Raw genomic sequence first — 115343 nt, forward strand, 5'->3', positions numbered from 1 at the left:
CGCCTGTCCACAAATCCCCAGCTCCTAAACCACTCAAAATCTAATGGTTGCTACGCGTGCACGGAACAAGGGCGGGGCCCCGCCCTACAGGGCCTGCACCTCGACGACGCCGGGGATCGCCTTGATGGCGCCGGCGATCTGGGGGGAGACCTTGTAGCGGCCCTTCAGCTTCACCTCGATCTCGGCCTCCGACAGGAGGAGCACGATCGACACGTCGCCGCCGCTGCTTTCGCGCGCCGGCGCCGGTGCGGTGCTGCCCGGGCGTCCCGCGACGCCCCCTGCCCCGGCCGACGGACCGCCGCGGCCGGCGCCCTGGCCACCGGCCGGCTCCAGGCGCTTGGCCACCGCCTCGATCGGGGCCTCGTCGCGCAGGAAGATTCTCAGGCCCTTCTGTTGCTTCGCGGCGGCTTCGTCCAACAGCTCGACGGTCTGGATGCGGGCCCGCACCTCCTCGCCTTCGACATTGGCGGCGATGAACAGCAGCACGGCGCGGCCGGGCTCGAGCAGGTCACGGTACTGCGCCAAGGCCTCGGCGAACAGGATCGCCTCGTAGTGGCCGGAGGGGTCGGAGAGGCCGATGATGCCCATCTTGTTGCCGGTCTTGGTGCGCCGCTCGGTGCGCGACACCACGGTGGCGCCCAGCCGCCCGGCCGTGGCGCCGGCCTTCACGCTGCGCGAGAACTCGGCCCAGGTCTGCAGGCGCAGCCGCTTCAACAAGTGCGCGTAGTCGTCGAGCGGATGGCCGGTGAGGAAGAAGCCGATCGCGTCGTACTCGCGCTGCAGCTTCTCGGCCGGCAGCCAGTGCTCGTAGGCCGGGATGCGCAAGGGCTCGGGCGCGGCGGCGCCGCCGAAGAAGTCGGTCTGGCCGCTCGCCGCCGCCTCGTGGGTGCGCTGCGCGGTGGCGAGCACCGCCTCGACCGCCGCGTGCGCCCGGGCGCGGTCCGGCTCGATGCAGTCGAAGGCGCCGGCGGCGGCGAGGCTTTCCAGCACGCGCTTGTTGACCTGGCGCGGATCGACGCGGCGGGCGAAGTCGGCGAGGTCGCGGAACGGCTTGCCGTCGCGGCCGGCGACGATCGCCTCGACGGCCTGGCGGCCGATGCCCTTGATGGCGGCGAGCGCGTAGAAGATCGTGTCGCCGGCGACGTCGAAGTCGACGCCGGAGCGGTTGACGGAGGGCGGCGCGACCGTGATGCCGAGCCGCTCGGCCTCCGAGCGGAAGTCGGAGAGCTTGTCGGTGTTGCCCATGTCGAGCGTCATCGACGCGGCCAGGAACTCGACCGGATAGTTCGCCTTCAGATAGGCGGTCTGGTAGGAGACGAGCGCGTAGGCTGCCGCGTGGCTCTTGTTGAAGCCGTAGTCGGCGAACTTGGCGAGCAGATCGAAGATCATGTCGGCCTGCGCCTTGTCGACGCCGCGCTCCATCGCGCCGTCGACGAAGCGGATGCGCTGCTTGTCCATCTCGGCGCGGATCTTCTTGCCCATGGCGCGCCGCAGGAGATCGGCCTCGCCGAGCGAGTAGCCGGACAGCGCCTGCGCGATCTGCATCACCTGCTCCTGGTAGATGATGACCCCGAAGGTCTCGCGCAGATACGGCTCCAGCTTGGGATGGATGTATTCGGGCTGCTCGTGCCCGTGTTTTCGGGCACAGTACGTGGGAATGTTGGCCATCGGGCCCGGGCGATAGAGCGCCACGAGCGCGATCAGATCCTCCAGCCGGTCGGGCCGCATGTCGACGAGCGCGCGCCGCATGCCCTGGCTTTCCACCTGGAACACGCCGACCGTCTCGCCCCGGGTCAGCATCTCGTAGGTCTTCTTGTCGTCGAGCGGGATGTGGGCGAGGTCGATGGTGACGCCGCGCCGCGCCAGGAGCTTGACGGCGGTGTCGAGCGTCGTGAGCGTCTTGAGGCCGAGGAAGTCGAACTTCACCAGGCCCGCCTGCTCCACCCATTTCATGTTGAACTGGGTGACCGGCATGTCGGACTTGGGGTCGCGATAGAGCGGCACCAGATGGGAGAGATCGCGGTCGCCGATCACGATGCCGGCGGCATGCGTCGAGGCGTGGCGGTTGAGGCCTTCGAGCTTCTGGGCGATCGCGAAGGCGCGCGCCACCACGGGCTCGGTGTCGCGGGCCGCCTGCAGCTTGGGCTCGCCCTCGATCGCCTCCTTCAGGGTGACGGGCTTGGCCGGATTCTGCGGGACGAGCTTGCACAGCTTGTCGACCTGGCCGTAGGGCATCTCCAGCACGCGCCCGACGTCGCGCAGCACGCCGCGCGCCTGCAGCGTGCCGAACGTGATGATCTGAGCGACGTGATCCCGTCCGTAGCGCTTCTGGACGTAGTCGATCACCTCGCCGCGGCGGTCCTGGCAGAAGTCGATGTCGAAGTCCGGCATCGACACGCGGTCGGGGTTGAGGAAGCGTTCGAACAGCAGGCCGAAGCGGATCGGGTCGAGATCCGTGATGGTGAGCGCCCAGGCGACCACCGAGCCGGCGCCCGAGCCGCGGCCCGGGCCGACCGGGATGCCCTGGCCCTTCGCCCACTGGATGAAGTCCGACACGATCAGGAAGTAGCCGGGAAAGCCCATGCGGGCGATGACGCCGAGCTCGAAGGCGAGGCGCTCGCGATACTCCTCCTCGGTGTGGCCGGGGGCGACGCCGTGCGCCTTCAGCCGCGCCTCCAGCCCCTCGGCGGCGCGCGCCCGCACGGTCGCCTCCTCGTCGAGAGGCTCGCCGGTCTCGGTGCCGTAATGCGGCAGGATCGGTTTTCGCGTGCGCGGCCGGTAGGCGCAGCGCTGGGCGATCTCGACCGTGGCAGCGAGCGCCTCGGGCAGATCCGAGAACAGCGCCGCCATCTCGGCCCGGGTCTTGAAGCGGTGCTCCGGCGTGAGGTGGCGACGGTCCTCCTCGGCGAGGAGCCGGCCCTCGGCGATGGCGAGCAGCGCGTCGTGCGCCTCGTAGTCCTCGGCCGTCGCGAAGAACGGCTGGTTGGTTGCGACCAGCGGCAGGCCCCGCGCATAGGCGAGGTCGACCAGCGCCGGCTCGACCAGGCGCTCGGCCGGGGTGCCGTGCCGCTGCAGCTCGACATAGAGGCGGTCGCCGAACAGGCGCTCCAACGTGGCGAGCCGGCTCGCGGCGAGCGCGCCCTGCCCGGCCGCGATCGCCCGGTCGAGCGGGCCGTCCGGGCCGCCGGTGAGCAGGATGAGCCCGTCGCTGTGCCCCTCGAGCCAGCCGACCTCGATGTGCGGCGCCTCGGTCGACGGCGTCTCCAGGAAGGCCCGGGAGTTGAGCCGCATCAGGTTGCCGTAGCCCGCCTCGCGGGCCGCGAGGAGAACGATGCGCGGCAACGTGCGGGCGTGCGGGCCGGCACGGCCGATGGCGCCGCCGGGCTGCTCCTGGTCGCAGAAATCGACGGCGAGCGAGATGCCGACGATCGGCTGGATGCCGTAGCCCGAGAGCTTCTCGGAGAACTCCAACGCGCCGAACAGATTGTCCGTGTCGGTCAGGGCGAGCGCCGGCTGGCGGTCGGCCTTGGCGAGGCCGGCGAGCTTGCCGATCGGCAGCGCGCCTTCGAGCAGCGAATAGGCCGAGTGGACGTGCAGGTGGACGAAGCCGGGATCCTTGGCGAGCGCCGGCGGCGGGGATGGTGCGATCTCGCCGACGGCGGCACCGGCGACACGCGCACCGGCGACACGCGCGCCGGCGATGCTCGCGCCGGCGATGCTCGCGACGACCGCGGCCGCACCGGCGTCCGGCGGCGGCGCCTCGGCCTTCGGCGTCCCGGCACCCGGGACGGACGGGGTCGAACTCGGTACGGTCACGGCGGCACTCGCAAGGGTCGGACGGCCGCCCCGCGGCCGCGCGCACGGCCCGACTCGCCGGCCGGGCCCTCCGCCCCCACATTCGCGAACCGCGCGTGCTCCTGTCTACCGACCGACCCTCGTCACCCACAGCCGTGTCACCCACAGCCGTGTCACCCACGGCCGGATCACCCACGGCCGGATCACCCACGGCCGCGACGCGGCGACGCCGCGCGCCGCCCGACGATCCCTCCCCCACGACGCCTTCAGATCACCGCGAACAGCTTGGCCCACACGACGAGCGTTCCGGCCAGCAGGGTCATCGAGGTCAGGGCTCGCATCAGATCGCTGGCGGCGGCGCGCATGATCGTCTCCCTCGACATCGGAAAAGAACATGACGAGAACACTAGTTCTTCCTCCGTTCTCATGTCAAGCCGGAACGACATCCCGTCGCGCGACCCGGCGAGCATAGCCCGCTCTTTTCTCCCAAAGGTTTAACGAACCTCGACTTTTCGCGATCCAATTAATCGAAACGAAAACTGCGGCTGGCATGGTGTCGCCGATCGCCGGCGGTACCGCGACGAGCGCGAAGGAGGCGCAGATGGAAGAGCGCCGCAGAGTCAGTCGTCTTCGGGTTCTCAAGACGGGCCGAATCGCCACCAGCGACAAGGCGCCGAAGATCGAGTGCGCCGTGCGCAACCTGTCCGACGCCGGCGCCTGCCTGCAGGTCCATTCCGGCACCTTCGGCATCCCGCGCGAGTTCGAGCTCTACATGGAAGGCGGCCAGCCGCAGCCCTGTCGGGTGGTCTGGCGCACCGAGAACCGGCTGGGTGTCAGGTTCGGTTGACGCGTGCGATCCGAAAAAATCGAAGCGTTCCAGAAGATTGACCGGGATCAATCGAGCGTTCGCGGTGCGTTCCCCCGCGGATGTCGCGGCGAAACGAGCGATCAGCGAATAGCGAGTAACCGTAGCCAGGAGAGCCGGTAGCCAGCGGGTTTGCGAGGCGGCCGCGGTCGTCGATCGCTGTAAGCCACGCGCGACTTGCCGACCCCCTACTCCAGCTCGATGATGCGCCCGTCCTTCAGGGTGACGCGGCGGTCCATGCGAGCGGCGATGTCGAGATTGTGGGTGGCTATCACGGCGGCCAGCCGCGATGCGCGCACCAGCTGGGTGAGCGCCCGGAACACGTGCTCCGAGGTCTTCGGATCGAGATTTCCGGTCGGTTCGTCGGCGAGCAGGAGGCGCGGCGCATTGGCGACCGCACGCGCGATGGCGACGCGCTGCTGCTCGCCGCCCGACAATTCCGACGGCCGATGCGGCAGCCGGTCCTTCAGGCCGAGATAGGACAACAGCTCCTCGGCGCGCGCCTCCGCCTGCTTGCGCGGCAGGCCGCGGATCATCTGCGGCAGCATGACGTTCTCGAGCGCCGTGAACTCGCCGAGCAGATGATGCGCCTGGTAGACGAAGCCGACGTCGTTGCGGCGGATGCGGGTGCGCTCGCTGTCCGACAGACCGGAGGTCGGCACGTCGTCGATGAACACCTCGCCGGCGTCCTGGTGCTCCAGAAGGCCGGCGATGTGCAGAAGCGTCGACTTGCCCGAGCCGGACGGCGCGATCAGCGCCACCATCTGGCCGGACCACACGGCGAGCTCGGCGCCTTTGAGCACGTCGAGGACGACGTCGCCCTGCCGGTACTGCCGCTCGACCTGGTGCAGGAAAACGACGGGACTTTCGGTCGCGGCCATGGGTGCTTTCGCCTACTCGTACCGGAGCGTCTCGACCGGATCGAGACGGGCCGCGCGCCAGGAGGGATAGAGGGTCGCCAGCAGCGACAGGCCGAGCGCCATCACGACGACCGCGATGGTCTCGGAGACGTCCATCTCGGCCGGCAGCCGGGAGAGGAAATAGAGCTCGCGCGGGAACAGGTCGGTCTGCGTCACCCAGGACAGGAACTGGCGGATCGAGTCGATGTTCACGCACACCAGCGTGCCGACCACGAAGCCGGTCAGTGTGCCGACCACGCCGATCGAGGCGCCGGTGATCAGGAACACCCGCATGATCGCCCCCTGCGTCGCCCCCATGGTGCGCATGATGGCGATGTCCTGGCTCTTGTCCTTCACCAGCATGATCAGGCCCGACACGATGTTGAGCGCGGCGACCAGCACGATCAGCGTGAGGATCAGGAACATGACGTTGCGCTCGACCTGCAGGGCGTTGAAGAAGGTCGAGTTCCGCTGCCGCCAGTCGATCATGTAGATGGGCCGTTGGGCGGCCTCGGCGACGAGCTTGCGGTAACGATCGATCGAGTCCGGATCGTTGGTGTAGACCTCGATCGCGGTGACGTCGTTCGAGCGATTGAAGTAGGCCTGCGCCTCCGGCAGCGGCATGAACACGAAGGCGGCGTCGTATTCCGACATGCCGATCTCGAAGACCGCCACCACCTTGTACGGCTTGATGCGCGGGGTGGTGCCCATCGGCGTGACGGCGCCGCGCGGCGCGACCAGCGTCAGATTGTCGCCGACCTGCAGCGAGAGCTGATCGGCGAGCCGCCGGCCGATGGCGATCCCCTGCCCCTGGTCGAAGCCCTCGAGCGTGCCCTTCTTGATGTTCTTCGACACCGAGGCGAGCTTGTCGAGGTCGCCGGCCCGCATGCCGCGCACCAGCACGCCGTTCGCCGCGAAGGGCGACGAGGCGAGCGCCTGGCCCTCGACGATCGGCGCCGCGAGCCGGATGCCCGGCACGGCGGCGATGCGCTGCGCCACCGGATCGAAGTCGGTCAGCGGCGACTCGAGCGGCTGGATCAGCAGATGGCCGTTGAGGCCGAGGATCTTGTCCAAGAGCTCGGTGCGGAAGCCGTTCATCACGGCCATCACGATGATCAGGGTCGCGACGCCCAGCATGATGCCGAGGAACGAGAACCCGGCGATCACCGAGATGAATCCCTCCTTGCGCCGCGCCCGCAGATAGCGCAGCGACAGCATCCATTCGAAGGGTGCGAAGGGTCTCGTCCCGGCAGCGTCGGTCATGGCGGCTCTTTCCACGCGGGATTACACCCGATTCTGCCGGATTCGCGAGCCCCGCGTGTGGGTCGCGCCGCGTTACCCGCAGGTTTGATCGGCCCTTCCGATTTCATTGAATTCGGGCGGAATCGGGCCGGGGTCTCACCGTGTCGTCATTCCGGGGCGCGGCGCAGCGGCGAACCCGGAATCCACCCCCGAGCACGGCGTTCGCGGCTGGATTCCGGGTTCGCGGGTCTTCGACCCGCGCCCCGGAATGACAGAGCCTCACCCCACCGGCGCGAGCCGCTCCAGCACGTCGGCCGGCGACAGAAGCTCGCGGTCGCCGCCGGAGCGGCGCTTCAGCTCGACCTTGCCCTCCTTGAGGCCCTTGGGGCCGACCAGGATCTGCCACGGCACCCCGATCAGATCGAGGGTGGCGAACTTGGACCCCGGGCGCTCGTCGAGATCGTGATAGAGCACCTCGACGCCGCGCACCGTGAGCGCCTGGTACAACTCGCCGGCCGCCGCGTCGGTCGCGGCATCGCCCTGCTTGAGGTTGGCGATGCCGACCCGGAACGGCGCGACCGGCTCCGGCCAGACGATCCCGGCCTCGTCGTGCGAGGCCTCGATCAACGCCGCCACCAGCCGGGTCGGGCCGATGCCGTAGGAGCCCATGTGGACCGGCTTCTCGCTGCCGTCCGGATGCGCCACCACGGCCTTCATGGGCGCCGAGTACTTGGTGCCGAAGTAGAAGATGTGGCCGACCTCGATGCCGCGCGCCGACACCCGGTCGGCCTCCGGGATCGCCGCGAAGGCGGCCTCGTCGTGCTTCTCCGAGGTCGCGGCGTAGTGCGACGTCCAGCGGTCGACGATCGCCTGGATGCCGGCGACATCGTCGAAGTCGACGCCCGCCTCCGGCACCGGCAGGTCGAGATAGTCGCGATGGCAGAACACCTCGCTCTCGCCGGTCTGCGCCAGGATGATGAACTCGTGGGAGAGGTTGCCGCCGATCGGGCCGGTGTCGGCGACCATCGGGATCGCCCGCAGGCCGAGCCGCGCGAAGGTCCGCAAGTATGCGACGAACATCTTGTTGTAGGCGTGCTTGGCGCCCTCGTAGTCGAGGTCGAACGAGTAAGCGTCCTTCATCAGGAACTCACGCCCGCGCATCAGCCCGAATCGCGGCCGCACCTCGTCGCGGAACTTCCACTGCAGGTGATAAAGGTTCAGCGGCAAGTCCTTGTACGACCGCACATAAGCGCGGAACACCTCGGTCACCATCTCCTCGTTGGTGGGACCGTAGAGCATCTCGCGCTCGTGCCGGTCCTTGATGCGCAGCATCTCCTTGCCGTAATCGTCGTAGCGTCCGCTCTCGCGCCACAGCTCGGCCGATTGGATGGTGGGCATCAGCATCTCGATCGCGCCCGAGCGATCCTGCTCCTCGCGGACGATTCGGCAGACCTTGTTCAGGACGCGCAGCCCGAGCGGCAGGAAGGCATAGATGCCGGCCGATTCCTGCCGGATCATGCCGGCGCGCAGCAGCAGCCGGTGCGACACGATCTCCGCTTCTTTTGGCGTCTCGCGCAGAATCGGGAGGAAAAATCGGGACAGGCGCATGTCGAAACTCCTCGAGGAATGGTGCAGAGAAACCGGATTAGCGTCGAAAATACAAGGGTGATCGAAGACCGGCCGGGATGCCGGCGGCGTTGCTCTCCGGGCGCCCGGTTTCGTTAACCAAGACAACTTCTGGACATGTTGCAGCGCGAGACAACTGGGATGACAAGGCGGAATCCTTTGGCTATGAAACGAACGTCGTTCCTGACGTTCCGGGATTGAAACAATGTTGCGTCAGGAACGCGGTCCAGGTCTGTGGGAGGAAGAGCCAAACGGCGCGCTCGATCGCAGCCGCCCCTAGAACAACAGAGCGGGGAAATGGCAGAAAACTCGGCGTAGAAGGCAGGACCGCGGTCCTGCTTTTTTTTTGCCCGGAGGGCTGCGCGCCCTCGCGCCCCCCTCCCCGCGCCCGCGTCACGGGCGCACGAGCGGCAGGCGTATGGGTCCGAGCGCGGCGTCCACGCGCCGCGCCGGGCCGGGCAGCCTCACCGCGGGAACAGCCCCCACAGCGTCGCGAATCGCTCCATGTCGACGGCGCCGCCCGTCACGGCGACCCAGAAGGCGCCGACCAGAACCGTGGTGACGAGCGTCGTCCAGCCGGCCTTGGCGAGGAGCCGCGGCGCCGTCGGCGCGCCCGGATCGGTGCCCGGCGAAATATCGCCGGTCTCGTGCTGCGAGCGCACGCCGAACGGCAGGATCGCGAACAGCACGATCCACCAGGTGACGAAGTAGATGGCCGCGAAGGTCGTCCAGGGCATGGGGGTGAGTGCCCGTCAGGTCGCCAGGAATTCGTGTCCGTCATGCCCGGCCTCGTGCCGGGCATCCACGTTCTTGCCTGACGCGAGTACCCGGCGTGGATGGCCAGGACAAGCCCGGCCATGACGATGCCGGACAGCCGGCCTCGGCACCCCCCTCACCCGGATCTCGCGTCGACGCGCGAGATCCGACCTCTCCCCGCCGGTGAGAGGTGTGAGGAACGCCCCTGCCCTTTACGCCTGCTCGAGCTCGACGAGCGTGCCGTTGAAGTCCTTCGGGTGGAGGAACAGCACCGGCTTGCCGTGGGCGCCGATCTTGGGGTTGCCGTCGCCGAGCACGCGGGCGCCGCCGGCCTTCAGCCGATCGCGCGCCGCGAGGATGTCGTCGACCTCGTAGCAGATGTGGTGGATGCCGCCGTCCGGGCTCTTCTCCAGGAACTTGGCGATCGGCGAGTTCTCGCCGAGCGGATGCAGGAGCTCGACCTTGGTGTTGGGCAGCTCGATGAACACCACGGTGACGCCGTGGGCCGGCTGCGGCAGCGGCTCGGAGACCTTCGCTCCCATGGTCTCGCGATAGAGCTTGCAGGCCTTCTCCAGATCGCCGACGGCGATCGCGACATGGTTGAGACGTCCGATCATGACGGTCCCCTCTGGCTGGCGTCGCGGACCACCCGCGCCGCCCGTTGTATCCCTTTATGCCCGATCGCGACCGCTCAGACTGTCAGTACGTGTACGAGGCAGAGCGGCTTCTTGCCCCAGGCCGCCGCGATGCCGCCCCGCACCGCACGCCGTACCGCCTCGGCGACCGTGTCGGGATCGCGCCTGCGGGCACGAGGAAGGTGCTCGACCGTCTCCGCCGCGGTCTGCACGGCCTGCGCCGCGAGGCTCTTGCCGCGGGCGTCGGCCTCCGGGATGCCGATCAGCTCGACCTCGGGATCGGCGCAGAGCGTGCCGGTCTCGTCGAGCGCGAGCGCCACCGAGACGACCCCGACGAAGCCGAGCCGCCGACGGTCCGCCACCGTGCGGGCCTCGGCCTCGACGATGAGCCAGCCGTCCTTGTAGAGGCGCCCCTGCGGCACCTCGTCGACGATGCCGGCCGGCCCCGGCGCGAGGCGCACGAGATCGCCGTTGCGGCAGCCGACGACCTCCGGCACGCCGAGCGAGCGGGCGAGCTTGGCGTGCGCGGCGAGGTGCAGGGGCTCGCCGTGCACCGGGATCATGATGCGCGGCTTCACCCAGCCGATCAGATCCCGTAGCTCGTCGCGCCGCGGGTGGCCCGAGACATGGACGAGATGATCGCGCTCGGTGATCACCTCGACGCCCTGCGCGACCAAGCCGTTGATGATCTTGTTCACGGCCTTCTCGTTGCCCGGAATGGTGCGCGACGAGAAGATCACCTGATCGCCCTTGGCGAGCCCGATCTCCGGGTGCGAGTCGGAGGCGATGCGGGCGAGCGCGGCGCGCGGCTCGCCCTGGCTGCCCGTGCACAGCGCGACCACCTTGTCGCGCGGAAAGTAGCCGTAGGTCGAGGCGGAGCGGAACTCCGGCACCCCGTCGAGATGGCCGGTCTCGCGCGCCACCTGGACGACGCGCTCCATGGCGCGGCCGACCAGCACGACCTCGCGACCGCAGTCGCGGGCGGCGAGCGCGATCGAGCGGATGCGCGCGACATGCGACGCGAAGGTGGTGATGGCGACGCGCTGGGGCGCCGCCGCGATCAGCTTCGCGAGCGTCGCGCCGACCTCGCTCTCCGACGGCGAGCGGCCGTCGCGCACCGCGTTGGTCGAATCGCCGATCAATGCGAGGCAGCCCTCCTGACCTAGCCGGCGCAGCCGCGCCTCGTCGGTCGCCGGGCCGACCACGGGTGTGGGATCGAGCTTCCAGTCGCCGGTGTGCAGCACCTTGCCGAGCGGCGTGCCGATGATCAGGGCGTTCGACTCGGGGATCGAGTGCGACATCGAGCACAGCTCGACCGTGAACGGCCCGAGCTGGATCGTGCCGCCGAGCGGCACGACGCGAACCGGGATCTCCGGCGCGCCGGGCTCCGCCTGGCGCTTCGCCTCGAACAGCGCCGCCGTGAAGGGCGTCGCGTAGATCGGCACCTTCAGGCGCGGCCACAGGTCGATGATGGCGCCGAAATGGTCCTCGTGCCCGTGGGTGAGAATCAGGCCGTGGAGGTTCTTTCGCTCCTCCAGCAGGAAGCGGATGTCGGGCATCACCAAGTCGACGCCGGGCAGATCCTCGCCGCCCCCGAAGGACACGCCGAGATCGACGGCGATCCAGGACTTCTTCCGGCCGCTGCCGTAGCCGTAGACGGAGAGATTCATGCCGATCTCGCCGACCCCGCCGAGCGGGGCGTAGACGAGCTCGTCGGCCTTGGTGATCATGCGTCGTGCCGGTTCGAGGGGAGCGCGTCCGGCCGGTGAAGCGGAAACACGTCGCCGGCGGCGATCGTCTGGACGCCCTCGTCACCGGTGATTAGCAGATTCCCGTGGGTGTCGATGGTCTCGAATCGCCCCTCGGTCTCGGTCGTCCCGAAGCGGACGAGGAGCGGCGTCCCAGGCGCCGGACCGCGGGCGAGCCAGGCGTCCCGGATCGAGGCGAAGCCGCGACTCGCGTCCCATTCGGCGAGGCGTCCCCGCATGGCCTGCGCGAGCGCGACGAACACGGCCTGCGGGCTCGCGGGCTCGCCCTCGGCGGCGAGATCGGTCGTCGGATAGAGCGTGTCGTCCGGATGATGGGCGCAGTTGACGCCGATCCCGACCACCACCACGAGCCCGTGCCGGGTCTCGCCCTCGACCAGGATGCCGGAGAGCTTCTTGCCCCCGCACAGGAGATCGTTCGGCCACTTCAGCGCGAGGCGGGATGCGAGCGACGGCGCGACCGCGCACACCGCGTCATGCACGGCGAGGGCGGCGACGAAGGAGATCTGCGACGCCTCGGGGATCGGGGCCGGATCGGCGAGCAGCAGGCTCGCGAACAGATTGCCGGGCGCCGACGTCCAGGCGCGGCCGCGCCGCCCCCGCCCCGCGCTCTGCCGCGCGGCCGTGATCCACAAGGGCCCGGCCTCGCCGTCCCGGGCGCGACGAAGCGCTTCGGCGTTGGTGGAGTCGATCTCGTCCAAGGCGAGGTGGGGGATGTCGATGGCGACTGGGATCATGGGAAACGAGGGGTGATCGCCCGGGGCCACCCCTCTCCCCACCCCTCCACCGACAGAAGTCGGGCCTGCCCGACTTCTATAACTTGACGAGCAACGCGGGCGAGCCCGCGTTGCGTGGGGGAGGGAGCAGGCTGCGGACTGCCTTGGCTCATGACGAGAGCAAATCTCGGCTGGATCGCGGAAGAAGAAGCGGCTCTTGCGTTCCCTCCCCCCTTGTGGGGGAGGGACAGGGAGGGGGGTGAGCCCCGACCCGTGACCTGTCGAACCCGCCTCGTCACCTGCCCGAGCAGCCCGCGATCAAAACAGCGACTTCGCCGCGGCCGAAGCGGCCTCGACCAGCGGGGCCGGCCAGACGAAGAACAGCAGAACGAACAGCCCCGTCAGCGTGAGCACCACGCCGAGCTCGCCGCGCATCGGCGCCAGCGCCGGCGCCGGCTCGTCGAAATACATCACCTTGACGATGGCGAGATAGTAGTAGGCGCCCACCACGCTGGTCACCACGCCGATGACGGCGAGCGCATAGAGGCCGGCGTTCACGGCGGCGAGGAACACGTAGAACTTGGCGAAGAAGCCGGCGAGCGGCGGGATGCCGGCGAGCGAGAACATCATCATGCCGAGCAGGAACGCGACTCCCGGCTTGGTGCGCGCGAGGCCGGCGAGATCGGCGATGTTCTCGACCGGCCCCTCCTCCCGCTTCATCGCGATGATGCAGGCGAAGGTGCCGAGCGTCATGGCGACATAGATCGCCATGTAGATCAGCACGCCTTGCACGCCCTCGGCCGTGCCGGCGGCGAGCCCGATCAGCGCGAAGCCCATGTGGCCGATCGACGAGTAGGCCATCAGCCGCTTGATGTTGGTCTGGCCGATCGCGGCGAAGGAGCCGAGCGCCATCGAGGCGATCGAGACGAACACGACGATCTGCTGCCACTGCGGCACCACGGTCGGGAACGCCGTGGTGGCGAGCCGCACGAACACGGCCATGGCGGCGACCTTCGGGGCGGCGGCGAAGAACGCGGTGATCGGCGTCGGCGCGCCCTCGTACACGTCGGGCGTCCACATGTGGAACGGCACCGCCGAGATCTTGAAGCACAGGCCGGCGAGCAGGAAGACGAGCCCGAAGGTGAGCCCGACCCCGCCCGCGGCCGCGCCCTGCGCGATGCCGGCGAAGGTGACGCTGCCGGTCGAGCCGTAGACCAGCGAGGCGCCGTAGAGCAGCATGCCGGACGACAGCGCGCCGAGGACGAAGTACTTCAGGCCCGCCTCGGTCGACTTCAGCTTGTCGCGGTCGATCGCGGCGACGACGTAGAGCGACAGGCTCATCAGCTCGAGCCCGAGATAGAGCGCGATCAGGTCGCCGGCCGAGATCAGCATCAGCATGCCGGTGGTGGCGAGCACGATCAGCACCGGATACTCGAAGCGGGCGCGGTCCGGCGTCGACAGGAACTCGCCCGACATCACGATCGCGACGGCCGAGCCGATCAACGCCAGCAGCTTGAAGAACTTCGCATACGGATCCAGCACGAAGCTGCCGCCGAACGTGGTCTGTGTCTCGGCCGGCATCAGCGCGACGACGACGCCCGCCGCGATCAGCAGCATCACGGCGAAGCCCGACACGGCGCCGGTCGACTGGTTGCCCCGGAAGGCGCCCATCAGGATCAGCACCATGGCGCCGGCCGCGAGCACGATCTCGGGCAAGGCCGGGGTGAGGGCGGGAAGCTCGGCGAGGTTGTTCATCGGGATGCCGTTCTTGTCCGGTCAGCGGCCGAGGGCGGCGGCGGTCTTGGTGGCGATCGCGGAAGCGTCATCGGTGGCCGACCTGGCCACGATCTCGGGCGCTGCGCCGGCGGCCGTCTTGATCGAGTCCCGATAGTCCTGCACGAGCGCCTGGATCGAGGCCGCCGACATGTCGATGACGGGCTTCGGGTAGACGCCGAACCAGATCGTCAGGACGACCAGCGGCGCGAAGATCGCGATCTCGCGCGGCTCGACGTCACGGATGTGGGCGAGCGAGGGCTTGGTCAACGCCCCGAACACCACCTTGCGGTAGAGCCACAGCGCGTAGCAGGCCGACAGGATGATGCCGAAGCTGGCGAAGAACGCGACCCAGGTGTTGACCTTGAAGGCGCCCATGAGGGTGAGGAACTCGCCGATGAAGCCCGACGTGCCCGGCAGGCCGACATTGGCCAGCGTGAAGATCATGAAGATGGTCGCGTAGACGGGCATCCGGTTGACGAGGCCGCCGTAGGCGGCGATTTCGCGGGTATGCATGCGGTCGTAGATGACGCCGACGCAGAGGAACAGCGCGCCCGACACGATGCCGTGCGAGATCATCTGGAAGACGCTGCCGGCGATGCCCTGCTGGTTGCCGGCGAAGATGCCCATCGTGACGAAGCCCATATGGGCGACCGACGAGTACGCGATCAGCTTCTTGACGTCCTCCTGCATGAGGGCGACCAGCGACGTGTAGACGATCGCCACGACCGAGAGGACGAAGACCATCGGGGCGAAGAACTCCGAGGCCTCCGGGAACATCGGCAGGGAGAAGCGCAGGAAGCCGTAGCCGCCCATTTTCAGCAGCACGGCGGCCAGCACCACGGAGCCGGCCGTCGGCGCCTCGACATGGGCGTCCGGCAGCCAGGTGTGCACGGGCCACATCGGCATCTTCACCGCGAACGAGGCGAAGAAGGCGAGCCACGCCCAGGTCTGCAGGTTGGCCGGGAAGTCGTGCGCCAGCAGCGTCGGGATGTCGGTCGTGCCGGCGTCGCCGTACATCGCCATGATGGCGAGCAGCATCAGCACCGAGCCGAGCAGCGTGTAGAGGAAGAACTTGAAGCTCGCATAGACGCGGCGCGGGCCGCCCCACACGCCGATGATCAGGAACATCGGGATCAGGCCGCCTTCGAAGAACAGGTAGAAGACGACGACGTCGAGCGCCGCGAAGGTGCCCGTCATCATGGTCTCGAGCACCAGGAACGCGACCATGTACTCCTTCACGCGCTTCTGGATCGGCTTCCAGCTCGCGACGATGCACAAGGGCATCAGCGCCGTCGTGAGGATCACGAAGGGCAGCGAGATGCCGTCGACGCCGACATGGTAGGCGATGGTGCCGGCGAGCCAGGGCGCCTTCTCGACGAACTGGAACTCGGACGATCCGGCGTCGAAGCGCCAGACCATGACGAGCGACACCGCGAAGGTGATCACCGTGGTCCACAGCGCGATCCAGCGCGCGTTGGTCTTCACCGAGTCGTCCTCGGCGCGCAGCATCATGATCAGCAGCGCGCCGAGGAGCGGCAGGAAGATGGTGACGGAAAGGACGGGCCAGCTGGCCATCACCGGGCTCCCCAGATCATGAACCACGTCACGAAGGCCGACACGCCGATCAGCATCGCGAAGGCGTAGTGGTAGAGATAGCCGGTCTGCAGCCGGATCACGTTGCGGGTGACGTCGACGACGCGGGCCGAGATGCCGTCCGGCCCGAGCCCGTCGATGATCGTCCCGTCACCCTGCTTCCACAGGGTGCGTCCGAGCCACATCGCGGGCCGCACGAAGATCGCGTCGTAGAGCTCGTCGAAGTACCACTTGTTCAGGAGGAACAGGTAGATCGGCTTGAGGCCCCGGGCGAGCGCGCGCGGGATCGACGGCGCCTTGATGTAGAACAGCCAGGCGACCGCGAAGCCCGCGACCATCATCACGGTCGGCACGTACACGACCCAGGCCGGGACGTGATGCATCGCGTCCAGGATGCCGGTCACCATCAGCGAGTTGCGGAAGAACTCCTTCACGCCGTCGCCGGCGAAGGCCTGCTTGAACGGCAAGCCGGCCAGGATCGAGCCGGCGGCGAGCACGCCGAGCGGGATCAGCATCGCCAGCGGACTCTCGTGCGCCTTCTCCCAGTGGTGCCGGTCGTGCGGCGCGCCGTGGAACGTCTTGAACACCAGGCGCCACGAGTAGAACGAGGTGAGCGCCGCCGCCGCCACGGTGCAGACGAAGGCGTACATCGCCATCGGGTTGTGGTGGCCGTGCTCGCTCGCGAAGGCCGCCTCGATGATGGCGTCCTTGGAAAAGTAGCCGGCGGTGAGCGGGAAGCCGGTGAGCGCCAACGTGCCGATCAGCATCATCCCGTAGGTGAACGGGATCTTCTGCCGCAGCCCGCCCATCCGGCGGATGTCCTGCTCGTGATGCATCGCGACGATCACGGACCCCGAGCCGAGGAACAGGAGCGCCTTGAAGAAGGCGTGCGTGAACAGGTGGTACATGCCGACCGAGTAGGCGCCGACGCCCATGGCGACGAACATGTAGCCGAGCTGCGAGCAGGTCGAGTAGGCGACGATGCGCTTGATGTCGTTCTGCACGAGGCCGATCGTGGCCGCGAACAGCGCCGTGGTCGCGCCGATGAAGGTGACCACGGCGAGCGCGGTCGGCGCCAGCTCGAACAGCGGCGAAAGGCGCGCCACCATGAACACGCCGGCCGTCACCATGGTGGCGGCGTGGATCAGCGCCGACACCGGGGTCGGGCCCTCCATGGCGTCGGGCAGCCAGGTGTGCAGCAGGAACTGCGCCGACTTGCCCATCGCCCCCATGAACAGCAGCAGGCAGATCACGGTCAGCGCGTCGAGATCCCAGCTGAGGAAATGCATCGTCTTGCCGACCAGCGAGGGCGCCTGGGCGAAGACGGTGTCGAAGTCGACCGCGGCCGTCGACACGAACACGGCGAAGATGCCGAGCATAAAGCCGAAGTCGCCGACGCGGTTGACCACGAAGGCCTTGATGGCGGCGGCGTTGGCCGACGGCTTCTTGTACCAGAAGCCGATCAGCAGGTAGCTCGCGAGGCCGACACCCTCCCAGCCGAAGAACAGCTGCACCAGGTTGTCGGCCGTCACCAGCATCAGCATCGCGAAGGTGAACAGCGACAGGTAGCCGAAGAAGCGCGGCCGGTCCGGATCGTCGGCCATGTAGCCGATCGAGTAGAGATGGACGAGCGCCGACACGGTGGTGACGACCACCAGCATCACGGCGGTCAGGCTGTCGACGCGCAGCGCCCACTCGACCTTCAGGTCGCCGGTGAGGATCCACGGGGCGATCGCCTCGCGCACCTCGGCGCCGCCGAAGCCGACGCGGGCGAAGGCGATCCACGACAGCGCCATCGAGACGAACAGGAGAACGGTGGTCACCACCTCGGCGGCGCGCGATCCCGGCGCCGCCGGCTCGGCGTGGTGATGGTCGTCGTGGCCGCCGTGCGAATGCCCGGCGTCGTGAGCGTGCGCGCCATGCGTCGCGTGAGCGTGCGCGTCGGCCCCGTGCGCGTCGGCGCCGTGCGCGTGGTCCTCGTCCGGCGACGGGTAACCGCCCGGATGCAGCGTGCGGGCGCCGACGATCGCGATCGCGGCGGCGATCAGGAAGCCCAGCAGGGGCAGGAAGACGATGGCCTGGTACATCGCGCCGCTCAGCCCTTCATGAGGTTGATGTCCTCGACCGCGATCGAGCCTCGATTGCGGAAGAAGACGACCAGGATCGCGAGCCCGATGGCCGCCTCGGCGGCCGCCACGGTGAGGATGATCAGGGCGTAGACCTGCCCGACCAGATCACCCATGTGGGTCGAGAAGGCCACCATGTTGATGTTGACGGCGAGCAGGATCAGCTCGACCGACATCAGGATGATGATGACGTTCCGCCGGTTGAGGAAGATGCCGAAGATCCCGATCGTGAACAGGATCGCGGCGACCGCGAGATAGTGGCCGAGGCCGATGGTCATCCTTGCGTCCCCCTCACAGCCCCTGCCCCGGCCGGACGTTCCGGAGCTCGATGATCGCCTCTTTCCGGCGCATCAGCTGGTCCGGGATCGACTGCCGCTTGACGCCGGGCTTGTGGCGCAGCGTCAGCACGATCGCCCCGATCATCGCGACCAGCAGCACGAGGCCCGCCGCCTGGAAGAAGTAGACGTAACGCGTGTAGAGGACGAGGCCGAGCGCCTCGGCGTTGCTCACCCCGGTCGGGATCGGCAGCGCGACGGTCTTCGGCACGCCCGGCCCGATCGCCCACGCACCGGCGATCAGCAGGAGCTCGACCAGCAGCACGATGCCGATCAGGGCGCCGATCGGCAGGTAATTGTCGAAGCCGCGCCGGAGCTCGGCGAAGTCGACGTCGAGCATCATCACGACGAACAGAAACAGCACCGCGACGGCGCCGACATAGACGACGATCAGGATCAGGGCCAGAAACTCGGCGCCCATCATCACGAACAGGCCGGCCGCGTTGACGAAGGCCAGGATCAGGAACATCACGGAGTGCACCGGGTTGCGCGACGCCACCACCATCACGGCGGAGGCGACGCAGACGCCGGCGAACAGATAGAAGAACAGCGCGGGGATCATGACTTCGTCCTCGGCGGGGCGAACGGAACGAGGCGCGGCGCCAGCTTTCCTTCTCCCCGCGCGCGGGGAGACGGTGTCTCGCCGCGCAGCGGCGAGACGGATGAGGGGGCGCTTCCGAAAAGCGGAGACGCGGAGATCGACGAAGACGCCCCCTCAGCCGGATGTCGCACGGCTCGCGCGACATCCGGCATCTCCCCGCACGCGGGGAGAGGTGTCCGGGGCGCGACGACAGCAGAGAGGGAGAAGGCGATCATCCCGTTCACCGGTACGGCGCGTCGAGCGCGATGTTCTGGGCGATCTCCCGCTCCCAACGGTCGCCGTTCGAGAGCAGGCGCGCCTTGTCGTAGTAGAGCTCCTCGCGGGTCTCGGTGGCGAACTCGAAGTTCGGTCCCTCGACGATCGCGTCCACCGGGCACGCCTCCTGGCAGTAGCCGCAATAAATGCACTTCACCATGTCGATGTCGTAGCGGGTGGTGCGCCGCGTGCCGTCGTTGCGGCGCGGCCCCGCCTCGATGGTGATGGCCTGGGCCGGGCAGATCGCCTCGCACAGCTTGCAGGCGATGCAACGCTCCTCGCCGTTCGGATAGCGGCGCAGCGCGTGCTCGCCGCGGTAGCGCGGCGACAGCGGGTTCTTCTCGAACGGATAGTTGATGGTCGGCTTCGGCTTGAAGAAGTAACGCATCGACAGGCCGATGGCCTGCACGAACTCCCACAGGAAGAGCTGCTTGGCGGCGAGGTCGAGTCTCATCGGGGATCCCTCACTTCGGCGCGAGCCCGGTGTACTGCAGCACCCCGGCCACGACGACGACCATCACCAGCGAGATGGGCAGGAACACCTTCCAGCCCAGCCGCATGAGCTGATCGTAGCGGTAGCGCGGCACGAACGCCTTCACCAGGGCGAACATGAAGAAGACCAACAGCACCTTGAGGGTGAACCAGATCACCCCCGGCACCCAGGTGAACGGCGCGAACGGGATCGGCGACAGCCAGCCGCCCAGGAACAGGATCGTGCACATGGCGCACATGGTGGTGATCGCCACGTACTCGCCCAGCATGAACAGGACGTAGGGGGTCGAGCCGTACTCCACCATGAAGCCGGCGACGAGCTCCGACTCGGCCTCGACCAGATCGAAGGGCGGCCGGTTCGTCTCGGCGAGCGCCGAGACGAAGAAGATGATGAACATCGGGAACAGCGGCAGCCAGTACCAGCCGAGCAGCCCGTACGGCGTGTCCTGGGCCCGGACGATGGCGCCGAGATTGAGCGAGCCGACGCAGAGCAGCACCGTGATGATCACGAAGCCGATCGAGACCTCGTAGGACACCATCTGGGCGGCCGAGCGCAGCGACGACAGAAAGGCGTATTTCGAGTTCGACGCCCAGCCGGCCATGATGATGCCGTACACACCGAGCGACGACACGGCGAAGATGTAGAGGATGCCGACATTGATGTCGGCGACGGCCCAGCCGTCGGCGACCGGAATCACGGCCCAAGCCGACAGCGCCAGCACGCAGGTGACGATCGGCGCCAGCAGGAACAGCCCCTTGTTGGCCCCGTCCGGGATGATCGGCTCCTTGATGGCGAACTTCAGCATGTCCGCGAAGGACTGCAGCAGTCCCCACGGGCCGACCACGTTGGGGCCGCGCCGGATCTGAACGGCCGCCCAGATCTTCCGGTCGGCGTACAGGATGTAGGCGATCGCCGTCATCAGGATCAGCAGCACTGCGAGGCTGTGGATCACGATGAGCAGGAGCGGCCAGAGAGTGTTGGTCCAAAGCTCGGCCATCGGGGGCTACTCCGCGGCGCGCAGCGCGGCACCACCTTGCGCGAGTGCGGAGCACTCGGCCATGAGGGCGGACGCGCGGGCGATCGGGTTGGTCAGGTAGAAGTCCGTGATCGTCTCGGCGAAGGGTGCCGGATCGATCTCGCCGGCCGCGCCGGAACGCGAGGCGAGCCGCTGCACGTCGTCGCCGCTCGCCGGCGTGATGCGGTCGAGCCGCTGCAGATGCGGGTGCGTCTTGAACAGCGCGGCGCGCAGCTGCGCCAGCGAGTCCCACGGCAGCTTGCGGCCCAGAACGTCGGAGAGCGCGCGCAGAATCGCCCAGTCCTCGCGGGCGTCGCCCGGCGGGAAGGCGGCGCGCAGGCTCATCTGCGGGCGCCCCTCGGTGTTGACGAACAGGCCGGACTTCTCCGTGTAGGCGGCGCCCGGCAGGATCACGTCGGCGCGATGCGCGCCGCGGTCGCCGTGGGTGCCGATGTAGACCACGAAGGTCTCGGGCGCGATGTCGATCTCGTCGGCGCCGAGCAGGAACAAGACGTCGAGCGTGCCGAAGGCCGCCATCTTGGTCGCGTCGAGGCCACCCTGCCCCGGCACGAAGCCGATGTCGAGGCCGCCGACGCGCGAGGCTGCCGTGTGCAGCACGCCGAAGCCGTTCCAGGTGTCGGTCACGGCACCGGATGCGACGGCGGCCTTGGCGGCCAGCGCCGCGATCGCGGCGCCGTCGGGCCGCGCCGTCGCGCCCGCGCCGAGCATCAGCAGCGGCCGCTCGGCGGCCGAGAGGATCGGCGCGAAGTCGCCCTTGCCGGCGGCGAGGTCGGCGAGCGTCTCCGGACCGGCGCCGAGATAATGATACGGATAGGTGAGATCGACGCGCGGACCGATCACGCCGACCGCGAACGGCCCCATGCGCCAGCGCTTGCGGATGCGGGCGTTGAGGATCGCGGCCTCGCGGCGCGGATCGGCGCCCACGATCACCAGCGCGTCGGCCTGCTCGATCCCGGCGATGGTCGGGTTGAACAGATAGGTGCCGCGGCCGAGCGCCGGGTCGAGCGCCGCGCCGTCCTGGCGGCAATCGATGCTCGTCGAGCCGAGGCCGGAGAGCAGCTCCTTGAGCGCGAACATCTCCTCGACGCTCGCGAGATCACCCGCGATGGCGCCGATGCGCCCCGGGCCCGTGGTGTCGATCTTGGCGGCGATCGCCTTGAACGCCTCGCCCCAGGACGCCGGCCGCAGCTTGCCGTTCTCGCGCACATAGGGGCGGTCGAGACGCTGCACCCGCAAGCCGTCGACGACGTGGCGGGTCTTGTCGGAGATCCACTCCTCGTTCACGTCCTCGTTCAGACGCGGCAGGATGCGCAGCACCTCGCGGCCGCGGCTGTCGATCCGGATCGCCGAGCCGACCGCGTCCATCACGTCGACCGACTGGGTCTTGGTGAGCTCCCACGGCCGCGCCGTGAAGGCGTAGGGCTTCGAGGTGAGCGCGCCGACCGGGCAGAGATCGACGACGTTGCCCTGCAGCTCGGAGGTCAGCGCATGCTCGAGATAGCTGGTGATCTCCATGTCCTCGCCGCGGCCGATGGCGCCGAGCTCCGGCACGCCGGCGACCTCGGTGACGAAGCGCACGCAGCGGGTGCACTGGATGCAGCGGTTCATCGAGGTCTTGACGAGGGCGCCCAGATACTTGTCCTCGACGGCGCGCTTGTTCTCCTGGAAGCGCGAGGAGTCGACGCCATAGGCCATCGCTTGGTCCTGCAGATCGCACTCGCCGCCCTGGTCGCAGATCGGGCAGTCGAGCGGATGGTTGATCAGCAGGAACTCCATGACGCCTTCGCGCGCCTTCTTCACCATCGGCGACTTGGTGAGCATCACGGGCGGCTCGCCGTTCGGGCCGGGGCGCAGGTCGCGCACGTTCATGGCGCAGGAGGCGACCGGCTTGGGCGGGCCGCCCTTCACCTCGACCAGGCACATGCGGCAATTGCCGGCGATCGACAGGCGCTCGTGGAAGCAGAAGCGCGGAATCTCGGCGCCCGCCGCCTCGCACGCCTGCAGAAGCGTGTACTCGGCCGGGACGTCCACCTCGGTGCCGTCGACGACGATCTTGGTCATCGCGCTTCCCTTGTCCTCTCCTCCGTCAAGCCGGCTTCGTGCCGGGCATCCACGTCGCGTCGGCGTGGATGGCCGGGACACGCCCGGCCATGACGTCATGTCTTCGTTCTAGGCGTCCGACAGCTCGAGCCGCCGCTCGACGCGCTCCAGTCGCTGCTCGAACCGATCCATCCGACGATGCACGCCGGCAAGACCTTCCTCGACCGCCGTGACGCGAACCTTCAGGTCGTGAAGGTCGTGCGCCATACGCTCGGTCCGCTCGTCGATCCGACGCAGCAGAACGAGCATCAGGTTGTCGGGGCCGTCGGCCATCGCCCTACTCCGCCGCCTCGGCGACCGTATTGGGATCACGAACGCCTTCGTCGTCGGGGCGCCCCGCATAGTCGTCGATGCGCTTTTCGATCTCGTGGCGGAAATGCGTGATCAGGCCCTGGATCGGCCACGCCGCGGCGTCGCCGAGCGCGCAGATGGTGTGACCCTCGACCTGCTTCGACACCTCGAGCAGCATGTCGATCTCGCGCTTCTGCGCCCGCCCCTCGGCCATGCGCGACACCACGCGCCACATCCACCCCGTGCCCTCGCGGCAAGGCGTGCACTGGCCGCAGCTCTCGTGGCGATAGAAGTAGGAGATGCGCGCGATCGCCCGGACGATGTCGGTCGACTTGTCCATCACGATCACGGCCGCGGTGCCGAGGCCCGACTTCAGCTTCATCAGCGAGTCGAAGTCCATGGGCAGGTCGTTGCAGAGATCCGCCGGCAGGCAGCGCACCGACGAGCCGCCCGGGATGACGGCCAAGAGATTGTCCCAGCCGCCGCGCACGCCGCCGGCATGCCGCTCGATCAGCTCGCGCAGCGGGATGCCCATCTCCTCCTCGACGTTGCACGGCTTCTCGACGTGCCCGGAGATGCAGAACAGCTTCGTTCCCGTGTTGTTGGGCCGGCCGATCGAAGAGAACCACGACGCCCCGCGACGAAGAATCGTCGGGCCGACGGCGATGCTCTCGACATTGTTGACCGTGGTCGGGCAACCGTAGAGGCCGACATTGGCCGGAAACGGCGGCTTCAGCCGCGGCATGCCCTTCTTGCCCTCGAGGCTCTCCAGCAGCGCCGTCTCCTCGCCGCAGATATAGGCGCCGGCGCCGTGATGGACGTGGAGGTCGAAGTCGAAGCCGTGGATGTTGTTCTTGCCGATCAGCCGGGCCTCGTAGGCCTGGTCGATCGCCGCCTGCAGGCGCTCGCGCTCGCGCACGAACTCGCCGCGGACATAGATCCAGCCGGTCGAGGCGCCCATCGCGAAGCCGGCGACCAGGCAGCCCTCGATCAGCAGATGCGGATCGTGGCGGAGGATCTCGCGATCCTTGCAGGTGCCGGGCTCGGACTCGTCGGCGTTGACGACCAGATAGCTCGGCCGGCCGTCCGCCGAGGTCTTCGGCATGAACGACCATTTGAGGCCCGTCGGGAAGCCGGCGCCGCCGCGTCCGCGCAGGCCCGAGGCCTTGATCTCGGCGATGATGCCGTCGCGGCCTTTTTCCAAGAGCGCCTTGGTGCCGTCCCAGGCGCCGCGCTTGCGCGCGCCTTCGAGACCCCAGTCGTGGAGGCCGTACAGATTGGTGAAGATGCGATCGCGATCGTGCAGCATCATTCGCGCCTGGTGCTTCTGCCGCCGCGGGGACCGACCCCGACCGGCGGCTTGGGAACGGCCTCTTCACGCACATTGGCGGCCTCGCCCGGCCGCTTGGCGTCGCTGTCGGCGAGCGCCGGCTCCTTCGCGGTGGCCGGCGCGCCCGTCCCGGCCTCGCCGGTCAGCGTGGTCGGCCCGCCGACCGGCGCCGAGAACTGCCGGTCGATCTGCGGCCCGGTCTTCACCTCGCGGCCCGCCGCGAGATCGTCGAGCAGTTTGGCGAAGTTCTCCGGCGTCAGATCCTCGTAGTAGTCGTAGTTGATCTGGGCCATCGGGGCGTTGACGCAGGCGCCCAGGCATTCGACCTCGACCCAGGAGAACTGTCCGTCGGCCGTGACGTGATGCTCGTGGCCGATCTTCTCCTTGCAGACCTTCTTGAGCGCCTCGGCGCCGCGCAGCACGCAGGGCGTGGTGCCGCAGAGCTGGACGTGATGCTTGCCGACGGGCTCGAGGTTGAACATCGTGTAGAAGGTCGCGACCTCGAGCACCCGGATCACCGGCATGCCGAGCAGGCCCGCGACGTGCTCGATCGCCTTCTGCGGCACCCAGCCGCCGGCCTGCTCCTGCGCCCGCCACAAGAGCGGGATCACGGCGGAGGCCTGCCGGCCTTCCGGATACTTGGCGATCTGGCCCTTGACCCATTCGAGATTCGCCTCAGTGAAGGCGAATTCCGCGGGCTGCTGCTCGGCGGGCGCGAGACGACGGACGGCCATCTAGTGGATCTCCTTCCCGACCGGGGCCGGCCCGAGCAGCGCGTCGACCGCCACCGTCATCCCGGGCGGATCGAGCACGATGTCACCGTCCCGCAGGATGCGGGAATCGATCGTGCCTTGGTCGTTGCGGCGATGATGAACGACAATCCGCTTTTCCGAGAAGGCGATCAGATAGTGCCGGATGCTCGGAACGGTGAAGTAGTCGACGAACTTGCTCTGAACGTCGTCGCGCTCGCTCGATGGCGACACCACCTCGACGACGATCAGCGGCGAGTCGACGAGCATCGCGTCCAGGTCGACATCGACGCCGCATTGGACCGTGGCGTCCGGCTCGCGCACGGTTCGCTCGTCGATCGCGATCCCGGCCCCGTCGGTGAACACCGTGCAGGCCACCCCCGAACGCTGAACGGCCTCCCGCAGCGCGATGGCGATTGCGAGCTTCACGAGATTATGACGATTGCGTTCCGGCGACATGGCGACGACCTTCCCGTCGACCAGCTCGTAGCGCGCGGTCTCCGGCTGCCGCTCGCTCCAGGCGAGGAACTCCGACACCGTCATCGGAACCGAGGGAAGCGGCGCGTTCACCGATCGACCTCCCCGAACACCAGGTCGAGCGAGCCGATGATGGCGGTCATGTCGGCCAGCATGTGCCCCTTGCTGATGTGATCGATCGAGCTCAGATGGGCAAAGCCGGTCGCCCGGATCTTGCACTTGTAGGGCTTGTTGGTGCCGTCGGCGACCAGATAGACGCCGAGCTCGCCCTTCGGCGTCTCGGCCGCCGCGTAGACCTCGCCGGGCGGGACGTGGAAGCCCTCGGTGTAGAGCTTGAAATGGTGGATGAGCGACTCCATCGAGCGCTTCATCTCGCCCCGGCGCGGCGGCGTCACCTTGTTGTCGGTGGCGAGCACCGGCCCCTTCCCGTCCGGCTGCTTCAGCTTGGCGAGGCACTGCTTCATGATGCGGATCGACTGCCGCATCTCCTCCATGCGCACCAGATAGCGGTCGTAGCAGTCGCCGTGCTTGCCTACGGGTATGTCGAACTCCATCTCGTCGTAGCACTCGTAGGGCTGGGCGCGGCGCAGATCCCAGGCCCCGCCGGCGGCGCGCACGAGCGGGCCCGAATAGCCCCAGCCCCAGCACTCGTCGAGCGTCATGATCCCGATGTCGACCATGCGCTGCTTGAAGATGCGGTTCTCGGTGAGCAGCGCGTCGAGGTCGGCGATCATCCCCAGGCACGGGTCGCAGAACGCCTCGATGTCGTCGAGCAGCGCCTGCGGCACGTCCTGGTGCACGCCGCCCGGGCGGAAGTAGTTGGCGTGCATGCGGGCTCCCGAGGCGCGCTCGTAGAAGCCCATGATCTGCTCGCGGAACTCGAAGCCCCACAGCGGCGGCGTCAGCGCGCCGATGTCGAGCGCGCCGGTCGTGATGTTGAGGATGTGGTTCTTGATGCGGGTCAGCTCGAGGAACAGGACACGCAGCAGCTGGCCGCGACGCGGCACCTCGAGGCCGAGCAGCTTCTCGATCGCCATGCAGAAGACGTGCTCCTGCGACATCGGCGAGGAGTAGTCGAGGCGATCGAAATACGGGATCGCCTGCATGTAGGTCTTGTACTCGATCAGCTTCTCGGTGCCGCGATGGAGGAGACCGACATGCGGATCGGCCCGCTCCACCACCTCGCCGTCGAGGTCGAGCAGCAGCCGCAGCACGCCGTGCGCCGAGGGATGCTGCGGCCCGAAATTGATCGTGAAGCTGCGGACGGACGTTTCGGCCATGGCTCAGGTCGCCTGTGAGACGCGAGGAGCGAGGAGCGAGTAGCGAGTGGCGCGTGGCGCGTGGCGGCGAGGGCTCATGGCTGCGCTCACTTCGCCTTCTCGTCGCCCGGCAGTACGTAGTCGGTCCCTTCCCACGGCGACAGGAAGTCGAAGTTGCGGAACTCCTGGCCGAGCTGCACCTTCTCGTAGACGACGCGCTTCTGCTCGTCGTCCCAGCGCACCTCGAGGAACCCGGTCAGCGGGAAGTCCTTGCGCAGCGGGTGGCCCTCGAAACCGTAGTCGGTGAGGATGCGGCGCAGGTCCGGATGCCCGGTGAACACCACGCCGTAGAGATCGAAGACCTCGCGCTCGAACCAGTCGGCGCCGGGATAGACCGAGATGATCGACGGCACCGGCGTCGCCTCGTCGGTCTGGGTCTTGATCCGGATGCGCCAATTTTTGGTGGGCGACAGCAGGTGATAGACCACGTCGAAGCGCTTCGGCCGCTGCGGCCAGTCCACCGCCGTCACGTCGACGAAGCCGACGAAGGCGAAATCGGGATCGTCGCGCAGCCGCTTGGTGACCGTGACGATCTCGCTCGCGACGGCCGTGATCGTCAGCTCGCCGACGGCCACGCTGTACCCCGTCACGGCGCCCGGCAGCGCGCGCAGGACGCCCTGTCCGAGCTCGTCGAGCCTGTCCACGACGACCTTGTCGTCCATGCGATCCTCGCGCCTATCGTTCGATGGTGCCGGTACGGCGGATCTTCTTCTGGAGCAGCAGCACGCCGTAGAGCAGCGCCTCCGCGCTCGGCGGGCAGCCCGGGACGTAGACGTCGACCGGGACGATGCGGTCGCAACCGCGCACCACCGAGTAGGAGTAATAGTAGTATCCGCCGCCGTTGGCGCAGGAGCCCATGGAGATGACGTAGCGTGGCTCCGGCATCTGGTCGTAGACCTTGCGCATCGCCGGCGCCATCTTGTTGGTCAGCGTGCCGGCGACGATCATCACGTCGGACTGCCGCGGCGAGGCGCGCGGCGCGAAGCCGAATCGCTCGAGGTCGTAGCGCGGCATCGCCGCGTGGATCATCTCGATGGCGCAGCAGGCGAGCCCGAACTGCATCCACATCAGCGAGCCGGTGCGCGCCCAGTTGATGATCTCGTCGGTCGCCGTGACGATGAAGCCCTTGTCGGCGAGCTCGTCGTCGAGCCGCACGAAGAAGGGGTCGTCGGCCCCCACCGGCTTGCCGGTGCGCGGGTCGAGAACACCGGTCGCGGCCGGCGCCACCAGGGTCCGGTCGGATCGGGTCCGGTCGGTCAGTCCCATTCCAGGGCTCCCTTCTTCCATTCGTAGACGAAGCCGATGGTCAGGACACCGAGAAAGACCATCATCGACCAGAAACCGAACGAGCCGATCTCGCCGAACGCCGCCGCCCAGGGAAAAAGGAATGCAACCTCGAGGTCGAAAATGATGAACAGGATGGAGATGAGATAGAATCGGACGTCGAATTTCATACGGGCGTCGTCGAATGCGTTGAACCCACATTCATAGGCCGAGAGCTTCTCCGCGTCGGGATTCTTGTAGGCGATGAGGAACGGCGCGACCATCAGGCCGAGCACGATGACGACGGCGATGGCGACGAAGACCACGATCGGCAGATAGTCGAGCAGCAAGGCGTTCATTCGAGACCCCTGATCGCGATCGACATTCCGACGGGAGGGCGGCCCCTGCCGGCGGTCGTTCCCGTGCTTCTCGGTCCCGGACGGTTCCGGTCCGGGCACCCCCGCTGCGCCCGTGCCGCGGCATCCCAGGGCGATCGATTGGAGCGTTTCCAGGGCGGCGACGCGAGACGCTTACCGCAGTGCCCCACGGGCCGCAAGCGGCGCGGGTGCTGGAAGAAGGGGCAGCGGCTCTGCGTCGCCGGGGCATCCGTGCGTGGCGGACGATGCGGCCGGGGCGGCGCCGTGCAGGATCACTAAATAGGCACATCCCAAGGCATTTCCACCCGATCACGACACCTCCGGTGGTTGCGTTCAGGGCGCCGGAGACACACCGCGCCGGGTGCCGTTCACGGTATCATGCTGGGGATGGCTCCGTGCCGCAAGACGAGATGAAGCGAATCGACGTTCCGCGCCGTCCGCCGAAGACCTGCGGCCGACCGGATGACCGGAGACGTCCGGTCGCGAGCCCCCGCGCGGGCTAGGCGGCGCCTCGGCGCGCCCGCCCGCCTCACTCGGCCGCGCTCGCGACCGGCCCCTTGGCGGTGAGGTCGAGCACCACCTTGCACAGGCCCGGATCCTCCTGATCGTGTTCGATGCGGAAGCCGAGATCCGTGCACATGCGCAGCATCGTCGTGTTGTCGCGCAGCACCTGACCCTCGACCTCCGAGAGGCCCTCGGCCCGGGCATAGTCGATCATCCGCTGCATCAGCACCCAGCCGAGCCCCCTGCCCTTGAGGTCGGAGCGCACCAGCACGGCGTACTCGCCCTTCTCGTAGTTCGCGTCCGAGTGGATGCGCACGCCGCCCAGCATCTCGCCCGTGCGCTCCTCGATGGCGACGAAGGCCATGGCGCGGGCGTAGTCGATCTGCGTCATGCGGGCGATGAAGGTGTGGCTGAACTCCTTCACGGGCGCGAAGAAGCGCAGCCGCAGGTCGTGCTCGCTCACATGCTTGAAGAAGTCGAGATAGAGATGCTCGTCCTCCGGGCGGACCGGGCGCAGCAGCACGGGGTGGTCGTCCCAGCCCGGCACGCGCGTCTCGAGCTCCTTCGGATAGGGCCGCACGGCGAAGCGGCTGCGCGCCCCGGCCGCCACGGCCGCGATGGTGATCCGGCCGTCGACCGCGATCACGCCGCTCTCGTCGGCGAGCACCGGGTTGAGGTCGATCTCGCGGATCTCCGGCATGTCGGCGAGGAGCTGCGAGATCTTCACCAGCATCAGCTCGATCGCCTGGCGGTCGGCCGGCGGCACGTTGCGGTAGGCGCCGAGCAGCGGGCCGGCGCCGGTGCGGTCGACGAGGTCGCGGGCGAGCTTCATGTCGAGCGGCGGCAGCGCCAGCGCCTTGTCGTTGAGCACCTCGACCGCCATGCCACCGCGGCCGAACACCACGACGGGGCCGAAGATCGGATCCTCGGCGGCGCCGACGATCAGCTCGCGCGCCTTCGGCTTGACCACCATGGGATGGACCGTGACGCCGATCAGCCGTGCCGTCGGCATCGCCGCGCGGGCGCGTGCCAAGATATCCTCGGTCTCGCGGCGAACCGCCTCCTCGCTCAGGATGTTGAGGCGAACGCCGTCGATCTCCGACTTGTGGACGATGTCGGGCGACAGAACCTTGAGCACCACGGCCTGGCCCTTGGCCAGATAGGGCCGCGCCGCGCGCGCCGCCTCGAATCCGTTGCGGGCGAGGTGGCTCGGCGCGACCGGGATGCCGTAGGCGCCGAGCAGCGTCTCGATCTCGATCGGGTCGAGCCAGGTCTTGCCGGCGGCGAGCGCCTTGGTCACCACGTCGCGGGCCGTCTCGGTGTCGGAGACGAACTGGGTCGGCACGCTCGGCGGCGTCTCCATCAGCGAGTCGTTGGCCTCGCGGTAGTGGACCAGATGCATGAACCCGCGGATGGCCTCGGTCTCGCTGTCGTAGTGCGGGATGCCGGCCTGGTCGAAGATGCGGGTCGCCTCGCCGCGATCGCCCACCCAGACGCACAGCACCGGCTTGCGCATCATGCTGCGGGCGCGCTCGCGCTGAATCACCTCCACCACGGCGGCGGCCGACTCGGCCGGCGAGGCGAGCCCGGTCGGGCAGTTCATCACCAGCACGGCGTCGTTGTCGCGATCCGAGATCAATTGCTCGAGCACGGCGCGGTAGCGCTTGGCGTCGGCGTCGCCGATGAGATCGACCGGGTTGGAGCGCGACCAGCTCGTCGGCAGCACGGCGTCGAGCTCCGCGATCCGTTTCTCCGAGAGGGTCGCGAGCGTCCCGCCGAAGTCGATCAGCCGGTCGACGGCCAGAACCCCGATGCCGCCGCCATTGGTCATGATGGCGAGCCGCTTGCCCTCGAACGGGCTCAGATGGCCGAGCGTCTCGGCGGCGGCGAACAACTCGTCGAGGTCGAGCACGCGCAGGAGCCCGGCGCGTCGGAACGCCGCGTCGTAGACGGCATCGGCCCCGGCCAGCGCCCCGGTGTGCGTGGCGGCGGCGCGGGCCGCCTCGGTGTGGCGTCCCGACTTCACCACGATCACCGGCTTGACGCGCGCCGCACCGCGCGCCGCCGACATGAACTTGCGGACGTCGGTGATCGACTCGACATACATCAGGATGGCGCGGGTCTTGCGATCGAGCGCGAAGTAGTCGAGCAGGTCGCCGAAATCGACGTCGACGGCGTCGCCCATCGAGGCGACCGCCGAGAAGCCGATCGACCGGCTGCTCGCCCATTCCACCAGGCTCGAGGCGATGGCGCCCGACTGCGAGATCAGCGCCAGGTCGCCGACCTTCGGCATGCGGGTGGCGAAGCTGGCGTTGAGATTGAGGCTCGGCACCAGAACGCCGAGGCAGTTCGGCCCGAGCACCCGGAGGCCGTGCGGTCGCGCCGCCTGGGCGGTCGCCTCGGCGAGCGATCCGGGGCCGTGGCCGAGCCCGGAGGTGATGATCACGGCGGCCGGAATGCCGAGCGCGCCGGCCTTGGCGACCAGCCCCGGCACCTCGGCCGGCGGCGCCGTGACGATCAGCACGTCGGGCTTTCCGTCGAGCTGATCGAGGCTCGCCACCGCCGGCACACCGTCGATCTCGGCGTGGCGCGGATTGACGAGCTGCAGCCTGCCCTTGAAGCCGGCATCCCGAATGTTTCGAAGAACGATACGCCCGAGGGAGAGATCGCGCGGACTCGCTCCGGCGAGCGCCAGCGATTTCGGGGCGAAGAGCGACTGCAGTCGATAGGTGCTCATGGATTCGCCTCGTCTGGCGCCGAGAACCTGCAGCGGACAGATCCCCGGCAGAAGGGTCGGCTTCATGCAGCGATTTTCGCGATCCGCGAAAACACAGCATTGCTGCAACGCAAAACTACGAAGGCGGAGTGCAAACGAAAAGACGACGAACGGCGCAGGCGGCGTTGGGAAAATGGTCGGGCGGGAGACCAGGCGACCCCCGACTAATACAAAAAACGTCGACCATCTCGGGAGTTAAGCGCCAGCCCCACGGCTCTGTAGCCCGACTCGCGCGGACGCCGCATGCGCAGTTTACCGAAGGCGCGACCCAGCGCCGCGGTGGAGGCCCGTCATTCCGGGGCGCCGCGAAGCCGCGAGCCCGAAATCCATCACGCCCGTCCCGGTGGCTCACGATGGACAGGGATCATGGGGTCCGGGCGCGGCGCTGCGCGCCGCCCCGGAACGACCGACCTCGGGCCCAGGCGGCCCGACCGGATAGCTCGACGATCGCCTACCGCTTGATCGGCTCGAACGGCACCTTGAGCTCGCCCGACTTGTACTTGGCCGGGTGCAGGATCACCTGCTTGCCTTGCTTCTTGAACTGCTCGAGGTCGTTGCCCTCGATGCCGCGGTACTGGATCAGGAGGATGCGCGGCTCCGCCCATTCGCCGCGGTCGCCGAAGCCGATGTCGCCGACGATGGTGGTGAACTTCGTCTTGCGGATGTGATCGGCGAGCGCCTTGTCGTCGAGCGAGCCCACCGCCTGCACGGCGGCACCGAGGATCTGCATCTCCGAATAGGCGAAGGGCGGAATGTAGAGGCCGAGCGGGTCGACGCCGGCCGGCGCGGCGCGCTCGCGATACTTCACCAGGAACTGCTCGATGCCCGGGAACGTCATGGTCGGCTCGGGGACGTAGAGGTCGTAGGCGACGACGTTTTCCAGCATCGGCCCGAGCTGCTGCTTCAGCGCCGCGAACTGCAGCCCGATCATGCCGCCGCCGACCATCTTGGCGCCGAGCCCGACCTCGTGGACGGTGCGGATCATGCCGGCCGAGTCGGGCGGATAGGACGCGATGAACAGGAGATCCGGACTGGCCGCCTTGATGGCCCGCACGATCGGCGTGAAGTCGACCGTGGAGGGAGGATAGGTGCGGTCGTAGACGATGCGGAAGCCGGCCTTCTTGGCGTTTTCACGCGCACCTTCGAGCGCCAGGATCGAGAACTCGGCGTCGGCCCCGACCAGCGCGACCGTGCGCGGCTTCGGGTCGAGCTTGCCGGCCAGCTCGAAATAACCCTTGGAGAACTCGAACTTCGCCTCCGGCCCGTTGGGCTGGATCTGGAAGTAGCGGTCGTAGCGGAACTGATCGTTGGCGGCGAGCGCGAACAGCGACATGAACAGCTTGCCGCGCTGGATCACCACCGGCATGGCGGCCGCGGTCGGCACCGTGGCGTAGCCGGAGATCACCAGGTCGACCTTGTCGACGTCGAGCAGCTTCGTATAGATGCCCGGCACGGTCGCCGGATTGGACTGGTCGTCGTAATAGACGAGCTCGATCTTGCGGCCGAGCAGGCCGCCCTTCTGGTTCATCTCCTCGGCCCAGATCTGATAGGCGAGCAGCGCCGCGCGACCGCCGCCGGCCAGCCCGCCGGTCAGCGCCATGCTGAACCCGATCTTGATCGGAGCGCCCTGCCCGGCCGCCGGCACCGAAAGGGCTGCGAGCGTGCCGGCGAGCGCCGTGCCGCCGCGGACGAGCGTCTCGCGTCGCGTGAAGTCGGTCACTGTGTTTCTCTCCCTTGGCCGCTCCCGTCCCGACCCGTTCTGATCCGCGAGACGAGGCTCGGGATCGACGGTGCCGGCGGAGCGATCCTGTTCGTTGGTCGCCTGTCGACGATAGGTCGGCGAGAGCGCCGGGGCAACGGCGGCGGTGGCGCCTGGATCAGGGGGACTCGGCGCGACGCGCGTAGGCGTCGAGCCGGTCCGGCCCGAGCATCTCGGTCGCCTGCAGGGCGAGCGCCGGCCCCGCGGTCAGTGCCGTAAGCGAAAGCCCCTCCAGCGGATCGACGCCGTCCGGGCCGATCACCGCCGGCCCGTGCAGCAGCACGGCGGCGTCGATCAGATCGGCGCGCAGGAGCGCGGCCGCGACGGTGGGACCGCCCTCGACCAGCAGCCGGGTGACGCCGAGGCCGCCGAGCGCCCGCAGCGCCGCGGCCGGATCGACGCCCGGCCCCGTCTCGGCCGGCGCGACATGGATCAGATGCGCGCCGGCCTCGCGCATCCGCGCCGCCGGGTCGGCCGGCACGTCGGGCCGCGTCACGATCCACAGCGGCGTTTCTCGCGCCGTGTTCACCAGCCGGGACGTCGGCGGCAGCCGCAGCGTGGCATCCATCACCACCCGCACCGGCGAGCGATGGGCGAGGCCCGGCAGCCGACAGGTGAGCAGCGGGTCGTCGGACAGCGCGGTGCCGATCCCGACCAGGATCGCGTCGTTCATGGCGCGCATCAGGTGGACGCGCATAGTGGCGGCCGGCCCGGTGATCGCCACCGGCCGCCGTCCGGCCAGCGCCACCTTGCCGTCGGCCGAGAGCGCCATCTTCAGCGTGACGTGCGGCCGCCCCTCCACCACGCGCCGGACGTGGCCGGCATGGGCCGCGACGGCCTCCGCGGCGCCGACCCCGACGTCCACGGCGATACCGGCGTCGCGCAGGATGGCGTGGCCGCGCCCGGCCACCCGCGTGTCGGGATCCGCGATCGCCGAGACGACGCGCGCGATGCCGGCCGCCCGGATCGCATCGACGCAGGGCGGCGTCTTGCCGTGATGCGAGCACGGCTCCAGCGTCACATAGAGGGTCGCGCCGCGGGCGAGGTCGCCGGCGCGCTCCAGCGCCTCGGTCTCGGCATGCGGACGGCCGCCCGGCTGCGTCCAGCCGCGGCCGACGATGCGCGGCGTGCCGCCGTCGAACCGCACCACCACGGCGCCGACCGCCGGGTTCGGCCAGGTGTTGCCGAGCCCCCGCCGGCCGAGCGCCAGCGCCAGCGCCATGAAGCGAGCGTCGAGGGCGGGATCGGCGGGTGTGTTTTTCGGCACGGCCACGGCGGTTCTGCAAGGTTCGGACGACGGGTCGCGACCATGCCGGGCCGCCCGTCGCGTCGCAAGCGTGTCGCGCGAATTCCGCATTTCCGCTCCGTAATCGGCGGCATGGACGCCCGCCCGGGCCGGGTCTCTAATCCCCTCGCCCCCGCCTCTCGGCCGCGCGTTCCTTCGCGCGCGGCGATCCGGAGTTCATCGATGAAAACCTTCGTGCTGGTGCACGGGGCGTGGCACGGCGGCTGGTGCTGGCGCCGCGTCTCCGACCTGCTCGTCGAACAAGGACACCGCGTGTTCACCCCGACCCTCACCGGGCTCGGCGAGCGCAGTCATCTGCTCGGCCCGACGGTCGGGCTCGACACCCATGTCACCGACGTCGTCAACGTGTTCAAATGGGAGCGGCTCGAGGACGTGATTCTGGTCGGCCACTCCTATGCGGGATTCATCCTCTCGGGCGTCGCCGAGCAGGTCGCCGACAAGATCGGCGCGCTGGTGTTCCTCGACGCCTTCATGCCGGAGAACGGCTCGGCCATGATCGACGGCACGTCGCAGGGTGTCCGCGACGCCATCGCGGCCGCGCCGCAGACCGGCGAGATCGCGCTGAAGCCCTACCCGGCCGCGGCACTCGGCGTCGCCGAGCCCGACCGGCCGTGGGTCGACGGCCTGTGCACGCCGCATCCGATGAAGACCTACACGGACCGCATGGTCCTCACCGGCGCGCGCGACAAGGTCGCCAAGAAGGTGTTCATCCGCGCCAAGGGCTTCCCCAGCGCCGCCTTCGACGCCGTGACGGCGAAGCTCGCCGCCGACCCGTCGTGGAAGATGGAGGAGCTCGCCTGCGGTCACGACGCCATGGTGGCCGACCCACAGGGCGTCGCCCGCATCCTGCTGGCGGTGTGAACGGCGTCATCCCGGGGCGCGGACCGCAAGGTCCGCGAGCTCGGAATCCATACGCCCGGTATCAGTGACTCACGACAGACAGGGCGTATGGATCCCGGGCTCGCGCCTCACAGCGCGCCCCGGGACGACCGAGTTCGCGAGTCCCCCTCACGCCCGCGAGATGCGGGCCGGCAGGCCCTGGCGCACCGAGGTGCCGGAGACCGGGTCGAGCCACACCGACAGATCCTTGCGGGTCGGATCCGACAGGCCGAGGTCGTTGAGGTTGATGCCGGCGCCGAGCGCCCGTCCGTCGGCCTGGCGGATCCCGCCGATCTGGTGTGACCGCGCCCCGAACTCGGTGTGGCCGAAGCCGTGCTCCACGGCGACGACGCCGCGCATCACCCCCTTGCGGACCAGTGCGGTGCCGACCACGGTGCCGCCCGGCGTGGCGATTTTCACCTTGTCGCCGTTGGCGATGCCGAGTCGGGCCGCGTCGTCGGCATGCAGGGCGACCGGGTTCTCCGGATGGATGCCGCGCAGCCGGTCGAGCCCGATCGTGTAGGCGCTCATCAGCACGGATTTCTGGCTGATCAGCAGCATCGGCCACTCCGTCTCGGAATAGACGCTCCGCATCGGCGTTCCGTCGCAGAACGACGGCGGTGTCCATTGCGGCACGCCGGAGTGGCGCTTGCCGGTCATCGAGCTTTTGGCCGTGCCGACCTGCTCGTTGTAGAGCGTCAGGGCCGGCGCGAATTTCTGGGCCATGCGGTCGCCCTCGTAGGCCTGCCCGTAGGGCTGGTAACGGCCGCCGCGGGAAAAAACGTGCGCGGCCTTGCGCCACTCCTCGGACTTCAGCGTCGCCTGCAGGGCCGGCACGTGGCGGGCGAAGCCGGTCAGCGCGACGTCCTCGTCGGTCGCGTCGGCGACCGGCTTCTGGCCCGCGAAGGCGACATTGGCGGCGGCGCGGAAGAACCAGTCGGTCGGCTTGTCGAGCGACAGCAGCGTGCCGCCGGCGTCCGCCATGGCATTCGGCCCGAAGCCCGGCAGGCCGAGCGCCTTTGCGAGCGCGATGAAGAACGCCTCCATGGAGATCGGCTCGCCGTCGGCCGTCCTCGCGTTCTTGGAGTCCACCACGGGCCAGCGCGCCGTCGAGGTGCGGCTCGGCACCGCGTGCCAGGGCGCGGCGAAGCCCCAGGTCTCGAACAGCAGCGTGTCCGGCAGGATGTAGTCGGCGAACGCCCCGGTCTCGTTGATGAACGGGTCGATCGAGACGATCAGCGGCAGCCTTTTCGGATCCTTCAGGGCCGTCGCCACGGCGCCCTTGAGGCCCGGAATGCCGTAGATCGGGTTGGCGTTCCAGACGAACAGTGCCTTGAGCGGATACGGATAGCCGTTGAGCGCGCTGGTCAGCCACTCCGAGCCGAGCTGCGGCGCGGCCGGATACCACGGCGCCTGCGACGGATACGGCTTGCCGGCGTCCTTCTTGCGCTTGAACTCGCTCGAACGCTCGTAGGGCACATTGCGCGACAGCGGCGTTCCCTTCGGCGTCACCTGGCCCGGGAAGCCGTCGAGGTCGTAGCGCGGCCCCTTGCCTTCCGCCGGGAAGGCGCCGCCCGGCACCATCGTGCCGCCCTTCACGTTGATGTTGCCGATCAGCGTGTTGAGGGTGACGAGCGCGAAGGCGTTGTAGAAGCCGTTGCCCGCCATGGTGCCGCCATGGGTGTTCACGGCGGCCTTCTTGCCGTGGCTGGTGAACTCCTCGGCGAGCCCCGCCAGCGTCTCGGCCGGGATGCCGCAGACCACCGCATATTCTTCCAACGTGAAGCGCCGCGCGCTTTCGGCGTAGAGATCGAACGACGACCGCAGACGGATCGGCTTGTCGCCGACCATGTAGGCGTCGTTCACGAACAGCGCGGCCGGACCGGCGAGCGCCGTGTGCGGCACGAGCTGCCCGGTCGCCGGATCGACGACGACGAACGGATCCTTGTCGGCGTATTTCTCCCCGTCGATCGTGAGCCCGATGTCGGACCCGCGCAGCATGAAGCCGTCGCGCGGGTGACCGGGCTCGGCGACGACGAGATGCGTGGCGTTGCTCCAGCCGGCCTCGCCGGCGGCGGCCGCCGCCTTCGGGTTCGGTTGCGTCAGGAAGGTTCGGTCGTAACGCTCGTTGTCGATGATCCAGCGGGCCAGCGCCATGGCGAAGGCGCCGTCGGTCGCCGGCTTGATCGGGATCCAGCGGCCGCGATGCTTGGCCGCGAGGCTGTCGGAGTGGCCGATCGCCGGATCGACGACGACGTAGCGCAGCGTGCCGTCGGTGCGGCCCTTGGCGACCATGGCGGCCTGCCGCTTGAACGGGTTGCCGGCATTGGCCGGCGCCGTGCCGCAGAAGATGATGAACTCGCAATTGGCGAAGTCGGGCTTCGCATGCGGCAGCGTCTTGACGTTGCCCATCGCGGCGGCGGAGCCGGACCGGTAGGAGCCGCCGCAATAGCCGCCGTGGCCGATGAAGTTGAGCGAGCCGAACGCCTTCTGCACGAAGCGCCGGGCGAAGTTCTCACGGCCCTCGTTGGTCGACGACAGGAGCCCGACCTGATTGACCTTCGGCCCGAACTCCGGCGCCTTCGGATCGATCGGATCGAAGCTGCGCAGCGCACGCAGGCCGTCGACAGGGCCCTCGCCGAACAGATCGCCGCCCTCGACGACCTCGCGCACCATCTGCTCGAACGAGATCGGCTGCCAGCGACCCTCGCCGCGCGGGCCGACGCGCTTCAGCGGCTGGGTGATGCGATACGGGCTCGTCATCCAGCCGAGCATCGCCGAGCCGCGCCCGCAGGTGGTCGAGCGGCCGTCGAGCCCCTTCTCGCCGGCGCGCGACACCGCGACGAAACTATCCCGGATCGACATGTCGGGCGGCAGCGGCGGATCGGCGGAGAGCGGGTGGAACGGATTGCCGGCGACGCGCAGCACCGCGCCGCTCGTCTTGTCGACCCGCACCCGGACGCCACAGTAGGTCGTGCAGCCCATGCACATCACATAGGAGACCTGCTGGTCCGGATTCGGCGTCAGCTGGCCGGTCGCGGGATCGACCGTGAACTCGGGCGTCAGCGAGGCGCCGTGGATGTCGGCCGCCTTGGCCTTGGGCGCGAGCGAGTCGACGACGCCTTCGACCACCTTGCGGCCGGTCTCGGCATAGCCGGCCGCGAAGGCCCCGAGCCCGCCGACGGCGACGCCGGTCTTCAGAAGGGTTCTGCGGTCCATGGTGGATCTCCTACTCGGCGGGGGCGAGCGCCGACCGCACCCGCGTCGATGCGGCGTCGGGCAGCAGCGTGGTGATCAGGACGAAGACGAACAGCCACAGGCCGAGCGAGCCGGCGATGCCGAGCAGGCCGTCGTGACCGAGCGGGAGCTGGTAGGCGTAGAGGCCGGCACCGGTCTTCGGCACGGTCTGGCCGCCGATGAACACGGTCCAGCGGAACATCCAGGCGGCGTGCAGGCCGAAGAGGCCGACCAGCCAGGCCCAGCCGGGCGGCCGCAGCCACAGGAGCAGGAGCGGCAGCAGGGTCGCGGCGGCGGCCCACACGGCCGTCATCTGCCAGGCGCGATGGCCGGCGACGCTGTCGAGCGCGCGGGCATGCGTGTCGCTGAGCCCGAAGGCGCCGAGGGCGTACCAGACGAGACCGAGCGCGACGGTGGCGAGGAGGCCCGCCGTCATCCAGCGCGCCGCGATCGCGTCGCCGGCGAGCGTCGCGTCGCCGCGCAGCCGGGCGATCAGCAGGGTCAGGCCGGCCGCGCCCGTGACCGCCGTGGCGGCGAACTGCAGCGGCAGCACCGGCGTGTTCCACAGCGGCCGCGCCCGCACCACCATGGTCTCCATGCCGGTGTAGAGCAGGATCAGCAGCCCGAACACGACGGTCCAGCCGGCGAACACTTTGGTGAGCCGCGGGCTCGGCGTGCCGCCCATGGCGATCAGGCGGCGCAGCCGCGACACGAGGTCGTCGCCCTGCCCGGCCGCGGCGAGGCCGCCACGCAGCGCCGCCCAGGCGAAGGCGAGCAGGCCGGCGACGTAGCACGGGATGAAGAACGCCCCCCACGCCATCCAAGAGCCGAGATTGGGGCTCGCATAGAAGCGCCAGAAGCGGCCGGGCTGATGCAGATCGGCGAGCAGCGCGACCGGCGCGACGAGCCCGCAGGCGAGCGCCCCGATCAGCGCGTTCTTGGCGAAGCCGCGCTGGCTGCGCGCCCCGAGCGCCAGGCCCGGCACCGAGACGAGAAAGCCCGCCACCGACAGGCCGACCAGGAAGAAATACTGCACGGCCCAGGGCAGCCAGGTGACGTCGCGCGAGACGTTGACGACTTCGAGGATGGTCATGCGTGCGTCTCCCGGTGCGACGGGTGCCACAAGGTGGGCTCGCCCTCGACCTTTCCCGTCAGCCGGTCGTCGAGGCCGAGATAGAAGACGTGCGGACGGGTGCCGAGCTCGGGCTTGAGCACCTTGGCGTCGCCCTTCGCCACCAGCTTCGCGACGGCGCTCTGCGGGTCGTCGAGATCACCAAAAATGCGGGCGCCGCCGACGCAGGATTCGACGCAGGCCGGCAACAGCCCCGCCTCCACCCGGTGGGCGCAGAACGTGCACTTGTCGGCCTTCTGGGTCGTCGCGTTGATGAAGCGCGCGTCGTAGGGGCAGGCCTGGACGCAGTAGGCGCAGCCGACGCAGGCGTTGGCGTCGACCACCACGATGCCGTCGGGCCTCTGGAAGGTGGCGCCGACCGGGCAGACCGGCAGGCAGGGCGCGTCGGCGCAGTGGTTGCACAGCCGCGGCAGCATCACCATGGCGGCGCGGTTGTTCTCCTGCACCTCGTAGGTCGAGACGATGGTGCGGAAACTGTCCTCCGGCACGGCGTTCTCGTGGATGCAGGACACCGTGCAGGACTGGCAGCCGATGCACTTCGCGACATCGACCACCATGGCGAAGCGCGGCTTGTGTCCGGACGATGCGGCAGCGCCTGCGCCGACCGCGCCGGCCCCGGCAGCCGCGGTCGGCGCGGCGCTCGCGGCCGTGGCGACGCTTGCCGCACCGACCGTCACGGCGCCGAGGGTTCTGAAGAAATCACGTCTCGTATCGGCCATGCCGGGCTCCTCCTCGTCGGAGCGCCACGACGCGCAAACGCGCGCCCGGCCGCTCCGCGGCATGCCGGAACGCTACGCCGATCCCCATGTGGTGGTAATTTGGAGATTTCCCCCAAGGACTTAGGGGTTAACCCCTAGGTCGGCGCGGCCCCGCCCGCCAGCGTCAGCATCCGGGCGAGGTCGGCGCCCGTCGTCGCGGCCATCTTCTCCATCGCGTTGTGGCGGTGGATCTCGACGGTCTTCAGGCTGATGCCGAGCGCATGGGCGATCGCCTTGTTCTGCTTGCCGGCGGCGACCAGATCGGCGACCTCGCGCTCGCGCGCCGTCAGCTTGTCGAGCCGGGCCCGGATGGCGCCGACCTCGCGGGCAGCCTGGAGCTTGGTCTCGGCGAGCCGCAGCGCCTGGTGGATGCGCTCGATCAGCACCTGGTTGTTGAGCGGCTTCTCGATGAAGTCGAGCGCGCCGGTGCGCATCGCCCGCACCGCCATCGGCACGTCGCCGTGGCCCGTGATGATCACGACCGGCATCACGGCGCCGCGGCGCAGCAGCTCCTCGTGCAGTTCGAGCCCGCTCATGCCCGGCATCCGCACGTCGGCGACCAGGCAGGCGACGCGATCCGGATCGTGGCCGGCCAGGAAGGCCGCGGCAGAGGCGAAGGCCTCCACCACGAGGCCGAGCGGCTCCAGCAGGAACACCAGCGAGTCGCGCATCGCGTCGTCGTCGTCGACCACGTAGACGACCGGCGGCTTCGTCCCGTCCGCGCTCATGCGCCCTCCCCCGACGGCGTCGTCTCCTCGCAGGCCGCGCCGTCCGCGGCCGGCAGCCACAGCCGCATCGCGGTGCCGCCGCCGTCGCGGTCGTCCGCCTGCAGGCGACCGCGATGCTCCTCGACGATCGAATGGCACAGCGCGAGGCCGAGGCCGAGCCCGGCCGGCTTGGTGGTGAAGAACGGCTCGAACAGACGCGCCTTGACCTCGTCCGACATGCCCTCGCCGCGATCCATGACGGCGACGCAGGCGCCGCCGTCGCAGGCGAGCGTCTCGACCCGCACGGTCCACGGCCCGGCGCCGCGGCCGACCGAGGCGTCGGCGGCGTTCTGCAGGAGGTTGAGGATCACCTGCTGGAGCTGGATGCGGTCGCCGCACACGGGTGGCAGATCTTTCGCAGGTGCAGTCTCCAGAACGACGCCGCTGCGTCGCGCCGGCCCTTGGAAGAACTCCTGTGCCTCCACCACCACCTCGTTCAGGTCGAGGGCCATGTGCACGGGCTCGCGCTTGCGCACGAAGGCGCGCATGCGCTGGATCACCTGGGCGGCGCGCTCGGCCTGCTGGCGGATCAGCCTTGTCGCCTGCACCAGCGCGCCGGTGTCGACCGGCGTGCCGGCCGACGCTCCAGCCGACACCTGACGCAGACGCAGCTCGCAGCCGTCGGCATAGTTGGCGATCGCCGCGAGCGGCTGGTTCAGCTCGTGCGCCATGCCGCCCGCCATCTCGCCCAGGATCGACAGCCGCGCCGCGTGGTCGAGCTCCTTGCGGTGCAGCGCCTCCCGCTCCTCGATGCGGCGACGATGCTCGATCTCGCGGACCAGATCGGCGTTGACGGTGGCGAGCTCGGCGGTGCGCCGGCGCACCAGCCGCTCGACCCGCAGCGCGTGCACGGCCCAGGCGCCGAGCGCGATGCCGAAGATCGCGATCACCTGCCAGTAACGCGCCAAGAGCTCGCGCGCCGTGACGTGGCGCAGCGCCTCGTAGGGGCCGATCTTGAGATCCCGGAATGCCTCGTGGACCGGCTGATAGTCGAGCGGCACGGTCCAGGCCGGCACACCGGGGGGCGGCTGGAACGTGAGAAGCGCGGTGGCGACCCGCTTGGCCTCGGCGGCCGAGGTGGCCCGCAGCTTGGCGATCGGCCAATCCGGATAGACGCGGCTCGACATCACGCAGCTCGTCCCGGGGTTTTCCCGCGGCGCCAGTACCCGCAGCACGCCGGGCGCGAACGCGCCGAGCGCCTCCTGATGCTCCAGCAGGCAGCCGCGCAGGATGCCGGCGTCGACCCGGTTGGACAGCACCGCGTCGATCACCCGGGTCATGGGGAAGCCGACCGTGTCGAGCCCGCCGAGATCGCGGAACGGATCGATGCCGGCGGCGGCGAATTCCCGCCACGCCGCCTGGAACCCGCCGAACGCCGTCGGCCCGACGATGGCGACGCGCTTGCCGGCGAGGTCGGCGAGCGTCCTCAGATCGGTGCGGTCGCGCCGCACGACGATCGCCGAGGCGACCGGCAGGCCGGAGTCGAGGGTGGCGATGCGGCTGATCCCGTGCGCCACCTCCAGCTCGACGTAATGGCCCGGATTGGTGATCACATAATCGACGGCCCCCTCCGCCACGGCCCGGTCGAGCCCGGCGTGGTCGAAGGGCACGATGACGACCGTGCTGCCCGGCAGGCCCGCCTCGACGGCGCGCGCCGTCGGCCCCCACTCCTCCAGGCTGTGCTCGGCGCCGAGGAAGGCCAGCACGCCGATCCGGATCGTCTCGGCGCGCGCCGATGCCCCCGCGAGCGCCGCCAGGACGGCGCCGAGCAGAAGGGTGATCACGCGGCGGAGGGACGCCCTGCGGCCGCCGGACGGACGCAGGGCACGGCGGACCAGGGACATGGCCGCCGATGTGACCGGTTTTATCCGCGATTTCAATCCGAACGACGCCGGAGGCAGGAAGGCGCTACTGCAGCCGCACCAGCACGCTGTCGGTGGCGCCCCGCGTGTCCGTGACGGTGAGGCGGACGAAGCCGGGGCCGTCCGGGGTCACCATGGCGGTCTTGCGGTCGCGCAGCGTCGCCCGCGGCAGGCCATCGACCATCACGGTGACGGGTCCGGAGCCGCCGGCGATCTTGACCGGCAGCGCGGCCGCCTCGCCGGCCTCGGCGGCGAGCTCGACCCGCGCCCCGTTCGGCGGGAACACGATCTTCAAGGGCGGCTCGGCGCCGGCGCTCGGCAGCGCGCCCGGACGGAACCGCTGCAACGGCAACGGCAGCTTGCCGGTGGCGGCGAACAGCGCGCCGCGCGGCGCCGGCGGCAGCGCCGTGATCGGCCGGCCGAGCCGGGCGAAGGCGTCGAACAGAATCGGCGCCGCCGTGCCGCGGCCGATCATCCCGGGCACCGGCGCGCCGTCCGGCCGGCCGACCCAGACCCCGATGGTGCGGCGGCCGTCGAAGCCGACCGCCCAGGCGTCGCGATAGCCGTAGGACGTGCCGGTCTTGAAGGCGATGCGGCCGCCGGCGGCGTTCTCGGGCGGCGGCGCGCCGATCAGGACGTTGCCGACATACCAGGCGGCGACCGGGTCGAGCAGGCGCAGCATCAGCTCCGGCGGCGGCGCCGGCACGAGGCCGGCGTCGTCGAGCCGCTCGGCGAGCGGGATCGTGGTGCCGAGCCGGGCGAGCCCGCCATAGAGCCGGACGAGGTCGGCGAGCGTGACGCCGGTGCCGCCGAGCCCCATGGCGAGGCCGGGCGCCTCGCCGGGCGGCAGCACGAGGCGGCCGCCGGCCTGGGCGATGCGGGCGGCGAATCGGTTCGGTCCGACCTTCTCCAGCACCTGGACGGCCGGGACGTTGAGGGAGAGCTGCAGGGCTTTGCGGGCCGTCACGGTCCCCTGATAGGTGAGGTCGAAGTTCTCGGGCGCGTAGCTGCCCCAGCGGACCGGCCGATCGTCCAGCAGCGTCTCGGGGTGAACAAATCCGTCCTCGAAGCCGAGGCCGAAGATGAACGGCTTCAGGGTCGAGCCGGGCGAGCGCACCGCGAGCGTCATGTCGACCTGGCCGGCGCGCCGCGCGTCGGCCCAGTCGGCCGAGCCGACCCGGGCCAGCACCTCGCCGGTCGCATGCTCGACGGCCAGGATCGCGATCGAGAGGTCGGGGCCGAGTGCGGTTGCGCGGTCCTTCGCGAGTGCTTCGAGCGTGACTTGAAGCGGCGCCTCCAAGGTCGTTCGGTGCAAGCGTTTTTCCGGCGCGGCGCTGACGAGGCGATCGGCCGTGTGCGGGGCCAGCATCGGCATCGGCTTGCGCGCCGTCGGCACCGGCTCGGCCTTGGCGCGCTCGATCTCGCCCGGCTCGACGACGCCGGCCGCCGCCATGCGGTCGAGCACCCGGTCGCGCGCCTTTCGCGCGACGTGCGGGAAACGGTCGGGGCGCCTCGCCTCCGGCGACTGCGGCAGCGCCACCAAGAGTGCCGCCTCGCCGAGCGTCAGCCGCCGCGGCTCCTTGCCGAGCCAGGCGAGCGAGGCCGCCCGGATGCCCTCCAGGTTCCCGCCGTAGGGGGCGAGCGAGAGATAGAGGCCGAGGATCTGGTCCTTGCTCAGCGCCCGCTCGAGCTGGACGGCGCGGACGACCTGCCGAAGCTTCGCCGACACCGAGCGCTCGGCCCGCGGCTCCAGCAGCCGGGCCACTTGCATGGTGAGCGTCGAGCCACCGGAGACGATCCGGCCGTTGGCGCCGAGCTGGAGCGCGGCACGGCCGAGCGCGACGAGGTCGACGCCGGCATGCTCGGCGAAGCGCCGATCCTCGTAGGCGAACAGCAGCGCGAAGAAGCGCGGGTCGACATTCTCGCGTGCCGCCGGCAGCCGCCACCGCCCCTCCGACGTCGCATAGGGGCGCAAAATCCGCCCCTCCCGATCGACCACGACGGTCGACCAGGCGAGATCCTGTCCCAGCGGCGGAGGACCGAGCGACGCCACCCATAGCGCCGCGGACGCGAGGCCGACGGCGAGCAGGAGGGCGGCGGCGACAACATGTTTGGCACGGCGCCAGCCCCACCCTCGGTCATTCCGGGGCGCGGACCGCGCGGTCCGCGAGCCCGGAATCCATACGCCCTGTGTCAATGGCTTACGACGGACAGGGGCTATGGGTTCCGGGCTCGGCCCTTTGGGCCGCCCCGGAACGACGAAGGAGGTGCCGCCCTCGGTCATCGATCACCTACTGCCGCGACACACTCACCTCGACCGTGCCGGTGCCGGTGCGGCCGAAGCGGTCGGGGCGGTACATGTCCTCGACATAGGCCTGCGGCAGCACGTAGCGGCCCGGCGACACGGCCCGCACCACATAGGCCACCGTGAACAGGGCCGGCGACTTGGCGTTGCGGGTGAAGGCGGCCGAGAAGCGGTCGTCGCGGAACTCGGCCTTGTCGGGCTCGGCGGCGTCCTGGATCCAGTCGAGCGCCCCGGTCTCGCCCGAGGAGACGAGCCGCGGGTTGTCGATCTCGAAGCCGGCCGGCAGCGGGTCGACGACGAGCACGCGGCCGTATTGCGGCTGCGGCTCGGTGATCTTCAGCACCACGGCGAAGCGCTGGTTCTGCCGGGCCTTCGTCGCGTCCACCTTCTCACCGCTCAGCGTGTAATAGGTCCGCTCGATGCGGAACCCCTTGTCGGCGGCGGGCTCCGGCACCAGCGGCGCGCCGGAGACCGACACCACGGCCTGCACGGGTCCGTCGCCCGTGTTGGTGACGCGCAGCGGCGTCGCGAGATCCGCCGGCCGGAAGGCACGATAGAGCGGGCTCTTGCGTGCGCTGCCCGCGACCTCGATCGACAGCGGCACCGACTTCGACAGCGCGCGCGCCGCCAGCACCATCCAAGCGTTCTCTTGCGTGGAGGTGTAGAACGACCGTGCCCGCGCCTCCTCGACGCCCTTCAGGGCCGCCGGCAGCAAGCTCGCCGCGGCATTGCTCTCCGCCGCCAGGGCCGTGACGGCGGCCGCGTCGCGCAGCGAGGAGCCGAAGTCGGGCCGGCCGAACTCCAGGACTTTCGGCGGCTCGATCGCCTGCACGGCGGCCGCGAACACCCGCTCGGCCCGGACACGATCGCCCAGCATGGCGAGCGCCGCGCCGATCTGCGCCTTGGCGGTCGGGGTCGCGAACTCGCCGAGCTTGGTGTCGGCGATGTAGCGCAGGTCACCGACCGGCGCCTCGCCGTTGCGGGCGAGGACATAGAGCGCATAGGGCAGATCGCGCGCCCCCTCCTTGCCGGGCTCCGGCGCGTTGACGACGTAGTTTTTCAAACGCTCCAGCGCCAGCTTGAACGCGGTGTCGGGGACGACGAAGCCCCTCTCCCGCGCCCGGGTGAGAAAGTCGGTCACGTAGGCGTCGAGCCAGACGTCGTTGCCGCCGACGCCCCACAGGCCGAACGAGCCGGACGAGTCCTGCCGGGCCAGCAGCCGGTCGATCGAGTCGCGGATGCGCTGGTCGGCGTCCTGGTCGAGGGCCAGATGCGCCTCGACCGACAGCTCGTTGACGTAGAGGAGCGGCAGCGCCCGGCTGGTGATCTGCTCCGAGCAGCCGAACGGATAGCGGTCGAGCGCCTTGAGGAGCGTCGCCGCGTCGAGCGCCGTCGACGGGCCGACCGAGAGGGCGAGCCCTCCGGTGCCCGGGACGAGGTCGCCGAACAGGTCGGCGCCGAGCGACAGGCTCTCCCCCTTGGCGATGGTGCGCACCGTGCGGCGCGTGGCGATCTGGGTCGCCGGCTTCACGGCGAGCGGATAGGTCCGCTCCAGCGCGAAGTCGTCGGGCCCGGTCACGGCGATCTTCACGATCGCGGTGCCGGCCGCCGTCGCCGTGATGGGCAGCGACAGCGAGGCGCGCTGCTTGGCCGCCATGCGCACGCTCTGCGGCGCGGTGCCCGGCCCGGCCTGCCCACCGATCTGGGCCGGCCCCTCGACCGAGGCGGCGACCCGATAGTCGCCGGCCCGCCCCTCGACATTGTCGAGCTCGAGCTGGACCGTGCTCCGGTCACCCGTGAGCAGGAAGCGCGGCAGCGTCGCGGTGAGCACCACGGGGTCGCGCACCGTCACGTCGGTCGACGCGCGGCCGACTTTTCCGGCCGACCACGCGACCGCCATCACCCGCACCGTGCCGGCGAAGGCCGGGATGTCGAACGTCACCTCGGCCTTGCCGTCCGGCCCGACCGGCACGACGCCGGAGAACAGCGCGACAGGCGGCTGGGTGGGCGGCGAGCCCGACAGCTCGGCCGCGCCGCCGTCGCCGCCGGAGCGGATCGCCCCGACCGTCCCCTGCATGCCGTCGATCAGATGGCCGTAGAGGTCGCGCAGATCGGCGGAGAGCCGGCGCTGGCCGAGATAGTGCTCGTCGGGCGCCGGCGGCTTGTACCCGGTGAGATTGAGGATGCCGACATCGACGGCCGCGACCGTGATGCGCGCCTCCTGGACGGCCTGGCCGGCGCCGCCGGAGAGCCCGGCGATGGTGACGGGCACGCGCAGCGTCGTGTTCGGCCGCATGAGCTGCGGCGTCGCCAGCGTCACTTGCAAGGTCTTCGAGGCACGGTCGACCGCGAGCCATTGCACCCCGATGGCGCGGCCCGGCATGCGCTTGGCCTGCGCGTCGAGCGGCCGCAGATGGGTCGCGACCACATAGGCCCCGGTGCCCCAGTCGGGGCCTACGGCCAAGCGAATCTGGGTGGTGCCCTGCGGCACCTCCTGGGTGACGCTGGTGATCAGCCGGTCGCCGATCACCGAGAGCCGCACCCGGCCGGCGGCGCGGGCCGTCACCGACACGCCGAGCGTGTCGCCGGCCTTCACCTCGGGCTTGTCCAGGGCGATCTCCAGAAGATCCGGCGTGTCGGCCGAGGCTTCCGCGAAGAAACCGGCGTCGAACGAGATCGACGTGGTCGGCCCGTCCGGATCGCTCGACGAGACATCGAGCCGGTAGCGGCCCCACTCCACCGGCGCGGCGATACGGCCGGGCTGGCCGGGCGCGACGTCGAGCGTGCCGTCGGCGACCCGCTTGGTCGACTTCACCGCTTCGTAGCTCCAGGCGCCGTCGGCCCGGTACCACTGATAGCGCGTGTCGACCTTCAGAAGCTCGTATTTCAGGCCGCGGCGCGCCAGCGCCTGGCCATCCGGCGCGACCACCACCACGTCGAAGGTCGCGGTCTCGCCCTCGCCGAGCGAGCGGCCGGAGAACAAGGGCTTCACGCCGATCATCGGCCCTTCGGGAACGACCGGCAGCGTGATCTTGCGCTCGACCGCGCGGCCGCCCGTCTCCGCCATGCGGATCACGACCTGCGCCTCCAGGGGCCGGCTGGTCTCGGGCAGCTTCTCCAGCGTCACCGGGACGGTGGCGTGGCCCTTGTCGTCGGTCGCCGGGAGGTCGTCGAGCGTGATGCGGCTCGTATCGGCGTCCTGCTCGGCCTCGTCGTCGACCGTGCCGAACTGATAGCCCGGGAAGCCGGCGCGCTCCTTGGCCTCCTTGAGCGTCACCTCGCCGGACAACTCGAGATTGGAGGCCGGCGCGCCGTAGAGGAAGCGGCCGTCGACCGCGATCTCCACGGGCGTGCCCTTGGCGATGCCGGTCGCCTTGGTCGAGAGGTCGAACTCGATGCGGTCGGGCACGTAGTCCTCGACCATGAAGGTCGTCTCGCCGACCGGCGGACGCTTCGGATCCGTGTAGGCCTTGAGCCGCCACGTGCCGGTCGGCGCCGTGGAGACGATCGGCAGGTCGTAGGCGCGACCGCCGAGGCCCTGGTCGGCGACCACGGCGCGGCGATGCTCGACCCCGTCGGGGCGCTCGAAGACGAGGGTCAGCGGCACGCCCGCGGCGGCCACACCGAGGCCGTCGCGCAAGAGCGCCGTCACGTGCACGGTCTCGCCGGTGCGATAGACGCCGCGCTCGGTGACCACGAAGGCGTCGAGGCCGGTCGGGGCCGCCCGGCCCTTCACGCCGCGATCCGAGAGATCGAAGGCCGGGGCCTTGAGGCTGAGGAAGCCGTAGTCGCGGCCGTTGTCGTTGACGCCGACGATCATCACGGGCGCGGCGCCACCTTCGCCGCGGGTCAGGCCCGCCTCGAAGACCGCGTGGCCGTCGGCGTCGGTCTTGCGGACCGCCAGCACCTCGTTGTTGCGGGCGACGAGCCGCACCTCGGTCTGCGGCTTGGGCTGGGCGGTCGCGAGCGAGTTGACGAAGACATGGATGCCGTCGCCGCCCGACATGGCGGACAGGCCGAGATCGGAGACCACGAACCACTGCGTCGCGAGCGCCGAATAATCGCTGTCGCTCGGGCCCTTGGTCTCGGCCGACATCACGTAGACGCCGGGCTTCAGATCGCCGACCGCCTGGGTCACCGGGAACGCCGTCGTCACCTCGGCATTGAGGGGCGACTGCACGGCGAGCTCGCCCGACCACACTTTCGCGCCCTTGGTCTCGGCGATGCGCTCCAACTCGTAACGGTCGAGATTGCGCTCCAGATCCTCGCCCGCGACCGGGTCGACCAGGTTGCGGTCGCCGATCCGGTAGACGACGATGCTCACCGCCGAGGCGTTGACGGTGACGACCGGGATGCCCTGCTGGCCGGCGCGCGGCAGCACATAGGCCTTGCCGGAGAACCGCACGAACGGCTTGCGGTCGCGAACGTACAGATTGAATTCGGACGCCTTCTGAAGCGTCTCCTTGACGGTCGACGGCAGGCCGGGCCGGATCGTCACGGCGTAGCGCTCGCCGTGCTTGAGGCCCTCGACACAGAGCTGGCGGTCGTCCGCCGCGATGGCCGGCTTGTCGAGGCCGGCGACCGACACGAAGGGCGACAGATCCGTGCGCGGACCGGGCAACTCCTCGGAGAACTGGAAGCAGGCGCGCGGCGAGGCCGTATCGGCATCGACCGAGTAGTCGATCAGGCGGAAGCCGTGGTCGGTGCGCAACGTCTCGTAGCGGGCGCGGACGTCGGCGACCTCCTTCAGCTCCAGCGACAGGCGCAGCGCGTCGAGCGCCGGGCGCCAGACGCGCCGGTCCGCATAGGCGCGGCCGACCAGCACCAATGCGTCGGCCTCCTCGGCCGGCGTCGTCGCGCGCTGATAGGCGATGTAGGCGGCGGTGGCGCCGCGCTCCCACAAGGTATTCTGCTCGCGGCTGTCGGCCCCCTTCACCTGCAGGACGGCGCGCGACAGGCGCAGCCAGTTCGAGGCGACGTCGGGCGCCGCGGTGACGAGCTGGCCCAGCACGGTCAAGGCCGTGCGGGTGTCGTTGCGGGCGAGCGCCGCCTCGGCGTCGCGGCGGAGCTGGTCCGGCGACTTGGTGACGCTGCCGGCGTCCTTCTTGATCTGTGCCTCGAGGCGCAGCGCGCCGTCGGCGAGCTCGTCGCGCTGGAACGCTTTTTCAGCGGCCACGGCCGGAATGGACAGGACGAACGGCAGGAAGAGCAGCGCCACGGCGGCGGCGCGGAGACGGGCGAGCATCGAACGACCTCCCTGGCCCACGCGCGCCTTGATGCGCACCCGCGGGCATCCCCCGGACCGCAAGGCCGGGTCCGACACGCCACCGGTCCGCGAGAATCATGACCGGCGGATGGCGGTAAACGTGGCGGTATCGTAGACGTGATCGGCGGCGCGCACGCCCCGCCACCGGCTTGGTATCTTGGGCACGGCGGAAGGTTCGAGAGGCGGGTCACGTCTTCCTTCTCCCCGCGGGCGGGGAGAAGGTGGCTCGCCGCGCGGCGGCGAGTCGGATGAGGGGGCGCATCCGTATCCACGAAACGCCCCCTCACCCGGATTTCCCGCGCGGGCGCGTGAAATCCGACCTCTCCCCGCGCGGCGGGGAGAGGCTTTAGGAAGCCCACGCGATACCGCGGCGCAGCCGCCCTCACGCCAGCGTGTAGCTGGTCTTCACCGTGGTGTAGAACTCGACGGCGTAGTGGCCCTGCTCGCGCGGGCCGTAGCTCGAGCCCTTCCGGCCGCCGAACGGGACGTGATAGTCGACGCCGGCGGTCGGCAGGTTCACGTTGACCATGCCGGCGTCGGAGTTGCGCTTGAAGTGCGTCGCGTGCTTGAGGCTGGTCGTGCAGATGCCGGACGACAGGCCGAACACGCTGTCGTTCGCAACGGCCAGCGCCTCGTCGTAGTCCTTCACGCGCAGCACCGCGGCGACGGGGCCGAAGATCTCCTCGCGGACGATCTGCATGTCGGGCGTGCACTCGGTGAACAGCGCCGGCTGCAGATAGAAGCCCTGCTTGTCGCGGTTGAGCCGCTCGCCGCCCCAGACGAGCTTGGCGCCCTCCTTCTGACCGATCGCGATGTAGCGCAGATCCTGGTCGAGCTGGCTCTGGTCGACCACCGGGCCGATGTTCGTGCCGGGCTTCAGCGCGTCGTCGACCACGAGCTGCTTCATGCGCTCGACCAGACCCTCGACGAAGCGGTCGTGGATGCCCTCGGTGACGACGAGGCGGGTGCCGGCCGTGCAGCGCTGGCCGGTCTGGTAGAAGGCGCCGTTCGCCGCGCATTCGACCGCGACGGCGAGGTCGGCGTCGTCGAGGATCACGAGCGGGCTCTTGCCCCCCATCTCGAGCTGCACCTTCTTCATCACCGGCGCCGTGACGGCGGCCTGGGCGATCTTGCGGCCGGTGCCGACCGAGCCCGTGAACGAGATCGCGGCAACGTCGTCGTGGCTCAGGAGAACCTCGCCGATCTCCGAGCCGCGGCCCATGACGAGGTTGAACACGCCGTTCGGGATGCCGGCGCGGGCGATGATGTCGGCGAGCGCCCAGGCGGAGCCCGGCACCAGATCGGCCGGCTTGATGACGACGCAGTTGCCGTAGGCGAGCGCGGGCGCGATCTTCCAGGCCGGAATGGCGATCGGGAAGTTCCACGGCGTGATCATGGCGACGATGCCGACCGGCTCGCGCGTCACGTCGACCTCGATGCCGGGCCGCGTGGACGCGAATTTTTCACCCGCGAGCCTGACGGCCTCTCCGGCGAAGTACCCAAAAATCTGGCCGGCGCGCGTCACCTCGCCGATGCCGTCGGCGAGCGTCTTGCCCTCCTCGCGGGCGAGCAGGCGGCCGAGCTCCTCCTTGCGGGCGAGGATCTCGGTGGAGACGCGCATCAGGATCTCGTAGCGCTCGTGCGGATTGGAGCGCGCCCAGGCCGGGAACGCCGCCTTGGCGGCCGCGATGGCGGCTTCCGCCTCGGCCCGGCCGGCGCGGGCGTACTCGCCCACCACGTCGGAGACGTCCGACGGGTTGATGTTGGGCGCGGCGTTGCCGGCAGGCGTCCACGCGCCGCCGATGAAGTTCTGATGCACGGTCATGGGGTCTTCGTTTCTTGCGGTTGGGGGCGCCGGATCATAGTGGCCCGGGCCGGCATGGCAATGCGGCCCGGGCGACGTGGTCCTGGCGGGTGCGAGCGACGCCTCGCGTCAGCACGTCTTCTCGGCGACTCCGGCTTCCGAGAACGTCGCCATGCCGGCGTGGCAGGAGAGCGCGGCGCGGGCGAGCAGCATCGCGACGGCCGCCCCGGTCCCCTCCCCGAGCCGCATGCCGATGTCGAGCAGCGGCACCAGGCCGAGCGCCGGCAGAAGCGCCTTGTGGCCGGGCTCGCCCGAGCAGTGGGCGGCGCGGCAATGGGCGAGCGCGTCGGACGCCATCCGGGCGAGCGGCAGCACGGCGGCACTGGCGATGTAGCCGTCGAGCAGCATCGGGATGCGGTGGCGGCGCGCCGCGAGCGTCGCCCCCATCATGGCGGCGAGCTCGCGGCCGCCGAGCGCGGCGGCGATCGCCAGCGGGTCGGCGACCTTGGCGCCGTGACGGGCGAGCCCCGCCTCGACGGCGTCGCGCTTGCGCGAGAGACCGTGGTCGTCGACGCCGCTGCCGCGGCCGACCCAGCGGGCCGCGCCGCCGCCGAGCAGCGCGGCGCACAAGGCGGCCGCCGCCGTGGTGTTGCCGATGCCCATCTCGCCGACCGCGAACAGGTCGAGGTCGGGCGCGACCGCCGCGTAGCCGGCCGACACGGCGGCCAGGAACTCGCCCTCGTCCATGGCGGGCGCCTTGGTGAAGTCGGCGGTCGGCCGGTCGAGGTCGAGCGGCACGACGGTCAGGGTGGCGCCGGCCGTCTCGGCGAGACGATTGATCGCAGCGCCGCCGGCGGCGTAGTTCGCCACCATCTGGGCCGTGACCTCGATCGGGAAGGCCGAGACGCCGCGCGCCGCGATGCCGTGATTGCCGGCGAAGACGGCGATCGACACCTGGTCGAGCCTGGGGATCGCCCGGCCCTGCCAACGGGCGAGCCAGACGGCGAGATCCTCGAGCCGGCCCAGGCTGCCGGGCGGCTTGGTGAGCACGGCCTGGCGCGCCAGCGCGGCCGCGGCGGCGGCCTCGTCGCCGGCCGGCAGGTCGCGACAGGCGGCGCGGAGGTCGTCTAGAGTGGAGAAGATCAACGGTGAGTCCTTTTCGATGACCAGCACTTTGGAAAACGGCAACAGCCTGCGCGACTGGCAGAACGACCTGCGCGTCGCGGTCTCGCTGCTCACCCGCATCCCGATGGCCCATCCGGACGGGCCGGCGCCCTCTTACCTCGCCCGGGCCATGCGAGTCTTCCCGCTCGTCGGCGCCGGAATCGGGGGCGTCGTCGGGATCGCCTATCTGGGGCTGCTCCTCGTCGGCGTGCCGCATCTGCCGGCCGCCGCCCTGGCGCTCGGGGTGAGCGCGCTCGTCACCGGCGCCCTGCACGAGGACGGCCTCGCCGACACGGGCGACGGCTTCGGCGGTGGCCACGACAAGGCGCGAAAGCTCGAGATCATGCGCGACAGCCGGCTCGGCACCTACGGGGCCGTGGTGCTGCTGGTGAGCTTCGCGACGCGGGTGTTCGCGCTCGCCGCCCTGCCGCTGGTCGCCGTGCTGCCCGTGCTGGTGACGGCGAACGCGCTCGGCCGCGCCGCCATCCCGGCGCTCGCCTTCAAGCTGCCGCCGGCCCGCACCGACGGGCTCGGCGCCCGGGCCGGCGCACCGACCAAGACCGTGGTGGCGACCGCCGCCGTCATCGCTCTGGTGATCACGCTGGTGATGCTGCCGATCAAGGAGGCGCTGCTCTCGGTCCTGGCCGCCGCGGCGGCGGCCGCCGCCGTCGCCCATCTGGCCCAGCGACAGATCGGCGGCCAGACCGGCGACGTGCTGGGCGCCGCCGAGCAGGCCGCCGAGGTCGCCGTGCTGGTGCTGTGCGCGGCCCGCTTCGGCACCGGGACGTGACCCTGGACATGACCCGGACCGAACAGCATCTCTGGCTGATCCGGCATGCCCCGGTGGCGGGCCCGCGCGACGTCATCCACCCGCCCGAGGCGCCGGCCGACCTCGCCGACACGGCCCGCTTCGCAGCGCTGCGCAAGGCCCTGCCCGCCGATGCGCCGGCCTACGCCTCGCCGGCGCAGCGCACCGTCGACACGGCCCACGCGCTCGGCCTCGACCCGATGCTGCAGAGCGATTTTCGCGAGCAGGGCTTCGGCGAGTGGACCGGGCGCACCCATGCCGATCTCGAGGCGGAGTTCGGCGACGGCTACGCGACCTTCTGGCATTCGCCGGCGCGCCGACGCCCCCCCGGCGGCGAGAGCTTCGTCGACCAGATCGAGCGGGTGCGCCGCGGCCTCGCCCAGCTTCCGGCCGGCGACACCGTGCTGGTCGTCCATTCCGGCACCATCCGGGCGATTCTCGCGATCGCGCTGGAGACGACGCCGGAGGCCGCGCTGCGCTTCGTCGTCGCGCCGTTGTCGCTGACCCGCATCGACCGCATCGCCGGCAGCTGGCGCATCCGCTTCGTCAACCGGCGCTGACCGCCGCCGCCCGAGATGCGCCTCGGCCGACCGCGACGCTCGCCGCTCACGGTTGCGCTCAAGGCGCCTCGCCGACCACACCGGTATCTCTCCGGCCTGGAAGATTACATCATGTAAGGTTTTGGAGAACCCTCACCAGAACGTCGTATTTCCTTTCCAGATACATTTTTATAAACTTTTTTCATTGGGCCGAAGGACGCGACGAGTTCTCGATCGGCCGTGACGTGATGCCGGTCTCGATGTCGTCGGTCTCGATGTCGTGACGGCTGTAGCGCTGTGCGCGACGCAATGTCGTTCGCAGTGATCGATTCCGCTTCGGCCTTCCCGCCGAGACCCTGTCTCTCCGCGGGGGTGCCTCTTCATCGGCACAGCCGGTTTTTCTGGCGTGCGCCTGAACCGCAAAGAGCCAACTCCGCCGCATCGCGCCCCGCGACCGCGGCCAGGGAGAGCATGATGCGCGTCACGTTCTCGACCGCCGTCTTCGCCTGCGTCGTCGCCGCCCAGGCTTTCGCCATGGACAAGCCCGCGACGCACGCGCCGTCCGGACCGGACTGGGACAGCTGCTACGATCTGGGCTGGAACCGCGGCGTCCATGTCGAGCTCGGCGAGCTGCCGGGCTGGATGGAGGCGTGCCTTTCCGGACAGATTCCGTTCGACGCGACCGAGGCGACGGCGGCAAGCCGAACGAAACGGACGCACCGCCACGCGCGCTCGCACCGGCCGCACCATTCCTGAGCGCCACCACTCCTGAGCGCCCTGCCCGGCGGGTTCCCGTGAGGCCGCCTCCTTGCGCCCCGAGCCGGTGGCGACCCCGGCAGGATTCGAACCTGCGACCAACAGCTTAGAAGGCTGCTGCTCTATCCACTGAGCTACGGGGCCGACAGAGCGCGAGACGACCGGGCCGGCGGGACGACTGCACTGACGCGACGCGCGTGCCGACCTGGTCGCTCAGGACCGGTCGCGCGGCCGCAGTGTCCTATAGCCGATCCCGGCCGGGGCGCGCCAGCCCGGCGCCCGCGCGAGGTCGCCGAGGCCGGAGCCACCGACCGCCGATCGCCCGACCAGGGCTCACCAGCCTGCGCGGGACGAGCGATGGACGACAAGGGACGTCCCGGGATGATCGATCGAAGTCGGTGAAAACGTTTTCACCGACTTCGTAGGGGGAGCTCCGGGGCGCGCTCCACGGGGAATGCTCCGGGGCGGGCTCGGAGTCGCTCGCCGCGACGCGACCGCTTCAGGCGCCTCGTCGGCCCGAGACATCGGCCCGGCGACTTGCCGGTCGACCCCGGCGCCTTCCGCCCCGCCGCCGCCCCCGCCTCCTCACCCGAAGCGGTCGGGCTGCTGGTTGGCGGCCAGCACGGAGTGCCAGAACAGGCCGTCCGTATCGAGCTGCTTGGCGCCCGAGGCGATCAGCGCGGTCGGCACGTGGATGAAGGTGCCGTGCAGCTGCCCGACCACCATGCCGGTCTTGCCGGCCATCGCGGCGTGCACGGCCTGGCGGGCGAACATGTCGCACAGCACCGCGTCCTCGCAGTTCGCCGGCCGACTGCGGATCTGGTAGCCGGGGTCGAAGTAGCGCAGCGTCAGCGGCAGCTTCGCAGCCGCGAAGGCCTCGCCGATCGCCTTGGCGAGGAACGGACCGATGTCCTTCAGCTTGACGTTGCCGGAGGCGTCGGTGGCTTTCGGCTCGGCTGGGAACAGATCCTGCCCGGCCCCCTCGGCGACCACCACGACGGCGTGGCCGCGGTCACGCACCCGCTCGATCACGGCGGCCAGGAAGCCGTGCTCGCCGTCGAGCCGGAACGGCACCTCGGGCACCAGCGTGAAGTTGACGTCCTGGCTGGCGATGGTGGCGCCGGCGGCGATGAAGCCCGCGTGCCGGCCCATCACCTTGACCACGGCGACGCCGTTCTCGACGCTGCGCGCCTCGTTGTGGGCGGCGTCGATGACGTGGCGCGCCTCCTCGAGCGCCGTGAGATAGCCGAAGGTGCGGTCGACATAGAGCACGTCGTTGTCGATCGTCTTCGGCACGCCGACGACGGCGAGCGCGTGGCCGCGCGCCTTGCAGGCCTCGTAGATCGCGAAGGCGCCGCGCTGCGTCCCGTCGCCGCCGATGCAGAACAGCATGTCGATCTTGCGCCGGATCAGGTTGTCGACCGCGGCGGCGACGTCGACCGGGCCGCGCGACGTGCCCAGGATGGTGCCGCCCTGCTGGTGGATGTCGTCGACACTCGAATGGTGCAGAACCACCGGCTCGTGGTGGTTGCGCGGGTCGAGGCCGCCGTAGCCCATGCGGAAGCCGATCACCTCGCGGACCTCGTAGCCGCCGTGCAGCTCGCGCACCAGCGAGCGGATGACGTTGTTGAGGCCCGGGCACAGCCCGCCGCACGTGACGATGCCGGCGCGCACCCGCGGCGGATCGAAGAACAGCATCTCGCGCGGGCCGGCGAGCTCGAACAGCGGCCCCGGATCGTCGTCGCGGCCGGGCCCGCGGATGATGTTGGCCGGCACGCGCTCGTCCTCGGAGACGAAGCCCGAGCGTGGCGAGCGGAACCGGCAGGGGCCGAGCGTCGTGACGGTCACGGCGCCCCCTCCGTCGGAGCCCCGAGCGGCCCGACGTGCCAGACCCGCTCGCAATAGTCGCGGATCGAGCGGTCGGACGAGAACTTGCCCATGCGGGCGACGTTGAGGATCGACATGCGGCTCCACGCCTCCGGGTCACGCCAGAGCGCCGCGACCCGCTCCTGGCAGGCCACGTAGCTCTGGTAGTCGGCCAGCACCATGAACGGATCGTGCCACAGAAGCCCGTCGACGAGCGAGCGGAACAGCGTCGTGTCGCCGCCGGCGAGCGCCCCCGACGCGATCAGGTCGACGACGGCGCGCAGCTCGTCGTTCTGCTCGTAGATCGCGCGCGGCGCGTAGCCGCCGGCCTTGGCGCTGCGCACCTCGTCGGCGGTGAGGCCGAACAGGAAGAAGTTCTCGGCCCCGACCTCGTCGCGGATCTCGATGTTGGCGCCGTCGAGCGTGCCGATGGTGAGCGCGCCGTTGAGCGCGAACTTCATGTTGCCGGTGCCGCTCGCCTCCTGCCCGGCGGTCGAGATCTGCTCGGAGAGGTCGGCGGCCGGATAGATGGCCTGGCCGTTCTTGACGCTGAAATTGGGGAAGAACACCACCTTCAGCCGGCCGCGCACGTCCGGATCGTCGTTGACGAGGTCGCCGGTCGCGCCGACCAGCTTGATGATGAGCTTGGCGACCTGATAACCGGGCGCCGCCTTGCCGCCGAACACGAAGGTGCGCGGCACGACGTCGAGGTCGGGGTTCAGCTTCAGGCGCCGGTACAACGTGAGGATGTGCAGCACGTTGAGGTGCTGGCGCTTGTACTCGTGGATGCGCTTCACCTGGATGTCGAACAGCGAATCCGGATCGACCGAGATGCCGGTGCGCTCCTTGATGACGGCGGCGAGCTGGCGCTTGTTGGCGTGCTTCACGTCGCGCCAGCGCGCCCTGAATTCCGGATCGTCGGCATGGGTCTCCAGTCGGCGCAGCGCGTCGAGATGGATCGGCCAATCGTCGCCGATCGTCTCGCTGATCAGCTTCGACTGGCCCGGATTGGCGACGACGACGAAGCGGCGCGGCGTCACGCCGTTGGTGATGTTGCAGAACCGCTCCGGGAACATCGCCACCCAGTCGGACAGCACCTGGCTCTTGAGGAGTTCGGTGTGGAGGGCGGCGACGCCGTTGATGGCGTGGCTGCCGACGCAGGCGAGATTCGCCATGCGCAGCGACCGCCGGCCCTGCTCCTCGATCAGAGACATGCGGCGCACCCGGTCCTCGTCGCCCGGATAGACGCGGCGGATGCCGTCGCACAGGCGGCGGTTGATCTCGAAGACGATCTCGAGATGGCGCGGCAACAGCGCCCCGAACAGGTCGATCGGCCAGGTCTCCAGCGCCTCCGGCAGCAGCGTGTGATTGGTGTAACCGAAGGTCTTCTGGGTCACCTCCCAGGCCTCGTCCCATTCGAGGCCGTGGTCGTCGAGCAGGAGCCGCATCAGCTCCGGCACCGCGACGGTCGGATGCGTGTCGTTGAGCTGCGCGGCCCAACGCTTGTGGAAGGTCGCGGGCGTCCCGCCGAAGCGCAGATGGGCGCGCAGCATGTCCTCGATCGCGCAGGCGACGAAGAAATACTGCTGCTTGAGGCGCAGCGCCTTGCCCTGCGGCGAGGCGTCGTTGGGATAGAGAACCTTGGAGATCGTCTCCGAGGTCACCTGGTCCTCGACGGCGCGGGCGTAGTCGCCGATGTTGAACGCCTCGAAGTCGAAGGTCTGCACCGCCTCGGCCCGCCACAGGCGCAACAGGTTGCAGGTCTTCACCCGGTAGCCGAGGATCGGCGTGTCGTGCGGCACCCCCTTCACGATCTCGGCCGGGATCCAGCGCACCCGGTAGCGGCCGTCCTCGTCCGTGTAGGTCTCGGTGTAGCCGCCGTACCGCACCGCGACGGCGCGCTCCGGCCGGGCGACCTCCCACGGATAGCCGAGATGCAGCCACTTGTCGGTGAGCTCCACCTGCCAGCCGTCACGGATCTGCTGGTTGAAGATGCCGAACTCGTAGCGGATGCCGTAGCCGATCGCCGGGATCTCGAGCGTCGCGAGCGAATCCAGATAGCAGGCGGCGAGCCGGCCGAGGCCGCCGTTGCCGAGGCCGGGCTCGACCTCGTGCTCGATCAGATCCTCGAGCCGGATGTCCATCCGCCACAGCGCCTCGCGCATGGCGTCCTGGATGCCGAGATTGACCAGGTTGGCGGCGAGTTGCGGCCCCATCAGGAACTCGGCCGAGAGATAGGCGACCGTGCGCCCGTCGGGGCGATGGAGGAGCGCGTCGAGCGATTGGATGCCGCGCTGGAACAGCCGGTCGCGCACCGCATAAGCGGTGGCGAGATAGAAGTCGTTGCGCGACGCGGTCGCCGGATGGCGGCCCTGGAAGTAGTAGAGATAGTCGCAGACGGCCTGCATCAGGCTCGCCGGATCGAGGCCGGTGCGCACGTCGCGGCCCGGTTCGGATGCGGCTTCGGTGACGGCTACGGACGGAAACATCGAACCAGAGCTCCAATGGTCGGATTCACGGACCCGGCGGCCGCGCATCCGTCGCGATCGAGCCGGCGCCCCGACTCTCCTTTCCCTATACCATGGACTTCGTGTCGCCCGGTCGGCTTCCACCCTGCCGCGAACCGAGGGCTACTACGAGCTTGCCGGCGAGCCCGGAAGCTGATCCGGGCCGGCGGACGCCGGCCGCGGCGCGGCGGGCGGCGCCTGGAGCGGCGAACAGGCGGTCCGGCCGCTCCGGCTCACGCGCCGGGCCAGCGGACCACGACCGCGTAGAAGCGCTGGTCCCAGCCCTCCGGCCAGGCGTGTCCCGCGACGACGAAATCACCCGCGTAGGTCGCCAGGGTCAGCAGGCCCGCGGGGGTCGACGGCATCGTGTCGAGCAGCGCCCAGGCCGCCGCCTCGGCGCGCGCGCGCAGCAGGTCGGTGTGCGCCCGGATCTCGGGATCGCCCGGTGCCGCTCGGTCCTCGGCCGCGGCCCGGAGCCAGGCGGCGTGCGCGGCGCGGTGAAACTCGATGGCGGCCAGGATCGGATCGTCGTGAACGGACATGCGGGAACGCCGGGACAGCGGGGACCGACGGCCGTGCGCAGCTCACGGGCGGCTCGGCAAATAGGGTATTTCTCCGAACCCGAAAGGTTCGGCCGAGAAAGCCGGAAAGACCGAATGCCCGGTTGCGCCGAAGCGTCTGTCGCCCCGAGACGCGGGCTCGGCACGGGCCGGCAGATACGAGCGGCTGCACGAAGGTGACCCGCCCGCCCGACACCCTCCACGTCGGCTCCGTCCCCGGCGAAGCGTGCCGGCGAAGCGTGCCGGCGGCACCGTATCATCCGGCCTCGCACGCTTTGTATACGTACAGTTCTTTAGTCCGGACAGGCACCCTTTCGTAATCCGAAAGTTCGATGCCGCCATCCGAAAGCAAGTGTTTCGAAATACCTTCGTCAGGGCTCGCGCCGCATGAAGTCGAAGTCGCAACCCTCGTCGGCCTGCAGAACCGAGGCCCAGTAGAGCCGCGCGTAGCCGCGCGCCGCCCATGCCGGCTCCGCCGGTGCCCCGAGCGCGGCGCGGCGCCGCGCGAGCTCGGCATCCTCGACCAGCATGTCGATGCGGCGCGCCGCGACGTCGAGCCGGATCATGTCGCCGGTCCGCACCAGGGCGAGCGGCCCGCCGTCGGCCGATTCCGGGGTGATGTGGAGCACGATGGTGCCGAACGCCGTGCCGCTCATGCGGGCGTCGGAGATGCGCACCATGTCCTTCACGCCCTGCCGCCCGAGCTTCCTCGGGATCGGCAGATAGCCGGCCTCCGGCATGCCGGGCGCCCCTTTCGGGCCGGTGTTGCGCAGCACCAGCACGTCGTCGGCCCGCACGTCGAGGTCGGGATCGTCGATGCGGGCCGCCATGTCGGCGGTCGACTCGAACACCACGGCCCGGCCGGTGTGCTGGAGCAGTGCCGGCGTCGCCGCCGAATGCTTGATGACGGCGCCGCGCGGCGCGAGGTTGCCGTGCAGCACCGCGACCGCACCGACCGGCTTGATCGGATCGGTCGGCGAGCGGATCACGGTCTGGCCCGGCACCTCCTCGGCTGCGGCGACGACGTCGCGCAGCGTGCCGCCGGCCACCGTCGGCGCATCGAGGTCGATCAGCGTGCCGAGTTGCTGGAGGAGCTTCGGCATGCCGCCGGCGTGGTGGAAGTGCTCCATGTAGTGGTCGCCGGACGGCTTGAGATCGACCAGCACCGGCACCGCGCGGCCGATCGCGTCGAACGAATCGAGGTCGATCTTGTGCGGCGTGCGGTTGGCGATCGCCGTGAGATGCACGATTCCATTGGTCGAGCCGCCGATCGCCTGCAGCACCACCTGGGCGTTGCGGAACGCCGCGGGCGTCAGAATCTCGCTCGGGCGCGGCCCCCCCGTGCGGGCCATCTCGGCGGCGCGCCGCCCGCTCGCTTCGGCGATGCGGACCCGCTCGGCATGCGGGGCCGGCACGGTGGCGCTCATCGGTAGCGACAGGCCGAGCGCCTCGGTCATGCAGGCGATGGTCGAGGCCGTGCCCATCACCATGCAGGTGCCGACCGACGGCGCGAGCCGCCCCTCGACCTCGCCGATCTCCTCTTCGTCGATGTCGCCGGCGCGATGCGCGCTCCACAGCCGCCGGCAGTCCGTGCAGGCGCCCAAGACCTCGCCCTTGTGATGACCGACCACCATGGGCCCGACCGGCACGACGACGGTCGGCAGATCGACGCTCGCCGCCGCCATGATCTGGGCGGGAAGAGTCTTGTCGCAGCCGCCGATCACGATGACGGCGTCCATGGGCTGTGCCCGGATCATCTCCTCGGTGTCCATCGCCATCAGGTTGCGCAGGAACATCGAGGTCGGGTGGGCGAAGCTCTCGTGGATCGAGATGGTCGGGAACACCATCGGCATGGCGCCGGCCAGCATGACGCCGCGCTTGGCCGCCTCGACGAGCGCCGGCATGTTGCCGTGGCAGGGATTGTAGTCGCTGCCCGTGTTGGTGATGCCGACGATCGGTCGGTCGAGCGCGTCGTCCGAGTAGCCCATCGCCTTGATGAAGGCCTTGCGCAGGAACAGCGAGAAGCCGGCGTCGCCGTAGCTGGTGAGACCCTTGCGCAGGCCCTTGCTCATGGTGGTTGCTCCGTTGCGGCCGGCGGAGGGCCGGCCTTGTGTCGTTCGCGGGGCGACCGCCGGTCGGCGGTCGTCCGTGGTCTCGTGATGTCCGATGGCGCCGGATCAGAACGGCTGCAGCCCGGCCTTGGCGACGATCTCGCGATAGCGCTTTCTCTCCTCGGTCGCAAACGCCGAGAAGGCGTCCGGCGTGATGGGCGAGGCGACCGCGCCGATCTCCTTCAGCCTCGCCGCCATCGCGGGCGTGCCGAAGAAGGTCTCGATGTCGGCGGCGATCTGCTCGACCACGGCGCGCGGCGTGCCGGCCGGCGCGAACAGGCCGTGCCAGGACGGCGCGTCGAAGCCCGGCAGCGTCTCGGCGATGGTGGGCAGATCCGGCGCGGTCGGGCTGCGCTCCGTGCTGGTGACGGCGAGCGCCCGCACCGTGCCGGACTGCGCCAGCGGCCAGGCGAAGGTGATGTTGTCGAAGGCGAGGTCGACATGGCCGCCCGACAGCGCGGCGGCGACGTCGTTCGAGCTCTTGTAGGGCACGTGGACGAGCTTGATGCCGGCCATCATCTGAAACAGCTCGGCCGGCAGATGCGTGGCGCTGCCGACCCCGGACGAGCCGTAGACCAGCGGCTCGGGCCGCGACTTGGCGTAGGCGATCAGCTCCGGCACGGTCTTCGGCGGCAGCTTGGGCGTGACGGTCAGGAGGTTCGGCACCTTGGCGAACAGGCTGATCGCGGCGAAATCCTTCTCGGCGTCGTAGCGCGGATCCTTGTAGACGAAGGGCGCGATCGCCTGGGTGCTCGCCGTGCCGACCAGGAGCGTGTAGCCGTCCGGCTTGGCGCGCGCCACCCAGGCGGCGCCGAGCGTGCCGCCGGCGCCCGCCTTGTTCTCGATCACGAAGGGCGTCTTGTACTTGTCCTGCATGGCCTGGACGAACAGCCGCCCGAACATGTCGGTGGTGCCGCCGGCCGCGAACGGCACCACGACCGTGACGGTGCGGGCCGGCCACGCCTCCTGCGCCGCCGCCGGCCGCGTCGTCGTCGCCGCCGTGCCGGCGGCGAGCAGCAGACCTGCCGCCAGGGCGATCATCATTCGCATGGTGTCTCTCCCGTGAAGCTTCGTTGTTTGGTTGTCGTTATTCGATCGTTGTTCGATCGTCGGTCGTCGCAGCGCGCCACGCCGGCGTCTCATCGGTCGCGTCGGTCCTCCGTGACCATCGCGAGTGCCGCCGGCGTGCCCGCGGCGACCCGCGCCAGATAGTCGGACTTGCTCGCCTGTAGATGAGCGACGCAGAGCTGGGCGAGCGCCCAGGAGTCACGACCGCTCAAAAGCTCGATCATCATGTCGTGCTGGCGCACCGAGACGTCGCGCCCGGTCCCGTCGGCGAGGTTCTTGGCTCGCATCGGCAGGGTCAGGTTCATGTAGTCCTGCAGGGTGCGCACCAGATACGGGTTGCCGCAGGCCGAAAACAATACGAGATGGAAGCCGTCGTTGGCCTCGTGGACGCCGCGCAGGTCGCCGGCGTCGATCGCGGCGCGGTAGCGGGCCTGGATCGCGACGAGGCGGTCGATCAGCCCGGCCGGCGCCGGCAGCGGGATCATCAGCGCCGCCTGGCGGGTGAGCAGCTCGCGCACCTCGTAGATCTTCACCACCTCGTCGGCCGCATAGGAGCGCACCGTCGCGCCGACGTTCTTCTCGCGGCGGACGAGGCCGGCCTGCTCGAGCTGGGCCAGCGCCTGCCGGACGCAGTGGCGGCTCGCGCCGTGGCGGGCCATCAGCCGGTCCTCGACCAGCCGGGCGCCGGGCGCGAGCCGGCCGAAGATGATGTCCTCCTCGATGCGGCGGACGACCTCGCGCAGCGCGAGGTCACGCAATGTCGAGGGGGACGACCTGACGGAGAGTGGGGTCACGGCGGGGGCCCGGGCGGCTGCGGAACCGACACGAGCCTTCACCCGATGCGGCAGATTGTCAATAATCGTCAGATCGAGGGTTCATATTTCGCCGATCGTCCCTATATCCCGGCAGAGATCGTCGACGATGATCGTCTCGGCGACCGGCTGTGATCCAGGCCGGCCGCGTCGTCGTAGATCGATGAGCTGGAAACAGGAGAGCGTGATGAGCGGGGGTGCGGACATGATGACGGTGACCGGGCTGATCGTGGTGCTCGGCCTGATGCTCGCCGCCGGCCTGCGCGCCATCGCCTCGGCGGACCAGCCGCGGCCCGTGCCCGTGCCGTTGCGCGGACGGCGGCGCCAGCCCCCGCGCCGGGACTGATCCCGCACCACGGCGCCGCCGCCGGCACCTTCCCCCTACCCGGCCGTCACCATCGTCTCGATCATGCCTTCGAGATTGAGGGCCACGTGCAGGAGGATGACCAGCGTCGTCGAGCCGGTGCGCCAGCGCAGCCAGCCGAGCAGCAGGCCGACCGCGAAGATCAGCAGGATGCCGACCCAGTCGTACTGGACGTGCAGGAGCGCGAACACGAAGCCGGTGAGCACGATGGTCGGCATCGCGCTCCTCTCGCTGCGGGCGCAGCCGCGGAACACGAAGCCGCGGAACAAGATCTCCTCGCCGATCGGCGCGACCAGCACCAGGGCCGGCCACAGGAGCCACAGCACGCCCTGAGCGGACGCGCTGCGCCAGATCGCGATCTGGATCGGCGGGACGAGGTCGCGGCCGGCCGCGAGCGTCACGCCGTCGGCGACCAGCACCAGCGCGACGAGACTCGCGAGCCCGATCAGCAGGTCGCGCCGCGGCGGCACGTCGAGCCCGAGATAGGCGAGCGCGGAGCCGGCCTTCACGCGCGCCGCCAGCACCAGCGTGACGGTCTGCACGAGGTTGGCCGCCACCACGACCAGCACGACGGCGCCGCCATGCGCCGGCAGCGCCGGTCCGGCGAGCGCCGCCGGTCCGAGCCAGCGCGACAAAAGGACCGCCGCCACCGCCTGCCCGAGCCCGAAGGCGAGCAGCGCGATGGCGACGGTCGCGACCATGCCCCAGGGCATCTCGCCCGAAGGGCTGTCGGCGGACGTGCTCAAGGCACCAGGATCGACGTGCCGGTGGTCGCCCGGGCTTCGAGGTCGATATGGGCCTGCTGCGCGTCCTTCAGGGCGTAACGCTTCTGGATCGGGATCTTGACCGCGCCGCTCTTCACCACCTCGAACAGCTCGCTCGCCAGCCCGTCGAGATCGGCGCGGCTCGCGGCGTAGTGGTTGAGGGTCGGCCGCGTCACGAACAGCGAGCCCTTGGCCTGCAGCAGGTTGATGTTGAACGCCTCGATCGAGCCGGAGGCGTTGCCGAACGAGACGAACATGCCGAGCGGCTTGATGCAGTCGAGCGAGGCCGGGAAGGTCGACTTCCCGACGCCGTCGTAGACGACGTCGCACAGCGCCCCGCCGGTGATCTCCTTGACGCGGGCCGGGAAGTCCTCGTCGCGATAGTAGATCACGTGATCGCAGCCGTTCGCCTTGGCGAGCTCGCCCTTGTCCTTGGAGCCGACCGTGCCGATCACGGTGGCGCCGAGCCGCTTCGCCCACTGGCAGGCGATCAGGCCGATGCCGCCGGCGGCCGCGTGGATCAGGATCGTGTGCTGCGGCCCGACCTTGAAGGTGCGGCGGAGCAGATAACAGACGGTCATGCCCTTCAGCATGATGCCGCCAGCCTGGGCGAGGTCGATGCCGTCCGGCACCTTGACGACGCGGGCCGCCGGGAGAAGGCGCTCCGCCGCGTAGCTGCCGAGCGCCACCACATAGGCGACCTTGTCGCCCACCTCGATGTCCGTCACGTCCGGGCCGACCGCCGTGACGGTGCCGGCACCTTCGTTGCCGGCGATGAAGGGCAGCCCGACCGGCGACGGGTAGAGACCGGAGCGGAAATAGGTGTCGATGAAGTTGATGCCGCACGACGCCTGGCTGATGCGGATCTGGCCCGGTCCCGGCGCCGGGACGTCGACCTCCTCGTAGGTCAGCACCTCGGGTCCGCCGACCTTGTGCACACGCACGGCCGCCACCATGGACGTCTCCTTCCGATTTGCTCCCGGGAGGCTCGGCCCGGGCCGATGAGGCGGGGAGCGCACGGCGCGCGCCGCCGGGGGCGCGATCATAGGAAACGGGCCATTCCGCGCAAGCGCGACCGCACCGCGACCGCAGGCGTGCCACGCAGGGCTGGCATGGCGCACCGATTTGGCGCCCGGCTCGGGTGAAGGATCGACCCGTGACTGTCATTCCGGGGCGGCGCGCAGCACCGAACCCGCAATCCAACCCGGAACGCAGAGCTTGCCGCTGAATTCCGGGGTCGCGGCTTCGCCGCGCCCCGGAATGACGGTCGGCTGATCAACGGAGTTGGGATCAGAAATGGCTGAAGCTCGCCCGGTCGAGCGCCAGCGGATGGCCGTCGGAGCCGAGCAGCACCGGGGCGCCCTGCCCTTCGAAAATCTCGCCGATGTCGGTCACCGGCACGCCGGCCGCCGCCGCAGCCGCCGTGAAAGACGCCAGCCGCGCGGGCGGCACCGTGCAAAGAACCTCGTAGTCGTCGCCGCCCGACAGCACGGCGGCGAGATGCTCGGGGGCCGCGTCGAGCAGACGATGCGCGGCACCCGACAGCGGCACGCGGGCGATCTCGACCCGGGCCGTGACACCCGACACCCGGCACAGCTTGGCGAGATCGCCGGCGAGCCCGTCGGAGACATCCATGCCGGCGCTGGCGTGGAGCCTTACGGCTTCGGCGAGCGCGGTGCGGGGCCGCGGCTCGAGATAGCGCGACAGCAGATGCTCGCGCTCTTCCGCGGTCAGGCCGAAGTCCTCGGCGCCGGCCCGCTCCATGCGAAGCACGAGGCCGAGCGCGGCGTCGCCGATCGTGCCGGTGACGAGGACGCGGTCGCCCGGCCGTGCCCCGCTGCGCTTCACCAGCGTGCCGGTCGGCACCGCGCCGATGACCGTCACCGAGATCATCACGGGTCCGGGCGAGGCGACCGTGTCGCCGCCGTAGAGCGGGCAGCCATAGGCGGTCGCGTCTTCGCCGAGCGCGGCGGCGAACGCCGCGAGCCAGGCGTCGTCGACCGCCACGACGGCGCCGCCGTTCGCCGTGGCACGGCCGGTTCGTCGGGGCAATGCGAGCGACAGCAGGAAGCCGAGCGGCCGCGCGCCCTTGGCGGCGAGGTCCGACAAATTGATCCGCAGCGCCTTTCGGGCGATCGCGTCGGGCGGATCGTCCGGGAAGAAATGCATGCCGGCGACGATCGCGTCGGTCTCCAGCACCAGCTCGCAGCCGGCCGGCGGGACCATCACGGCGACGTCGTCGGAAAGCCCCAGCGCACCCGGATGGGTCGCGAGCGGGGCGAAATGCCGGGCGATCAGCCGGTCTTCGCCGGAGCCGATTGTTCCATCGTCGCTGATCATGAGCTCCCCGACTCGTTGCGTACCGAAGCGTAGAGCATTTTTTCTCGGCTTCGACCCTCGCGACGCCTCGTGTCCCGGGCGCGCGTGGGGCGACGCCGCGGCCGTGAACCGGACGGCGCCCCGCGCGTACTTTCGGAACGATCATCGGCTTCGGTCCGGCCGGCTGCACGCACTCCCGCGGAGTGGTATCGAGAGACCGATCCACCACAGCCCGGACTCGTCGCATGCCGCCTGCCGCCTCTCCGCCGACCCTCGTCTGGTTCCGCGACGACCTCCGCCTCGCCGACAACCCTGCGCTCACGGCAGCCGCCGGCGGTGACGGTCCCATCGTCGCCGTCTACGTGCTCGACGAGGAGTCGCCGGGCCTTCGCCCGCTCGGCGGCGCGGCGCGCTGGTGGCTCGCCGGGTCGCTGCGCGCGCTCGCCACGGACCTCCGCGCCCGTGGCGTCCCCCTCGTCCTGCGGCGCGGGCCGGCCGCCCAACGAATCTCGGAGCTGGTCGAGGAGGTCGGCGCCGCCGAGGTGGTATGGAACCGGCGCTACGACCCGGCCGCCGCGGCCGTCGACGACACCGTGGCGGACGTGCTCGCCGCCCGTGGCGTCGGGGTCGCGACCTTCCAGGCCGCGCTGCTCGTCGAGCCCGCGCAGATGCGCACCAAGACGGGCGGACCCTACGGCGTGTTCACGCCATTCCTGCGTGCCCTCCTGGCCCTTCCGGAGCCGCGCTTCCCCCTGCCCGCCCCCAAGGCCGTGCGGAGCCTCGCCGGCGTTCCGTCGGACCGGCTGGAGGACTGGGATCTCGAGCCGACCGCGCCCGACTGGGCAGCCGGCTTCCGCTCCGTCTGGAGGCCCGGCGAGGCCGGCGCCGGCGACCGGCTCACGGCCTTCCTCGACGAGGGGCTGAAGGGCTATGCGACGCTGCGCGACCGGCCCGACCGGACCAGCACGTCGCGCCTCTCGCCACATCTGCGCTTCGGCGAGATCAGCCCGTTCCAGGTGTTCCACGCCGCCCGGCATGCCCGCGAGGCCGGGCGCGGCGGCACCACCGGTCAGGACGTCGACAAGTTCGTCGCCGAGCTGGTGTGGCGCGAGTTCGCCTATCACCTGCTCGCCCAAAATCCGCGCCTGGCGACCGCGAATCATCAGCCGCGCTTCGACGCCTTCCCGTGGCGCAGCGATGCGTCGGCCCTGCACGCGTGGCAGCGCGGAAGAACCGGCTATCCGATCGTCGATGCCGGCATGCGTGAATTGTGGACGACGGGCTGGATGCACAACCGGGTGCGCATGGTGGTCGCCTCGTTCCTGGTGAAGCACCTCCTGATCGACTGGCGCGAGGGCGAGCGTTGGTTCTGGGACACGCTCGTCGATGCCGATCCGGCCAACAACGCGGCGAGCTGGCAGTGGGTCGCCGGCTCCGGCGCCGACGCCGCGCCCTATTTCCGCATCTTCAATCCCGTCCTGCAGGGAGAAAAATTCGATCCCGACGGCGCTTACGTGAAGCACTGGATTCCGGCGCTGCGCCGTCTCGGAGCCCAGCATGTTCATCGGCCCTTCGACACGCCGCCCTTGGAGCTCGCGGCCGCCGGCGTGACGCTCGGAAGGGACTATCCGGCGCCCCTCGTCGACCATAAAGTCGCCCGCGAGCGGGCGCTCGCGGCGCTCGCCACCATCAAGACGTGAGGCCAGCGGACTTGACCATGACGTTTCAGGACAACGTGACGCGCGCGATCGGCAACACGCCGCTGATCAAGCTGAAGCGTGCGTCGGAGCTGACCGGCTGCACCATTCTCGGAAAAGCCGAGTTCATGAATCCCGGCCAGTCGGTGAAGGACCGGGCCGCCCTGTTCATCATCGAGGACGCGATCGCGCGCGGCGCGCTGAAGCCCGGCGGCGTCATCGTCGAGGGCACGGCCGGCAACACCGGCATCGGGCTCGCGATGGTGGCCGACGCGCTCGGCTTCCGCACCGTGATCGTGATCCCCGAGACGCAGAGCCAGGAGAAGAAGGACGCGCTGCGCACGTTCGGCGCCGAGCTGGTCGAGGTGCCGGCCGTGCCTTACGCCAACCCCAACAACTACGTGAAGATCTCCGGCCGCCTCGCGGCCGAGCTGGCGGCGAGCGAGCCCAACGGCGCGATCTGGGCCAACCAGTTCGACAACGTCGCGAACCGCGAAGGCCACATCCGCACCACCGGGCCCGAGATCTGGGAGCAGACGGGCGGCCGGGTCGACGGCTTCGTCAGCGCGGTCGGCACCGGCGGCACGCTCGCCGGCGTCGGCATGGCGCTGAAGGCGAAGAACAAGGACGTGAAGATCGCGCTCGCCGACCCGAAGGGCGCGGCCCTGTTCTCCTACTACACGACCGGCGTGCTGAAGTCGGAAGGCTCGTCGATCACCGAGGGCATCGGCCAGGGCCGCATCACGAAAAACCTCGAGGATGCGCCGATCGATCTCGCCTATCAGATCCCCGACGAGGAAGGAATCCCGCTGCTGTTCGACCTGATCGCGCAGGAGGGCCTGTGCCTCGGCGGCTCGTCCGGCATCAACATCGCCGGCGCCATCCGGCTCGCCAAGGATCTCGGGCCGGGCAAGACCATCGTGACGATCCTGTGCGACTCCGGCACGCGCTACCAGTCGAAGCTGTTCAATCCGGAGTTCTTGCGCAGCAAGGGCATTCCCGTGCCGGAGTGGCTGATCCGCCCGTCGCGCATCACGGTGCCCTACATCAACGCGTGAGATGGGAGCGAACGACCGGACGGGCTCCCACCGACGTCGACGCGACCAGCCCCGCACCGCGTCTTTTCCGCGGACACCCCGAACATCGGTGCGTCCGCAGGTGAACGACGATCCTGCTGTCCGTCCCATGCTCCGTCGCGGGGACGAGGGCAACGGGGCCGATCCGTCACGACCGACGACCACGCTGGCGCGCTCCTTCACGCGGGCAGGCGCGGCACCTCGGGCCAGTCGGGCTCGTCCTGCGGCAGCACCCAGGGCTCGTGCAGCGCCGCGTCGCGCCAGGCGGTCCAGGCCGGCAGCGCCGCGACCGCGTCCATGTAGGCCCTCGCCTCCGGGCCGACCGCGATCGCGTAGGTGAAGAAGCGCGACACCACCGGCGCGTACATGGCGTCGGCCGCCCCGAAGGCGCCGAACAGGAACGGCCCCCCTGCCCCGAAGCGCTTGCGGCAGTCGCGCCAGATCGCCTCGATGCGAACGACGTCGCGTGTCACGTCGTCGGCCAGAGCGGGCCGCTTCGGCGGGCGCCAGAAATTCATCGGCAGCGCCTTGCGCAGCGCCGCGAAGCCGGCATGCATCTCCGTCGCGATCGCTCGCGCATGCGCCCGCGCCACCCGGTCGGCCGGCCACAGGCGCGCGGCGGGATACTGGTCGGCGACATATTCGATGATGGCGAGGGATTCCCAGACACGCACGTCGCCGTCGATCAGCACCGGCACCTTGCCGGTGCCGGAATGCGCCCCGACAGTCGCCTTGAAGTCGGGGTCGCCGAGCGACACGACGGTCTCGACGAACGGGATGCCGGCGACCGTCATGGCGATCCAGGGGCGGAACGACCACGACGAGTAGTTCTTGTTGCCGATCACGAGATGCAGGCTCATGCGACTCTCCTGTCGCGCCGGGCGCGAGTCACGCCGAGCGCGCGCGCCCGGACGTGCCGGCACAGGATGATCACGGCGGCGGCGGCCGGCAAGCCGACTCGCGCCGCAGCACCGCCCGGGCACGGGCGGCCACCCGGGGCCACGGCAACACGACGATGACCAGGCCGGCGAGAATGCACGCCATGCCGGCGGCCCGCAGCGGCCCGAACCGCTCGCCGAAGATCAGCGCGACGGCGACGACGCCGGTGCAGGGCGACAACAGCGCGAAGGGCGCCACCGCGGCGCTCGGATGGCGCTGCATCAGGTAGCCCCAGATGCCGAAGGCGAGCGTCGTCGCGAGCGTGCCGAGAAACACCACGGCGACGAGGCTGCCGAGGCTCGCATGGACGACGGCCGTATAGAGCGACGCGTCGTGGTCGAGCAGCAGCGAGGCCAGATAGGCCGGGATCGGGGGCACCAGGCTGCACCAGACGATCAGCGGCCCCATCGCGACGTCGCGCGAGGTCTTGCGCAACAGGATCGAGCCGGTCGCCCAGCTCATGGCGGCGGCCATCGCGAGCACCAGCGCGACCGGCGGCAGGTCGGTCCCGACCGTCAGGCCGATCAGCATCAGGCCCGTGAAGGCGACGACGAGCCCGAGCCCCTGGCGGCGGGTCGGATACTCGCGCAGCACGACGGCGGCGATCAGCACGGCGAAGAAGGCGTGCATCTGGGTCGTCACCGAGGCGAGGCCCGGCGGCAGCCCGGCGGCCAGCGCGAAGAACAGGAGCAGGAACTGCCCGGTGAGCAGCGTCGCCCCGACCCACAGGATGGTGCCCCACGGCGCCGGCCGCGGCACCAGCACGACCGGCAACGCGGCCAGCACGAAGCGCAGCACCGCCATCTGCGAGGCCGTGAAGCTCTCCAGCGCGATCGGATAGGCGACGTAGGTGAAGCCCCAGATCACGTTGGCGAGCGCCGCCAGCGCCATGTCACGACGGTTCATGCTCGAGAATCCGTTCCCGCGACGGCCACACGGCGGGCGCCGCCCCGCACCCTTTCTACGCCCGGACCGCGGACCGCGGCACGCCCGTTCGCAGATGCCGGTCCCGCGGCAGGGGCAAGCCGGATCGCCCCGGCGGTCCGCCGCGCCCCACGGACGCAGCCTCACGAGACCGTGATCACCGTCGCGCGCCTCGCGGGCAAGATTCGGGGCAAGATCCGGGGCGAGACCCGTGGCGGGACCGGAAACGGGATGACTTGGCGCCGTCGACGACTTGGGAAGGCGCGCGTGTCCGTTCGGACGCCCCGTCGGATGTACAGCGGCATGTCGAATTTTACTTTAATTTAAACCGGGGCCGGCAGGCTTCCGGATCGACAGCCGAGCGACTTTTCTCCGCCGGCGGTCCCGCGTATGAACGCTGATCGATACGCCGGGACGTCCGGTCTTCTGTCGATGACGAGACAGAAATACTCAGAAACAGGCGCAGCGAAAGACTTCGTCTTCATGTCAGCTTCCGACCCGCGGCCCGTCACGCCCCTCACCTTCGACCGCCGCACCGGGCGGCTCGACGGTGCGACCCTGAAGGAGCGGCTCGCTGCGATCGCCATGCGGGCCGGCGCGCGGCTGACGGAGCCGTTCGCGCATCGCGGCTTCTCGCTCGGCTGCCGGATTCTCGCTCCCGCGCTCGACCCGCGCGAGACGCTGGTGCAGCTCAACGACGACGCCCGCTTCGCGTTTCCGTTCGGCGATCCGTACTGGAGCGTGCTGCTCGACCGCAACTACGTCTACGAGATCGAGCTCGAGCGCTTCCTGATGAACGTCGTCGACGTCGACTACACGTTCGTCGACTGCGGCGCGAACTACGGCCTGTGGTCCGTACTGACGACCAGCCGGCCCTACGGGGCGCACCCGGCGATCGCCATCGAGGCGTCGTCGCGCAACGCCGAGAAGCTGCGCCGCAACGCCGCCCTGAACGGCGGCCGCTTCACGGTCCGCCACCAGGCGATCGGCGCCACGGCGGGCGGAGTCGCGAGGCTGTCCGGGCACAAGCACGAGGCCTTCACGATCGCCGGCGCGGACGATGCCGCGTTCTGCGAGGAGGTGCCGGTCGTCTCGCTCGACAGCCTGATCGACGACGGCACCCTCGACCCGTCCGGCCGGTTCATCGTCAAGCTCGACGTGGAAGGCGTGGAGATCGACGCCCTGAAGGGCGGGCAGCGCCTGCTCGACGCCGACAGCGTGATCCTGGCCGAGGAGCACGGCTCCGACCGCAGCCACGGCGTCACCCGCTGGGTGCTGGCGCAACCGGGCTGCCGGGAGTTCGTGCTCGACCCGAAGACCGGCCGATTCGAGGAGGTGCGCGAGCCCGGCTTCCTCGACCACATCAAGACCAACCACGCGGTCGGCTACAACGTGTTCGTCACCAAGAGCCCGTTCTGGACCGAGCGGCTGCGCGCCGCGCCGCCGGTCCGCTGACCGGCGGGGTCACCGCGACACGCCCCCCTCGCCGGGCGCCCACGAACAACCTCGTATACACGGCGCGACGAGCGCCGCGCCGTCGTCGCGCCATCATCTCGGGTTACCCGCCCGTGATGCGTGCGCTAGCACGCGAAAACCCGGGAGATTCGCTCGTGAAGACCATGATCGCCGCGACCGCGCTCGTCGCGCCCCTCGTCGCGACCGCCCTCCTCGTCTCGGTCACGGCCCACGCCCAGACGCCGCCCGCCGCGACCTCCTGCAAGGCGCAGGCGACCGAGAAGAAGCTGCACGGCGCCGCCCTGACCAGCTTCATGAAGAAGTGCGAGACCGACGCCCAGGCGGCCTGCGACGCCTCGGCGGCCGAGAAGAAGCTCGCCGGCGCCGCCAAGGCGAGCTTCACCAAGAAGTGCGTCGGCGACGCCGTCGGGCAGTGAGAATCCACGCTCGCTAAGACCTCGACGCCGGCCGGGCCGGCCGACACCGCGCGGCCCACTGCCGCCGGTCCGTGCTGTCGGCTATTGGCCGAAGCAAGGGGGGCACCGTCGAGGGAGGCCGGGTCGGCCGGCCGCGACGGGCCGGCCGCGACGGTCGCGGCGCCGCGCGGTCGATCGGCTACTCTCGGCGCCCGGCCAGGAGCTTTCCGTCGAGGTCGAGCATCGTCATCTCGCCGTTGCGGAACACGCAGGTGCCCAGATGGTGCTCGGCCTTGTGGGTGAAGCTCATCTCGACCCGGCCCGTGTGGGCGTTGCCCTTGATGTCGGCCTTGTCCGCCTCGGCCTTGGCGATGTCGAAGCCGACGAACCGCTCCAGCGCGGTCTCGCACTTGTAGCGGGCGTTGACGACCGGATCGACCGGCCGCGTGATGAAATAACCGGCCCCCGACAGCACCACGACGCCGAGCACGGCGAAGAAAATCTCGACCGGACGCATCGTCATTCCCCGAACAAAACATCCGCACGCGAAGCGCGCACCTTCGTCCGGGACCACGGCCACCGCAAGGCGGGGTGCTACGGAGGCTCCTTCAGGGATCCGGGACGCGGATCGATGCCTCCCGACTCGACGGGTGGGGCGGTGCAGGCGGAGCAGCTCGAACGACAATAGTGCACGAGGCGCACTTCAGCCCGGAGGATGGGTGGAGTTCGTAGGTTGGGGGGAGCCGCAGGCGATCCCCATCCCTCCCGTGCCCGGCGTTCGATGGGTATCGCCTGCGGCTCCACCCATCCTACGCACCGGCCTGGCGCTGGTGGGCGGTGACGGGCTCGAACCGCCGACCTACACGGTGTAAACGTGCCGCTCTACCGACTGAGCTAACCGCCCTTCGGGTGCGATTTATCGCCGGAACCCGGCCGAGCGCAAGGCGGTCGCCGGTCCGTTGCTCGCCCCATACGCAGAGCGGCGCCCGGGGGCGCCGCTCATGTCGTCTCGCCTGTCCGTATCCCGCGCGCGGCCCGGAGGGGTCGCCGGCCGGCCGCAGGGTCAGTGCGCCGTCAGCGCCGACGCCTCGTCCTCGGCGGTCGCGTCGGCCGCCGCCGGGGCCGCGGGCTGGGCCTTGTCGTCCCACTCGATCGGCTCCGGGACGCGGGTCAGCGCCCGGGCCAAGACCTCGTCCATCCGGGTGACCGGGACGATCTCGAGCCCGCTCTTCACGTTCTCGGGAATGTCGACCAGATCCTTGGCGTTCTCCTCCGGGATCAGCACCGTCTTGATGCCGCCGCGCAGCGCGGCGAGCAGCTTCTCCTTGAGGCCGCCGATCGGCAGCACGCGGCCGCGCAGCGTGATCTCGCCCGTCATGGCGACGTCGCGGCGGACCGGGATGCCGGTCATCACCGAGATGATGGCCGTCACCATGGCGACGCCGGCCGACGGCCCGTCCTTCGGGGTCGCCCCCTCCGGCACGTGGACGTGGATGTCGCGCTTGTCGAACAAGGGCGGCTCGATGCCGAAGGCGATCGCCCGCGAGCGGACGTAGGAGGCCGCCGCCGAGATCGACTCCTTCATCACGTCGCGCAGGTTGCCGGTCACGGTCATCTTGCCGCGGCCCGGCATCATCAGGCCCTCGATGGTGAGGAGCTCGCCGCCGGCGTCCGTCCAGGCGAGCCCGGTGACGACGCCGACCTGATCCTCCTCCTCGATCTCGCCGTGGCGATGCTTCGGCACGCCGAGATAGTCGCCGAGATTGGACGTGGTGACCTCGACCGTCTTCTTGTCCGAGGTCATCAGCTCCTTGACGGCCTTGCGGGCGAGCGTGGAGAGCTCGCGCTCCAGATTACGCACGCCCGCCTCGCGGGTGTAGCGCCGGATCAGGAGCAACAGCGCGTCGTCGTCGATCGACCACTCCTTGGCGTCGAGGCCGTGCTTGGAGAGCGCGTTCGGGATCAGATGCCGTCGCGCGATCTGGACCTTCTCGTCCTCCGTGTAGCCGGCGATGCGGATGATCTCCATGCGGTCCATCAGCGGCGCCGGGATGTTCAGCGTGTTCGCCGTGGTGATGAACATCACGTTGGAGAGATCGTAGTCGACCTCGAGATAGTGGTCGTTGAAGGTGCCGTTCTGCTCGGGATCGAGCACCTCGAGCAGCGCCGACGACGGATCGCCGCGGAAGTCCGAGCCCATCTTGTCCACCTCGTCGAGGAGGAACAGCGGGTTCGACGACTTCGCCTTGCGCATCGACTGGATGATCTTGCCGGGCATCGAGCCGATATAGGTGCGCCGGTGACCGCGGATCTCGGCCTCGTCACGCACGCCGCCGAGCGACACGCGCACGAACTCGCGGCCGGTCGCCTTGGCGATCGACTTGCCGAGCGAGGTCTTGCCGACGCCGGGCGGGCCGACGAGGCAGAGGATCGGGCCGGTCAGCTTGTTGGCGCGGCTCTGCACGGCCAGATACTCGACGATGCGCTCCTTGACCTTCTCCAGGCCGTAGTGGTCGGTGTCGAGCACCTCCTGGGCGGCGCCGAGATCCTTGCGAACCTTGGTCTTCTTGTTCCACGGGATCGACAGCAGCCAGTCGAGATAGTTGCGCACCACCGTCGCCTCGGCGGACATCGGCGACATCTGGCGCAGCTTCTTCAGCTCGTGCTGCGCCTTCTCGCGCGCCTCCTTCGAGAGCTTGGTCTTCTTGATCTTGTCCTCGAGCTCGGCGAGCTCGTCGCGGCCGTCCTCGTCGCCCAGCTCCTTCTGGATCGCCTTCATCTGCTCGTTGAGGTAGTACTCGCGCTGGGTCTTCTCCATCTGCCGCTTGACGCGGGTGCGGATGCGCTTCTCCACCTGCAGGACGGAGATCTCGCTCTCCATCAGGCTCAGCACCTTCTCGAGCCGCTCGGTCACGACCGCGGTCTCGAGGATGATCTGCTTGTCGGGAATCTTCACGGCGAGATGCGACGCGACCGTGTCGGCGAGCTTGGCGTAGTCGTCGATCTGCTGGACGACGCCGACGACCTCGGGCGACACCTTCTTGTTGAGCTTCACGTAGCCTTCGAACTCGGTCACCACCGAGCGGGCCAGCGCCTCCGCCTCGACCTTCTCGCCGACCTTGTCGACCAGCACCTCGGCCTCGGCCTCGTAGTAGTCGCTGCGGTCCGTGTAGCGGATCACGCGGGCGCGCTCGGTGCCCTCGACCAGCACCTTCACGGTGCCGTCGGGCAGCTTGAGGAGCTGCAGCACGCTCGCCAGCGTGCCGACCTCGTAGATCGCGTCGGCGGCCGGGTCGTCGTCGGAGGCGTTCTTCTGAGTGGCGAGCAGGATGAACGAGTCGGACCGCATCACCTCCTCGAGGGCGCGGATCGACTTTTCGCGCCCCACGAAGAGCGGCACGATCATGTGCGGGAAAACCACGATGTCGCGCAGCGGAAGCACCGGATAGGCCCGGACCTCTCCGGGCTGGGGCAGCACGCGCGGCTTCGAAGGTGTGGTCATGATCCGATCCTTGTTGTTCTGGAAACCCCTCCGCGACGACCCGACGAGCGGCATCGTGACGGAGTGTCGTGGACCGGGAAGGGAGCGCAGCCAAAACCGGCTGGATCTGCGCGCCGCGGCGGGGACGAGATCCCTGCCCGGGCATCGGCTCGAACGCCTTACTCGACTGATCGGACGTCCGCCTGTCTTAGGTGGAGAGCCGTCGGGGGCGTGTCAAGGAACCGGACTCGCCCCCACCGAAACGGCTCTTCGGCGGTGTCCCGCCGGCGCATTCCCCGCACGCCGGCGTGCAATTCGTGTCTCGTCGCGGATCGTCCCGTCCGCGCTGTACCGCGGGCACTCGGCGCCGGCGTCCGTCGCGGACGCCGCGCCGCGCGACGTCCGTCAGGCGCTCGCGCCGGCGTCGCCGGCAGCGCGGTCCGCGTAGATGTAGAGGGGACGCGCCGTGCCCTCTACCACCTCGCGGGAGATCACCACCTCCTCGACGCCTTCGAGGCTCGGCAGATCGAACATGGTGTCGAGCAGGATCGATTCCATGATCGAGCGCAGGCCACGGGCGCCGGTCTTGCGCTCGATCGCCTTGCGGGCGATGGCGCCGAGCGCCTCCTCGGCGAGCGTGAGGTCGATGTTCTCCATCTCGAACAGGCGCTGGTACTGCTTGACGAGCGCGTTCTTCGGCTCGAGCAGGATGCGCTTGAGCGCCGCCTCGTCGAGATCCTCGAGGGTCGCGACCACCGGCAGGCGGCCGACGAACTCCGGGATGAGCCCGTACTTGAGCAGATCCTCGGGCTCGACCTCGCGGAAGATCTCGCCGGTCTTGCGGTCCTCGGGCGCCATCACCTTGGCGCTGAAGCCGATCGAGGTGGTGCGGCCACGGCCCGAGATGATCTTCTCGAGGCCGGCGAAAGCACCGCCGCACACGAACAGGATGTTGGTCGTGTCGACCTGCAGGAACTCCTGCTGCGGATGCTTGCGGCCGCCCTGCGGCGGCACCGACGCGACGGTGCCTTCCATGATCTTCAGGAGCGCCTGCTGGACGCCCTCGCCCGACACGTCGCGGGTGATCGACGGGTTGTCCGACTTGCGCGAGATCTTGTCGATCTCGTCGATGTAGACGATGCCGCGCTGCGCCCGCTCGACATTGTAGTCCGCGGCCTGCAGCAGCTTGAGGATGATGTTCTCGACGTCCTCGCCGACATAACCGGCCTCGGTCAGGGTCGTCGCGTCCGCCATCGTGAAGGGCACGTCGAGGATGCGGGCGAGCGTCTGGGCGAGCAGCGTCTTGCCCGAGCCGGTCGGCCCGATCAGCAGAATGTTGGATTTCGCCAGCTCGACGTCGTTGTGCTTGGTCTGGTGGTTGAGCCGCTTGTAGTGGTTGTGGACGGCGACCGAAAGCACCTTCTTGGCGTGATCCTGGCCGATCACGTAGTCGTCCAGAACCTTGCGGATCTCGCGCGGGGTCGGGATGCCGTCACGCGACTTCACCAGCGAGGACTTGTTCTCCTCGCGGATGATGTCCATGCACAGCTCGACGCACTCGTCGCAGATGAAGACGGTGGGTCCGGCGATGAGCTTGCGCACCTCGTGCTGGCTCTTGCCGCAGAACGAGCAATACAGCGTGTTCTTGGAGTCGCTTCCGCCAACCTTGCTCATTCTTCACTCTCCACAGGTCCGCCGCCGCCGCGCGCACGCGAACGGGAGCGATTGTAGCATTGAGGACCCGTCGTGCCTGGAACCTAGCAAACTCGTCACCTTCCGCCAGAGGATCGAGGGACCGTTCTGACCGTAGACCTAACGAAGCACGCTAAGGCCCGGTCGATCAAGATTTCACTAACGATACGACGCCGCCCGCCAGGGCCTTGTTCCACCGGACGGCGGTATTCCATGCAAGACACATTCCAGTCGCGCCGCCCCCCGAGATTCGAAGCCTGGAGCCGAATCGTGGCGAAAATCGTGGCACGCCATGAGCTTCGCCACCCCGGACACGCCCGGCCCGTCGCCCCGGCGAGGGTGTCCGGCGCTCTCCGAAAGACCGACGGCGACCGGCGTCCCGAGCCCGGGTGCCGGAGCCGGGCTGCCGGAGCGCGCCGCCCAACCCGGTCGGCCTCGCCCGACCGGGGGGGAGAGATCGTCCCGACGCGCCGCGGGGCGTCGGGACGGCCGCCGCATCGGACGGCCGCGACCGGATCAGATCTTGTCCGCCTCTTCGGGACGGCGCTCGATCACGTTGTCGATCAGGCCGAACTCCTTGGCGGCCTCGGCCGTGAAGAACTGGTCGCGCTCCAGCGCCTCCTCGATCTTCTTCAACGGCTGGCCGGTGTGCTTGACGTAGATCTCGTTGAGACGCTTGCGGAGATTGAGGATCTCCTGGGCGTGAATCATGATGTCCGAGGCCTGCCCCTGGAAGCCGCCGGAGGGCTGGTGGACCATGATGCGGGCGTTCGGCAGGGCGAACCGCATGTCCTTGCGGCCGGCGGCGAGCAGCAGCGAGCCCATCGAGGCGGCCTGGCCGGTGCAAAGGGTCGACACCGCCGGGCGGATGAACTGCATCGTGTCGTAGATCGCGAGCCCCGCCGTCACCACGCCGCCCGGCGAGTTGATGTACATGGCGATCTCTTTTTTGGGGTTCTCCGCCTCCAGGAAGAGCAACTGGGCGACGATCAGGGTCGCCATCCCGTCCTCGACCACGCCGGTGACGAAGATGATCCGCTCCTTCAGGAGGCGGGAGAAGATGTCGTAGGCCCGCTCGCCCCGGTTGGTCTGCTCGACCACCATCGGCACGAGGTTCATGTAGGTTTCGACGGGATCGCGCATGTGCTCAACCTTGCGAGTGATTCGGGCCGGCGCCGGCCGGCGCCTTCGGCCCGCCCGAGAGACCGTGCGCCGGGTGCGCCGCACTGATCACAGATATACCCTCTTGCGCCGGCGACAAGACTCCGTCGGCAGCCATGCTTTACGGGATTCGCGGCGCGGGGGGCAGCGCTTCGACGCCGGTGGCGGACGGGTGGCCCCGAGCGGCCGGAGCCGCCGGCCGGCCGTGTCGGACCGGGACCGAGGGCGCTCGGCGACGACACGGCCCGAGACGCCCCGGCCCTGATGTCGGTCGAGACACGAATGGGGCCGGCCCGCGCGAGCCGGCCGCCGGCGGGATCAGGCCGCAGTCTGCTCGTCGTCCTTGAACAGCTCGTCCTTCGGCACGGTGCGGTCCGTGACGGTGGCGAGCTCGAGGATGAAGTCGACGACCTTCTCCTCGAAGATCGGCGCCCGGACCGAGGCGAGCGCGCCGGGGTTCTTCCGGTAGAAGTCCCACACCTGCTGCTCCTGGCCCGGATACTGGCGGGCGCGCTCGACGATGGCGCGCGAGATCTCCTCGTCCGTGACCCTGATGGCGTTCTTCTCGCCGATCTCGGCCAGCACCAGGCCGAGGCGGACGCGCCGGTCGGCGATGGCGCGATACTCGGCCCGCGCCTTCTCCTCGTCGGTCCCTTCGTCCGCGAAGGTGCGATTCTGGGTCTTGAGGTCGGACAGGACCGTCTCCCACACCGCCTTGAACTCTTCCTCGACGAGGGTCGGCGGGGGGTCGAACTTGTGCAGCTCGTCGAGCTTGTCGAGAAGCTGGCGCTTGAGCTTCTGGCGGCTCTGCGCCGTGTAGTCGGCCTTGATCCGCTCGGCGATCGCCTCTTCGAGCTTGGCGAGCGACTCGAGGCCGAGCTTCTTGGCGAAGTCGTCGTCGATCGCCACCTCGCCGGGCGCCTCGACGCTCTTGACCGTGACGTCGAACTCGGCCGCCTTGCCGGCCAGCTTCTCGGCCAGGTAGTTCTCCGGGAACGTCACCGCGACGGTGCGGGTGTCGCCCGCCTTGGCGCCGAGCAGCTGCTCCTCGAAGCCCGGGATGAACTGGCCGGATCCGATGACGAGCTGGATGTCCTCGCCGGTGCCGCCCTCGAAGGGCGCGCCGTCGATGCGGCCGACGAACGAGATGGTGAGCCGGTCGCCGGTCTCGCCGGCGGCCCCTTCGGGCTTCGCCGTGTACGGCTTGTTCCCGTCGGCGAGACGCTTGAGCGCCTCCTGGATCTCCTCCGCCCCGACCTCGACGACCAGGCGCTCAAGCGAGACGCCCTTGAAGTCGGCGAGTTCGATCGCCGGGACGACCTCGAGCGCCACCGTGTAGGCGAGGTCGTTCTTGCCGTCGACCACGGCCTCGATCTCGGCCTTGTCCTCCGGCATCTTCACCTGCGGGTCCATGGCGAGCTTGAACCCGTTGTCGGTGACGATCTTGGCGTTGGTCTCGCGGACCAGCTCCTCGATCGCTTCGGCCATGACGGCGCGGCCGTAGAGCTTGCGCAGATGGGCGACCGGCACCTTGCCGGGGCGGAAGCCGTTCAGGCGGACCTGGTCCTTCAGCCGGACCAGCCTGTCGTTCAGCCGGGTCTCGAGATCGGCGGCCGGGACGACCACCCGGAATTCGCGCTTCAGCCCTTCGGCGGTGGTCTGGGTCACATCCATGTCGGGTCAGTCTCGTATGGTGATCAATGGGGCGGTCGCGCGCCACGCGCGGTCGCCCGGTCGGTCCGGCGGCAGCGAGCCTCGGCGTGGTGCGGGCGGAGGGACTTGAACCCCCACGACTTTCGTCAACGGAACCTAAATCCGTCGCGTCTACCAGTTCCGCCACGCCCGCCTGGGGCCGCTCGGCCTGCCGATCCTCCGAGCGGGCGGGCTTATAACACGCTCCCCCGCCGGCGCATCACAAAAATTGGGCACCGGACGGCCGGATCGCCGCAGGCGGTCGCAGGGCCGTGCATGGCGGCCTTCCCGGGTGCCTCCGCCGGTCGGCGCCACCGGCCGGGCCACCGGCGAAACCGTCCGACGACGCCCCGCCGGGCCTCCCGGGCAGGCCGGATCGAGACGATCGACCGCGGAAGCTCGCGACCCCGGAGCCCGGCGGCAAGAGCGCCGCACCAAGGCGCACGCCACGATTGCATCATCGAACCAGAACAGCCTGCGCTGCCGGCCGATGGGGCCGCCGGGTCACGCTGCGGGGGGCGACGGTCAGTTCGGGCCGTTGGCGACGGCGCCGTTGCCGCCCATCAGGCTGCGAATCGTCTCGGCGATGGCCGAGGGCCGGTAGGGCTTCTTGAGGAACACGCTCCCGGGCACCTGGGAGGCGCGCTCGACCGTGTAGCCGGTCGCGTAGATGACCGGCAGCTCGGGCTTCTGCTCGCGCACCGTCGCGGCGAGCCGCCAGCCGTCCATCTCGCCGGGCAGGCGGATGTCGGTGAACAGGACGTCGACGGTCTGGCCGCTCTCGATGATCGACAGCGCCGCCTCGGCCGTGTCGGCCTCCAGGACCGCGAAGCCCTGGTCCACCAGTTCCTGCGAGATCATGTCGAGGACGAGCGGCTCGTCTTCGACGATCAAGACCGTGACACCGCCACCGTTCATGTGCTGGCTCATGGACACGCCGCGGCGTTGGTCAGCAGTCCGGGGGCGAAGCTGCGGGCCGCGACCGGCGTCGCGGCGACCTGGGCGCGGGGCAGATAGAGCTTCACGGTCGTCCCCTCTCCGGGGGTGCTGTCGAGCACCGCCGTGCCGTCCGACTGCACGGCGAAGCCGTAGGCCTGGCTCAAGCCGAGGCCCGACCCCTCGCCGAGCGGCTTGGTGGTGAAGAACGGCTCGAAGGCGCGGCTCGCGACCTCCTCGCTCATGCCGATGCCGGTGTCGGCGACGGCGATCTCGATATAGTCGCCGGCCGCGAGCCCGAGCTCGGCGATCAGGCCGTCGCCGGCGGCGACGTTGCGGGTGGTGATCACCAGGTTGCCGCCCTCCGGCATCGCGTCGCGCGCGTTGACGGCGAGGTTGAGGATCGCGCTCTCCAGCGCGTCGGCGTCGACCTTGGTGGGCCACAGATCGAAAGTGAGGTTGCTGACCACCCGGATGGTGCCGCCGAGCGTGCGCCGCAGCGTGTCGGCGAGGTGCTCCAGCACGTCGTTGACGTTCATGACGTTGGGGGCGAGCGGCTGGCGGCAGCCGAAGGCGAGGAGCCGGTGGGTCAGCACGCCGGCCCGCTCGGCGCCGAGCGCGGCGCCGCGGATCGCCCGGGCGAGCTGGCGGGAGCCGTCCTGCGGCAGCAGCCGACGGGCGCGCTCCAGGTTGCCGATCACGGCGGTCATGAGGTTGTTGAAGTCGTGGGCGATGCCGGCGGTGAGCTGGCCGATCGCCTCCATCTTCTGGGCCTGCCGCAGCATGTCCTCGGCGCGGCGGCGCTCCTCGCGCTCGCGCTCGAGCGCCTTGAGGGCGAGATCACGTTCACGGATTTGCAGGCGGAGGGCTTCGACGGCGTGGCGCAACTCGTCGGCGGAGGGGATCTTCAGGGCCTTCGGGAGGAGCGGCCAGAGAACGATGGCGGTGGCGAGCGAGGTGACGGCGGTGAGGGCTTTGGCGAGGCCTTCGGCGGCGAAGTGCGGATACCACATCGTCCAGATGTCGAGGAGATGCGCGAGCCCGCAGGCGACCAGGAAGATGGCGAAGGCCCAGGCGACCCAGCCGAACATCATGTCCGGCCGCCGCGATACGAATACGGCGAGGACGATGGGAATCGACAGATAAGAGGCCGCGATGATCACGTCGGAGACGACGTGCAGCGAGATCAGCTCCGACCGCCAGCCCATGCAGGCGCCGTGCGGGATCGCTTCCCCCGTCTCCAACAGTGTTTGCAGACTGGCCATCCACCGCCTCCCGAAACCCGATTTACCCCCCGGACGACCGTCGCCCCCGACGTCGCCCGGACATTGCCCCGGTGGCGAGGGTCCCCGACCTCGCACCGGCGAATCCACCCATCAATTATGGCAAGGTTGAGCCAACGGTCCGTGTCGTCACCGATTTCTGCTCCGACCGAGTGTGGTTCCGCGGTCCGCGAGACCGCCGCCGCGTCCGCGCCGGGGGGCGACGCACGTCATCGCCGGCCCCCGACACGGGCCGCCGGCGCGCTTTGGAGCGAGTCGAACAGACGCGCATAAACTGCCGGCATTGCTTCGGAAAGATCCTCTGCGATCAACCCCGGCCCGACCGCCGTCGCCGCCGCTCCGTGGAGCCAGGCGGCGGCCGTGGTCGCCGCGAAGCCGTCCATCCCCTGGGCGCACAGGCCGGCGACGAATCCGGTGAGGACGTCGCCGGCTCCCGCGGTCGCGAGATGGGCCGGCGCATTGGCATTGATCGCGGCCCGCCCGTCAAGATCCGCAATGACCGTGTCCCCGCCCTTGAGGAGCACCACGGAGCCCGCGACGCGGGCGGCGACGCGTGCTTTCTCGAGCTTCGACGGGGCTTGACGAATCTCGTCCAAGTGCCCGAACAGTCGAGAGAACTCCCCATCGTGCGGAGTCAGGACCGTGGCGTCGGCGCCGCGCTTGCGCAATGCAGCGAACAAATCCTCGGGAGCATCCGCGAAGCTGGTCAGCGCGTCGGCGTCGAGCACCACGGCGCGCGGGCCGGCGAGGGCCGCGTGGACGAGATCGCGAGTCGCGCCCCCCACTCCGAGTCCCGGACCGAGCGCGACGGCGTTGAAGCGCCGATCCTCCAGGAATCTCGCGAGCGCCGCCGCGCCGTCGACCTCGCGGACCATCACGGCGAGGCTCGCGACGGCGGTGACCGGCATCGCGTCCGGCGGACTGGCGAGCGTCACGAGGCCCGCACCGGCCCGCAGCGCCGCTCGGGCGGCGAGCCGCGCCGCTCCGGTGGTCGAGGCGCCCCCCGACACCACGACGACGTGGCCACGGCTGTACTTGTGGCCGGTGAGCCTCGGCCGCGGCAGGGCGCTGCGCACGAGGTCGGGCCCGACCAGGATGCAGCGCGGCCGCACCGTGTCGAGCACGCGCTCCGGGATGCCGATCTCGCTGATCGTCAGCCGGCCGCGATGCAGCCGGCCCGGCAGCAGCCAGTGACCCGGCTTGGCGCGGAAGAAAGTGACGCTCTCCTCGGCCGTCACGGCGGCGCCCATCACGGCGCCCGTGGTGCCGGCGACGCCGCTCGGGAGGTCGACGGCGACGACGCGAGCCCCCTGCCCGGCCGCCGCGGTCATCGCCTCGATCATCGCCTTCGGGAGCCCCTCGACCGGCCGGTCGAGGCCGGCCCCGAACAGCGCGTCGACGATCACGTGGGCGCCGGCCAGCCCGTCCGGCGTCGCCGGCCGCACCGGCCCGGTCCAGCGCCGCGCCGCTTCAGCCGCGTCGCCCTTCAGCCGGTCGGGCGCGCCGACCAGCATCAGCTCCACCCGAAACCGCCGCTCGGCCAGCAGCCGCGCGGCGACGAAGCCGTCGCCGCCATTGTTACCGGGACCGGCGACCACGACGACACGGCTGCCCGGCGGATCGCGCCGCGCCACCGCGTCGGCGACCGCCCGGCCGGCATTCTCCATCAGCACGATGCCGGGGACGCCGGACGCGATGGCGAGCCGGTCGGCCTCGGCCATCTCGGTGGTGGTGAGGAGCGGGTGCGCGGCAGGCATGACGGATACGTCGGCCTCTGCGTCGGCGAGTGCTTGGGCCTCGGAGGTGGCGAGATCATAGTCTCGGCTTAGCCCGCCGTCATGTCGCAATCGCAGCGCTGCCTCATCTTCGGCACCGCAGCACAACGACACGTCGCCGCGCCCCGGCGTTTCGTATCGTCATACCGGCGACCGGCCCGCACCATCCAGGCGGGGGCGCTTTGCGGGCACGATCTGCCTGAAATATACGCAGTCAGCCCAATTCGTAAGCGCACGCTCCGGGGGCACCGCGGCCGGAACTCGGAATCTTGGCGGCAATCGCTTGCGACAGGGGCGGAAACCCGCCCGGCGGCGGTTGGCATAGACCCTGCTAACGGGGGAGCGGGCCGGCTGGCATCGGCCTCCGGCGGGCCGGGGGAGACGAGGTGATATGAAGAAGATCGAGGCGATCATTAAGCCCTTCAAGCTCGACGAGGTGAAGGAGGGCTTGCAGGAAGTCGGCCTCCAGGGGATCACCGTGACCGAGGCCAAGGGCTTCGGGCGACAGAAGGGCCACACCGAGCTCTATCGGGGCGCCGAATACGTCGTCGACTTCCTTCCCAAGGTGAAGATCGAGGTTGTTCTGGCCGACGATATGGTCGAGAAGGCCATCGACGCGATCCGTCGCGCCGCACAGACCGGGCGCATCGGCGACGGCAAGATCTTCGTCTCCAATGTCGAGGAGGTCATCCGGATCCGCACCGGAGAGACCGGCCTGGACGCCATCTGAACCCGGGTCTGGCCGAACTCCCGGGTTATTCGTAACGCTCGCAACGCAAAGGACGCATCTATGACGACGGCCAAAGACGTGCTGAAGCTGATCAAGGACAACGACGTAAAGTACTGCGATCTGCGCTTCACCGACCCGCGCGGCAAGTGGCAGCACGTCACGATGGACATCTCGCAGATCGAGGAGGAGACCTTCTCGGAGGGCGTCATGTTCGACGGCTCGTCGATCGCCGGCTGGAAGGCGATCCACGAGTCCGACATGTGCCTGATGCCGGATCCGGCGACCGCCACGATCGACCCGTTCTTCGCCGAGACCACCCTGGTTCTGGTCTGCGACGTGCTCGAGCCGACCACCGGCGAGCCCTACAATCGCGACCCGCGCGGCATGGCCAAGAAGGCCGAGGCGCTCGTCAAGTCGATGGGCATCGGCGACACCATCTATTTCGGCCCCGAGGCCGAGTTCTTCATCTTCGACGACGTCAAGTTCTCGGCCGACCCCTACATGACCGGCTTCAAGCTCGACTCGATCGAGCTGCCGATCAACGGCGCCACCGACTACGAGGGCGGCAATCTCGGCCACCGCATCGGCTTCAAGAAGGGCTACTTCCCGGTGCCGCCGCAGGACTCGGCGCAGGACATGCGCTCCGAGATGCTCGCGGCCATGGCCAAGATGGGCTGCAAGGTCGAGAAGCACCACCACGAGGTGGCCTCGGCCCAGCACGAGCTCGGCCTGAAGTTCGCGCCCATGACGTTCATGGCCGACCAGCTGATGACCTACAAGTACTGCATCCAGATGGTCGCCAACATCTACGGCAAGACGGCGACCTTCATGCCGAAGCCGATCTACGGCGACAACGGCTCGGGCATGCACTGCCACCAGTCGATCTGGAAGGACGGCAAGCCGGTGTTCGCCGGCAACAAGTACGCCGACCTGTCGGAGACCTGCCTGTCCTACATCGCCGGCGTGATCAAGCACGCCAAGGCGATCAACGCCTTCACCAACCCGACCACCAACTCCTACAAGCGTCTGGTGCCGGGCTTCGAGGCGCCGGTGCTGCTCGCCTACTCGGCGCGTAACCGCTCGGCCTCGTGCCGCATCCCCTACACCACCAACCCGAAGGCCAAGCGCGTCGAGGTCCGCTTCCCGGATCCGCTCGCGAACCCGTACCTCGCCTTCGCGGCGCTGCTGATGGCCGGCCTCGACGGCATCAAGAACAAGCTCGATCCCGGCCCGGCGATGGACAAGGATCTCTACGACCTGCCGAAGGCCGAGCTCAAGCAGATCCCGACGGTGTGCGGCTCGCTGCGCGAGGCGCTCGAGAGCCTCGACAAGGACCGCGACTTCCTCAAGGCCGGCGGCGTCTTCGACGACGACTTCATCGACGCCTATATCGAGCTGAAGATGACCGAGGTGATCCGCTTCGAGCACACCCCGCACCCGGTCGAGTTCGAGATGTACTACTCCGGCTGAGGCCGGACCCGGCCGAGGCCGGCTTCCTCCTGATCGTTTTTGCGACGATCCATCTTCGGGGCGCCCCTTGCGGGGCGCCCTTTTTCGTCGATCGACACGCCCCTCCTCGATCGGCAGCGCGTCGCTTTTCGACCGGACACGGTGCCTTGCCTCGCCGATCCGGATATACGACCCCGGCCCGTCACGCCGCCGTGGCAATTCGCGGCTAGAGAGTCCTCCCTCCTTCCGCACCGAGACGAGGCGCCGCCATGCCGCTGACCCGTGCCCAGGCCTACGAAGCGTCCGACGACGTCGGGCGCAGCCCGACCGAACTGCCGACGCTCGGCGACGTGATCGCCGCCCGCTTCGGCCGCCGCGATCTCCTCAAAGGCGCGCTCGGCGTCACCGCCATCATGACGCTGCCCGGCATCGCCGCGGCGCAGGCCGAGCGCCCCGCCGCGCCGAGCGCCACACCCGAGTCGGGCACGCCGGCCGCCGGAGCCGGCGCGCCGGCGTCGCGCTTCGCCTTCCCCGAGGTTCCGGCCGGCGTCGACGACCGCCATCACGTCGCCGAGGGCTACGACGCCGACGTGCTGATCCGCTGGGGCGACCCGGTCCTGCCCGGCGCCCCGCCCTTCGATCCGATGACGCAGACCGCCGCCGCGCAGCGCCTGCAGTTCGGCTACAACAACGACTATCTCGGCTACATCCCCATGCCGGGCGCGGCGAACCCGGCCCGCCACGGCCTGCTCGTCGTCAATCACGAGTACACCAACGAGGAGCTGATGTTCCCCGGCCTCGGCCGACAGGATCTGCGCAGCGTCGGGTTCGCCGGCATGACACGCGAGCTCGTCGACATCGAGATGGCCGCGCATGGCGGCACGGTCCTGGAGATCCGCCGCGGCGACGACGGCAAATGGCGCGTGGTCGACGGCTCGCGCCACGCCCGCCGCATCGACGCGACCACCCCGATCGACGTGTTCGGCCCGGCCGCCGGCCATCCGCGCCTGCGGACGAGTGCCGACCCGTCCGGCCGGCGCGTGCTGGGCACGATCAACAATTGCGCGGGTGGCATCACGCCGTGGGGCACCTGGCTCACCTGCGAGGAGAATTTCCACGGCTATTTCGGCGGCACGCTGCCCGAGGGCCATCCGGAGGCGAAGAGCCACGCGCGCGTCGGCGTGCCCGGCAACTGGGTCGGCTGGGCCCGCTTCCACGAGCGTTTCGACGTCGGCCGCGAGCCCAACGAAGCCAACCGCTTCGGCTGGGTGGTCGAGATCGACCCGTTCGATCCGACCTCGACGCCCAAGAAGCGCACCGCGCTCGGCCGCTTCAAGCACGAGGGCGCCTTCGTGCAGGTCAACCGCGACGGCCGCGTCGTCGTCTACACGGGCGACGACGAGGTGTTCGAGCGGGTCTACCGCTTCGTCACGGCGCGGCCCTATGTGCCGGGCGATGCCGCCGCCAACCGCGACCTGCTCGACGAGGGCACCTTGTCGGTCGCCCGCTACAACGCCGACGGCAGCGTCGACTGGCTGCCGCTCGTCCACGGCGAAGGGCCGCTCACGGCGGCGAACGGCTTCGCGAGCCAGGCCGACGTGGTGATCGAGGCGCGCCGCGCCGCCGATCTGCTCGGCGCCACCCGGATGGACCGGCCCGAGGACGTCGAGGTCGATCCGAGGACCGGCAAGGTCTACGTGATGCTGACCAACAACACGAAGCGCAAGCCGGACGAGACCGACGCGGCCAATCCGCGCGGCGCCAACCCGTTCGGCCACATCATCGAGATGACGCCGCCCGACGGCGACCACGCGGCGGCGCGGTTCACCTGGGACATCCTGGTGCGCTGCGGCGACCCGGCGATCGCGGCGGTCGGCGCGACCTTCCATCCGGCGACCAGCCGCGACGGCTGGTTCGGCATGCCGGACAACTGCGCCGTCGACCACATCGGCCGTCTGTGGATCGCGACCGACGGCAACTCGGCGCGCCGCACCGGACGGACCGACGGGGTCTGGGGGCTGGAGACCGAAGGGCCGCTGCGCGGCGCCGCCAAGCTGTTCTACCGCTGCCCGGTCGGCGCCGAGATGTGCGGCCCGGTGTTCGGCCCGGACGACGAGACCCTGTTCGTCGCCGTCCAGCATCCGGGCGAATCCGACGAGAGCGACCCGAACGCCCCGCCCGCCACCTTCGAGGCGCCGGCGACCCGCTGGCCGGACTTCTCGCCGACCATGCCGCCGCGCCCCTCGGTCGTCGCCATCACGCGCCGCGGCGGCGGCAAGATCGGAACCTGACGCGCGGCGAAGCCGGACGCCGTCCCGACGGTGCACGCCCGGAACGCCGAAGGCCGGCCCCCTGCCCGGGCCGGCCTTGGCTCGAAAACCTCGGCCCGGAGGAGAGACGGGCGAGGAACCACCAGGCTGTCGGCGCGCCGTGCGGCGATGCCTCACGCCGTCGCGGGGACGGGCGCCTGGCCTTCGGGATGGGCGATCCAGGAGATGACGGCCTGCGCCTCCTCCCAGGCCCCGGAGTCGGCCTGCGACGTTCCGATGCCGGCGACCACGACGGGCGGCAGATCGGGAGCCGTCTCGGCGGCGGCCAGCACGGCCTCACCCGGCAGCGCCCGCACCACCCGGTTGCGGCCCAGCGCCTTGGCTCGATAGAGCGCCGCATCGGCCTCCATCAGCAGCACCGAGACGCCGGTCGCCGGATCGCCGGCGGAAAGGCCGACGCTGACGGTCGCGCCGATCACATGGGTGCCGACCACCCGGCCCGCCTCCTCGAAGGCGGCGCGCACGCGCTCGGCGGCGATCGCCGCCTCGTCGGCGCCGCCCGGCAGCAGCACCACGAACTCCTCACCGCCGAACCGCGCGACCAGATCGGTGGCGCGCAGGCTGTTGCCGATCACGCCGGCGAAGAGCTTGAGCACCTCGTCGCCGACGAAATGGCCGTGCCGGTCGTTGATCGACTTGAAGTGATCGAGATCGAACACCAGCGCGGCGAGCGGCTCGCGCTTGCGGGCCTGCGCGGCCTCGAGCTGCGGCGCTCCTTCGAAGAAGGCGCGCCGGTTGAACAGGCCGGTGAGCGGATCGAGCGAGGCGGCACTGCGCTGCAGGCGCACCACCTGGTCCTTGCTCAGCGTCATCACGATGAAGGCGGTGCCGATGACGTAGAGGATCGCCTCCAGCGCGAACACGGCGAACCAGCCGGTGGCGAGGCTGAAGATGCCGTTCTCCTCCGGCATCATCGAGGCGAGCGGCACCGGGGCGAGGAAGACGAGCCCGTGCAGCAGCGGGACGAACAAGGCCGGCCAACGCTGCAGCAGCGCCTTGCGGCGCTCGCGCCACAGCTCGAAGGCGGTCAGGAACGCGTACACCGAGATGATCACCGAGCTGACGATCACCCGGTGCGAGGCCGGCTCCATGACGCCCGGCACGAGGTTGGCGGCGAGCCAGAGCACGGTGCCCGCCGACATCCCCAGCCACGGCACCGACCTGCCGTGGAACACCCGCGCGGCACTCCAGATCAGGCCGCAGGCGAGGAACAGGAGCGCGTTCGGCACGCTGCGCGGAATCGGCAGGCCACTGCCGTCGAGGCTCCACAGCGCCACCGAGAAGCCACCGAGCAGATAGGCCGCGCCCCACCAGGCGAGCGCCCGGATGCGCTCCTGCCGCCAGACGCTCAGCAGGAACAGGCCGAGCAGCGCGCAGATGCAGGTGGCGATCACGAACACGGTCGTCACGTCGAGAGCGATCGTCGCTGCGGGAGAGGAAGGAGTCATCACGTGCTCCGAGGCCCGTTGAACGTCACGACTTTAGGCGCGCCGGCTCGATCGGACGAGCGGAGCTTGGCGAGACGCTTTGCGCGGACCTGAACGGGATAGACGGGTTTTCCAGGTGAAAACGATCACAACATGGGACGAATGCGTCGAAATCTCCGAGCAAACCTTATCGACGCCAGATCCTCTCGGCGCTTCAGCAGCTTGGCGGAAGATCCGAAGATCGCGACGACATTCGATTGAAATTGCCGGCGCGGCCGTGCGCGACGAGCGCTGCGAAGCCGCGAAACGGGTTAACCGAGACGGGGGTGCAGCGGAACCACCCGCGCGTGTCTTGCGGTCCGCAACCGGGACGAAACCGCCGCCGTAGCGGCCCCACATGGTCGACGAAGCGTTACCGCGATGGCCCGAAACCGCCGGGCATGCTTCATCGGGCGGCAAGCCGGCCGTGTAATTCTGCGCCTGAAACTTCATCTCGGCCTGCCGCGCTCCGGCGCCCGTCGCGTGCCGACCCTCCAGGCAGCAGAGGCGACCCTCCATGAGCGTCAGTTCCGTCTCGACCTCGTCGAGCGCGCTGCTCGAGCAGCTTCAGGCCCGTCTCGATCGCGACCGCAGCGGCGGCGTCGGCAAGGACGAGATCCAGTCCGCGACGACGTCGCGCACCGGCCGGACATCGTCGACCGACGTCGCGGCGCTGTTCCGCTCGGCCGACACCGACGGCGACGCGCTCTTGTCGAAGTCGGAGGTGAAATCGGCCTTCGACAGCCTGTCGTCGGAGATGCGCAGCCAGCTTCTCGGTCTCCAGGAGACCGGATCGTCGGCGCGCAGCGACGCCGCCGAGCCGCCTCCGTCCCCGCCGCCGCCGCCCGAAGCACGGGAGGAGGCCGACGGGCCGCGCGGTCCGGGCGGGCCCGGCGGACCGGGCGGCCCCGCGGGGCCGCGGGTCGCCGAGATCGAGGATCCCGCCGACACCGACGGCGACGGTGCCGTGAGCCCGAACGAGCAAGCGTCCTACGACGAGGCCGACGCGACGTCGGCGACCACCACCGAGGCCGACAGCGCGACGGCGGCGGACGACAGCCGAACCGACACCGCCGTGACGATGGCGGCGACGTCGGCGCCGACCGGCGCCGGCGAGACCCGCGACACCGACGGCTCCACCAAAGAGGCGTCCCGTACCAAATCCAGCACGTCCACCTGACCACCACCGAGACGACGCAACGACCCGATCCTTCAGGGGGGCCTCGCGCCCCCCTTTTTTTGTATCCGGACCGCACCCGCGACAGCGCCGACCGGATCCGGCGAAGGCGTTGTCACGGCGCACGATCCGCGGTTTCGCGGCCGCCGCCGGGGACTTGAGAAGATGTCCCGCAACATTCCAGAAACAACATTGTTTTCAGTTGTTTACCGCCCATCAACGGGGGGCTTGCGAGCGTGCCCGTCGTCATCGTCGACACTGGCCTGCCGTCCGCCGCGCGCACCGCCTGCCCGGCATCCCAGTCAGCAAGGACAAGGTCCATGAGCGTCAGTTCGATCTCCTCCTCCACCTCCACCGAGCTTTTGAAGGCGCTCTACAGCGCCCTCGACACCGACAAGAGCGGCGGCGTGTCGCTCGACGAGCTCACGTCGGTCTCGAACTCGCTGTCCGGCACGTCGGAGAGCGATGCCGCGGCGCTGTTCGAGAGCGCCGACACCGACAGCGACGGGCTGCTCTCCGAATCCGAGGTGAAGTCGGCCTTCGAGAGCCTCTCGTCGGCGATGCGCACCACGCTGCTCGCCGAGCAGGAGGCGTCCTCCGACACGACGACGGCCGACACGATCGCGGCCCTGGTGAGCGACGCCGCCGAGGAGGCGTCGGCATCGAGCAACGACAGCGAGGGGAGCACCACGACGAGCAGCGCCGCCCCCGCCGGCGCGGGCGGCGCCGCCGCGACCTCCGAGGAGGAGGAGGAGACCGGGCCGTTCGATGCGGCCGATACCAACCAGGACGGCGAGGTGAGCGCCGCCGAGCAGGCGGCCTGGGACGCCACCCATGCGTCGTCCGAGGAACCGGCCGAAGCGGCCCCGCCGCCCCCGCCCGGCCCGCCGCCGAGCGAGGCCGCCGGTGCGAGCGCGAGCCGCGGCACTCCCACGGCGACCGTCGCGACCGCGGCCTGACCGACGATCGTCGGCGCGACGATCCGCGAGCGACGATCCGCGAGCGACGGTCCACGATCGCCGACCCGCGATCGCCAGACGCAAGAAAGGGGGGCCGCAAGGCCCCCCTTTCGCATTCCGCATGACGGGCGGAAAAAATCAGCGCTTCGAGAACTGGAACGACCGGCGGGCCTTGGCGCGGCCGTACTTCTTGCGCTCGACGACGCGCGAGTCGCGGGTAAGGAAGCCGCCGCGCTTGAGCACGCCACGCAGATCCGGCTCGTAGTGGGTCAGCGCCTTGGAGATGCCGTGGCGCACCGCACCCGCCTGACCGGACAGGCCGCCGCCCGACACCGTGCAGGTGATGTCGTACTGGCCGTTGCGGTTCGACGAGACGAGCGGCTGCTGGATCATCATGCGCAGCACCGGACGAGCGAAGTAGACCTCGACGTCGCGGCCGTTGATGACGATCTTGCCGGTGCCCGGCTTCACCCAGACCCGGGCGACCGCGTCCTTGCGCTTGCCGGTCGCGTAGGCGCGGCCGTGCTTGTCGAGCTTCTGCTCGTACTTCGGCGCCTCGGCGACGGCGGCCGTCTTCAGGGCCGAGAGATCTTCGAGAGATTGAATGGTCTCGGCCATGGTCACGCGCTCCTGGCGTTCTTGCGGTTCAGCGCCGCGACGTCGAGCGTCTCGGGCGTCTGGGCCTCGTGCGGATGGGAGGGGCCGCTGTAGACGCGCAGGTTGCCGAGCTGACGGCGGCCGAGCGGCCCGCGCGGCAGCATGCGCTGCACGGCCTTCTCGACGATGCGCTCGGGGAACCGGCCCTCGAGGATCGACTTGGCCGAACGCTCCTTGATGCCGCCGATGAAGCCGGTGTGGTGGTAGTACACCTTCTGCTGCACCTTGCGGCCCGTGAACACGACCTTGTCGGCGTTGACGATGATGACGTTGTCGCCGCAGTCGACATGGGGCGTGAAGGTCGGCTTGTGCTTGCCGCGCAGCCGCATCGCCACGATCGCCGCGAGCCGGCCCACGACGAGGCCGGAGGCGTCGATCATCACCCACTTCTTGTCGACCTCGGCAGGCTTGGCCGAATAGCTCTTCATGGCGTCCTGATCCGATGGTGTGGAGTTCTTGGTCGGACGCGCCCGGACGAGCCGGAGCCCACCGCAGGGCGCGTTGCCGGCGGGCGCCGGAAGGCCTCCACCGTGGCGGCGTGTCTACCGTTCGGGGCCGCGTGCGTCAATCCCGAGACCCTGAAAATACGTTCGTAAAAACAGAGACTTAAAAATAAGGTATTTTAGCACCTAGAGCGAATGCCTTGCCGGGATGGAATACGTTGCGGTCACATGCGCCACCGGATCGGGGTGCCCGTCCGACAGGATCGCCACCTCGCCGACCGAAAGCCGCTTGCCGAGCTTCATCAGCGAGGCCTCCGCCACCAGATCGCGCTGCGCCGGCCGGCGCAGGAAATTGATGTTGAAGCTGGTCGTGACGGCGAGCGGCACCGGACCGATCGAGGCCAGCACCGCGACGTAGAGGGCGACGTCGGCGAGCGCCATCATGGTCGGGCCCGAGATGGTGCCGCCCGGGCGCAACATCTCCGCCCGGAAGGCCTGGCGGACGCGGGCGCCGTGATACCATGCGGCCTCGATCCGGACGCCGGTTCCGGCGTCGAACATCTGCGGGTACTCGTGCGCCAGGAACGCCTCGAGCTCGGCGACCGTCATGGCGCCGGGGGGCTCGGGCGAGGAGCCTGCCCGTGCGGCAGGCGACGGGTCATCGTGCATCGGGGGCTCGTTCGGGTTGCGGGGCAACACGTCCGTCGCCGAAGCGTCGGGATGGACCCGGGATCATCGCCGCCACCGGCTCCGCCGAGCAAGCTTTTGCGAACGTGGCGCGGCCCGACCGGGCCGGCCCGCGGGCCTATCGCCCCCAACCCCGTCGAGGAGACGACCGATGACCACCGAGACGCTCGCCCCCTCCACCACCACGGCTTCGACCGGGCCGCTGCGTCGCGAGGACGCCGACGGCGTCGCGCTCCTGGTGCTCGACCGGCCGGGAGCGCGAAACGCGCTCTCCGACGCCATGCTGGCCGCCCTCTCCGGCGCCCTCGCCGCGATCGCCCAGGACCGCGGCGTGCGCGCCGTGGTGCTGGCCGCCGAGGGGCCGGTGTTCTGCGCCGGGCACGACCTCAAGGAGATGACGGCGCACCGCGCCGACCCGGACCGCGGTCGCGCCTATTTCGCCGACCTCTTGGGCCGCTGTGCCGCCGTCATGCAGGCGATCGTCGCCCTGCCCCAGCCCGTCATCGCCGCCGTCAACGGCATCGCGACGGCGGCCGGCTGCCAGCTGGTCGCGAGCTGCGACCTCGCGATCGCCGCCGACGACGCACGCTTCGGCACGCCCGGGGTGAGCATCGGCCTGTTCTGCTCGACCCCGATGGTGGCGCTGTCGCGCGCCGTCGCGGCCAAGCACGCCATGGAGATGCTGCTGACCGGTGACCTGATCGGCGCCGAGGATGCGCTGCGCTTCGGCCTGGTCAATCGGCTGGTCCCGGCCGGGCAGGAGCGGTCCGCGGCGCTGGCGCTGGCGCGCCGCATCGCCGACAAATCCGCGGTGGCGATCCGCTACGGCAAGGCGGCCTTCTACAAGCAGCGCGAGTTGCCGCTCGCCGAGGCCTACCACTATGCTGCCGAAGTCATGACCGAGAACATGCTGGCGCGCGACGCCGAGGAAGGTATCGGCGCGTTCGTGGCGAAGCGCCCGCCGGTCTGGGAGCGTTGACGCGTGCAAGCCGACTGATGCGTGCAAGCTGACGGAGGATCGATGACCGCCCTCGCCCGCCCTGCTCCAGCCCGCCCTGCTCCAGCCCGCCCCGTTCTCGCGCCCCTCCGGATCGCGCGCAAAGGCGTCGCGCGGCTCGACGGGCCGGCGCTGCGTCGGATGCTGCTCGCCGGCGTCGCCTGGGGCGTCACGGTTTCGCTGGGGCTGACCGCGGCGCGCGCCTGGCGCTGCGGCGACGTATGCCTCGACACCGCCGCCGTCGACGCGCTGATCACGGCGGCGATCGGCGCCGTCACGGTGGGGCCGCTGACCTTGTTCCGCCGGCCGGCGGACGACGCGGCCCGCCGGGACGAACCGTGAGCCGTGTCACGGACACTCATCACCGGGACCATCCGCCCCGACCGATCCATCTCGGACCAAAGGCGTTATCGTCCTGACGAACCCTCTCCGAAAGTCCCTCTCGCCGGATCACCTTCCCGAACGGAATGACCTCCCTGAAAGGAGACGACGACCCATGCGGACCACCATTGTCCCCGCTGCCGGCCTCGCCGTCCTGATCGCGCTCGGTGCCGCGCCCACGCCCGCCCACGCCCAGTCGAGCCAGGACCAGATGGCCTGCCAGTTCGACGCCCAGACCTACTGCCAGGACGCGATCCCGGACCACGGCAAGGTCTATCGCTGCCTGCAGCGCAATCGCGCCAAGATCAGCCCGGCCTGCCGGGCGGCGATCAGCAAGGGCAAGGCCCCGCGCCGCAACCGGCCGGGCACCGGCTACTGAATCCGGCGCACCTTTCAAAACCCGGCGGGACGGACTAACACCGGCCCCATCGTCTGCGTCATGCCCGACCTCGTGCCGGGCATCCACGTCTTTCAGCCGGTGCGAACCCGGTGTGGATGGCCGGGACGCGCCCGGTCCTGACGAGGCAGAGGAACGCCGAACCGGCCTCGTGCACGCATGACCCACGACGACTATCCGGACTCCTACATCCGCGGCATCCTGACGACGTGCCGGACCATCGCCATGGTCGGCGCCTCGGCCAAGGACAACCGGCCGAGCTGGTTCGCGTTCAAGTACCTGCTCGAGCGCGGCTACCGGATGATCCCGGTGAACCCCGGCCTGGCCGGCCAGGAGATCCTCGGCCAGCGTGTCTTTGCGCGTCTAGCCGACATCGACGAGCCGGTCGACATGGTCGACCTGTTCCGCAACGCCGCCTATGCGGCGGGAACGCTCGACGAGATGCTGGCGATGGCGCCGCGTCCCGGCGTGCTGTGGCTGCAGCTGGGCGTGCGCGACGACGCCACGGCCGCGCGCGCGGAATCGCACGGCATCAAAGTGGTGATGGATCGCTGCCCGAAGATCGAGTACGGCCGCCTCTCCTCCGAGATCGGCTGGATGGGCGTCAACTCGCGCACCCTCTCGTCCAGGCGCGCCCCGATGCCGCAGAAGGGCGTTCAGCGCCTGTCGCTCGGCCGGGTGACGACGGCGGGCGGGACGATCGCGGCGGCACCGCCCCCGGAGAACGAGGATCGCGGCTGACGCAAGGCAGCAGAACGGGAGTCTCCGCCGACGCCGGATCGGCAGACGAATGTTCCGGTGCGTCTCCACACCTTGACGCTCCCCGGCGGTGGGCTACACCGGGAGCCGATCTCCTCTGGTCCGCCCCTCTCCGCACGGAGCCACCATGACCGACCGCCAGCCCGGCTTCTCGACGCTCGCCATCCACGCCGGCGCCCAGCCCGATCCGACGACGGGCGCGCGGGCGACGCCGATCTACCAGACCACGTCCTACGTGTTCGACAGCGTCGACCATGCCGCCTCGCTGTTCGGCCTGCAGGCCTTCGGCAACATCTACACGCGCATCACCAACCCGACCAACGCCGTGCTGGAGGAGCGCGTCGCCGCGCTCGAGGGCGGCACCGCGGCGCTCGCGGTCGCGTCGGGCCACGCCGCCCAGATGCTGGTGATGCACGCGCTGATGACGCCGGGCGACGAGTTCGTCGCATCGACCAAGCTCTACGGCGGGTCGATCAACCAGTTCAACCACTCCTACAAGAGCTTCGGCTGGAACGTGGTGTGGGCCGATCCGGACGACCTCGCGAGCTTCGAGCGCGCCGTGTCGCCGAAGACCAAGGCGATCTTCATCGAGAGCATCGCCAATCCGGGCGGCGTGATCACCGACATCGCGGCGATCGCCCAGATCGCGCGCCGGGCCGGCGTGCCGCTGATCGTCGACAACACGCTGGCGACGCCTTATCTGTGCCGGCCGATCGAGCACGGCGCCGACATCGTCGTGCATTCGCTCACCAAGTTCCTCGGTGGCCACGGCAACTCGATCGGCGGCGTGATCGTCGACGGCGGCAGCTTCAACTGGTCGCGCGAGCGCCGCTACCCGATGCTGTGCGAGCCGCGCCCGGAGTACAACGGCATCGTCCTGCACGAGACCTTCGGCAACTTCGCCTTCGCGATCGCCTGCCGGGTGCTGGGCCTGCGCGACCTCGGGCCGGCGCTGTCGCCGTTCAACGCCTTCCTGATCCTCACCGGCATCGAGACGCTGCCGCTGCGCATGCAGCGCCACTGCGACAACGCACTCGCGGTCGCCGAATGGCTGTCGAACCATCCGCGCGTCGGCTGGGTGAGCTATCCGGGCCTGCCCGGCGATCGTTATCACAACCTCGCCAAGAAGTACGTGCCGAAGGGCGCCGGCGCGGTGTTCACGTTCGGCCTGAAGGGCGGCTACGACGAGGGCGTCAAGCTCGTCTCCAACGTGAAGCTGTTCTCGCACCTCGCCAACATCGGCGACACCCGCTCGCTGATCATCCACCCGGCCTCGACCACGCATCGCCAGCTCTCCGACGCCCAGAAGATCGGCGCCGGCGCGGGACCGGACGTGGTGCGCTTGTCGATCGGGATCGAGGACAAGGCCGACATCATCGCCGACCTGGAGCAGGCCCTGGCGGGGTGAGGCCGTCTCTCTCGACGAGCATCGAACAAACACGTCATGGCCGGGCTCGTCCCGGCCATCCACGTCTTTACGGCGCGATGAGAAAGTTCGTGGATGGCCGCGACGAGCGCGGCCATGACGAGGCCGAGATTTATCGAAGTCTCGTCGCGCTCACGCCGCGTCGGTGCGGGCGTTGAGGGGGCCGGTGAAGCGCGGGGTGCGGCCGGCCCAGCAGACGCCGTTGCGGCCCTGCGCCTTGACCCGGTACATGGCCTGGTCGGCGGCGCGCAGCAGCGCCTCCATGCCGCTGCCGTCCTCCGGCGCGCGCGCGATGCCGACGCTGGCGCCGACCTCCACGGTCTCGCCGTCGATCCGGTACGGCGCGGTGAGCGCCTCGAGGATCTCACCGGCGAGCGCCTCGCGGTCGTCGTCGCCGGGCCGACGCATCGCCAGCACGGCGAACTCGTCGCCGCCGACCCGGGCCGCGACGTCGCCCTCGCCGAGGCAGCGGCGCAGCCGATGGGCGACCCGCAGGAGCAGCGCGTCGCCGACGGCATGGCCGTAGCGGTCGTTGACCTCCTTGAAGCGGTCGAGGTCGATGCACAGCACGGCGAAGGGCACGGCGGAGTCGTACAGCCGGCCGAGCGCCTTCTCCAGGCGGCTGCGGAACAGGGTGCGGTTGGGCAGGCCGGTGAGCGGATCGTGGAGCGCCATGTAGGCGATCCGGCGCTCGCCGGCGCGCCGCTCGGTGACGTCCGTGTAGGTGCGCACCATGCCGCCGTCCGGCATCGGCACGCAGGTCACCTCGATGGTCTGGCCGGTCGGCCGGACCCGCTCGAACACCACCGGTCCGGCGTCGCCGGCGGCGGCCCCGAAGGCGACCGACAGGCGCCGGACCGGCTCGCCGCCGGCACCGCTGTCGCCGGCGACGCCGAGCTCGCCGCGGCGCGCCATCTCGGCGACGAGCGCGTCGAAGGTCGGGCGCTCGGCCAGCATCTCGACCGGCACGCCGAGCAGCTCGGCGGCGCGGCGGTTGGCCACCGCGATGCGGCCGTCGCGGTCGACCATGATGATGCCCTGCGCCATGGTGTCGAGCGTGACGGCGAGCTCCTGCGAGGTGCGCCGCGCCACCGCCTCGCTCGCCTGCAGGGCCTCGCTCGTGCGCTCCAGCCGCATGCGCTGGCGCATCGCCAGCCCCATCGCGACGAGCACGGCGAGGGTGAGGACGCCGGCGAGCGCCGAGTAGACCTTGACGTACCAGGCGCTGTCGGCGAGCGCGTCGGCCGCCGAGACCGAGGCGTAGACGACCAGCGGCAGCCCCTCGACCCGGCGGAACGCGACGAAGCGGACGACGCCGTCGATGAGGCTCGGCCCGACCACGGAGCCGACCGGGATCCTGGCGATGTTCTCCAGCGTCGGCCACGGCCGGTCGCCCTTGCGCCCGATCATCGGCACGGCCGCCCCGGCGCCGGCCCGCACCACCCCGTCGGTGCCGACCAGAATGATCGAACCGTTCCGGCCGACGTCGATGGAGGCGTAGAAGCGCGAGAAGTAGTCGGCGTCGAGCGACGCCACGACGACACCGAGGAAGCGGCCGTCGGCCCCGCGGACGGCGCGGGAGAGCTGCAGGGTCGTGCGGTGAGAGACCCGTCCGACCATCGGGATGCTGACGTCGAGCTCGTCGCCGGTCGCGTCGCGATGCACCACGAAATGCGGCCGGTCGGACAGATCGATCGCCGCGGTCGGAACCGAGAGGCTGTTCATCCGCAATCGCCCGTCGGGGCCGATCAGCGACAGTTGGATCGCGACGTCTCCCTGCGGCGTCACCTCGCGGGCGAAGGCGCGCAGATCGAAGCCGGCGGGGTCGCGGAGGATCTCGGCACGGGCGAGCCGGAGAATCTGGTCGGCGCCCGTGATGGCGCGGGCGGCGTGCTCCTCGACGACGCGGGCGAGATTGCGGGCGTTCTGCAGGGCGACCGCGCCGAGCTTGTCGCGTTCGAGGCCGAGCTGATAGCCGATTCCGGCCCACACCAGCACGATGACGAGCAGTCCGAGCCCGGTCGCCGGCTGGAGAACGCACCGCATCGCCCGATGCGAGAACCGCGAGACAATTCGCGCGAGGAGAGAATTCCGGGACGTCATGTCGACCTTGTAGGCCGGGGCGATTTCGTTTCCCTTAGGACGACATGCGAGATTTCGGACAGTTTTATCGCTGTTTCCAGGACATATGCGCAGCATTTCGATCACCTGCCGGTGACCCTTTCGCCTCGCCCCGACGGATGCGCTATCCTGTGGCCGCCTCGTCGGGAATCCTATGCGATGGTGCTCATGCGCAATTGGATGCGTGCCGTCTTCGCGGTGCTTCTGCTCGTGGTCGCGATGGCGGCCGGCGCCGAACCGGCAGCGGCGCAGGAGCGGGTCGCGCTCGTCATCGGCAACGGCGCCTACCGGGCCGCGACACCGCTGCCCAATCCGCCCAACGACGCCGCCGACGTCGCCGCCGCGCTGCGCCGCATCGGCTTCACGGTGATCGAGGGGCGCGATCTCGACAAGCCGGCCCTCGAGGACAAGATCCGCGCCTTCGGGCGGGCGCTCGACCGCGCCTCGGTGGCGCTGTTCTTCTATGCCGGGCACGGCCTGCAGGTCGCCGGCAAGAACTACCTGGTGCCGGTCGACGCCAAGCTGGAGCGGCCCGGCGACCTCTCCTTCGAGACCGTCGAGGTCGGCCAGGTGCTCGGCCAGATGGAGGCCGAGGCGCGCGTCAATCTCGTCTTCCTCGACGCCTGCCGGGACAATCCGCTCGCCCGCACGCTGGCGCGCTCGCTCGGCACCCGCTCGGCCTCGGTCGGCACCGGCCTCGCCTCGATCCAGAGCGCGGTCGGCACCATGATCGCCTACGCGACCCAGCCCGACAACGTCGCGCTCGACGGCGAGGGCCGCAACAGCCCGTTCACGGCGGCGCTCCTGAAGCACCTGCCGACGCCGGGGCTCGACATCGCCGTCACCATGCGGCGCATCCGCTCCGACGTGGTCGCCGCGACCCGGTCACGCCAGGTGCCGTGGGACCACTCCTCGCTGATCGGCGACGTCGTGCTGGTGCCGGGCGGCGGCGCGCCGCCGCAGACCGCGACTCAGCCGCCCGCCCCCGGTCCCGCCACGACGACCACGGTGCCGCCGAGCCCAGCCCCCTCCGGCCCACCGTCCGCGGCCGCCGCCGGCCGCGGCCAGGACGCCGACATCGCCTACTGGACCTCGGTGAAGGACACGGGCGATCCGGCACAGCTTCGCAGCTACATCGCCGCCTTCCCGAACGGCACCTTCGTGGCGCTCGCCCATCTGCGCCTCCAGGAGATCGAGGCGCGCGGCGGCCGTCCGGGCGACGACCGCAGCAAGGTCGCCGCGCTGCCGCCGTCCCCAGGCGTGCCGCCGCGCCCGCGCTCGCCGCGCGAAGACTGCGCCAGCGTCTCGGCACCGGCCGGCACCGATCTCTATTGCGCCAGCTCGGTGCTCGATCCGCAGTTCGGCAGCAGCTATGGGGTGCGCAACCTGTTCGGCGGCGATCCCGGCAGCGCCTGGGTCGAAGGCGCCGCGGGCGACGGCACCGGCGAGTGGGTGACGGTCGCGTTCGACGGCGAGCGGACGGTGCACGGCCTCGTCGTCAACAACGGCTACGAGAAGAGCACCGATCTCTACGTCAAGAACGGTCGGGTGCAGATGCTGCGGCTGGTCTTCTCCACCGGCGAGACCCGCAGCGTGACGCTGCAGGACCGGCTCGGGCCTCAGACCGTCACGCTCGACCGCCCGGTGCGGGCCCACTGGGTCCAGCTCGTCATCGACCGCACCTATCGGGGAACGCGCTACACCGACACGGCGCTCTCCAAGCTGACGGTGCTGTCGGAGCGGGCGCGGTAGCGCCGCCCTCGGTCACCGCGCCGCCAGCACCAGATCGGGCGCCGGCACCGCGACCGCTCCGGGCCGGGTCAGCCGCTCGGCGTGCAGCGTCGCGACGAGCAGCAGGACCAGCGCCGTGGCCTGGTGGAGGATCGCGAGGTCGAGCGGCACGCGGGCGAGCAGCGTCATCACGCCGATGGCGATCTGCACGAGGATCGCGACGGCGACCGCCAGCGCCCCGAGCCGCACGCCGCGCCGGCCACCACCGGACAGCATCGCGTCGACGAGATGCAGGATCGCGACCAGCGCCAGCACGTAGCCGACCATGCGATGGGTGAACTGGATGGTCAGCGTGTTCTCGAAGAAGTTGATCCACACCGGATCGGCGAAGAACAGATCACTGGTGCTCGGGATCAGGGCGCCGTCGATCAGCGGCCAGGTGTTGTGGACGAGGCCGGCCCGCATGCCGGCGACCAGCGCGCCGAAATAGATCTGCGCGAGCACGAGGCCGACCAGCACGCCGGCGCCGGCGCGCAGCCGCCACGGCGCCGCCTCGCCCGGCCGGGCGCCGAGCCGAGCCGCCGTGAAAACCAGCGCCGCGAAGATCACGCAGGCGAGCGTGAGATGAAAGGCGAGCCGGTAGTGCGAGACGAAGATGCGGTCGGCGAGACCCGAGGCCACCATCCACCAGCCGACCCCGGCCTGCACGGCGCCGAGCGCGAAGATCGCCGAGAGGCCGACGATCAAGCCGCGGGTCAGCGCGCCGCGCCAGAGAAACCACAGAAACGGCAGCAGGAAGACCATGCCGGTGAGGCGCGCCACGTTGCGGTGCGCCCATTCCCACCAATAGATCACCTTGAAGTCGTGCAGGCCCATGCCGCGATTGAGGATCTCGTATTGCGGGATCGCCTTGTACTTGTCGAACTCGGCCTGCCAGGCGGCCTCGGAGAACGGCGGCAGCGCGCCGGTGAGCGGCTTCCACTCGACGATCGAGAGGCCGGACTCGGTGAGGCGCGTCGCCCCGCCGACGATCACGGTGAGGAAGACGAGCCCGGCGACGGCAAGGAGCCAGAGGCGGAGCGCGACGGAGATGCGATACGGCACGTCGGAGTCCCGGGGGTTGGAGACGGCACAACGGTCGGGGCCGCTTGCGCGAGCCCGCACCGACCATATAGACCCTCGGTCGCGGGCGGCCAATGTCGGGCCCCCGCCTCCGCGAGACGCCCGGATGGGCCGGCACACGCGCGAGAGACGGGGGCGCGGTCCCAGGGGCCGGCGACCGACGCGAAAAATCGGGAGATCGCCATGACACGCCGCCGCCGCCGCCTGATCGGGCTGTTCGGCCTCATCGTCCTCTTGGTGCTGTGGGGCTTCTTCGCCGTCGGGGCCGGCTACTTCTTCCTCGGCTCGGAGAGCTGGGCGGTGCGGATGGCCTATTACGCCATCGCGGGCGCCGGCTGGCTGCCCTTCGCGCTGCCGATCGTCACCTTCATGGCGAAGGTGAAGTGAGGCCGGACGGCTTATGCAGCGCTGAGCTTGCGCAGGCCGTTCCACAGCGCCGTGCCGGCGCCGGAGACGAGGACATCGACGTAGCGGCCGCGCTGGAACTCGCCGTTGATCGAGATGCGCGGCAGCGCCGTCAGGGTCTCGGCATGCTCGGGGAACAGCACGCCGGGGCGCGTCGTCACCGCGGTCTTGAAGCCGAGCTCGGCCGCGATGGCGAACTCGCGCGGCCCCGCCGCGGTGACGTCGCCATACGGATAGGCGAGATGGCGGGGCGCCATGCCGAGCGCCGCCTCGAGCACGGCCGATCCCATCTTCATCTCGGAGCGGACGACCGTGTCGCAGGCCTTGGCGAGCATCACGTGATTGACCGTGTGGGCCCCGATGGTGACCAGCGGATCGTCGGCGAGCGCGCGGATCTCCTCCCAGCTCATGCACAGGCTGTCGCAGATGGCGGCGCTGTCGACCCGGTAGCGGGCCGTCAGCTCGCGCACCGCGTCGAGCATCTGTGCGTCGGTCGGCATCCGGCGGAGCCAGCAGTACAGAAGCGCGAACGCCTCGCTCTTCTCCGCCGTGGTGGCGCAGTCGATGCGGCAGTCGCGCCCGTCCATCTCCAGCACGATCTTGTCGTTCTGCGCGATCACCGCCTCGAGCGCCGCCCACCACAATTCGCCGAGCCGGTCCGGGAAGCTCGTCGGCACGTAGACGGCGAACGGGATCCCATGGTGTTTGAGGATCGGATAGGCATAGTCCTTGTTGTCGCGGTAGCCGTCGTCGAACGTGAAGGCGACGAAGCGACGCCGGAAGTCGCGCTCCGCGAGACGGCGATACACCTCGTCGAGGCTGACGAAGTCGACCTTCGTGCGGCCGAGCCGGCCGACCACGTGCTCCAGGAAGTCCGGCGTGATCTCCAGGAGCCGGTTGGGCTGGAAGCCGTCCGGACGCGCGGGCCGCACATGGTGGAGCATCAAGATGGCGCCGACGCCGCCCAGCACCGGTCGCATGAACCGATGCGCGCCGGAGAAGTACAGCGCCTCGAGACCCGACCTGATGATGGCTCGTTTCAACTGATACACGTCCTCGAGTCCGTTGCGAGGTCGGCGAACACGCAACCCATGATGCGCGAAGGCGTCGTGCCGTGCAAAGCCGATCCCCCGATCCGAGCCGAACGCGGTGACGGCCCGCTCGCCGGACGGCCACTGCGCGGCGCGGTGCGCGCAGACCGTGTCCTCCGGCAGCATCGCCCGGTCGGCTCGAACATGCCCGTTCAGGCTATACCAACGCTTTGTTGATTTTTCTTTGCCAGTGTCGCGGCGGAAACGATCCAGACAACCGGGCGGACCCTGCATGAGCGTCGTCGAGCTCTCCGCGAAGCACGAGCCGTCCGCGACCGCATCGCGGTCCGTGTCGTCGGACGGCCCGTCCGTGGCGCCGTGCACCGCCGGCCCGGTGGTCGAGCTCGCCGTCCTCGACAGCCTCGCGGCCGCCCGGCCGGCCTGGCAGGCGCTCGAAGCCGCCGGGGCGATCGGCACCGCGTTCCAGCGGCACGCCTGGGTCGAGGCGTGGCAGCGCCATGCCGGCGCCGCCGAAGGGGCGCGACCACTGGTGGTGATCGGCCGGGATCGGACCGGCGCGCCCGCCTTCCTGTGGCCCTTCGTGGTGTCGCGCGGGCTCCTGTCGATCGCCCGCTTCCCGGGCGGCAACCATTCGGGGCTCAATATCGGCCTGTGGCGGCCCGATGCGGCCGCCGCCATGACGGGCGCGATGGTGCGCGACCTGCTGGTGCGGACCGGCCGGCGGCACGGCATCGACGCCTTCGCCCTCGTCCGCCAGCCGCGGCGCTGGCGCGGGCTCGACAATCCGTTCGCACGGCTGCCGTCGCAGCCCTCGGTCGACGATGTCCTCGTGGTGACGTTCCCCGACGGTGGCACGGCCGAGGACGCCGTCAAGGCGACGCTGACCCGCGACATGCGCGGCCGGCTGCGCACCAAGGAGCGCAAGCTCGAGAAGCTCGACGGCTACGGCTACCGTCGCGTCACGACGAGGGCCGACGCCGACCGGGTGCTCGACGCCTTCCTGGCCCAGAAGGCCGCGCATTTCGCCGCCCAGGGCATCCGCAACGTGTTCGCGGACCTCGGCGTCGCCGACTTCCTGCGCGCCGCCTGCCACGACGGGCTCGCGGACGGCCGGCCCGGCATCGAGCTGCACGCGCTGGAGGGCGGCGGCGAGGTCATCGCGGTGATGGGCGGGGTCTGCGACCAGTACCGATTCTCGTGCATGTTCAACGCCTACACGACGAGCGAGAACGGCCGGTGGAGCCCCGGACTGATCCTGATCGGGCACATCTTGCGCGACTGCGCCGAACGCGGCGTCGCGAGCTTCGACCTCGGACCCGGCGCGGCGCCCTACAAGACGTTCTTCTGCCGCGAGCCGGAGGGGCTGGTCGACAGCCTGGTGCCGGTGTCGCTCGCCGGCCGCGCCGCGGCGCTCGGCCTCGCCGGGTTCGCCGCCACCAAGCGCCGAGCCAAGGAAAGCCCGCTGGTGATGCGCCTCGTCCAGCGCCTGCGACGCGGCGCGGCGGCGGGCGCCGGCTGACCGCCATCCACGACGGCTTGATACACGACGACTTGATACACGACGACTTGCCCCGACCGACGAGGCGTCCCCGGCTCTCGGCCGCGTGTCCCGGCGAACGCCGGGCCCCAGGGGCGGCGCGGCCGGCGTTCTCGTCCGATCGCCCGGGATCCCGGGTCACGGCACGGTGCGCCGCTCCCGGGACACGAGGCGAATTGCCGTGGCGTCGTGATCGAGCCTACGCCGCCTCGGGCTGCGGGGTCGGGGCGAGGAGCGGAGCGCCGGCGAGCACGATGAGGCTGTCGCCGTAGCCGGCGGCGGCGAGGCGGGCGTGGGCGACGCCGGCGATCGGATCGGTCGGATCCGGCACCACCAGCACGCCGCCGGGGGCGAGCTCGGCCATCTGGTCGGCGGCGATCACGTCGAAGGCGCCGGCGTCGATGATCACGTGATCGTAGGTGCGGGCGAGCGCGTCGATCATGGTGACGAAGCGCAGCGAGGCGAGCAGCGCCGCCGTGTCGGCCTCGCCGCGGCCGCGCGGCACGATGTGGGCGCGCGAGACCTTGTCGCGGGCGATGATCTCGCCGAACGTCGCCTCGCCCCGGATCATGTCGGTGACGCCCGGGCCGTCGCCGCCGATCGCCGCGGCGGCGCTGCCGGCGGGCTCGGCGCCGAGCCGCACCAGCACCACGAGCGCTTCGCGGGCGAGCAGCCGCGCCACCGCGGCGGCGGCCTGGGTGGTGCGACCGTCCGGCGCCGTGCCGAAGATCGCCACCTGGCGGCCGATGGCGCCGTCGCGCAGCCGCCCGGCGAGCTCGTCGACGGACGACAGCGTGACGGTCGCGGCGTTCGTCGGGCCGTCCGGCGCGGCAAGGTCCGGTGCGGCAAGGTCCGGCGCGGCAAGATTCGGCGCCGCGAAGCCCTGCCCCCTATTGGCCTGCCCCGAATTGGCCTGCCTCGCATCGGACTGCCCCGCGAGAGATTGCCCGGCTCGAACCGAGGCCAAGTCGTCATCGGCCACAGGCCCCTGCTCCGCCCGTCGGGGCATGTCCGCGGCGGGCTGCTCGGCCACGGCATAGCGCGGTACGTCGCCACCGGGCGCGGCCGCCGGCGCGTCGGCGACGTGGGGCGTCGGATCGGCGAAGCCGGGCGGCTCGAGCGCGCGGGCCGAGGCGGCCGGATCGTCCGTCTCGGGCGTCCCGGAGGCGGCGTCCGCCGACGGCGGTGGCTCGGACGGCAACGACGGAATGGCGGGCGGCGCTCGCTCGGCCCACAGGGTGCGGCCGAACAGGCGGCGGCCGGGCCGCGGCGGCTCCTCGAGCCGAGGCGTCGGCACGGGCGGCGCGACGGCGGCCGCCGGAGCGACCGGCGGCGCATCGCGGTAAGGAGCGGGCTCGCGATAGGCAGACGCCTCGCGATACGAGGACGAGGCCGGCTCGTGCCGCGGCAGGCCGGCCGGCGCCGGCGAGGCGGCGCGGATCAGCTCGCCGGCCGTGACGAGACCGGCGGCGACCAGGAAGGTGGCGAGCGTCGTCACCAGCACGATCGGCATCTTCTTGGGGAAGAACGGCGTGTTGGAGACGATGGCGCGGGAGATGACGCGGGCGTCGGCCGGCGCCGAGCCGATGCTCTCGCGGGCGGAGGCCTCGCGATACTTTCCGAGATAGGACTCCAGCAGGTCGCGCTTCGATTTGGCGTCGCGCTCCAGCGCGCGCAGCCGGACGTCGTCCTCGTTGCTGGTCGCCGCCTGGCGCTTGAGCCCGTCGAGCTCGGCCGTCAGCTTGGTCACCCGCTCGGCCGCCTCGCGCGCGTCGTTCTCCAGCGAGCGCACGAGCTTCTCGGCCTCGGAGCGGATCTGCCGGTCGTAGTCGGAGATCTGCGCCTTCAGCTCCTTGATGCGCGGATGGTTGTCGAGCAGCGTCGAATACTGCTCGGCGAGCTGGGCGCGCAGCGCGACGCGCTGCTCGGAGAGCCTGCGGATGAACTCGGAGTTGACGATCTCGGACGCCTCGATGGCGTCGCCCCGCCGCAGCATGTCGCGCAGGAGCCGCGCCCGCGTCTCGAGATCCGCCTTGCGGGCGCGCGCCGCACCGAGCTGGGTGTTGAACTCACCGAGCTGCTGGTTGGACAGCGTCGTGTTGTTGGTGCCGACGAACAGGTTCGAGTTGGTGCGGAAGCTCTCGACCCGCGCCTCCGCCTCGGCGACCTCGCGACGCAGACGGTCGATCTCGCCGGAGAGCCAGCGGCTCGCCGCCTGCATGTCCTCCTGCTTGTTGCCTTGCTGCAGCTTGAGATAGGTCTGCGCGATCGCGTTGGCGACGCGCGCCGCGAGCGCCGGATCGAAGGACTGGAACTCGACCGTGATGACCCGCGACTTGTCGACCGCGTAAGCCGTGAGCCGCTCGTACCAGGCGTCGAGAACGCGCTCCTCCGGCGTCATGCGGTACGGATCGCGCGAGACGCCGAGCGCCACCAGCACGCGCTTGACCAACGACAGCCCGTCGATCGTCGGATCGAACTCGGGCCGCTTGGCGAGGTCGAGCTCGGCGATCACCTGGGTGGCGAGGTCGCGCGACAGCACGAGCTGCACTTGGCTCGTCATCGTCTCCTGGTCGGCGGCGCTGCGGTCGAAGCTGTTGCGATCGGCCTCCGGGCGCAGGAAGACGTTCTCACGGCCTTCGTAGAGGATGCGCGTCTCCGACTTGTATCGGGGCGTCAGAACGTTCACGATCCCGGTCGCCACCAGGGCGGCGATCAGCGTCGGAACGACGATCAGCCACTTGCGGCGCAACAGCGCGCGTCCGATCGCGCGCATGTCGAGCTCGCCGCGCGTGCCCACCGCCTCGGGGTCCGATCCGAACGACATCCTGCAAACTCCGCACTCAGAGACTACGCACGCCGCTCGATTACACTCTATTATGGTTGCCGGCGGGTTAATCGTCACCCCCTGGGCGGGATCTGCGCCGCAACACCGGCTCAACCTTGACAGACCGTGTGCGGTGTCATGGATTCATCGCAGGGTCCGTCCGGCCGCCGGTCCCCCGATCCGCGGCATCCCCCACACGAGACGCGAGCCTGCGGAGGATGCGGTTCATGGACGTGCCGGTTCGCTTGAGAATCGTGCACGTCGTGCGCGCGCCGATCGGCGGAATCTTCCGTCACGTCTGCGACCTCGCCACCGCCCAGAGCGCCGCCGGCCACGCGGTCGGGATCGTCTGCGATTCGCGCACCGGCGGGAATTTCGAGGCGGCCGCGATCGCTGCCGTCGCCGACCGGCTCGATCTCGGCGCGGCCCGCCTGCCGATGCGGCGCGACGTGTCGCCGGCCGATGTCGGCGCCCTGATGCGGCTGACCCGCCATATCGACGCGATGGCGCCCGACGTCATCCATTGTCACGGCGCCAAGGGCGGCGTCTATGGCCGGCTGATCGGCGCCTGGCTCGGCCGGTCGCGACCGATCGCCGTGCTCTACGCCCCGCACGGCGGCAGCCTGCATTACGCGGTCGGCTCGCTCGAGGGCCGGTTCTACTTCGCCATCGAGCGAGCGCTGGAGCGGGTCACCGACGCGCTCGTCCATGTCAGCGCCTACGAGGCGGAGACCTACCGCCAGAAGATCGGCCCGCCGCGCTGCCGCGCCGTGGTGATCCACAACGGCCTGCGCGAGGCCGAGTTCGAGCCGGTGATCCCGCGCCCGGACGCCCGCGACCTCCTGTTCCTCGGGATGTATCGCGAGCTGAAAGGGACCGACGTGTTCCTGGAGGCGATCGCCAAGCTCCAGAGCCGCTATGGCCGCCGCGCCACCGCCCACCTGTTCGGGCAGGCCGAGGACGAGGGCCGGGCCCGCTACCAGGCGCTCGCCGAGACGCTCGGCATCGCCGACCGGGTGACGTTCCACGACCCCGCCCCCACCCGCGAGGCGTTCGCCTTCGGGCGCAACGTGGTGGTGCCGTCGCGGGCCGAGTCGATGCCCTACATCGTGCTGGAGACGATCGCGGCCGGCCTGCCGATCGTCGCCACCCGGGTCGGCGGCATCCCCGAGATCTTCGGGCCGCGCGCCGGGGAGCTGGTGCCGCCCGGTGACCCGGACGCGCTGGCGACCGCCCTGCAGGGACTGTTGGCCGATCCGGTGCGCGCCCAGATCGACGCCGCGGCGCGCTACGACTGGGTGCGCCCACGCTTCCACATCGACACGATGCAGCGGCGCGTCGACGAGCTCTACCGCGAGATCCTCGCCGGCAAGGCGGCCGCCTTCCGGGCCGCGGCGACGGCTCGCCCGGCGCCGCCGCGACGCCCCCGTGGCACGGATGCCGGCGAGGCGCGCGCGGCCGAAGCACGGGCCTCCGAGCCGCGAGCGAACGAGTCTCGGGTGGACGCGCCGTTGCCGCGGCGTATTCTCGACGCCGGGTCGGTCGTGCGACGCCCGGCCCCGCGCTCGATCACGGCGCCCTTGCGGCTCGCCCCGGTGGTCTAGCCCACTGTTTACCAGTTTACGTGAATGCCCACGCGAGAAGCGTCGACGTTTACGCGTCCGTGGCCATTTTTACGTATGCCGGAAGCGGAACGACGGCGGGCCGTCACGGCCGCCGCGCGGTCCCGCTCCGCAGCCCCCCGGAGGCATCGACATGGCGATCGCAGCTCCACCCATGAACGGCTCGCCGCCCGGACGTCCGGGCAGCCACTCCGCCGTCCCGCGCGAGCTCGGGCCGCTGGCCCGCAAGATCGCCGAGGAGCCGATCCCCGACGCGATCTCCCCGGTCGTGCTGACCGGCGGCGCCCGCATCGTCGAGTTCCTGCTCGTCGTCGTCACCGGCATCGCCGTGCATGCCGTGTGGCTCTACCCGGCCGAGGGCTTCGAGCCGATCTACCTGATCGTCGAGCTCGCGGTCGCCACGGCGGCGATCATCGGCTTCCAGATGGTCGACATCTACAACGTGCAGGCCTTCCGCTCGCACGTCTATCAGCTCGGCCGCATGTGGCTCGCCTGGACGGCCGTGTTCCTGCTCGCCCTCGCGCTCTCGTTTTTCGCCAAGTACGAGTATTCCTTCTCGCGCGCCTGGACGGCCGGCTGGTACGTGACCGGCATGGTGGTGCTGTTCGCCTGGCGCACCGGCCTCGGCTGGCTGGTGCGGCATTGGGCCGACCAGGGACGACTGATCCGCCGCGTCGTGATCGTCGGCGGCGGCCGCGAAGGCGAGGCGCTGGTGCGCGCCATCGGCGCCGAGGCGCATTCCGACCTGCGGATCTGCGGCGTGTTCGACGACCGTGGCGACGACCGCTCGCCCTCGGTGGTCGCCGGCGTGCCGAAGCTCGGCACCGTCGACGATCTCGTCGAGTTCACCCGCCGCACCCGGGTCGACCTGATCCTGGTGTCGCTGCCGCTCACCGCGGAAGACCGCGTGCTGCAGATGGCGCGCAAGCTGTGGGTGCTGCCCGTCGACGTGCGGCTCGCCGCCCACATGAACCGGCTGCGCTTCCGCCCGCGCGCCTATTCCTACATCGGCAACATCCCGGTGCTGGACATCTTCGACAAGCCGATCGCCGACTGGAACCTGGTGATCAAGTCGGTGTTCGACCGCGTCGCGGCGTTCCTGATCCTGGTCGCCATCTCGCCCGTGATGCTCCTGACCGCGCTCGCCATCAAGCTCGACAGCAAGGGGCCGGTGTTCTTCAAGCAACGCCGCCTCGGCTTCAACAACGAGGTGATCGAGGTCTACAAGTTCCGCTCGCTGCGCCACGAGCACGCCGATCCGGACGCGAAACGGGTCGTCACCAGGGGCGACGATCGCGTCACCCGGGTCGGACGGTTCATCCGCAAGACCTCGATCGACGAGCTGCCGCAGCTCATCAACGTGCTGCGCGGCGATCTCTCGCTGGTCGGTCCGCGACCGCACGCCATCCACGCGCCGCTCGCCAACAAGCTGTGGGACGACGTGGTCGACGGCTACTTCGCCCGCCACCGGGTAAAGCCCGGCATCACCGGCTGGGCCCAGATCAACGGCTGGCGCGGCGAGCTCGACACGCCCGAGAAGCTGCAGCAGCGCGTCGAGCACGACCTTTACTACATCGAGAACTGGTCGCTGCTGTTCGACCTCTACATCCTGCTGCGGACGCCCTTCGCGCTCCTCGAGACGGAGAACGCCTATTGAGCGCGATCGAGATGCCGCTCGCCGGCGCACTGCCGGGCGGCTCCGCCGCGGCGCGCGCGCCGGCGGCCGCCACCACGGCGGGCGAGCGGCTACGCCTCGCGCTGATCTTCCTGATCGCCTTCACCAGCGGCTTCGTGCAGCGCGAGCCGGCGCCCTACGAGCTGATCGTGTCGATCGCCATCGTGGTGTTCGCCGTGAGCGGGTTGACGCTGCGCACCACGCTGCTGCCGCTGCTCGCCCTCCTGATGATCCAGAATCTCGGCTATCTCGTCTCGCTGATGCCGGTGATCGAGCTCGAACGCACCGCGATGTGGACGGGGGTGACGAGCTTCCTGTCGATCTCGACCCTGTTCTTCGCCATGGTGCTGTCGCAGAACACGGCGCAGCGCCTCGACGTGCTGATCCGCGGCTACATCGGGGCCGCGCTCGTCACGGCGGCGATCGCGGTCCTCGCCTTCTTCCGCGTGCTG

General features: G+C 70.0%; 89 protein-coding genes, 3 tRNA genes and 1 pseudogene (1 of these 93 running past the window's edge). 26 read left to right on the top strand and 67 right to left on the bottom strand.

Annotation, left to right across the window (positions count from 1 at the left end):
* Nucleotides 1-84: 84 nt before the first annotated feature.
* Nucleotides 85-3648: a DNA polymerase III subunit alpha gene (gene dnaE / locus ACFSOX_RS12880; RefSeq protein ID WP_378478326.1), complete on the bottom strand. Its 3564-nt coding sequence runs from the start codon at nt 3646-3648 to the stop codon at nt 85-87.
* Between the two features lie 697 nt (nt 3649-4345).
* On the opposite strand from dnaE, the gene ACFSOX_RS12885 reads away from it, so the two are divergent.
* A complete protein-coding gene (locus tag ACFSOX_RS12885; RefSeq protein WP_378478221.1) occupies nt 4346-4642 on the top strand; it encodes a PilZ domain-containing protein in 297 nt (98 codons plus the stop codon).
* A gap of 206 nt (nt 4643-4848) precedes the next feature.
* Here the strand turns inward: ACFSOX_RS12885 and ACFSOX_RS12890 are convergent, their stop codons facing one another.
* The 26 genes and pseudogenes from ACFSOX_RS12890 to ribD all read right to left on the bottom strand — a co-directional run bounded on the left by ACFSOX_RS12890 (nt 4849) and on the right by ribD (nt 34682).
* Nucleotides 4849-5541, bottom strand: a complete 693-nt coding sequence (locus tag ACFSOX_RS12890) for an ABC transporter ATP-binding protein (protein WP_378478222.1) — start codon at nt 5539-5541, stop codon at nt 4849-4851.
* A gap of 12 nt (nt 5542-5553) precedes the next feature.
* Complete coding sequence (locus ACFSOX_RS12895; RefSeq protein ID WP_378478223.1) at nt 5554-6822, bottom strand: lipoprotein-releasing ABC transporter permease subunit; 1269 nt, start codon at nt 6820-6822, stop codon at nt 5554-5556.
* A 258-nt stretch (nt 6823-7080) separates the two neighbouring features.
* Nucleotides 7081-8409: a proline--tRNA ligase gene (proS, locus tag ACFSOX_RS12900; RefSeq protein WP_378478224.1), complete on the bottom strand. Its 1329-nt coding sequence runs from the start codon at nt 8407-8409 to the stop codon at nt 7081-7083.
* A gap of 482 nt (nt 8410-8891) precedes the next feature.
* Complete coding sequence (locus tag ACFSOX_RS12905) at nt 8892-9164, bottom strand: DUF1467 family protein (RefSeq protein ID WP_378478225.1); 273 nt, start codon at nt 9162-9164, stop codon at nt 8892-8894.
* 231 nt (nt 9165-9395) lie between these two features.
* Nucleotides 9396-9800 carry a methylmalonyl-CoA epimerase gene (gene mce, locus ACFSOX_RS12910; protein ID WP_111360167.1) on the bottom strand — a complete coding sequence of 135 codons (405 nt, stop codon included), beginning with the start codon at nt 9798-9800 and terminating at the stop codon, nt 9396-9398.
* Nucleotides 9801-9874: 74 nt separating this feature from the next.
* Nucleotides 9875-11545 carry a ribonuclease J gene (locus tag ACFSOX_RS12915; RefSeq protein ID WP_378478327.1) on the bottom strand — a complete coding sequence of 557 codons (1671 nt, stop codon included), beginning with the start codon at nt 11543-11545 and terminating at the stop codon, nt 9875-9877.
* A complete protein-coding gene (locus ACFSOX_RS12920) occupies nt 11545-12321 on the bottom strand; it encodes a biotin--[acetyl-CoA-carboxylase] ligase (RefSeq protein WP_378478226.1) in 777 nt (258 codons plus the stop codon). Before ACFSOX_RS12920 ends, ACFSOX_RS12915 begins: the two co-directional genes overlap by 1 nt.
* Before the next feature lie 297 nt (nt 12322-12618).
* Nucleotides 12619-14055 carry an NADH-quinone oxidoreductase subunit NuoN gene (nuoN, locus tag ACFSOX_RS12925; RefSeq protein WP_378478227.1) on the bottom strand — a complete coding sequence of 479 codons (1437 nt, stop codon included), beginning with the start codon at nt 14053-14055 and terminating at the stop codon, nt 12619-12621.
* Between the two features lie 99 nt (nt 14056-14154).
* Nucleotides 14155-15651, bottom strand: a pseudogene (locus ACFSOX_RS12930) (NADH-quinone oxidoreductase subunit M); the annotation flags it as partial.
* Nucleotides 15651-17756 (bottom strand): NADH-quinone oxidoreductase subunit L, encoded by a 2106-nt coding sequence (gene nuoL, locus ACFSOX_RS12935; protein WP_378478228.1) that lies wholly within the window; start codon nt 17754-17756, stop codon nt 15651-15653. The gene nuoL and the pseudogene ACFSOX_RS12930, both read right to left, overlap by 1 nt.
* An 8-nt stretch (nt 17757-17764) precedes the next feature.
* The gene (gene nuoK, locus ACFSOX_RS12940; RefSeq protein WP_378478229.1) at nt 17765-18073 is read right to left on the bottom strand and encodes an NADH-quinone oxidoreductase subunit NuoK; all 309 of its coding nucleotides are present in this window, start codon (nt 18071-18073) and stop codon (nt 17765-17767) included.
* A 13-nt stretch (nt 18074-18086) separates the two neighbouring features.
* Nucleotides 18087-18692, bottom strand: coding sequence for an NADH-quinone oxidoreductase subunit J (locus ACFSOX_RS12945; RefSeq protein WP_111359286.1), 606 nt, complete (start codon nt 18690-18692; stop codon nt 18087-18089).
* Nucleotides 18693-18951: 259 nt separating this feature from the next.
* Complete coding sequence (nuoI, locus tag ACFSOX_RS12950; protein ID WP_378478230.1) at nt 18952-19440, bottom strand: NADH-quinone oxidoreductase subunit NuoI; 489 nt, start codon at nt 19438-19440, stop codon at nt 18952-18954.
* A 10-nt stretch (nt 19441-19450) separates the two neighbouring features.
* Entirely contained in the window at nt 19451-20476 is a 1026-nt protein-coding gene (gene nuoH, locus ACFSOX_RS12955; RefSeq protein WP_378478231.1) for an NADH-quinone oxidoreductase subunit NuoH, read from the bottom strand.
* 6 nt (nt 20477-20482) lie between these two features.
* On the bottom strand, nt 20483-22576 hold the full coding sequence (gene nuoG, locus ACFSOX_RS12960) for an NADH-quinone oxidoreductase subunit NuoG (protein WP_378478232.1): 2094 nt from the start codon (nt 22574-22576) through the stop codon (nt 20483-20485).
* A gap of 108 nt (nt 22577-22684) precedes the next feature.
* Complete coding sequence (locus ACFSOX_RS12965; protein WP_378478233.1) at nt 22685-22888, bottom strand: hypothetical protein; 204 nt, start codon at nt 22886-22888, stop codon at nt 22685-22687.
* 4 nt (nt 22889-22892) lie between these two features.
* Nucleotides 22893-24215 carry an NADH-quinone oxidoreductase subunit NuoF gene (gene nuoF, locus ACFSOX_RS12970; RefSeq protein ID WP_378478328.1) on the bottom strand — a complete coding sequence of 441 codons (1323 nt, stop codon included), beginning with the start codon at nt 24213-24215 and terminating at the stop codon, nt 22893-22895.
* Nucleotides 24215-24970, bottom strand: a complete 756-nt coding sequence (gene nuoE, locus ACFSOX_RS12975) for an NADH-quinone oxidoreductase subunit NuoE (protein ID WP_378478234.1) — start codon at nt 24968-24970, stop codon at nt 24215-24217. Before nuoE ends, nuoF begins: the two co-directional genes overlap by 1 nt.
* On the bottom strand, nt 24971-25555 hold the full coding sequence (locus ACFSOX_RS12980) for a Uma2 family endonuclease (RefSeq protein ID WP_378478235.1): 585 nt from the start codon (nt 25553-25555) through the stop codon (nt 24971-24973).
* On the bottom strand, nt 25552-26742 hold the full coding sequence (locus tag ACFSOX_RS12985; protein ID WP_378478236.1) for an NADH-quinone oxidoreductase subunit D: 1191 nt from the start codon (nt 26740-26742) through the stop codon (nt 25552-25554). Before ACFSOX_RS12985 ends, ACFSOX_RS12980 begins: the two co-directional genes overlap by 4 nt.
* 86 nt (nt 26743-26828) lie before the next feature.
* On the bottom strand, nt 26829-27443 hold the full coding sequence (locus ACFSOX_RS12990) for an NADH-quinone oxidoreductase subunit C (protein ID WP_378478237.1): 615 nt from the start codon (nt 27441-27443) through the stop codon (nt 26829-26831).
* A gap of 13 nt (nt 27444-27456) precedes the next feature.
* Nucleotides 27457-28068 (bottom strand): NuoB/complex I 20 kDa subunit family protein, encoded by a 612-nt coding sequence (locus tag ACFSOX_RS12995; RefSeq protein ID WP_378478238.1) that lies wholly within the window; start codon nt 28066-28068, stop codon nt 27457-27459.
* Complete coding sequence (locus tag ACFSOX_RS13000; RefSeq protein WP_378478239.1) at nt 28038-28403, bottom strand: NADH-quinone oxidoreductase subunit A; 366 nt, start codon at nt 28401-28403, stop codon at nt 28038-28040. Before ACFSOX_RS13000 ends, ACFSOX_RS12995 begins: the two co-directional genes overlap by 31 nt.
* A gap of 547 nt (nt 28404-28950) precedes the next feature.
* Nucleotides 28951-31662, bottom strand: coding sequence for a bifunctional acetate--CoA ligase family protein/GNAT family N-acetyltransferase (locus ACFSOX_RS13005; protein WP_378478240.1), 2712 nt, complete (start codon nt 31660-31662; stop codon nt 28951-28953).
* A 490-nt stretch (nt 31663-32152) separates the two neighbouring features.
* On the bottom strand, nt 32153-33421 hold the full coding sequence (locus tag ACFSOX_RS13010) for an amino acid ABC transporter substrate-binding protein (RefSeq protein ID WP_378478241.1): 1269 nt from the start codon (nt 33419-33421) through the stop codon (nt 32153-32155).
* 157 nt (nt 33422-33578) lie between these two features.
* On the bottom strand, nt 33579-34682 hold the full coding sequence (gene ribD / locus ACFSOX_RS13015; protein ID WP_378478329.1) for a bifunctional diaminohydroxyphosphoribosylaminopyrimidine deaminase/5-amino-6-(5-phosphoribosylamino)uracil reductase RibD: 1104 nt from the start codon (nt 34680-34682) through the stop codon (nt 33579-33581).
* A 246-nt stretch (nt 34683-34928) separates the two neighbouring features.
* Between ribD and ACFSOX_RS13020 the strand changes: the two genes are divergently transcribed.
* Entirely contained in the window at nt 34929-35627 is a 699-nt protein-coding gene (locus ACFSOX_RS13020; RefSeq protein WP_378478242.1) for an alpha/beta fold hydrolase, read from the top strand.
* 147 nt (nt 35628-35774) lie between these two features.
* On the opposite strand, the gene ACFSOX_RS13025 is transcribed toward ACFSOX_RS13020, so the two are convergent.
* From ACFSOX_RS13025 to cobT, 9 genes are all read right to left on the bottom strand, one after another.
* On the bottom strand, nt 35775-38864 hold the full coding sequence (locus ACFSOX_RS13025) for a molybdopterin dinucleotide binding domain-containing protein (RefSeq protein ID WP_378478243.1): 3090 nt from the start codon (nt 38862-38864) through the stop codon (nt 35775-35777).
* 10 nt (nt 38865-38874) lie between these two features.
* Entirely contained in the window at nt 38875-39975 is a 1101-nt protein-coding gene (nrfD, locus tag ACFSOX_RS13030; RefSeq protein WP_378478244.1) for an NrfD/PsrC family molybdoenzyme membrane anchor subunit, read from the bottom strand.
* On the bottom strand, nt 39972-40733 hold the full coding sequence (gene dsrO, locus ACFSOX_RS13035) for a sulfate reduction electron transfer complex DsrMKJOP subunit DsrO (RefSeq protein ID WP_378478245.1): 762 nt from the start codon (nt 40731-40733) through the stop codon (nt 39972-39974). Before dsrO ends, nrfD begins: the two co-directional genes overlap by 4 nt.
* A 134-nt stretch (nt 40734-40867) precedes the next feature.
* Nucleotides 40868-41500 carry a response regulator transcription factor gene (locus tag ACFSOX_RS13040; protein ID WP_378478246.1) on the bottom strand — a complete coding sequence of 211 codons (633 nt, stop codon included), beginning with the start codon at nt 41498-41500 and terminating at the stop codon, nt 40868-40870.
* Nucleotides 41497-43323, bottom strand: a complete 1827-nt coding sequence (locus tag ACFSOX_RS13045) for a sensor histidine kinase (RefSeq protein WP_378478247.1) — start codon at nt 43321-43323, stop codon at nt 41497-41499. The genes ACFSOX_RS13040 and ACFSOX_RS13045 overlap by 4 nt, the downstream gene beginning before the upstream one ends.
* Before the next feature lie 124 nt (nt 43324-43447).
* Nucleotides 43448-45685: a penicillin-binding protein 1C gene (pbpC, locus tag ACFSOX_RS13050; protein ID WP_378478248.1), complete on the bottom strand. Its 2238-nt coding sequence runs from the start codon at nt 45683-45685 to the stop codon at nt 43448-43450.
* 7 nt (nt 45686-45692) lie between these two features.
* A complete protein-coding gene (locus ACFSOX_RS13055; RefSeq protein WP_378478249.1) occupies nt 45693-50951 on the bottom strand; it encodes an alpha-2-macroglobulin family protein in 5259 nt (1752 codons plus the stop codon).
* Nucleotides 50952-51354: 403 nt separating this feature from the next.
* Entirely contained in the window at nt 51355-52797 is a 1443-nt protein-coding gene (locus ACFSOX_RS13060; protein ID WP_378478250.1) for an aldehyde dehydrogenase family protein, read from the bottom strand.
* Between the two features lie 108 nt (nt 52798-52905).
* The gene (cobT, locus tag ACFSOX_RS13065; protein ID WP_378478251.1) at nt 52906-53922 is read right to left on the bottom strand and encodes a nicotinate-nucleotide--dimethylbenzimidazole phosphoribosyltransferase; all 1017 of its coding nucleotides are present in this window, start codon (nt 53920-53922) and stop codon (nt 52906-52908) included.
* Between the two features lie 16 nt (nt 53923-53938).
* Here cobT and cobS point away from each other — a divergent pair, with 16 nt between their 5' ends.
* From cobS to ACFSOX_RS13080, 3 genes are all read left to right on the top strand, one after another.
* A complete protein-coding gene (cobS, locus tag ACFSOX_RS13070; protein WP_378478252.1) occupies nt 53939-54730 on the top strand; it encodes an adenosylcobinamide-GDP ribazoletransferase in 792 nt (263 codons plus the stop codon).
* An 8-nt stretch (nt 54731-54738) separates the two neighbouring features.
* On the top strand, nt 54739-55308 hold the full coding sequence (locus ACFSOX_RS13075) for a histidine phosphatase family protein (RefSeq protein ID WP_378478253.1): 570 nt from the start codon (nt 54739-54741) through the stop codon (nt 55306-55308).
* Between the two features lie 453 nt (nt 55309-55761).
* Entirely contained in the window at nt 55762-56043 is a 282-nt protein-coding gene (locus ACFSOX_RS13080) for a hypothetical protein (RefSeq protein WP_378478254.1), read from the top strand.
* A 68-nt stretch (nt 56044-56111) separates the two neighbouring features.
* Here the strand turns inward: ACFSOX_RS13080 and ACFSOX_RS13085 are convergent.
* The 7 genes from ACFSOX_RS13085 to ACFSOX_RS13115 form a co-directional block, all read right to left on the bottom strand.
* Nucleotides 56112-56187, bottom strand: a tRNA-Arg gene (locus tag ACFSOX_RS13085).
* Nucleotides 56188-56628: 441 nt separating this feature from the next.
* Nucleotides 56629-57891: an ATP-dependent 6-phosphofructokinase gene (locus tag ACFSOX_RS13090; protein WP_378478255.1), complete on the bottom strand. Its 1263-nt coding sequence runs from the start codon at nt 57889-57891 to the stop codon at nt 56629-56631.
* Nucleotides 57888-60398, bottom strand: coding sequence for a glycogen/starch/alpha-glucan phosphorylase (locus ACFSOX_RS13095; protein WP_378478256.1), 2511 nt, complete (start codon nt 60396-60398; stop codon nt 57888-57890). Before ACFSOX_RS13095 ends, ACFSOX_RS13090 begins: the two co-directional genes overlap by 4 nt.
* Before the next feature lie 251 nt (nt 60399-60649).
* The gene (locus tag ACFSOX_RS13100) at nt 60650-60958 is read right to left on the bottom strand and encodes a hypothetical protein (RefSeq protein ID WP_378478257.1); all 309 of its coding nucleotides are present in this window, start codon (nt 60956-60958) and stop codon (nt 60650-60652) included.
* A gap of 389 nt (nt 60959-61347) precedes the next feature.
* Nucleotides 61348-63048, bottom strand: coding sequence for an IlvD/Edd family dehydratase (locus ACFSOX_RS13105; protein WP_378478258.1), 1701 nt, complete (start codon nt 63046-63048; stop codon nt 61348-61350).
* 105 nt (nt 63049-63153) lie between these two features.
* Nucleotides 63154-64137, bottom strand: coding sequence for a Bug family tripartite tricarboxylate transporter substrate binding protein (locus tag ACFSOX_RS13110; protein WP_378478259.1), 984 nt, complete (start codon nt 64135-64137; stop codon nt 63154-63156).
* 89 nt (nt 64138-64226) lie between these two features.
* Nucleotides 64227-64949 (bottom strand): GntR family transcriptional regulator, encoded by a 723-nt coding sequence (locus ACFSOX_RS13115; RefSeq protein WP_378478260.1) that lies wholly within the window; start codon nt 64947-64949, stop codon nt 64227-64229.
* A gap of 205 nt (nt 64950-65154) precedes the next feature.
* Between ACFSOX_RS13115 and ACFSOX_RS13120 the strand changes: the two genes are divergently transcribed.
* Nucleotides 65155-65313 carry a hypothetical protein gene (locus ACFSOX_RS13120; protein ID WP_378478261.1) on the top strand — a complete coding sequence of 53 codons (159 nt, stop codon included), beginning with the start codon at nt 65155-65157 and terminating at the stop codon, nt 65311-65313.
* Nucleotides 65314-65348: 35 nt separating this feature from the next.
* Here ACFSOX_RS13120 and ACFSOX_RS13125 read toward each other — a convergent pair whose 3' ends face one another.
* The 3 genes from ACFSOX_RS13125 to thiL form a co-directional block, all read right to left on the bottom strand.
* On the bottom strand, nt 65349-66077 hold the full coding sequence (locus ACFSOX_RS13125) for a CPBP family intramembrane glutamic endopeptidase (RefSeq protein ID WP_378478262.1): 729 nt from the start codon (nt 66075-66077) through the stop codon (nt 65349-65351).
* Nucleotides 66074-67051 (bottom strand): quinone oxidoreductase family protein, encoded by a 978-nt coding sequence (locus ACFSOX_RS13130; protein WP_378478263.1) that lies wholly within the window; start codon nt 67049-67051, stop codon nt 66074-66076. Before ACFSOX_RS13130 ends, ACFSOX_RS13125 begins: the two co-directional genes overlap by 4 nt.
* Before the next feature lie 334 nt (nt 67052-67385).
* On the bottom strand, nt 67386-68435 hold the full coding sequence (gene thiL, locus ACFSOX_RS13135; RefSeq protein WP_378478264.1) for a thiamine-phosphate kinase: 1050 nt from the start codon (nt 68433-68435) through the stop codon (nt 67386-67388).
* A gap of 224 nt (nt 68436-68659) precedes the next feature.
* Between thiL and ACFSOX_RS13140 the strand changes: the two genes are divergently transcribed.
* Nucleotides 68660-70114, top strand: coding sequence for a cryptochrome/photolyase family protein (locus ACFSOX_RS13140; protein WP_378478265.1), 1455 nt, complete (start codon nt 68660-68662; stop codon nt 70112-70114).
* Nucleotides 70115-70131: 17 nt separating this feature from the next.
* Entirely contained in the window at nt 70132-71169 is a 1038-nt protein-coding gene (locus tag ACFSOX_RS13145; protein ID WP_378478266.1) for a cysteine synthase A, read from the top strand.
* A 197-nt stretch (nt 71170-71366) separates the two neighbouring features.
* Here the strand turns inward: ACFSOX_RS13145 and ACFSOX_RS13150 are convergent, their stop codons facing one another.
* A complete protein-coding gene (locus ACFSOX_RS13150; RefSeq protein ID WP_378478267.1) occupies nt 71367-72047 on the bottom strand; it encodes a glutathione S-transferase family protein in 681 nt (226 codons plus the stop codon).
* A gap of 70 nt (nt 72048-72117) precedes the next feature.
* Entirely contained in the window at nt 72118-73032 is a 915-nt protein-coding gene (locus ACFSOX_RS13155) for an EamA family transporter (RefSeq protein WP_378478268.1), read from the bottom strand.
* A 501-nt stretch (nt 73033-73533) separates the two neighbouring features.
* On the opposite strand from ACFSOX_RS13155, the gene ACFSOX_RS13160 reads away from it, so the two are divergent.
* Nucleotides 73534-74505, top strand: coding sequence for an FkbM family methyltransferase (locus ACFSOX_RS13160; RefSeq protein ID WP_378478269.1), 972 nt, complete (start codon nt 73534-73536; stop codon nt 74503-74505).
* A gap of 164 nt (nt 74506-74669) precedes the next feature.
* Nucleotides 74670-74942, top strand: coding sequence for a PsiF family protein (locus ACFSOX_RS13165; protein ID WP_378478330.1), 273 nt, complete (start codon nt 74670-74672; stop codon nt 74940-74942).
* Nucleotides 74943-75120: 178 nt separating this feature from the next.
* Here ACFSOX_RS13165 and ACFSOX_RS13170 read toward each other — a convergent pair whose 3' ends face one another.
* From ACFSOX_RS13170 to ACFSOX_RS13215, 10 genes are all read right to left on the bottom strand, one after another.
* The gene (locus ACFSOX_RS13170; RefSeq protein ID WP_378478270.1) at nt 75121-75444 is read right to left on the bottom strand and encodes a hypothetical protein; all 324 of its coding nucleotides are present in this window, start codon (nt 75442-75444) and stop codon (nt 75121-75123) included.
* Between the two features lie 305 nt (nt 75445-75749).
* Nucleotides 75750-75825 (bottom strand) — tRNA-Val (locus ACFSOX_RS13175).
* Between the two features lie 159 nt (nt 75826-75984).
* Nucleotides 75985-78423, bottom strand: coding sequence for an endopeptidase La (lon, locus tag ACFSOX_RS13180; protein WP_378478271.1), 2439 nt, complete (start codon nt 78421-78423; stop codon nt 75985-75987).
* Nucleotides 78424-78807: 384 nt separating this feature from the next.
* Nucleotides 78808-80076: an ATP-dependent Clp protease ATP-binding subunit ClpX gene (gene clpX / locus ACFSOX_RS13185; RefSeq protein ID WP_378478272.1), complete on the bottom strand. Its 1269-nt coding sequence runs from the start codon at nt 80074-80076 to the stop codon at nt 78808-78810.
* A 534-nt stretch (nt 80077-80610) separates the two neighbouring features.
* Nucleotides 80611-81237 (bottom strand): ATP-dependent Clp endopeptidase proteolytic subunit ClpP, encoded by a 627-nt coding sequence (clpP, locus tag ACFSOX_RS13190; RefSeq protein WP_378478273.1) that lies wholly within the window; start codon nt 81235-81237, stop codon nt 80611-80613.
* 336 nt (nt 81238-81573) lie between these two features.
* Nucleotides 81574-82929 (bottom strand): trigger factor, encoded by a 1356-nt coding sequence (tig, locus tag ACFSOX_RS13195; protein WP_378478274.1) that lies wholly within the window; start codon nt 82927-82929, stop codon nt 81574-81576.
* Nucleotides 82930-83016: 87 nt separating this feature from the next.
* Nucleotides 83017-83101: transfer RNA gene (locus tag ACFSOX_RS13200), tRNA-Leu, on the bottom strand.
* Between the two features lie 371 nt (nt 83102-83472).
* The gene (locus tag ACFSOX_RS13205) at nt 83473-83877 is read right to left on the bottom strand and encodes a response regulator (RefSeq protein ID WP_378478275.1); all 405 of its coding nucleotides are present in this window, start codon (nt 83875-83877) and stop codon (nt 83473-83475) included.
* Nucleotides 83874-85148 carry an ATP-binding protein gene (locus tag ACFSOX_RS13210; RefSeq protein ID WP_378478276.1) on the bottom strand — a complete coding sequence of 425 codons (1275 nt, stop codon included), beginning with the start codon at nt 85146-85148 and terminating at the stop codon, nt 83874-83876. Before ACFSOX_RS13210 ends, ACFSOX_RS13205 begins: the two co-directional genes overlap by 4 nt.
* Before the next feature lie 227 nt (nt 85149-85375).
* On the bottom strand, nt 85376-86923 hold the full coding sequence (locus ACFSOX_RS13215) for an NAD(P)H-hydrate dehydratase (protein ID WP_378478277.1): 1548 nt from the start codon (nt 86921-86923) through the stop codon (nt 85376-85378).
* 409 nt (nt 86924-87332) lie between these two features.
* Between ACFSOX_RS13215 and ACFSOX_RS13220 the strand changes: the two genes are divergently transcribed.
* The 3 genes from ACFSOX_RS13220 (at nt 87333) to ACFSOX_RS13230 (ending at nt 91411) form a co-directional block, all read left to right on the top strand.
* Entirely contained in the window at nt 87333-87671 is a 339-nt protein-coding gene (locus ACFSOX_RS13220; protein ID WP_111356758.1) for a P-II family nitrogen regulator, read from the top strand.
* A gap of 60 nt (nt 87672-87731) precedes the next feature.
* The gene (gene glnA, locus ACFSOX_RS13225; protein ID WP_378478278.1) at nt 87732-89141 is read left to right on the top strand and encodes a type I glutamate--ammonia ligase; all 1410 of its coding nucleotides are present in this window, start codon (nt 87732-87734) and stop codon (nt 89139-89141) included.
* A gap of 248 nt (nt 89142-89389) precedes the next feature.
* Nucleotides 89390-91411, top strand: a complete 2022-nt coding sequence (locus ACFSOX_RS13230; protein ID WP_378478279.1) for a PhoX family protein — start codon at nt 89390-89392, stop codon at nt 91409-91411.
* A 152-nt stretch (nt 91412-91563) separates the two neighbouring features.
* On the opposite strand, the gene ACFSOX_RS13235 is transcribed toward ACFSOX_RS13230, so the two are convergent.
* On the bottom strand, nt 91564-92898 hold the full coding sequence (locus ACFSOX_RS13235) for a GGDEF domain-containing protein (RefSeq protein ID WP_378478280.1): 1335 nt from the start codon (nt 92896-92898) through the stop codon (nt 91564-91566).
* 535 nt (nt 92899-93433) lie between these two features.
* On the opposite strand from ACFSOX_RS13235, the gene ACFSOX_RS13240 reads away from it, so the two are divergent.
* Complete coding sequence (locus ACFSOX_RS13240) at nt 93434-94096, top strand: EF-hand domain-containing protein (protein WP_378478281.1); 663 nt, start codon at nt 93434-93436, stop codon at nt 94094-94096.
* Nucleotides 94097-94208: 112 nt separating this feature from the next.
* Here the strand turns inward: ACFSOX_RS13240 and ACFSOX_RS13245 are convergent, their stop codons facing one another.
* Complete coding sequence (locus ACFSOX_RS13245) at nt 94209-94415, bottom strand: hypothetical protein (RefSeq protein ID WP_378478282.1); 207 nt, start codon at nt 94413-94415, stop codon at nt 94209-94211.
* Between ACFSOX_RS13245 and ACFSOX_RS13250 the strand changes: the two genes are divergently transcribed.
* Nucleotides 94414-95052: an EF-hand domain-containing protein gene (locus ACFSOX_RS13250; RefSeq protein WP_378478283.1), complete on the top strand. Its 639-nt coding sequence runs from the start codon at nt 94414-94416 to the stop codon at nt 95050-95052. The two genes, ACFSOX_RS13245 and ACFSOX_RS13250, sit on opposite strands and share 2 nt — an antisense overlap.
* Before the next feature lie 138 nt (nt 95053-95190).
* Here the strand turns inward: ACFSOX_RS13250 and rpsI are convergent, their stop codons facing one another.
* From rpsI to ACFSOX_RS13265, 3 genes are all read right to left on the bottom strand, one after another.
* Nucleotides 95191-95670, bottom strand: coding sequence for a 30S ribosomal protein S9 (gene rpsI, locus ACFSOX_RS13255; RefSeq protein WP_378478284.1), 480 nt, complete (start codon nt 95668-95670; stop codon nt 95191-95193).
* A 2-nt stretch (nt 95671-95672) separates the two neighbouring features.
* The gene (rplM, locus tag ACFSOX_RS13260) at nt 95673-96137 is read right to left on the bottom strand and encodes a 50S ribosomal protein L13 (RefSeq protein WP_111356766.1); all 465 of its coding nucleotides are present in this window, start codon (nt 96135-96137) and stop codon (nt 95673-95675) included.
* A gap of 201 nt (nt 96138-96338) precedes the next feature.
* Nucleotides 96339-96821 carry a PaaI family thioesterase gene (locus ACFSOX_RS13265; RefSeq protein ID WP_378478285.1) on the bottom strand — a complete coding sequence of 161 codons (483 nt, stop codon included), beginning with the start codon at nt 96819-96821 and terminating at the stop codon, nt 96339-96341.
* Between the two features lie 169 nt (nt 96822-96990).
* Between ACFSOX_RS13265 and ACFSOX_RS13270 the strand changes: the two genes are divergently transcribed.
* The 5 genes from ACFSOX_RS13270 to ACFSOX_RS13290 all read left to right on the top strand — a co-directional run bounded on the left by ACFSOX_RS13270 (nt 96991) and on the right by ACFSOX_RS13290 (nt 100781).
* Nucleotides 96991-97818 (top strand): enoyl-CoA hydratase, encoded by an 828-nt coding sequence (locus ACFSOX_RS13270; RefSeq protein WP_378478286.1) that lies wholly within the window; start codon nt 96991-96993, stop codon nt 97816-97818.
* A gap of 42 nt (nt 97819-97860) precedes the next feature.
* The gene (locus ACFSOX_RS13275) at nt 97861-98178 is read left to right on the top strand and encodes a hypothetical protein (protein ID WP_378478287.1); all 318 of its coding nucleotides are present in this window, start codon (nt 97861-97863) and stop codon (nt 98176-98178) included.
* Between the two features lie 154 nt (nt 98179-98332).
* Nucleotides 98333-98596, top strand: a complete 264-nt coding sequence (locus ACFSOX_RS13280; RefSeq protein ID WP_378478288.1) for a cysteine rich repeat-containing protein — start codon at nt 98333-98335, stop codon at nt 98594-98596.
* A gap of 177 nt (nt 98597-98773) precedes the next feature.
* The gene (locus ACFSOX_RS13285; protein ID WP_378478289.1) at nt 98774-99355 is read left to right on the top strand and encodes a CoA-binding protein; all 582 of its coding nucleotides are present in this window, start codon (nt 98774-98776) and stop codon (nt 99353-99355) included.
* A 145-nt stretch (nt 99356-99500) separates the two neighbouring features.
* A complete protein-coding gene (locus ACFSOX_RS13290; protein ID WP_378478290.1) occupies nt 99501-100781 on the top strand; it encodes an O-acetylhomoserine aminocarboxypropyltransferase in 1281 nt (426 codons plus the stop codon).
* Nucleotides 100782-100931: 150 nt separating this feature from the next.
* Here the strand turns inward: ACFSOX_RS13290 and ACFSOX_RS13295 are convergent, their stop codons facing one another.
* Nucleotides 100932-102845: a sensor domain-containing diguanylate cyclase gene (locus ACFSOX_RS13295; protein WP_378478291.1), complete on the bottom strand. Its 1914-nt coding sequence runs from the start codon at nt 102843-102845 to the stop codon at nt 100932-100934.
* Nucleotides 102846-103088: 243 nt separating this feature from the next.
* Here ACFSOX_RS13295 and ACFSOX_RS13300 point away from each other — a divergent pair, with 243 nt between their 5' ends.
* Nucleotides 103089-104672: an NADase-type glycan-binding domain-containing protein gene (locus tag ACFSOX_RS13300; protein WP_378478292.1), complete on the top strand. Its 1584-nt coding sequence runs from the start codon at nt 103089-103091 to the stop codon at nt 104670-104672.
* A gap of 12 nt (nt 104673-104684) precedes the next feature.
* Here ACFSOX_RS13300 and ACFSOX_RS13305 read toward each other — a convergent pair whose 3' ends face one another.
* Nucleotides 104685-105755, bottom strand: a complete 1071-nt coding sequence (locus ACFSOX_RS13305; RefSeq protein WP_378478293.1) for a COX15/CtaA family protein — start codon at nt 105753-105755, stop codon at nt 104685-104687.
* 201 nt (nt 105756-105956) lie between these two features.
* On the opposite strand from ACFSOX_RS13305, the gene ACFSOX_RS13310 reads away from it, so the two are divergent.
* On the top strand, nt 105957-106160 hold the full coding sequence (locus ACFSOX_RS13310) for a DUF2842 domain-containing protein (RefSeq protein WP_378478294.1): 204 nt from the start codon (nt 105957-105959) through the stop codon (nt 106158-106160).
* A gap of 11 nt (nt 106161-106171) precedes the next feature.
* Here ACFSOX_RS13310 and ACFSOX_RS13315 read toward each other — a convergent pair whose 3' ends face one another.
* Entirely contained in the window at nt 106172-107230 is a 1059-nt protein-coding gene (locus tag ACFSOX_RS13315; RefSeq protein WP_378478295.1) for a polysaccharide deacetylase family protein, read from the bottom strand.
* 271 nt (nt 107231-107501) lie between these two features.
* Between ACFSOX_RS13315 and ACFSOX_RS13320 the strand changes: the two genes are divergently transcribed.
* Nucleotides 107502-108749, top strand: a complete 1248-nt coding sequence (locus ACFSOX_RS13320) for a GNAT family N-acetyltransferase (RefSeq protein WP_378478296.1) — start codon at nt 107502-107504, stop codon at nt 108747-108749.
* Nucleotides 108750-108966: 217 nt separating this feature from the next.
* Here ACFSOX_RS13320 and ACFSOX_RS13325 read toward each other — a convergent pair whose 3' ends face one another.
* Nucleotides 108967-111594, bottom strand: a complete 2628-nt coding sequence (locus ACFSOX_RS13325; RefSeq protein WP_378478297.1) for an exopolysaccharide transport family protein — start codon at nt 111592-111594, stop codon at nt 108967-108969.
* Between the two features lie 227 nt (nt 111595-111821).
* Between ACFSOX_RS13325 and ACFSOX_RS13330 the strand changes: the two genes are divergently transcribed.
* The 3 genes from ACFSOX_RS13330 to ACFSOX_RS13340 all read left to right on the top strand — a co-directional run.
* Nucleotides 111822-113198: a glycosyltransferase family 4 protein gene (locus ACFSOX_RS13330; protein ID WP_378478298.1), complete on the top strand. Its 1377-nt coding sequence runs from the start codon at nt 111822-111824 to the stop codon at nt 113196-113198.
* A 151-nt stretch (nt 113199-113349) separates the two neighbouring features.
* The gene (locus ACFSOX_RS13335) at nt 113350-114873 is read left to right on the top strand and encodes an undecaprenyl-phosphate glucose phosphotransferase (RefSeq protein ID WP_378478299.1); all 1524 of its coding nucleotides are present in this window, start codon (nt 113350-113352) and stop codon (nt 114871-114873) included.
* A protein-coding gene (locus ACFSOX_RS13340; RefSeq protein ID WP_378478300.1) for an O-antigen ligase family protein crosses the window boundary here: on the top strand, nt 114870-115343 show its beginning. Its footprint extends 822 nt past the window's final position; the window shows 474 of its 1296 coding nt (coding positions 1-474); the start codon lies at nt 114870-114872; the stop codon falls past the right edge of the window. Before ACFSOX_RS13335 ends, ACFSOX_RS13340 begins: the two co-directional genes overlap by 4 nt.

The organism is Rhodoplanes azumiensis (genome assembly GCF_042682915.1).
Lineage (GTDB): Bacteria > Pseudomonadota > Alphaproteobacteria > Rhizobiales > Xanthobacteraceae > Rhodoplanes > Rhodoplanes azumiensis.

Excerpts from the sequence above, each read along its gene's own strand:
- ACFSOX_RS13300 (WP_378478292.1), top strand. The coding sequence starts at position 103,089 with ATGCGCAATTGGATGCGTGCCGTCTTCGCGGTGCTTCTGCTCGTGGTC.
- ACFSOX_RS13160 (WP_378478269.1), top strand. The coding sequence starts at position 73,534 with ATGTCAGCTTCCGACCCGCGGCCCGTCACGCCCCTCACCTTCGACCGC.
- ACFSOX_RS12895 (WP_378478223.1), bottom strand. The coding sequence starts at position 6,822 with ATGACCGACGCTGCCGGGACGAGACCCTTCGCACCCTTCGAATGGATG.
- ACFSOX_RS13000 (WP_378478239.1), bottom strand. The coding sequence starts at position 28,403 with ATGAACGCCTTGCTGCTCGACTATCTGCCGATCGTGGTCTTCGTCGCC.
- pbpC (WP_378478248.1), bottom strand. The coding sequence starts at position 45,685 with ATGACCGAGGGCGGCACCTCCTTCGTCGTTCCGGGGCGGCCCAAAGGG.
- nuoE (WP_378478234.1), bottom strand. The coding sequence starts at position 24,970 with ATGGCCGTCCGTCGTCTCGCGCCCGCCGAGCAGCAGCCCGCGGAATTC.
- ACFSOX_RS13040 (WP_378478246.1), bottom strand. The coding sequence starts at position 41,500 with ATGAGCGCGGACGGGACGAAGCCGCCGGTCGTCTACGTGGTCGACGAC.
- ACFSOX_RS13210 (WP_378478276.1), bottom strand. The coding sequence starts at position 85,148 with ATGGCCAGTCTGCAAACACTGTTGGAGACGGGGGAAGCGATCCCGCAC.
- ACFSOX_RS13120 (WP_378478261.1), top strand. The coding sequence starts at position 65,155 with ATGAGCGGGGGTGCGGACATGATGACGGTGACCGGGCTGATCGTGGTG.
- ACFSOX_RS13285 (WP_378478289.1), top strand. The coding sequence starts at position 98,774 with ATGACCCACGACGACTATCCGGACTCCTACATCCGCGGCATCCTGACG.
- ACFSOX_RS13330 (WP_378478298.1), top strand. The coding sequence starts at position 111,822 with ATGGACGTGCCGGTTCGCTTGAGAATCGTGCACGTCGTGCGCGCGCCG.
- ACFSOX_RS13280 (WP_378478288.1), top strand. The coding sequence starts at position 98,333 with ATGCGGACCACCATTGTCCCCGCTGCCGGCCTCGCCGTCCTGATCGCG.
- lon (WP_378478271.1), bottom strand. The coding sequence starts at position 78,423 with ATGACCACACCTTCGAAGCCGCGCGTGCTGCCCCAGCCCGGAGAGGTC.
- ACFSOX_RS12905 (WP_378478225.1), bottom strand. The coding sequence starts at position 9,164 with ATGCCCTGGACGACCTTCGCGGCCATCTACTTCGTCACCTGGTGGATC.
- nuoL (WP_378478228.1), bottom strand. The coding sequence starts at position 17,756 with ATGTACCAGGCCATCGTCTTCCTGCCCCTGCTGGGCTTCCTGATCGCC.
- ACFSOX_RS13325 (WP_378478297.1), bottom strand. The coding sequence starts at position 111,594 with ATGTCGTTCGGATCGGACCCCGAGGCGGTGGGCACGCGCGGCGAGCTC.
- clpX (WP_378478272.1), bottom strand. The coding sequence starts at position 80,076 with ATGAGCAAGGTTGGCGGAAGCGACTCCAAGAACACGCTGTATTGCTCG.
- ACFSOX_RS13095 (WP_378478256.1), bottom strand. The coding sequence starts at position 60,398 with ATGTTTCCGTCCGTAGCCGTCACCGAAGCCGCATCCGAACCGGGCCGC.
- proS (WP_378478224.1), bottom strand. The coding sequence starts at position 8,409 with ATGCGCCTGTCCCGATTTTTCCTCCCGATTCTGCGCGAGACGCCAAAA.
- ACFSOX_RS13055 (WP_378478249.1), bottom strand. The coding sequence starts at position 50,951 with ATGCTCGCCCGTCTCCGCGCCGCCGCCGTGGCGCTGCTCTTCCTGCCG.
- ACFSOX_RS12920 (WP_378478226.1), bottom strand. The coding sequence starts at position 12,321 with ATGATCCCAGTCGCCATCGACATCCCCCACCTCGCCTTGGACGAGATC.
- ACFSOX_RS13240 (WP_378478281.1), top strand. The coding sequence starts at position 93,434 with ATGAGCGTCAGTTCCGTCTCGACCTCGTCGAGCGCGCTGCTCGAGCAG.
- ACFSOX_RS12995 (WP_378478238.1), bottom strand. The coding sequence starts at position 28,068 with ATGGAAGAAGGGAGCCCTGGAATGGGACTGACCGACCGGACCCGATCC.
- ACFSOX_RS12885 (WP_378478221.1), top strand. The coding sequence starts at position 4,346 with ATGGTGTCGCCGATCGCCGGCGGTACCGCGACGAGCGCGAAGGAGGCG.
- ACFSOX_RS13075 (WP_378478253.1), top strand. The coding sequence starts at position 54,739 with ATGACCCGGACCGAACAGCATCTCTGGCTGATCCGGCATGCCCCGGTG.
- dsrO (WP_378478245.1), bottom strand. The coding sequence starts at position 40,733 with ATGGCCGATACGAGACGTGATTTCTTCAGAACCCTCGGCGCCGTGACG.
- ACFSOX_RS12945 (WP_111359286.1), bottom strand. The coding sequence starts at position 18,692 with ATGATCCCCGCGCTGTTCTTCTATCTGTTCGCCGGCGTCTGCGTCGCC.
- rplM (WP_111356766.1), bottom strand. The coding sequence starts at position 96,137 with ATGAAGAGCTATTCGGCCAAGCCTGCCGAGGTCGACAAGAAGTGGGTG.
- ACFSOX_RS13295 (WP_378478291.1), bottom strand. The coding sequence starts at position 102,845 with ATGCGGTGCGTTCTCCAGCCGGCGACCGGGCTCGGACTGCTCGTCATC.
- ACFSOX_RS12990 (WP_378478237.1), bottom strand. The coding sequence starts at position 27,443 with ATGGACGACAAGGTCGTCGTGGACAGGCTCGACGAGCTCGGACAGGGC.
- thiL (WP_378478264.1), bottom strand. The coding sequence starts at position 68,435 with ATGATCAGCGACGATGGAACAATCGGCTCCGGCGAAGACCGGCTGATC.
- ACFSOX_RS13105 (WP_378478258.1), bottom strand. The coding sequence starts at position 63,048 with ATGAGCAAGGGCCTGCGCAAGGGTCTCACCAGCTACGGCGACGCCGGC.
- ACFSOX_RS13335 (WP_378478299.1), top strand. The coding sequence starts at position 113,350 with ATGGCGATCGCAGCTCCACCCATGAACGGCTCGCCGCCCGGACGTCCG.
- nuoI (WP_378478230.1), bottom strand. The coding sequence starts at position 19,440 with ATGAGACTCGACCTCGCCGCCAAGCAGCTCTTCCTGTGGGAGTTCGTG.
- ACFSOX_RS13270 (WP_378478286.1), top strand. The coding sequence starts at position 96,991 with ATGACCACCGAGACGCTCGCCCCCTCCACCACCACGGCTTCGACCGGG.
- ACFSOX_RS13130 (WP_378478263.1), bottom strand. The coding sequence starts at position 67,051 with ATGGTGGCGGCCGTGCGTGTGCACAAGGTCGGCGGACCCGAGGTGCTG.
- nuoG (WP_378478232.1), bottom strand. The coding sequence starts at position 22,576 with ATGACCAAGATCGTCGTCGACGGCACCGAGGTGGACGTCCCGGCCGAG.
- ACFSOX_RS13265 (WP_378478285.1), bottom strand. The coding sequence starts at position 96,821 with ATGCACGATGACCCGTCGCCTGCCGCACGGGCAGGCTCCTCGCCCGAG.
- glnA (WP_378478278.1), top strand. The coding sequence starts at position 87,732 with ATGACGACGGCCAAAGACGTGCTGAAGCTGATCAAGGACAACGACGTA.
- ACFSOX_RS13145 (WP_378478266.1), top strand. The coding sequence starts at position 70,132 with ATGACGTTTCAGGACAACGTGACGCGCGCGATCGGCAACACGCCGCTG.
- ACFSOX_RS13060 (WP_378478250.1), bottom strand. The coding sequence starts at position 52,797 with ATGACCGTGCATCAGAACTTCATCGGCGGCGCGTGGACGCCTGCCGGC.
- ACFSOX_RS13205 (WP_378478275.1), bottom strand. The coding sequence starts at position 83,877 with ATGAGCCAGCACATGAACGGTGGCGGTGTCACGGTCTTGATCGTCGAA.
- ACFSOX_RS13275 (WP_378478287.1), top strand. The coding sequence starts at position 97,861 with ATGACCGCCCTCGCCCGCCCTGCTCCAGCCCGCCCTGCTCCAGCCCGC.
- ACFSOX_RS13310 (WP_378478294.1), top strand. The coding sequence starts at position 105,957 with ATGACACGCCGCCGCCGCCGCCTGATCGGGCTGTTCGGCCTCATCGTC.
- ACFSOX_RS13170 (WP_378478270.1), bottom strand. The coding sequence starts at position 75,444 with ATGACGATGCGTCCGGTCGAGATTTTCTTCGCCGTGCTCGGCGTCGTG.
- nuoH (WP_378478231.1), bottom strand. The coding sequence starts at position 20,476 with ATGGCCGAGCTTTGGACCAACACTCTCTGGCCGCTCCTGCTCATCGTG.
- clpP (WP_378478273.1), bottom strand. The coding sequence starts at position 81,237 with ATGCGCGATCCCGTCGAAACCTACATGAACCTCGTGCCGATGGTGGTC.
- ACFSOX_RS13100 (WP_378478257.1), bottom strand. The coding sequence starts at position 60,958 with ATGTCCGTTCACGACGATCCGATCCTGGCCGCCATCGAGTTTCACCGC.
- ACFSOX_RS13165 (WP_378478330.1), top strand. The coding sequence starts at position 74,670 with ATGATCGCCGCGACCGCGCTCGTCGCGCCCCTCGTCGCGACCGCCCTC.
- rpsI (WP_378478284.1), bottom strand. The coding sequence starts at position 95,670 with ATGGCCGAGACCATTCAATCTCTCGAAGATCTCTCGGCCCTGAAGACG.
- ACFSOX_RS13025 (WP_378478243.1), bottom strand. The coding sequence starts at position 38,864 with ATGGACCGCAGAACCCTTCTGAAGACCGGCGTCGCCGTCGGCGGGCTC.
- mce (WP_111360167.1), bottom strand. The coding sequence starts at position 9,800 with ATGATCGGACGTCTCAACCATGTCGCGATCGCCGTCGGCGATCTGGAG.
- ACFSOX_RS13155 (WP_378478268.1), bottom strand. The coding sequence starts at position 73,032 with ATGAACCGTCGTGACATGGCGCTGGCGGCGCTCGCCAACGTGATCTGG.
- ACFSOX_RS13080 (WP_378478254.1), top strand. The coding sequence starts at position 55,762 with ATGCGCGTCACGTTCTCGACCGCCGTCTTCGCCTGCGTCGTCGCCGCC.
- ACFSOX_RS13150 (WP_378478267.1), bottom strand. The coding sequence starts at position 72,047 with ATGAGCCTGCATCTCGTGATCGGCAACAAGAACTACTCGTCGTGGTCG.
- nuoK (WP_378478229.1), bottom strand. The coding sequence starts at position 18,073 with ATGACCATCGGCCTCGGCCACTATCTCGCGGTCGCCGCGATCCTGTTC.
- nrfD (WP_378478244.1), bottom strand. The coding sequence starts at position 39,975 with ATGACCATCCTCGAAGTCGTCAACGTCTCGCGCGACGTCACCTGGCTG.
- ribD (WP_378478329.1), bottom strand. The coding sequence starts at position 34,682 with ATGGCGCTGGCGCTGGCGCTCGGCCGGCGGGGGCTCGGCAACACCTGG.
- ACFSOX_RS12965 (WP_378478233.1), bottom strand. The coding sequence starts at position 22,888 with ATGGCCGACGGCCCCGACAACCTGATGCTCGTTCTGCTGCGTCGGATC.
- tig (WP_378478274.1), bottom strand. The coding sequence starts at position 82,929 with ATGGATGTGACCCAGACCACCGCCGAAGGGCTGAAGCGCGAATTCCGG.
- ACFSOX_RS13220 (WP_111356758.1), top strand. The coding sequence starts at position 87,333 with ATGAAGAAGATCGAGGCGATCATTAAGCCCTTCAAGCTCGACGAGGTG.
- ACFSOX_RS13215 (WP_378478277.1), bottom strand. The coding sequence starts at position 86,923 with ATGCCTGCCGCGCACCCGCTCCTCACCACCACCGAGATGGCCGAGGCC.
- ACFSOX_RS12985 (WP_378478236.1), bottom strand. The coding sequence starts at position 26,742 with ATGGCCGAAACGTCCGTCCGCAGCTTCACGATCAATTTCGGGCCGCAG.
- ACFSOX_RS12890 (WP_378478222.1), bottom strand. The coding sequence starts at position 5,541 with ATGGCCGCGACCGAAAGTCCCGTCGTTTTCCTGCACCAGGTCGAGCGG.
- ACFSOX_RS13290 (WP_378478290.1), top strand. The coding sequence starts at position 99,501 with ATGACCGACCGCCAGCCCGGCTTCTCGACGCTCGCCATCCACGCCGGC.
- nuoN (WP_378478227.1), bottom strand. The coding sequence starts at position 14,055 with ATGAACAACCTCGCCGAGCTTCCCGCCCTCACCCCGGCCTTGCCCGAG.
- ACFSOX_RS13020 (WP_378478242.1), top strand. The coding sequence starts at position 34,929 with ATGAAAACCTTCGTGCTGGTGCACGGGGCGTGGCACGGCGGCTGGTGC.
- ACFSOX_RS13235 (WP_378478280.1), bottom strand. The coding sequence starts at position 92,898 with ATGACTCCTTCCTCTCCCGCAGCGACGATCGCTCTCGACGTGACGACC.
- ACFSOX_RS13005 (WP_378478240.1), bottom strand. The coding sequence starts at position 31,662 with ATGAGCACCTATCGACTGCAGTCGCTCTTCGCCCCGAAATCGCTGGCG.
- ACFSOX_RS13230 (WP_378478279.1), top strand. The coding sequence starts at position 89,390 with ATGCCGCTGACCCGTGCCCAGGCCTACGAAGCGTCCGACGACGTCGGG.
- ACFSOX_RS13250 (WP_378478283.1), top strand. The coding sequence starts at position 94,414 with ATGAGCGTCAGTTCGATCTCCTCCTCCACCTCCACCGAGCTTTTGAAG.
- cobS (WP_378478252.1), top strand. The coding sequence starts at position 53,939 with ATGACCAGCACTTTGGAAAACGGCAACAGCCTGCGCGACTGGCAGAAC.
- ACFSOX_RS13245 (WP_378478282.1), bottom strand. The coding sequence starts at position 94,415 with ATGGACCTTGTCCTTGCTGACTGGGATGCCGGGCAGGCGGTGCGCGCG.
- ACFSOX_RS13110 (WP_378478259.1), bottom strand. The coding sequence starts at position 64,137 with ATGCGAATGATGATCGCCCTGGCGGCAGGTCTGCTGCTCGCCGCCGGC.
- ACFSOX_RS13140 (WP_378478265.1), top strand. The coding sequence starts at position 68,660 with ATGCCGCCTGCCGCCTCTCCGCCGACCCTCGTCTGGTTCCGCGACGAC.
- ACFSOX_RS13320 (WP_378478296.1), top strand. The coding sequence starts at position 107,502 with ATGAGCGTCGTCGAGCTCTCCGCGAAGCACGAGCCGTCCGCGACCGCA.
- nuoF (WP_378478328.1), bottom strand. The coding sequence starts at position 24,215 with ATGCTGCACGATCGCGATCGCATCTTCACCAATCTGTACGGCCTCCAC.